The sequence below is a fragment of the Spirillospora sp. NPDC000708 genome, from assembly GCF_040299565.1.
In the GTDB taxonomy this organism is placed as follows: Bacteria; Actinomycetota; Actinomycetes; order Streptosporangiales; family Streptosporangiaceae; genus Spirillospora.
The window spans coordinates 112154-226154 of the sequence record NZ_JBEPCJ010000002.1 but is presented as its reverse complement, the minus strand read 5'-3'; the positions used below and the strand labels follow the sequence as shown (position 1 = coordinate 226154).

General features: G+C 70.4%; 109 protein-coding genes, 1 tRNA gene, 1 pseudogene and 1 riboswitch (2 of these 112 cut by a window edge). Of the genes and pseudogenes, 65 read left to right on the top strand and 46 right to left on the bottom strand.

The genetic code is table 11. The features are described from left to right. The 4 genes from ABT299_RS02625 to ABT299_RS02610 all read left to right on the top strand — a co-directional run. Positions 1 to 164: the 3' portion of an alpha/beta fold hydrolase gene (locus ABT299_RS02625; protein WP_500249532.1), read on the top strand. The gene continues 646 nt to the left of window position 1, outside the view; only the last 164 of its 810 coding nucleotides appear in the window; the start codon falls outside the window, past its left edge; it ends in the stop codon at positions 162 to 164. Next, positions 161 to 715 carry a TetR/AcrR family transcriptional regulator gene (locus ABT299_RS02620; protein ID WP_151594824.1) on the top strand — a complete coding sequence of 185 codons (555 nt, stop codon included), beginning with the start codon at positions 161 to 163 and terminating at the stop codon, positions 713 to 715. The genes ABT299_RS02625 and ABT299_RS02620 overlap by 4 nt, the downstream gene beginning before the upstream one ends. A gap of 237 nt (positions 716 to 952) precedes the next feature. Next, a complete protein-coding gene (locus tag ABT299_RS02615; RefSeq protein ID WP_500249531.1) occupies positions 953 to 1099 on the top strand; it encodes a hypothetical protein in 147 nt (48 codons plus the stop codon). 382 nt (positions 1100 to 1481) lie between these two features. After that, positions 1482 to 1949 (top strand): transposase, encoded by a 468-nt coding sequence (locus ABT299_RS02610; RefSeq protein ID WP_500249530.1) that lies wholly within the window; start codon positions 1482 to 1484, stop codon positions 1947 to 1949. Positions 1950 to 3113: 1164 nt separating this feature from the next. On the opposite strand, the gene ABT299_RS02605 is transcribed toward ABT299_RS02610, so the two are convergent. After that, positions 3114 to 4886 carry a VWA domain-containing protein gene (locus ABT299_RS02605; protein WP_500249529.1) on the bottom strand — a complete coding sequence of 591 codons (1773 nt, stop codon included), beginning with the start codon at positions 4884 to 4886 and terminating at the stop codon, positions 3114 to 3116. A gap of 345 nt (positions 4887 to 5231) precedes the next feature. Between ABT299_RS02605 and ABT299_RS02600 the strand changes: the two genes are divergently transcribed. After that, the gene (locus ABT299_RS02600; RefSeq protein ID WP_500249528.1) at positions 5232 to 5738 is read left to right on the top strand and encodes a TetR/AcrR family transcriptional regulator; all 507 of its coding nucleotides are present in this window, start codon (positions 5232 to 5234) and stop codon (positions 5736 to 5738) included. A 196-nt stretch (positions 5739 to 5934) separates the two neighbouring features. Here ABT299_RS02600 and ABT299_RS02595 read toward each other — a convergent pair. The 4 genes and pseudogenes from ABT299_RS02595 to ABT299_RS02580 all read right to left on the bottom strand — a co-directional run. Next, positions 5935 to 6405 (bottom strand): annotated as a pseudogene (locus ABT299_RS02595) (transposase); the annotation flags it as partial. Continuing rightward, a complete protein-coding gene (locus ABT299_RS02590; RefSeq protein ID WP_500249527.1) occupies positions 6405 to 6923 on the bottom strand; it encodes a transposase family protein in 519 nt (172 codons plus the stop codon). The gene ABT299_RS02590 and the pseudogene ABT299_RS02595, both read right to left, overlap by 1 nt. Before the next feature lie 664 nt (positions 6924 to 7587). Beyond that, on the bottom strand, positions 7588 to 8979 hold the full coding sequence (locus ABT299_RS02585) for an amidohydrolase family protein (protein WP_500249526.1): 1392 nt from the start codon (positions 8977 to 8979) through the stop codon (positions 7588 to 7590). 16 nt (positions 8980 to 8995) lie between these two features. Then, the gene (locus tag ABT299_RS02580) at positions 8996 to 10249 is read right to left on the bottom strand and encodes a CoA transferase (protein WP_151594819.1); all 1254 of its coding nucleotides are present in this window, start codon (positions 10247 to 10249) and stop codon (positions 8996 to 8998) included. Between the two features lie 597 nt (positions 10250 to 10846). Here ABT299_RS02580 and ABT299_RS02575 point away from each other — a divergent pair. Further along, the gene (locus ABT299_RS02575; RefSeq protein WP_151594818.1) at positions 10847 to 11881 is read left to right on the top strand and encodes an enoyl-CoA hydratase/isomerase family protein; all 1035 of its coding nucleotides are present in this window, start codon (positions 10847 to 10849) and stop codon (positions 11879 to 11881) included. Between the two features lie 202 nt (positions 11882 to 12083). Here ABT299_RS02575 and ABT299_RS02570 read toward each other — a convergent pair whose 3' ends face one another. Further along, a complete protein-coding gene (locus tag ABT299_RS02570) occupies positions 12084 to 12686 on the bottom strand; it encodes a hypothetical protein (RefSeq protein WP_151594817.1) in 603 nt (200 codons plus the stop codon). 266 nt (positions 12687 to 12952) lie between these two features. Here ABT299_RS02570 and ABT299_RS02565 point away from each other — a divergent pair, with 266 nt between their 5' ends. From ABT299_RS02565 to ABT299_RS02495, 15 genes are all read left to right on the top strand, one after another. Further along, positions 12953 to 13945 (top strand): LuxR C-terminal-related transcriptional regulator, encoded by a 993-nt coding sequence (locus ABT299_RS02565; RefSeq protein ID WP_151594816.1) that lies wholly within the window; start codon positions 12953 to 12955, stop codon positions 13943 to 13945. A gap of 22 nt (positions 13946 to 13967) precedes the next feature. Beyond that, complete coding sequence (locus ABT299_RS02560) at positions 13968 to 15767, top strand: S9 family peptidase (RefSeq protein ID WP_500249525.1); 1800 nt, start codon at positions 13968 to 13970, stop codon at positions 15765 to 15767. Then, positions 15764 to 17011 (top strand): MFS transporter, encoded by a 1248-nt coding sequence (locus ABT299_RS02555; protein ID WP_151594814.1) that lies wholly within the window; start codon positions 15764 to 15766, stop codon positions 17009 to 17011. The genes ABT299_RS02560 and ABT299_RS02555 overlap by 4 nt, the downstream gene beginning before the upstream one ends. A gap of 38 nt (positions 17012 to 17049) precedes the next feature. Next, positions 17050 to 18051: a helix-turn-helix domain-containing protein gene (locus ABT299_RS02550; protein ID WP_151594813.1), complete on the top strand. Its 1002-nt coding sequence runs from the start codon at positions 17050 to 17052 to the stop codon at positions 18049 to 18051. Between the two features lie 742 nt (positions 18052 to 18793). Continuing rightward, entirely contained in the window at positions 18794 to 19372 is a 579-nt protein-coding gene (locus tag ABT299_RS02545) for a hypothetical protein (protein ID WP_500249524.1), read from the top strand. Between the two features lie 496 nt (positions 19373 to 19868). Further along, positions 19869 to 20204 (top strand): hypothetical protein, encoded by a 336-nt coding sequence (locus ABT299_RS02540; RefSeq protein ID WP_387026945.1) that lies wholly within the window; start codon positions 19869 to 19871, stop codon positions 20202 to 20204. 223 nt (positions 20205 to 20427) lie between these two features. Next, positions 20428 to 22056 carry a relaxase/mobilization nuclease domain-containing protein gene (locus tag ABT299_RS02535; protein ID WP_500249523.1) on the top strand — a complete coding sequence of 543 codons (1629 nt, stop codon included), beginning with the start codon at positions 20428 to 20430 and terminating at the stop codon, positions 22054 to 22056. 308 nt (positions 22057 to 22364) lie between these two features. After that, positions 22365 to 22658, top strand: a complete 294-nt coding sequence (locus ABT299_RS02530; RefSeq protein ID WP_151538261.1) for a hypothetical protein — start codon at positions 22365 to 22367, stop codon at positions 22656 to 22658. Then, a complete protein-coding gene (locus tag ABT299_RS02525) occupies positions 22655 to 23602 on the top strand; it encodes a DUF2637 domain-containing protein (RefSeq protein ID WP_387026943.1) in 948 nt (315 codons plus the stop codon). Before ABT299_RS02530 ends, ABT299_RS02525 begins: the two co-directional genes overlap by 4 nt. Next, complete coding sequence (locus ABT299_RS02520; RefSeq protein WP_500249522.1) at positions 23599 to 25623, top strand: toprim domain-containing protein; 2025 nt, start codon at positions 23599 to 23601, stop codon at positions 25621 to 25623. Before ABT299_RS02525 ends, ABT299_RS02520 begins: the two co-directional genes overlap by 4 nt. A 24-nt stretch (positions 25624 to 25647) precedes the next feature. Further along, entirely contained in the window at positions 25648 to 26514 is an 867-nt protein-coding gene (locus ABT299_RS02515; RefSeq protein WP_387026941.1) for a hypothetical protein, read from the top strand. Between the two features lie 17 nt (positions 26515 to 26531). Next, positions 26532 to 26831, top strand: coding sequence for a superinfection immunity protein (locus tag ABT299_RS02510; RefSeq protein ID WP_387026940.1), 300 nt, complete (start codon positions 26532 to 26534; stop codon positions 26829 to 26831). Positions 26832 to 27094: 263 nt separating this feature from the next. Further along, positions 27095 to 27703, top strand: a complete 609-nt coding sequence (locus ABT299_RS02505) for a DedA family protein (RefSeq protein WP_500249521.1) — start codon at positions 27095 to 27097, stop codon at positions 27701 to 27703. 41 nt (positions 27704 to 27744) lie between these two features. Then, entirely contained in the window at positions 27745 to 28452 is a 708-nt protein-coding gene (locus tag ABT299_RS02500; protein WP_387026938.1) for a phosphatase PAP2 family protein, read from the top strand. A gap of 124 nt (positions 28453 to 28576) precedes the next feature. Then, a complete protein-coding gene (locus ABT299_RS02495; RefSeq protein ID WP_500249520.1) occupies positions 28577 to 29770 on the top strand; it encodes a glycosyltransferase 87 family protein in 1194 nt (397 codons plus the stop codon). A gap of 21 nt (positions 29771 to 29791) precedes the next feature. Here the strand turns inward: ABT299_RS02495 and ABT299_RS02490 are convergent, their stop codons facing one another. The 4 genes from ABT299_RS02490 to ABT299_RS02475 form a co-directional block, all read right to left on the bottom strand. Beyond that, positions 29792 to 31048 carry a HAMP domain-containing sensor histidine kinase gene (locus ABT299_RS02490; RefSeq protein WP_500249519.1) on the bottom strand — a complete coding sequence of 419 codons (1257 nt, stop codon included), beginning with the start codon at positions 31046 to 31048 and terminating at the stop codon, positions 29792 to 29794. A gap of 65 nt (positions 31049 to 31113) precedes the next feature. Continuing rightward, entirely contained in the window at positions 31114 to 31770 is a 657-nt protein-coding gene (locus tag ABT299_RS02485) for a response regulator transcription factor (protein ID WP_387026935.1), read from the bottom strand. 10 nt (positions 31771 to 31780) lie between these two features. Continuing rightward, the gene (locus ABT299_RS02480; RefSeq protein WP_500249518.1) at positions 31781 to 32527 is read right to left on the bottom strand and encodes a COG4705 family protein; all 747 of its coding nucleotides are present in this window, start codon (positions 32525 to 32527) and stop codon (positions 31781 to 31783) included. A 112-nt stretch (positions 32528 to 32639) separates the two neighbouring features. Continuing rightward, a complete protein-coding gene (locus ABT299_RS02475; protein WP_500249517.1) occupies positions 32640 to 33656 on the bottom strand; it encodes a lysylphosphatidylglycerol synthase transmembrane domain-containing protein in 1017 nt (338 codons plus the stop codon). A 214-nt stretch (positions 33657 to 33870) separates the two neighbouring features. Here ABT299_RS02475 and ABT299_RS02470 point away from each other — a divergent pair, with 214 nt between their 5' ends. After that, entirely contained in the window at positions 33871 to 34752 is an 882-nt protein-coding gene (locus ABT299_RS02470; RefSeq protein WP_387026932.1) for an isocitrate lyase/PEP mutase family protein, read from the top strand. Positions 34753 to 34818: 66 nt separating this feature from the next. Here ABT299_RS02470 and ABT299_RS02465 read toward each other — a convergent pair whose 3' ends face one another. From ABT299_RS02465 to ABT299_RS02430, 8 genes are all read right to left on the bottom strand, one after another. After that, a complete protein-coding gene (locus tag ABT299_RS02465) occupies positions 34819 to 35529 on the bottom strand; it encodes a COG4705 family protein (protein ID WP_387026931.1) in 711 nt (236 codons plus the stop codon). Between the two features lie 233 nt (positions 35530 to 35762). After that, on the bottom strand, positions 35763 to 36422 hold the full coding sequence (locus tag ABT299_RS02460) for a response regulator (protein WP_387026930.1): 660 nt from the start codon (positions 36420 to 36422) through the stop codon (positions 35763 to 35765). Beyond that, a complete protein-coding gene (locus ABT299_RS02455) occupies positions 36419 to 37648 on the bottom strand; it encodes a sensor histidine kinase (RefSeq protein WP_387026929.1) in 1230 nt (409 codons plus the stop codon). Before ABT299_RS02455 ends, ABT299_RS02460 begins: the two co-directional genes overlap by 4 nt. A gap of 6 nt (positions 37649 to 37654) precedes the next feature. Continuing rightward, on the bottom strand, positions 37655 to 38473 hold the full coding sequence (locus ABT299_RS02450; protein ID WP_387026928.1) for an ABC-2 transporter permease: 819 nt from the start codon (positions 38471 to 38473) through the stop codon (positions 37655 to 37657). After that, positions 38470 to 39399 carry an ABC transporter ATP-binding protein gene (locus ABT299_RS02445; RefSeq protein ID WP_387026927.1) on the bottom strand — a complete coding sequence of 310 codons (930 nt, stop codon included), beginning with the start codon at positions 39397 to 39399 and terminating at the stop codon, positions 38470 to 38472. Before ABT299_RS02445 ends, ABT299_RS02450 begins: the two co-directional genes overlap by 4 nt. A 207-nt stretch (positions 39400 to 39606) precedes the next feature. Continuing rightward, positions 39607 to 40236 (bottom strand): NifU family protein, encoded by a 630-nt coding sequence (locus ABT299_RS02440; RefSeq protein ID WP_500249516.1) that lies wholly within the window; start codon positions 40234 to 40236, stop codon positions 39607 to 39609. A gap of 5 nt (positions 40237 to 40241) precedes the next feature. Further along, positions 40242 to 42203: a ferrous iron transporter B gene (feoB, locus tag ABT299_RS02435; protein ID WP_387026925.1), complete on the bottom strand. Its 1962-nt coding sequence runs from the start codon at positions 42201 to 42203 to the stop codon at positions 40242 to 40244. Beyond that, positions 42200 to 42508, bottom strand: a complete 309-nt coding sequence (locus ABT299_RS02430) for a FeoA family protein (protein WP_387026924.1) — start codon at positions 42506 to 42508, stop codon at positions 42200 to 42202. Before ABT299_RS02430 ends, feoB begins: the two co-directional genes overlap by 4 nt. A gap of 612 nt (positions 42509 to 43120) precedes the next feature. Between ABT299_RS02430 and ABT299_RS02425 the strand changes: the two genes are divergently transcribed. Then, the gene (locus tag ABT299_RS02425) at positions 43121 to 44242 is read left to right on the top strand and encodes a YncE family protein (RefSeq protein WP_500249515.1); all 1122 of its coding nucleotides are present in this window, start codon (positions 43121 to 43123) and stop codon (positions 44240 to 44242) included. A 19-nt stretch (positions 44243 to 44261) separates the two neighbouring features. Here ABT299_RS02425 and ABT299_RS02420 read toward each other — a convergent pair whose 3' ends face one another. From ABT299_RS02420 to ABT299_RS02410, 3 genes are all read right to left on the bottom strand, one after another. Further along, on the bottom strand, positions 44262 to 45011 hold the full coding sequence (locus ABT299_RS02420; RefSeq protein ID WP_387028437.1) for a hypothetical protein: 750 nt from the start codon (positions 45009 to 45011) through the stop codon (positions 44262 to 44264). 50 nt (positions 45012 to 45061) lie between these two features. Next, positions 45062 to 45409: a PadR family transcriptional regulator gene (locus ABT299_RS02415; protein ID WP_387028436.1), complete on the bottom strand. Its 348-nt coding sequence runs from the start codon at positions 45407 to 45409 to the stop codon at positions 45062 to 45064. 132 nt (positions 45410 to 45541) lie between these two features. Then, entirely contained in the window at positions 45542 to 46327 is a 786-nt protein-coding gene (locus ABT299_RS02410; RefSeq protein ID WP_387028434.1) for a DUF2817 domain-containing protein, read from the bottom strand. A 203-nt stretch (positions 46328 to 46530) separates the two neighbouring features. On the opposite strand from ABT299_RS02410, the gene ABT299_RS02405 reads away from it, so the two are divergent. The 3 genes from ABT299_RS02405 to ABT299_RS02395 all read left to right on the top strand — a co-directional run bounded on the left by ABT299_RS02405 (position 46531) and on the right by ABT299_RS02395 (position 49202). Beyond that, positions 46531 to 47220, top strand: a complete 690-nt coding sequence (locus ABT299_RS02405) for a response regulator transcription factor (RefSeq protein WP_500249514.1) — start codon at positions 46531 to 46533, stop codon at positions 47218 to 47220. Between the two features lie 6 nt (positions 47221 to 47226). Beyond that, entirely contained in the window at positions 47227 to 48654 is a 1428-nt protein-coding gene (locus ABT299_RS02400) for a sensor histidine kinase (protein ID WP_500249513.1), read from the top strand. Between the two features lie 119 nt (positions 48655 to 48773). Further along, positions 48774 to 49202 carry a hypothetical protein gene (locus tag ABT299_RS02395; RefSeq protein ID WP_387028429.1) on the top strand — a complete coding sequence of 143 codons (429 nt, stop codon included), beginning with the start codon at positions 48774 to 48776 and terminating at the stop codon, positions 49200 to 49202. A gap of 194 nt (positions 49203 to 49396) precedes the next feature. Here the strand turns inward: ABT299_RS02395 and ABT299_RS02390 are convergent, their stop codons facing one another. Both ABT299_RS02390 and ABT299_RS02385 read right to left on the bottom strand, forming a co-directional pair. Then, complete coding sequence (locus tag ABT299_RS02390) at positions 49397 to 50311, bottom strand: phosphotransferase family protein (protein ID WP_387028427.1); 915 nt, start codon at positions 50309 to 50311, stop codon at positions 49397 to 49399. Next, positions 50304 to 51836, bottom strand: a complete 1533-nt coding sequence (locus tag ABT299_RS02385) for a helix-turn-helix domain-containing protein (RefSeq protein ID WP_387028425.1) — start codon at positions 51834 to 51836, stop codon at positions 50304 to 50306. The genes ABT299_RS02390 and ABT299_RS02385 overlap by 8 nt, the downstream gene beginning before the upstream one ends. 275 nt (positions 51837 to 52111) lie before the next feature. Here ABT299_RS02385 and ABT299_RS02380 point away from each other — a divergent pair, with 275 nt between their 5' ends. The 11 genes from ABT299_RS02380 to ABT299_RS02330 all read left to right on the top strand — a co-directional run bounded on the left by ABT299_RS02380 (position 52112) and on the right by ABT299_RS02330 (position 63248). Continuing rightward, positions 52112 to 52654 carry an ATP-binding protein gene (locus ABT299_RS02380; RefSeq protein WP_387028423.1) on the top strand — a complete coding sequence of 181 codons (543 nt, stop codon included), beginning with the start codon at positions 52112 to 52114 and terminating at the stop codon, positions 52652 to 52654. Positions 52655 to 52779: 125 nt separating this feature from the next. Continuing rightward, positions 52780 to 53154, top strand: a complete 375-nt coding sequence (locus ABT299_RS02375; protein ID WP_500249512.1) for a hypothetical protein — start codon at positions 52780 to 52782, stop codon at positions 53152 to 53154. Beyond that, positions 53151 to 53441, top strand: coding sequence for an SUKH-4 family immunity protein (locus ABT299_RS02370; RefSeq protein WP_500249511.1), 291 nt, complete (start codon positions 53151 to 53153; stop codon positions 53439 to 53441). Before ABT299_RS02375 ends, ABT299_RS02370 begins: the two co-directional genes overlap by 4 nt. Before the next feature lie 228 nt (positions 53442 to 53669). Then, positions 53670 to 53879, top strand: coding sequence for a hypothetical protein (locus ABT299_RS02365; RefSeq protein WP_500249510.1), 210 nt, complete (start codon positions 53670 to 53672; stop codon positions 53877 to 53879). Continuing rightward, complete coding sequence (locus ABT299_RS02360; RefSeq protein ID WP_500249509.1) at positions 53830 to 54399, top strand: DUF6879 family protein; 570 nt, start codon at positions 53830 to 53832, stop codon at positions 54397 to 54399. The genes ABT299_RS02365 and ABT299_RS02360 overlap by 50 nt, the downstream gene beginning before the upstream one ends. A gap of 20 nt (positions 54400 to 54419) precedes the next feature. Further along, positions 54420 to 55277 (top strand): helix-turn-helix domain-containing protein, encoded by an 858-nt coding sequence (locus tag ABT299_RS02355; protein WP_500249508.1) that lies wholly within the window; start codon positions 54420 to 54422, stop codon positions 55275 to 55277. Positions 55278 to 55401: 124 nt separating this feature from the next. Then, on the top strand, positions 55402 to 55578 hold the full coding sequence (locus ABT299_RS02350; protein WP_151538273.1) for an FxLD family lanthipeptide: 177 nt from the start codon (positions 55402 to 55404) through the stop codon (positions 55576 to 55578). Positions 55579 to 55629: 51 nt separating this feature from the next. Beyond that, complete coding sequence (locus tag ABT299_RS02345; protein WP_387028414.1) at positions 55630 to 58713, top strand: lantibiotic dehydratase; 3084 nt, start codon at positions 55630 to 55632, stop codon at positions 58711 to 58713. Continuing rightward, positions 58710 to 59975: a lanthionine synthetase C family protein gene (locus ABT299_RS02340; protein ID WP_500249507.1), complete on the top strand. Its 1266-nt coding sequence runs from the start codon at positions 58710 to 58712 to the stop codon at positions 59973 to 59975. The genes ABT299_RS02345 and ABT299_RS02340 overlap by 4 nt, the downstream gene beginning before the upstream one ends. Positions 59976 to 59998: 23 nt before the next feature. Further along, positions 59999 to 62095, top strand: a complete 2097-nt coding sequence (gene fxlM, locus ABT299_RS02335) for a methyltransferase, FxLD system (protein WP_500249506.1) — start codon at positions 59999 to 60001, stop codon at positions 62093 to 62095. A gap of 1 nt (position 62096) precedes the next feature. Beyond that, positions 62097 to 63248 carry a hypothetical protein gene (locus ABT299_RS02330; RefSeq protein WP_500249505.1) on the top strand — a complete coding sequence of 384 codons (1152 nt, stop codon included), beginning with the start codon at positions 62097 to 62099 and terminating at the stop codon, positions 63246 to 63248. Here ABT299_RS02330 and ABT299_RS02325 read toward each other — a convergent pair. The 14 genes from ABT299_RS02325 to ABT299_RS02260 all read right to left on the bottom strand — a co-directional run bounded on the left by ABT299_RS02325 (position 63191) and on the right by ABT299_RS02260 (position 76645). Then, positions 63191 to 64672 carry a hypothetical protein gene (locus tag ABT299_RS02325; RefSeq protein ID WP_500249504.1) on the bottom strand — a complete coding sequence of 494 codons (1482 nt, stop codon included), beginning with the start codon at positions 64670 to 64672 and terminating at the stop codon, positions 63191 to 63193. The two genes, ABT299_RS02330 and ABT299_RS02325, sit on opposite strands and share 58 nt — an antisense overlap. Before the next feature lie 24 nt (positions 64673 to 64696). Next, entirely contained in the window at positions 64697 to 65080 is a 384-nt protein-coding gene (locus ABT299_RS02320) for a hypothetical protein (RefSeq protein WP_500249503.1), read from the bottom strand. A gap of 479 nt (positions 65081 to 65559) precedes the next feature. Beyond that, positions 65560 to 65985 carry a hypothetical protein gene (locus tag ABT299_RS02315; RefSeq protein ID WP_500249502.1) on the bottom strand — a complete coding sequence of 142 codons (426 nt, stop codon included), beginning with the start codon at positions 65983 to 65985 and terminating at the stop codon, positions 65560 to 65562. Between the two features lie 6 nt (positions 65986 to 65991). Then, positions 65992 to 66351, bottom strand: a complete 360-nt coding sequence (locus ABT299_RS02310; RefSeq protein ID WP_500249501.1) for a hypothetical protein — start codon at positions 66349 to 66351, stop codon at positions 65992 to 65994. Between the two features lie 134 nt (positions 66352 to 66485). Then, positions 66486 to 67331 (bottom strand): hypothetical protein, encoded by an 846-nt coding sequence (locus ABT299_RS02305; protein WP_500249500.1) that lies wholly within the window; start codon positions 67329 to 67331, stop codon positions 66486 to 66488. A gap of 51 nt (positions 67332 to 67382) precedes the next feature. Next, positions 67383 to 68210 (bottom strand): hypothetical protein, encoded by an 828-nt coding sequence (locus ABT299_RS02300; RefSeq protein WP_500249499.1) that lies wholly within the window; start codon positions 68208 to 68210, stop codon positions 67383 to 67385. 45 nt (positions 68211 to 68255) lie between these two features. Further along, positions 68256 to 68660: a DUF4913 domain-containing protein gene (locus ABT299_RS02295; RefSeq protein ID WP_500249498.1), complete on the bottom strand. Its 405-nt coding sequence runs from the start codon at positions 68658 to 68660 to the stop codon at positions 68256 to 68258. A gap of 80 nt (positions 68661 to 68740) precedes the next feature. Continuing rightward, complete coding sequence (locus ABT299_RS02290) at positions 68741 to 70555, bottom strand: type IV secretory system conjugative DNA transfer family protein (protein WP_500249497.1); 1815 nt, start codon at positions 70553 to 70555, stop codon at positions 68741 to 68743. Beyond that, positions 70552 to 71973, bottom strand: a complete 1422-nt coding sequence (locus ABT299_RS02285; protein WP_500249496.1) for a putative type IV secretion/conjugal transfer ATPase — start codon at positions 71971 to 71973, stop codon at positions 70552 to 70554. The genes ABT299_RS02290 and ABT299_RS02285 overlap by 4 nt, the downstream gene beginning before the upstream one ends. A gap of 51 nt (positions 71974 to 72024) precedes the next feature. Beyond that, entirely contained in the window at positions 72025 to 73500 is a 1476-nt protein-coding gene (locus ABT299_RS02280; RefSeq protein WP_500249495.1) for an SCO6880 family protein, read from the bottom strand. Continuing rightward, entirely contained in the window at positions 73490 to 74902 is a 1413-nt protein-coding gene (locus ABT299_RS02275) for a hypothetical protein (protein ID WP_500249494.1), read from the bottom strand. The genes ABT299_RS02280 and ABT299_RS02275 overlap by 11 nt, the downstream gene beginning before the upstream one ends. Next, positions 74899 to 75669, bottom strand: coding sequence for a DUF8175 domain-containg protein (locus tag ABT299_RS02270; RefSeq protein ID WP_500249493.1), 771 nt, complete (start codon positions 75667 to 75669; stop codon positions 74899 to 74901). Before ABT299_RS02270 ends, ABT299_RS02275 begins: the two co-directional genes overlap by 4 nt. Next, positions 75666 to 76010 (bottom strand): hypothetical protein, encoded by a 345-nt coding sequence (locus ABT299_RS02265; RefSeq protein ID WP_387028390.1) that lies wholly within the window; start codon positions 76008 to 76010, stop codon positions 75666 to 75668. Before ABT299_RS02265 ends, ABT299_RS02270 begins: the two co-directional genes overlap by 4 nt. After that, positions 76001 to 76645, bottom strand: a complete 645-nt coding sequence (locus tag ABT299_RS02260) for a hypothetical protein (protein WP_500249492.1) — start codon at positions 76643 to 76645, stop codon at positions 76001 to 76003. The genes ABT299_RS02265 and ABT299_RS02260 overlap by 10 nt, the downstream gene beginning before the upstream one ends. Positions 76646 to 76756: 111 nt before the next feature. Here ABT299_RS02260 and ABT299_RS02255 point away from each other — a divergent pair, with 111 nt between their 5' ends. Further along, on the top strand, positions 76757 to 77071 hold the full coding sequence (locus ABT299_RS02255; RefSeq protein WP_500249491.1) for a helix-turn-helix domain-containing protein: 315 nt from the start codon (positions 76757 to 76759) through the stop codon (positions 77069 to 77071). A 27-nt stretch (positions 77072 to 77098) separates the two neighbouring features. After that, a complete protein-coding gene (locus ABT299_RS02250) occupies positions 77099 to 78079 on the top strand; it encodes a C40 family peptidase (protein WP_500249490.1) in 981 nt (326 codons plus the stop codon). Between the two features lie 31 nt (positions 78080 to 78110). On the opposite strand, the gene ABT299_RS02245 is transcribed toward ABT299_RS02250, so the two are convergent. Continuing rightward, positions 78111 to 78470 (bottom strand): hypothetical protein, encoded by a 360-nt coding sequence (locus ABT299_RS02245; RefSeq protein WP_500249489.1) that lies wholly within the window; start codon positions 78468 to 78470, stop codon positions 78111 to 78113. 168 nt (positions 78471 to 78638) lie between these two features. Here ABT299_RS02245 and ABT299_RS02240 point away from each other — a divergent pair, with 168 nt between their 5' ends. The 4 genes from ABT299_RS02240 to ABT299_RS02225 all read left to right on the top strand — a co-directional run bounded on the left by ABT299_RS02240 (position 78639) and on the right by ABT299_RS02225 (position 80654). After that, entirely contained in the window at positions 78639 to 78839 is a 201-nt protein-coding gene (locus tag ABT299_RS02240) for a hypothetical protein (RefSeq protein ID WP_500249488.1), read from the top strand. Continuing rightward, positions 78836 to 79171, top strand: a complete 336-nt coding sequence (locus ABT299_RS02235; protein ID WP_500249487.1) for a helix-turn-helix domain-containing protein — start codon at positions 78836 to 78838, stop codon at positions 79169 to 79171. The genes ABT299_RS02240 and ABT299_RS02235 overlap by 4 nt, the downstream gene beginning before the upstream one ends. 150 nt (positions 79172 to 79321) lie before the next feature. Beyond that, positions 79322 to 79498: a CopG family ribbon-helix-helix protein gene (locus ABT299_RS02230; RefSeq protein ID WP_500249486.1), complete on the top strand. Its 177-nt coding sequence runs from the start codon at positions 79322 to 79324 to the stop codon at positions 79496 to 79498. Beyond that, a complete protein-coding gene (locus ABT299_RS02225; RefSeq protein ID WP_500249485.1) occupies positions 79476 to 80654 on the top strand; it encodes a site-specific integrase in 1179 nt (392 codons plus the stop codon). Before ABT299_RS02230 ends, ABT299_RS02225 begins: the two co-directional genes overlap by 23 nt. Before the next feature lie 102 nt (positions 80655 to 80756). On the opposite strand, the gene ABT299_RS02220 is transcribed toward ABT299_RS02225, so the two are convergent. Next, a tRNA-Pro gene (locus ABT299_RS02220) sits at positions 80757 to 80830 on the bottom strand. A gap of 47 nt (positions 80831 to 80877) precedes the next feature. On the opposite strand from ABT299_RS02220, the gene ABT299_RS02215 reads away from it, so the two are divergent. The 12 genes from ABT299_RS02215 to ABT299_RS02160 all read left to right on the top strand — a co-directional run bounded on the left by ABT299_RS02215 (position 80878) and on the right by ABT299_RS02160 (position 96556). After that, entirely contained in the window at positions 80878 to 81624 is a 747-nt protein-coding gene (locus ABT299_RS02215) for a serine hydrolase (protein WP_500249484.1), read from the top strand. Positions 81625 to 81760: 136 nt separating this feature from the next. Then, complete coding sequence (locus ABT299_RS02210; RefSeq protein ID WP_347256774.1) at positions 81761 to 83653, top strand: SpoIIE family protein phosphatase; 1893 nt, start codon at positions 81761 to 81763, stop codon at positions 83651 to 83653. Between the two features lie 480 nt (positions 83654 to 84133). After that, positions 84134 to 84289, top strand: a riboswitch (cyclic di-AMP (ydaO/yuaA leader). Positions 84290 to 84301: 12 nt separating this feature from the next. After that, positions 84302 to 85099 (top strand): CHAP domain-containing protein, encoded by a 798-nt coding sequence (locus tag ABT299_RS02205; protein WP_241755750.1) that lies wholly within the window; start codon positions 84302 to 84304, stop codon positions 85097 to 85099. A 201-nt stretch (positions 85100 to 85300) separates the two neighbouring features. Continuing rightward, on the top strand, positions 85301 to 88210 hold the full coding sequence (locus ABT299_RS02200; protein ID WP_500249483.1) for a bifunctional glycosyltransferase/CDP-glycerol:glycerophosphate glycerophosphotransferase: 2910 nt from the start codon (positions 85301 to 85303) through the stop codon (positions 88208 to 88210). Then, positions 88188 to 89492: a glycosyltransferase gene (locus tag ABT299_RS02195; RefSeq protein ID WP_387020655.1), complete on the top strand. Its 1305-nt coding sequence runs from the start codon at positions 88188 to 88190 to the stop codon at positions 89490 to 89492. Before ABT299_RS02200 ends, ABT299_RS02195 begins: the two co-directional genes overlap by 23 nt. A gap of 24 nt (positions 89493 to 89516) precedes the next feature. Further along, positions 89517 to 90698, top strand: a complete 1182-nt coding sequence (locus ABT299_RS02190; RefSeq protein ID WP_500249482.1) for an acyl-CoA dehydrogenase family protein — start codon at positions 89517 to 89519, stop codon at positions 90696 to 90698. Beyond that, positions 90695 to 91474, top strand: coding sequence for an SDR family oxidoreductase (locus ABT299_RS02185; protein WP_500200672.1), 780 nt, complete (start codon positions 90695 to 90697; stop codon positions 91472 to 91474). The genes ABT299_RS02190 and ABT299_RS02185 overlap by 4 nt, the downstream gene beginning before the upstream one ends. Before the next feature lie 31 nt (positions 91475 to 91505). Next, on the top strand, positions 91506 to 92123 hold the full coding sequence (locus ABT299_RS02180; protein ID WP_190858525.1) for a TetR/AcrR family transcriptional regulator: 618 nt from the start codon (positions 91506 to 91508) through the stop codon (positions 92121 to 92123). Positions 92124 to 92143: 20 nt separating this feature from the next. Continuing rightward, positions 92144 to 93298 carry an acetyl-CoA C-acetyltransferase gene (locus ABT299_RS02175; RefSeq protein WP_190858523.1) on the top strand — a complete coding sequence of 385 codons (1155 nt, stop codon included), beginning with the start codon at positions 92144 to 92146 and terminating at the stop codon, positions 93296 to 93298. Positions 93299 to 93447: 149 nt separating this feature from the next. Next, positions 93448 to 94620 (top strand): NADH:flavin oxidoreductase, encoded by a 1173-nt coding sequence (locus ABT299_RS02170; protein WP_500249481.1) that lies wholly within the window; start codon positions 93448 to 93450, stop codon positions 94618 to 94620. A gap of 34 nt (positions 94621 to 94654) precedes the next feature. Continuing rightward, on the top strand, positions 94655 to 95641 hold the full coding sequence (locus ABT299_RS02165) for an SDR family NAD(P)-dependent oxidoreductase (protein ID WP_500249480.1): 987 nt from the start codon (positions 94655 to 94657) through the stop codon (positions 95639 to 95641). A gap of 102 nt (positions 95642 to 95743) precedes the next feature. Then, positions 95744 to 96556 carry an HTD2 family dehydratase gene (locus ABT299_RS02160; protein WP_500249479.1) on the top strand — a complete coding sequence of 271 codons (813 nt, stop codon included), beginning with the start codon at positions 95744 to 95746 and terminating at the stop codon, positions 96554 to 96556. On the opposite strand, the gene ABT299_RS02155 is transcribed toward ABT299_RS02160, so the two are convergent. The 3 genes from ABT299_RS02155 to ABT299_RS02145 all read right to left on the bottom strand — a co-directional run bounded on the left by ABT299_RS02155 (position 96553) and on the right by ABT299_RS02145 (position 100702). After that, positions 96553 to 98217, bottom strand: coding sequence for a glycerol-3-phosphate dehydrogenase/oxidase (locus tag ABT299_RS02155; protein WP_387020671.1), 1665 nt, complete (start codon positions 98215 to 98217; stop codon positions 96553 to 96555). The genes ABT299_RS02160 and ABT299_RS02155 overlap by 4 nt on opposite strands. A gap of 94 nt (positions 98218 to 98311) precedes the next feature. Next, a complete protein-coding gene (gene glpK, locus ABT299_RS02150; RefSeq protein WP_500249478.1) occupies positions 98312 to 99829 on the bottom strand; it encodes a glycerol kinase GlpK in 1518 nt (505 codons plus the stop codon). 48 nt (positions 99830 to 99877) lie between these two features. After that, positions 99878 to 100702: an MIP/aquaporin family protein gene (locus tag ABT299_RS02145; RefSeq protein WP_190858510.1), complete on the bottom strand. Its 825-nt coding sequence runs from the start codon at positions 100700 to 100702 to the stop codon at positions 99878 to 99880. Between the two features lie 249 nt (positions 100703 to 100951). Between ABT299_RS02145 and ABT299_RS02140 the strand changes: the two genes are divergently transcribed. Next, positions 100952 to 101719 carry an IclR family transcriptional regulator gene (locus ABT299_RS02140; RefSeq protein WP_151594760.1) on the top strand — a complete coding sequence of 256 codons (768 nt, stop codon included), beginning with the start codon at positions 100952 to 100954 and terminating at the stop codon, positions 101717 to 101719. Positions 101720 to 101836: 117 nt separating this feature from the next. Beyond that, a complete protein-coding gene (gene glpK / locus ABT299_RS02135) occupies positions 101837 to 103363 on the top strand; it encodes a glycerol kinase GlpK (protein WP_190858508.1) in 1527 nt (508 codons plus the stop codon). 30 nt (positions 103364 to 103393) lie between these two features. Here the strand turns inward: glpK (ABT299_RS02135) and ABT299_RS02130 are convergent, their stop codons facing one another. Then, the gene (locus ABT299_RS02130; protein WP_387020679.1) at positions 103394 to 104545 is read right to left on the bottom strand and encodes an acyl-CoA dehydrogenase family protein; all 1152 of its coding nucleotides are present in this window, start codon (positions 104543 to 104545) and stop codon (positions 103394 to 103396) included. A gap of 165 nt (positions 104546 to 104710) precedes the next feature. On the opposite strand from ABT299_RS02130, the gene ABT299_RS02125 reads away from it, so the two are divergent. The 7 genes from ABT299_RS02125 (at position 104711) to ABT299_RS02095 (ending at position 111825) form a co-directional block, all read left to right on the top strand. Further along, positions 104711 to 105406, top strand: a complete 696-nt coding sequence (locus ABT299_RS02125; protein WP_500249477.1) for a GntR family transcriptional regulator — start codon at positions 104711 to 104713, stop codon at positions 105404 to 105406. Between the two features lie 137 nt (positions 105407 to 105543). Beyond that, the gene (locus tag ABT299_RS02120; RefSeq protein WP_500249476.1) at positions 105544 to 106332 is read left to right on the top strand and encodes an enoyl-CoA hydratase/isomerase family protein; all 789 of its coding nucleotides are present in this window, start codon (positions 105544 to 105546) and stop codon (positions 106330 to 106332) included. Between the two features lie 55 nt (positions 106333 to 106387). Further along, a complete protein-coding gene (locus ABT299_RS02115) occupies positions 106388 to 107563 on the top strand; it encodes an acyl-CoA dehydrogenase family protein (protein ID WP_500249475.1) in 1176 nt (391 codons plus the stop codon). Positions 107564 to 107570: 7 nt separating this feature from the next. After that, a complete protein-coding gene (locus ABT299_RS02110; RefSeq protein WP_500249474.1) occupies positions 107571 to 108782 on the top strand; it encodes a CaiB/BaiF CoA transferase family protein in 1212 nt (403 codons plus the stop codon). Between the two features lie 88 nt (positions 108783 to 108870). Further along, positions 108871 to 109731: a helix-turn-helix transcriptional regulator gene (locus tag ABT299_RS02105; RefSeq protein WP_500249473.1), complete on the top strand. Its 861-nt coding sequence runs from the start codon at positions 108871 to 108873 to the stop codon at positions 109729 to 109731. A 109-nt stretch (positions 109732 to 109840) separates the two neighbouring features. Then, positions 109841 to 110845 carry an aldo/keto reductase gene (locus ABT299_RS02100; protein ID WP_500249472.1) on the top strand — a complete coding sequence of 335 codons (1005 nt, stop codon included), beginning with the start codon at positions 109841 to 109843 and terminating at the stop codon, positions 110843 to 110845. Then, positions 110845 to 111825: a quinone oxidoreductase family protein gene (locus tag ABT299_RS02095; protein ID WP_500249471.1), complete on the top strand. Its 981-nt coding sequence runs from the start codon at positions 110845 to 110847 to the stop codon at positions 111823 to 111825. Before ABT299_RS02100 ends, ABT299_RS02095 begins: the two co-directional genes overlap by 1 nt. Positions 111826 to 111828: 3 nt before the next feature. On the opposite strand, the gene ABT299_RS02090 is transcribed toward ABT299_RS02095, so the two are convergent. Both ABT299_RS02090 and ABT299_RS02085 read right to left on the bottom strand, forming a co-directional pair. Beyond that, a complete protein-coding gene (locus ABT299_RS02090) occupies positions 111829 to 112605 on the bottom strand; it encodes a class I SAM-dependent methyltransferase (protein ID WP_500249470.1) in 777 nt (258 codons plus the stop codon). Continuing rightward, positions 112602 to 113177, bottom strand: coding sequence for a peroxiredoxin-like family protein (locus ABT299_RS02085; RefSeq protein ID WP_500249469.1), 576 nt, complete (start codon positions 113175 to 113177; stop codon positions 112602 to 112604). The genes ABT299_RS02090 and ABT299_RS02085 overlap by 4 nt, the downstream gene beginning before the upstream one ends. 68 nt (positions 113178 to 113245) lie before the next feature. Here ABT299_RS02085 and ABT299_RS02080 point away from each other — a divergent pair, with 68 nt between their 5' ends. Beyond that, the gene (locus ABT299_RS02080; protein ID WP_190858485.1) at positions 113246 to 113860 is read left to right on the top strand and encodes a TetR/AcrR family transcriptional regulator; all 615 of its coding nucleotides are present in this window, start codon (positions 113246 to 113248) and stop codon (positions 113858 to 113860) included. On the opposite strand, the gene ABT299_RS02075 is transcribed toward ABT299_RS02080, so the two are convergent. Continuing rightward, positions 113857 to 114001 carry the end of an NAD(P)H-dependent flavin oxidoreductase gene (locus ABT299_RS02075; protein ID WP_190858483.1) on the bottom strand. The gene runs 917 nt beyond the window's last position, so only the last 145 of its 1062 coding nucleotides appear in the window; its start codon lies off the right edge, out of view — the gene reads right to left on this strand; the stop codon is at positions 113857 to 113859. The genes ABT299_RS02080 and ABT299_RS02075 overlap by 4 nt on opposite strands.

The following is a 114001-nucleotide window of genomic DNA, read 5'->3' as shown; positions in this document are numbered from 1 at the left end:
TCCTCCCCATGCCGGCCGCACGGGAGACGCAGGCGGCGATACCGGATGCGGACCTGCGGACGATGGAGACCGGGCACGTGCCCTTCGCCGCCGATCCGGACGGCTTCCTGGGTCTGGTACTGCCCTTCCTCGAATCGGAGGAGACCGCCGGGAGCGCGCAGTGAGCACCGGCGTCCGGCAGCAGCGCGCGGCGGCCACGCGAGAGCAGCTCATTACCGCCGGCCTGTCCCTGGCAGAGCGGACGGGCCTGGCAGGCATGAGCGTCAACCTCATCGTCGCTGAGGCGGGTGTGGCCAAGGGCACCTTCTTCCACCACTTCGGCGACCGGTCGCAATTCCTGCTGGCGCTGCACACCGAATTCCACGACCGCGCGTTCGCAGAGATCGACAAGACGATCGCGGGAATGGCACCGGGCCGAGACCGGCTGCTCACCGCCGCGAACGCCTACCTGGACGAATGCCTGCGCCATCGCGGTGTCCGCGCACTCCTGCTGGAGGCCCGCGTCGACCCCGCCATCATCGAGGCGATCGCGTCCCGGAACAGCAAGGTCGTCCAGCTGACCAGTCCCGACTTCGCCGCCATGGGCCGGGCGCACCCCGAGCCGAGCGCAGCCATGTGGAACAGCGCCGTCGTGGAGGCCGCCATCCTCGAACTCAACCAAGGCGGCCACCAGCCGGACATCCGAGCCGCGCTGGCCCAGTTCCTCCCCGCATGATAGGTGTCGGCGGCGCCCTGGCCGTGCCGATAGGCCAGATGCGCGGTGAAGATCCGGCTCCGCGCTCACCTCGTTCGTGACCTGGGCGCAGCGCAATGAGGTCCTGGCCACCAACCCCGCCCGCCGCCTCCAGCGGCGCAAGCCCGCCCGCCGCGGCGACCGCGCCATCCCCGCCCCCGCCTGGACAAACTGTTCACCGACGACAGCCACCCGCTACGCGAGCGCGTCCTGTGGCGGATGCTGTACGAGACCGCGGCCCGGGCCCGGGCGTGGGAGATCCTCTCGCTCAACATCGAGGACCTCGACCTTGAGTTCCGCTGCACCCGCGTGACCTCCAAGGGCGGCGCGATCGAGTACGTCCACTGGCAGACCGGCACCGCGTGAACGTCCTCTGGGCCCTCATACGAGACCGGCGCTGCACCAATCGCCCTCGGCTCAGCCCGCCGCTGCTTGACCGAAGACATTGGGAAGTCCACCCGGCCGCTAACGGTGGTTTGTTGGATCAGGGCTCTGTGTGGGTAGGTGTTGTGGTGGCCGCGCCTTGGCCTTGTGTGGAGTGAGTCGTGGTGACCAGGGCGAAGCGGTGTCCGCCGGCGCCGGGGCCGTTGGAGGGGTATGCGGCCCGGTTCGATGATCTGTTTTCGCATCTGGCGCAGCGGCGGGGGTTCCGGGAGTATCTGGCCGGGCTGCTGGCGCCGCGGGAGCGAACAAGACGCTGACCTGCCTGGCCGGCGCCGAGCCGGTGGTGGGTGCGCAGCATCGGGCGGTGCAGCGGCTGCAGTTCTTCCTGAGCGAGTCGTGCTTGGACGCCGATCGGGTCAACGACCGGCGGTTGGAGTTGTTGCTGGATGCTGCCTCGACGGCTCCGCACGGGGACGGGATGCTGGTCATCGACGATTCGGGTGACCGCAAGGACGGTGCTGCCACCGCGCACGTGGGGCGGCAGTGGCTGGGTCGCTACGGCAAGACCGACAACGGGATCGTCACCGTCACCATGCTGCGGGCCGATGAACGCATCTACTACCCGCTGCACGCCCAGCCGTACAGGCCCGCCAGGCACTTCCCCAAAGGTAAGAACGACCCGCCTTTCGCACCAAGCTGCAGATCGCGGCGGGTTTGGCCCGAAGGGTCGACCATGCGGGGTTCGGTTTTCGGGCGGTGGCCGCCGACAGTGCCTACGGCGACCAGGACAACTTCCGAGGCGAACTACGTAGGGCCGGGTTGCCGTTCGTGATGGCCCTCAAACCGCGACACGGCGTTTGGGCCTACGGCTCCGACGCCTACATCCCGGCCGACGCAGCCCGCATCCTGGACTGGGGCGGCCCTGAACGTCGGGGCGACTGGCTGCCGATCGATCGTCGTTTCCGGGACGGGCACACCGAGCAATGGTGGGCTGCCGAGGCCACGCTGGGCTGGTGGGGCCCCGACGGGCACACCCGCCTGGTGGTGGCCACCGCCGACCGGGCGCCCTGCCGGCCAAGGCCACCTGGTACCTGGCCACCAACCTGCCCCGCCACGGCGGGCCCCACGACCCCGCACGCGGCGGCGACAGCCCACACCCTGCCGCCGACCTGGCCGAACTCGTCCGGATCTACGGCATCCGCCACTGGATCGAGCAGTCCTACAAACAGATCAAGGACGAACTCGGATGGGCCGACTTCCAGGTCCGCTCCGACACCGCGATCCGCTGCCACCAGATCCTGGTCAACTGCGCGTGCAGCTTCTGCTGGAACACCTGGTTCGCCGATCCGCGACACCCTCCGCCCCCACCCCGACCAGCCACCGCCACCTCTGCAGAGAGGGGGCCCCACCCCCGGGCCCCAACAGACCCGCCCCTTTTCCGACACGTCACTGGCCCCGAACTGCCCCCACACGCTCCGCGCCGTCCGATCCTGGCTGATCCCCGCCATCACACTCACTCGCTGGTGGAAGGCATGGTCGAACACGCCCCCACCCACTGAACTCCAAGAACTAATCGACAAAGTCTCCGCAGGTCACGGCCTGCACCTCATACATCCCACCTTGATTCAACAAACCACTGCTAGTTACCAGTGAGCGACGCGGAGTAGTCGTCAGCGTGTCGGGGGGGCTCGGTGAGGGTGTCATCCGGATTGCTCTTGAGGATGTCGGGCCATAGGTCTCGGTGGGGGGTGGGTGGAAGGTCTTCGCCGAGGCGAGCGAGGCGAGGTGGCGCTCTTCGTAGCGGAGGCTGAACAGCACGTCGGGGTGGACGCCGGTGCGGTGGGGCCGGTGTCTCTGTAGAGGATCTCGACCTCTTTTAGCGAGGCGACCGCGGCTGGCTGTCCTGCCCGCGCACCGAGCGGCCGTTCGAGATCGCCACTGCCACTGTGACCCGCACGGGTAGGGCTGGACCCTCGCCAACACGCGTCCGGTGGCGTCATGGGCAGTGCGGCGCGCAGACGCGGCGAGAGATGGCTTGGGCGAAGATGGTCTGCATCTGCTGTGGAGAGTTGATCTGGAAGGTCTGGCCTTGGACGACTTGAGCGATGCGGGCCAGGGCGGTGGTGTCGGTGCCGGCGCCGATGCCGAACATCATGACCTGGACGGGTCGGGTGGGGTCGGCTTGGCGGCGCAGGGCGTCCAGGGTGTGCTGGAGGGTGGGACCGGCGGGGTCGTCGTTGCGGCCGTCGGTCCACAGCGCGACCGTATTGACGAACTCGGGTTTGTAAGAGCGCTGCATTTCCTTGTAGGCGGCGAGGACCGTGGCGTACAGACCGGTGTCGCCGTGGGTCTTGACCTTCAGCGCACTGAAGGCGGTCAGGCCGAGCTGGCGGCGGGTGACCGATCCGAATCGCTGGCTCAGGGGGCCGACGTCGATCAGCTGTTTCCAGGGCCGGTGGCCGTCCAGGTCGGTGGAAAACTCCCAGAGGCCGACCTCAGAGTCGTCGGAGAACAGGGCCAGGCTCTGTTGCATGGCCGCCGTGGTCGCCTCCAGGCGGCTGGTACGGGAAGCGATGTGCTGGTTCATGGAGCCGGAGATGTCGACCACGGCCAGCAGCCGGATTCCCAGTGACAGTTGCGCCCACGCCTGCAGGATCTGTGCGACCTGGTCGGGCGGCGGGGCGGGCAGGAGCTGGGGGGATTGGGGGCTGATGCCGATGAGGGCATCGAAGCTCGCGGGGGCCTGCCCGTCGGGGGTGCGGAATCCGCTGGACAGGATGTCGCGGCGGGTCTGCTGTGAGGCCAGTGCGCGTTCCAGCAGCCCGGCCGCCGCGCGTCGTTGGTCCAGGTGCCGGTTGTGCAGCGCGTCCAACTGTTGGGGGGCCAGCGGGCGGCGGCCGGGGCGGGTGACGCGAAGGACGGGGTAGTCCATGGTCAAGGTTCCCTCGACGGGCTGCACGGCGACCTGCGGGTCGGTGGGGACGTCGCGGTTGTGGACGTACACGGCCTGCTCGGGGGCCAGGATGAAGGTGGGGTCGCGGTGGTTCCCGGTGAGCGCGTCGTTCACGGTGGGCGCCTGGTGTTCGCGCAGCGCCCGTGCGATGCCACTGAACTGGGCGCGCTGGGCCGGGTCGTTGCCGGTGAGGGTGGCGGCGACCGTCAGCGCGGTGATCCCGGCGCCGGTGCGGGTGGGGTCGGGTATCTGCACCTGCACCGGTGAGGACGCCGGCGAGCCCGGCGGGGCGGTCTGGGTGGCCGCGCCCTTCAGCATGATCTTCCAGGAGGGGACGGCGAGGAACTCCTGGCCCGCGGTGCGGCCGGCCAGCCGCCGCGGCAGCGCCGCCACCAGCGGTGTGCTGGCGATGCGCGTACCGGAGGGGATCAGCGCCGAGCGCTGAGCGGCCGGGATCAAGGCCGTCCACAGGTCGGTGTCGGGGATCCACACGTCGGGGCGGACCGTGCCGAGTCTGGGCACCGCCTGCCCGGCCAGCAGTTCGGCGATGTCGGCGGACTGGGCGGTCCGCACCCGGATCCGCAGGCAACTCCCGGCCGCCTTGGCGTGCCCTGAGGTGGCGCGGCGCGCGGCCCGCGCCACGATCGGCGCGATGGCCGGATCGGCCGCCACGTTCAAGGTCAGCGACGGCGAGCCCCCGGCGCAGCCCAGACCGAACGCGCTAGCGACCCGGTAGACGCTCACCACCAGCACCAGGGCCAGCACGGTCGCTCCGGCCAGCGGCAGCAGGAACGCCCGCCGCCGACCCCCAAACACCCGCCGGGTCAAGGCCGGCCGCGGCGGCCCTGCCGCACCCGCCTCGCCCCGGCCGCCGAGCCGCCGTAGCCGAGACTTGCGGTGCCGGGGAGCCGCCTCGGCGTGATAATGCTTCGGGCGCATCCGGTTCAGGCGCATGGGGTGGGGTCCGCTCTGTGCAGTGGGCTGCCGGTGTCGCCGCCGTCCCCCGACGCGATGCGTCCGTGCGCGAGGCCGAGCACATCAGGCGAGTTGTAAAGAACCCTTCCTTTAATCTGGCAGGTGCCAGATTAATCTCATCCCGGCCGCCGTCAAGGGCCGGGCCGAGTACGGCCATCACCACTCCTGGTGGCTACAGTGGACGCGGTGAGGGCGCGAACGGCAGGCGGGCAGGAAACAGACATCCTGCGCCAAGGCCTGGCGGCATTCGTCGAACTCGGCTACGACGCCACCTCGACCCGGCTGCTGGCCAAACGACTGGACGTCAGCCACAACTTCATCAACGACCGCTACGGTTCCAAGGCCGAGTTCTGGGAGGCCGCGGGCGGGTACGCGCTGGAGCGGATGCGCGAGCGGCTCACCGACGTCCTGGACACCGACTTCGACGACGACGCCAAACGCCTCACCGCCCTGGTCCGGCGCTTCTACCGCGAGATCGCCCTGGACCCCGGTCTGAACCGGGTCCTGGTCCTGGAGAACACCCAGAACTCACGCCGCGCCAACTACCTGCAAGAACAGTACGCCGCGCCGATGTACACGGCCCTGGCGCCCTGCCTGAACAACCTCATGACCGCCGGCCGCATCCCCCGCGCCCCCAAACGCCTGTACTTCCTGGCCGTCATGGGCCCGATCAGCGCCCTGATGAACCAATAGCACGCCGACGGCGGCCCACTCGGCACCGACGACCTACTCACCGCCGCCGCCGCACTCGCCGATATAACCCTGCACGGACTCACCCCCGCCCCCTGACGCCCTGCCACCACGCAACACTGACAATTGATCCGCCAAAGCCACTGACAAATTCTTCGGGGACTGTCTGAAAGTTTGTGGGTGAGGTGGTGATCGGTTTTCAGTTCAGGGTGATGCGGTCACCGTAGTGCAGGGAGAGCGCGTTCAGCGCTGCCTTCCATCCGGTGGTATTGCCGGTCATGTTGGGTCGGCCTTTCAGGGGTTGGCGGATGACCAGGTAGAGGACCTTGAGGGCGGCCTGCTCGGTGGGGAAGTGTACGCGGCGGCGGGTGGCCTGGCGGAACCGGGAGTTCAGGCTTTCGATCGCGTTGGTGGTGTAGACGATCTTGCGGATCTCGGCCGGGAACGCCAGGAACGGGGTGAAGGTCGGCCAGGCGTCCCGCCGCAGCCGGACGATCGCCGGGTAGCGGGTGCCCCACTCGGTTTCGAAGTCGGCGAACCGCTGCTCGGCGGCGGCCTCGGTCGGGGCGGTGTAGATCTGCCGCAGATCCCTGGTGAGCCAGCTCCGGTGCGCCTTGGACGCATACCGCAGCGACGAGCGCACCAGGTGCACCACGCATTGAGGTTTTGTCAGCGGCTTTCAACCGATCCGGCGATACTCGAAGAGCATGAGGACGTGTGCGGGGCGGACGATGTCCCCGATTCTGCTGGGCTGAGGGTGGTGTGCTTGAGTGCGGTCCAGCGTTCGGTGACAAGGGCGAAGCCGCGTTCGACGTGGCATCGCAGGAATCGTTGCAGGCGGTTGTGGCAGCGGTTGTCGATCGCCAGGACGTTGCCGCCGGTGGGGTTCTTGAAGGGGACGATGATGCCGTGGCCTGCGCCTTGGTGGCCGGGGTCGGCAAGGACGGGGATCGTCTTGGCGTAGGGATACAGCGTCGGCAGGACCAATGCCCGGGCCGCTTGGAGGTCCACGACTCCGCTGGGCAGGACGTCGCTGAACCAGATGGGGAAGCCGTCCGGTTCGGACAGCATCTGGACTTGGACGCCGAAATCGCCGGTCTTCCCGGAGAACCAGGCGTCGATCGTTTCGCCCTGCACGCTCACGGTCTTGTGGCGGCACCGGTCGGTTACGAAGATCTTGCCGTCCATCTCCAGGTGCGGCAGCCCGTCGGCGACCGCCTTCTCCAGGGCCCTGGTGCAGGCTGGCGGCGCGGTCGGCCAGGACGTCGATGGCCTCGTGCAGGTACCGGTAGGCGGTCGACTGCGACAGCCTGAAGGCGGCGCCGTGCAGGGTGATGTTCGGCTTGTCCCGGAACCAGGCGATCGCGAACAGAGCCCGCTTCCAGCAGGTCAAGGATCGTGTTCCCTTCCTGGTCCCGCGTGCCCGGCGTTCGGCGCGCAGCAGGGCCACGAAGCGGATCAGTTCGCGGGGGACGTCGAGCATGGCATGATAGGTGACCAACGCGGCGCCTTTCGGTAGTAGGCGAGGACTTGTGGTGAGACCTCTTCTACCGGGGGCGCCACGCTTGCTTCGGGGCATGTCGCCGTGTTCGCGAGTCTGCCCGATTCTACCTGTTACAGCCTGTTAATCCCCGGCGCCCGAATCAAAATCGCTGGGAAAACGTCATTGCCGCGCTGGTGGACGGACAAGATGCTCGCTGGAGACGGCAACGGCTTCCTCGGCTTCTGGGAGGCGATGGTCCGCCGCGAACTCCGCGAGGACCCGACTCTCCTCGACGCTGAACAGAGGACGATTCCGTAGTGATCGCCATGGTCACGTGCGGGATCAGCGCCCTGGACAGCCACGAGGTCGTCAGGGTTCGATGGGGCAACCGGCGATGACGGTGCGGTGGACGGCTTCCGCGTCCGGGCTGTGCAGCGCCTCGGCGAGCGGGACGTGGAGGAGGACCAGATCGGCGGCGGCCCCGGCTCGGATACCACGTGTCCGCCCGCCGAGGTCGTCGGGCGATGTGAGGTAGGACAGCAGGGCGGCGCGCGCAGTGATGGCCTCGTCTCCGTTCACGATCGCTCCGGAGTTGGTGCGGCGGTGCACGGCGCTGTCGATGACCGTCCAGGGGTCGAGAGGTCCATAGGGAGCGTCGCTGGACAACGCGACCGGCACGCCTGCGTCGGAGAGGCGGCGGCAACGGTACAGGTCGCCGTGGTCGAAGGCCGGGACGTTGCGAAGGAAATCGTCGCCCCGGTCGGCGATGAAGCCTGGCTGGGTGACAACGCGTAGGCCCAGCCGGGCCAGCTCTCCGATGGACTCGGCCGGCACGAGCGCGGCATGCTCGATGCGGTCGCCGTCGTGGACCCCGGTCTCGCCGAGCGCCGCGAGGAGCAGCAGCAGTGCCTCGCGCGTGACGCAATGCACGGCCACAGCCCGTCCTCGCTCGTGGGCGTCCGTGATGCGGCCGGTCAGGTCGTCCAGCGACGGGAGGCCCGAGTCGGCCAAGACGATCTTGTAAGGGCCGGTGGTCACCCGCGGATGGCAGGGCGGCGCGGCAGCGAGGGGCACACCGAGCAGATGGACGCGCTGCGGAACGGCGTCGTTCTCGAACGCGGCGATGGTGTCGGTGTTCAGATCCGGGGTGGCGTCGGTGACGCCGGTGATGCCGTACCGCGCCAGTTCGCGTCCGATGGTGTACAGGTCGGTGGCCGCTCCGGCCGGTAGGCAGGCACGGAGCCAGTCGTCGGCGCGCCACAGCCGTCCGGTGGGGGTGCCGTCGGAGGAGCGTTCGATGCCGGAATGGTGCCCGGAGGCCAGGCTCGTCTCGTGTGCCGCGGCGGAGTTGAGCATCCAGAGCGCGCCGCTGCGGTGCTGGATCCTGACGGGGACGTCGGCGCGTAGCGAGTCCAGGCGTGTCGCGTCCAGGTCCCCGGCGACGCTCTCGACGTAGCCGACACCGCGCACCCACCCGGTCTCGTCGGGCACCGCCGAGCGCAGCTTCGCAGACAGGGCGTCCCATCCCTCGACCTCAGGGGGCCCGCACAGGACGGACCTCCTCCACGCCCACAGGGCGTGCAGATGCAGGTGGTGGTCCCACAGCCCCGGGATCAGCGCGCCGCCACGACACTCGATCACCTCGTCGGTGGCTGCCGGCGCGAGATGCGCGCCGATCTCACTGATCCGCTCCCCCGCGACGCGGACGTTCGTCCGCCTGCGCCCGCCGATCTCGGCGTCGCGGAACAGGAGCCCGCTCACCCGAGTGTCCGCGGATTCATGGGAGGGGGATCCCCAGGCTCCGGAGCACCTCGCCCGTGTCGGCGCCCATGGCCGGCGCATCACCGCCGGGTTCGCGGCGCTCCGGAGAAGCGACGGGAACCAGGCCGACTCCGGTTTCGATGGCCCACCCGTCACCGCGGCGGGCGGCCGGTGTGCTGGGGAGCGGCGGACCCGGCTCAAGGGTCGCTGCGACGACATCGGTCATCGACACGTCCCACAGGACGCCGCGTCCGGGCGGTGCGGATGCGGCCAGCACGGCCGCGGTGAGGCCGGTCAGCGGATCAGCGACGGCGTCGCCGCAGAACAGGGGGGACAGGTCCGGGTCGCGGCAGACCAGTCCGGCACCCGCGGCCACGTCGTCGCCGAAGCCGACGCGCTCGGAAGAGCGGCCGTTCGCGGTGATCGAGACCCAGACGGTCCCGGTGGCGACAGCGGCGTCGGCGTCGAGGCCGAAACGGGCCAGGGCGCGCGGGCGGGACGCCTCGATGATGATGTCGGCGGCGTCCACGAGAGCCGCCATCGCGTTGCGGCCGGCCGTGGTCGCCGGGTCGAGTACGACGGAGCGGTGCCCGGCGTGCAGGAGCCGGTAGAAGCCGGGGTCGCCGTACCGGGCGCCGTCCGGGCGGGTGGGCGTCTCGACCTTGACGACGCGTGCGCCCGCCAGGCTGAGGAGGTGCGCGCAGAGAGGGCCGGCCCATAGCGCGCTGAAGTCAACGACCAGTGCGTCCTTCACAGGACGGGGCGCCGCTGGCGCTGGGACGTGTGAGGGCGGTGCCTGTGCGCGCACCGGCCCGGCCGCGATGCCGAGCAGTTCGGCGCGCCCGGCGAGTTCGGCGCCGGTGTGCCCGCGGAGCCAGGCGGAGAGCACCGGCCACGGATCGTCGCGGACGTCGGCGCTGGCGAGCGCGCCGAGGAGCGCCGGGTCGTCGGGACGGGCACACGACACCGCGGCCCAGCCGTCCGCTGTGGGAAGTAGCCGGGACGCACCGCCGGCCGACACCCGTCCACGCCGCACGTGACCTGTGCAGGCGGCGCGCTCGGCCAGCAAGCGCGCGCCATCCAGGCGAGGAGCCCCTGTGGAGCCGGCGAATCGTTCGGCCAGCTCCCGAGCGACGTGCGCGGCGCGGCCGGGAGGCAGAAGGGGCGGGCCGTCCGGGTGCCCCGACAGCACCATCGCGCCGCTCGCGGCCCACGCCGCCGCCACACCCACGTCCGACGCCGCACCCGCGGCCTGCGGCGTGCCGCTCATCGGCGCCGGCCCGAGGCGCCGCCGCTGCGTCCGCGCATGGGCTCCAAGGTCAACGTCAACAAGGCCGAATCCGTCCTGAAGGCCTAGAGCACACTGGAGGGGCAGGTGAGGAGGTTGCGAGCGTCTGCTGCGGACCCCGCTCGGCGAAGCCCTCCTCGAACAGGAGAGTCTCTGCCGTGTCGAGCAGCACCCTCCAATTCCTGGCGTTTCGGGTGCTGAGTCGACTGCGGGCGTCCTGCATCTCGGTCACCGGGGGTGACGCACTCCCGTCCACCATCAGGATCGTAGCGGAGGAGCGACCGACGGCCCTGACCCAGCTGATCGGGCCGTAGTCGAGAGCAATCGGAACTCCACACACAACGAAACAATGGTGTGCGAGTACGGCTCGCGACATCATCGGCAGTGGACAGGCCGGAGTAGACGGCTCAGACCCGGTGCCCAACCGGCGTATGGCGAGGGGATACGAGGTCACCTCCAATTACGCCAGCGTCTCCTCGAGCGCGTCGGTCGCCGCACTCGCCGCTGCACTAGGCGAGGCCCGCTCGACCCCACGCATCAGCAGGAGCCTCAACAACCTGCGTATAGGCTGCCACAGTTATGACCGCATCGGTGACGGCATCCGCGCTCGTGGGTGGCGCTGGCAGAGACCCCCTTCTCGACGAGGACGGCCAGGTAGTCCAACCGCTCTTGACGATCGACCTGGACGACCAGGTAGACGACGCGGGCCGGGCCCTCGCCAGTGCGCGCACGATCGACCGGGTCATGGTCGGTTTCGCGAGCGGGCCGGTCACTGGGCCCGCCAGGGAACTGGCGCGAGCACTGGACGTGACCTTGGTGCCCAAGGGTGCGTCGAGCGGCCGGGAGTTTGTCGGCTGTGAGGAGCCCGCGTCCGAAGCCGCCCTGCTGCGTGCCGCCGCGTCGGCGAACCCGCAGGCCGCGGTTGTGCTTGCGGAGGTGCTGAGGGCGGGCGGCGAGGATGTGACGGCCGGGCTCCACCTGGAGTCGTTCGCCTACTCCACCCTGCTCGGCGGTTCGGAGTTCGCGAGCTGGCTGGATGAGCGAGGGACGCGGCCTTTGCCGCCGCCCGCAGCGGAGCCCGTGCTGGTCGAGCGCGCCGCCGGGCGGTTGCTGATCACACTGAACAGGCCGGAACGCCGCAATGCCTACGGTCGCTTAGTGCGGGATTCGCTCGTCGAGGCGTTGCAGATCGCCGCGCTGGACGACAGCGTGGAGCAGGTCGTGCTCACCGGCGGGGGACCGTCCTTCTCCGCGGGCGGTGATCTCGACGAGTTCGGTACCGCCCCCGACCTCACGACAGCGCATTTCGTGCGCACGTTCGGCGGCGCCGGGCGGTTGCTGCACCAACTCTCCGACCGGGTCGAGGCGCGGCTGAACGGTCATTGCGTGGGCGCCGGAATCGAGTTGCCGGCATTCGCCGGGCGGGTGGTCGCCGCGCCCGGCGCGACGTTCCGGCTGCCCGAGGTCTCGATGGGCCTGATTCCCGGGGCCGGGGGTACTGTGAGCGTCCCGCGCCGCATCGGCCGGTGGCGGACGATGTTTATGGCGCTGTCCGGACGGCCCCTCGATGTGCAGACAGCCAAGACTTGGGGACTCATCGACGAGATCGAATGAACGCCCGCCGCCCTGGCACTGCCACCCCTGTGTCGGCGCCGAGACCGGAAAGTTTGCGACGGTCTGCCACAGCGTCGGCAGCAGACTCGTGACTGACGGACGGCCCAGCGGGGATGGGCCGTCCGGACAGTATGAATGAGCGCGGGCAGCGACCCCCTTGATGAGAGCACCCAACAGGCCGACGGTCAATGCGGCATCCTCGTCAGGGGCTAGCGGTGAGTTTGCCGATCGCTTCGGAAGCAGACAGCAGTTCGAGTTGGCTGGGGACCTGTCTTGGGCCGTCGGCGTCGACGAGGTGTGTCGGGCCGTATGGCCAGGCGCCTCTGAAGATCGCGATGATGTCCGCGCCGTCCAGAGAGCACAGTGTGTCGTGGACGACGTCGGCATCCTCGCCTGGAGCGGCCAGCCACAGGATCGGCGACCGCGTTGCGGTTTCGTGCGAGTTCCAGTTCGCCGCTCGATCTTCGAGACGCTCGATGGCATCTTCGAGGGTCGCCGTCACGTTAAGGCCGGAGTCGTAGTGCTCCACGAGGAACTGGTCGATGTCTTCGGGGAAGAGGCGCTCCAGGTCGGTGTGCGTGAGAACGACCTCGGTGGTTCTTGACCGATCGACCACCGCATCAACGAACAGGGTGCGGAGCAGGCCGTCCGTCCCCGGGCCGAGGAGGCCGACGCCCTGCGGGTGGCCGAAGGCGCGAGCCATCAACGGACGTGCGGGTCGCCCGGCGGAGAGCAGCCGGCCGAGTCGCCGAGCGGGGTGGCTGGCGAGGCGCCGGAGGTTGACGGTCTTTGGCCTGCAGTTCATGTGACCTCCTAAGGTCGATTGGTGTTGGGGCGCGTTGATCAAAGCGGTTCGCGCCAGGGCAGGACACTGATCGAAACGCTTGATGGCGGTAAGTGATCAGCTGCAGCTGTGGCCCGGGGGCGCCGGAATTGGCTGGTGGCGTGGTTCCTGAGGGCTGCACGGGGCTGTGCCTGCGGGTGACGACTTCTCGTCATTGCGGGGAACCACTCACCGAACCCGGTGACGAACTTTGATCGCATCGATACTCTCTGTGACTGGAGGTGACGGTGAGCGCTGAGGACGTGGATGATGCGGCAAGGCTCCTTCAGGGCATCGTTCTCGACGAGTTGCTCACCCCCTACAAGCAACTGCTCGAACGAGACGGCTGCCAGAGTTCCGAGGCGCCGGACCTGCTCGGCGGCCAGGATGTGGTGGACGCCTTGGTCGGGGCGGGGATGGCGTATGCGTTGCCCTCGGGGCTGACGCTGTCGCCACGGCTGGTGGCCACCGCTCCCGACCTGGCTTTGCAGGGAGCGCTCGCGGCTCTGTCCCGCAAGCTGGTGGCGGCTCACGAGCGGCTGCTGGACGGTCAACGCCGCATGGCGGCGACACACCCATTCCCCGGCATCCTGCAAGCAGAAGCGGACCGGCTGGTGCGGATCCTCACCGAGGGGCGCCAGATCACCGACACGTCGCGGGCGCTGCTCGGCACGGCCCGCCGGGAGTGGCTCGTCCTTGAGAACTTCGCCTTGGAGCGGCCGCTGGAGAAGCTGGTCAGCATGCCGCCGCCGCCCGCCTTCGAGGGCAAGGTCAGGTGCCGGAACATCTACCAGGCCTCCTGCGCCGAGCATCCGGTCGGGTTCAAGATCATGCAGATCCACGTCGAGGCGGGTGAGGAAGCCCGGATCCTGCCGAAGATCGGCATGAAGATGAAGTTGGCCGATGAAGCGGTCGCGCTGCTCCCCCTCACACCGACGGGCCTGTCGGGTGCGCTGCTCGTTCGCGCTCCGGTCATCGTCGGCGCGCTGCGCGAGTACTTCGAGTTGCTGTGGGAACGGGCGATCCCTTTCGGAGCCGCGGAACCGGAGATGCCGCTCAAGCAGGTCCACATGGACATCTTGAAGTTGCTGGCCGAGGGACTGACCGATGCGCGGATCTCGCGGGAACTCGGTGTGAACGCCAAGAGCACCGAACGGTACATCCGCACGATCCGCGAGTACCTCGGCGTCTCCAGCCGCGTCGCGATCGGCGCCGCTGCAGCCCGCCGCGGCTGGATCTAGAAACCCCAACCTGGAGCGCCCCATGCCCGAATACCTGGACTTCGTGCCCGAAGAGCGCTTCCGGCGGCACTTGGCGCTCTCGCCGGACGGGACGACCATCGCCTACTCCAGCAATGTCACCGGGTCCTTCGACCTGTGGACGATCCCGGTCGTCGGGGGCGCCGCCCGCAGGGTGGCCGGGCTGGACGAGCGGTCGGTGTGGCAGATCGCGTGGACGCCGGACGGCGGCAGCCTGGTCTTCACCGCCGACCGCAACGGCGACGAGCAGTACAGGATCTACCAGGTCGCCGCCGGCGGGGGAGATCCCGAGGAGGTCAGTTCGGGGCCGGACTGCCAGCGTGTGCTGGCCGACGACCCCTTCGACGCGGAGGGCCGCTTCCTGATCTACGGAGCCAACGACCGGGACCGCGCCGTCCAGGACATCCTCATCCGCGATCTGTCCGACGGCTCAGAACGCCGCATCGTCCCGCCCGCGGGAGTGATCTTCGCGCCGGTGCGGTTGTCGCCGTCCGGGCGATGGCTTTCTGCGACCGGAGCGCGATCGAACACCGATGTGGCCGCCTACCTGATCGACGTCGCCGGCCCCGGAGCCGAGCCCGTCTGCGTCACCGTGGAGTACGGCCACGGTCTGTTTGCCCCGGGCCCTTGGGCGCCGGACTCCAGTGCCTTCTATCTCTGCACCGACGTGTGGGGGGAGTTCACCTCGATCGGCCGATACTCCATCGACGATGCCGGGCTGCGGCGCCTCACCACCGACGACTGGGATGTGGAACTTCTCGAGGCTGCCGGCGAAACTCTCGTGTGGTCACGTAACGAGGATGGACGTTCCGCACTGCAGGCCACCAAGAACGGCGCCCCACTGCTCCTTCCTGGGATCCCTCAGGGAGTCGTCGACGCGCTCAGCCTCACGCCTGATGCCGAGCAGATCGTCCTGCGGATCGACTCGGCGACCCGGCCCAGTGAGATCGGTGTCCTCGACATGGCAGGAGGCTTCAGGTACCTCACTGACAGCCGCCCGCCGGCCATGCGCGCTGTACAGCCGGTGGAGCCGGAGTCGATCACCTATCCGTCCGCGAATGGACGCCAGGTCCGCGCTTTCCTCTACCGTCCGCACTCGCCAGGACCCCATCCCGTCCTGCTGTCCATCCATGGCGGACCCGAGGCCCAGGAACGTCCCATCTACGCCTACTCGGGCCTGTACCAGCACCTGCTCGACCAGGGCATTGCGATCGTGGCCCCCAACATCGCCGGCTCCACCGGGTACGGGCTCACCTATCAGAAGCTCATCTACCGCGACTGGGGGGGCGTCGACCTCGAGGATCTCGACCACGCGGTGCGCCAGATCCAAGCCACGCCTGGTCTCGATCACGACCGCATCGCGGTGATGGGCGGTTCCTATGGCGGATTCGCGGCCCTTTCCTGTCTCTCTCGGCTGCCCTACCAGTGGGCCGCAGGCGTCTCCTTCTGCGGCCCTACCAACCTGGTCACCCTCGCGCAGGCCTGCCCTCCCACGTGGAAGAGCATCGTGGCGGCCGTGCTCGGCGACCCCGAAACCGATGCCGATCACCTCACCCGACGCTCGCCAGTGACCTACGCGGAAGCCATCACCGCGCCCCTGCTGGTCATCCAGGGCGCGCATGACCCACGGGTGCCGCAGAACGAGTCCGACCAGATCGTCGATCGGCTGCGTGACCGTGGCGTCAACGTGCGCTACGACATCTATTCCGACGAGGGCCACGGCTTCACGAACCGCAAGAACGAACTGAAGGCCTACGGCGACATCGCGCAGTTCATCGTCAAGCACTTGATCGGCGACAGATGAACAAACCACTCATCACCGGGATCTGCTCGCCGCTGGCCCTTCTGCGCGACCAATCCGTTGCCGGCCTGTTCGCCGCGCACTTGGTCTCCTGCTCCAGCATCGGCTTCGGGCAGCTCGCCCTGGCCTGGGGCACCATGCGAGAAGGCTACGGCGCCGGCGGCCTGTCCCTCGTCTTGGCCAGCAACGCCTTCCCCGCGCTGCTCATGATCTGCGGGGGCGTGATCGGAGACCGATTCCGCCGACACAAGGTCCTCGCCGGAGCCGAAGCCCTCACATGCGCTTCATGGCTTGCCATCGGTGCCGCCTTGGCCGCGCACGGGACATCGTTGCCGCTGCTGTGCACGCTCGCCGCTGTGGGAGGGACCGCCACAGCCCTCTACCTCCCCACGCTTCCGGGCCTCGTGGCCGACCTGCTGACCTCACGAGACCGGCCGGCCGGCAACGCCCTCATCAACCAGACACAGTCGGTCGGCCTGCTCATCGGCCTGGCGTCGTCCGGAGTGGTCGTCGCCACGATCGGCCCGGCGTGGGCGGCCTCGGCCAGGGGACTCCTCTGCGCCATCAGTGCCTTCCTTCTCAGTCGCCTCACCACCGGTCGCTCAAAGAGGATCGCCACCGGGCCGCTACGCGATCTCCGCGACGGGTGGCGTCACTTCGGCGAGCGCCCATGGGTCTGGATCATGACGTTGCAGTACACGGCGATCATCACCGCCTTGGCCTGCTACACAGAAGTTGCCGGCCCCCTCTACATGGCCGACGGACACGGGGACGCGCGAGCATGGGGAATCATCAGGGCCGGAGAACCTCTCGGTGCGTTGCTAGGCGCCACGCTAGGAGCGCGGTGGCGACCCGCTCACACCATCCTGACCGCCGCAGCGCTGCCGGCAGCGGTGTCGCTCCCCATGCTCGCGATGGGCAGCGGAGCATCATGGCAGGTCATCGCCATCAGCGCGACTGTTCCGGGGGTGACGCAAGCCGTCTACTACGTCCTATGGACGACCGCCCTGCAGGACAGCTTCCCTTCCGAGGCCCTGGTTCGAGTCAACAGCTGGAACATGGTGTCCAGCTACGCACTCATGCCGCTCACCATGTTGACCGCCGGGCCGCTCGCCAACCTCGTCGGTGCCCAGCACCTGGCCACCAGAGCCGGTCTCCTTGTCCTCACAGCGACCATTGCAACCCTGATCGTCCTTGGTACCGGCCCGCGAGCGAGGCTCTCCTTCCAGCGCTCACCTGTCGGCTGACCTGGGAGACGGCGCCTCTCCTCCAAGAAGGGAACACGATGACTCGCACGATCGAGGTCATCGCCAGGCAGCTGCTGGAAGGAATCGTCCGCGAAGACCTGCTGACCCTCTATGTCCGCCTCCTCGCAGCGGACGGCTGCCAGCACGATGAGGCGGCCGAGATCCTCGACGGGCAGCAGAACATCCAGCGCCTCATCGCCGCCGAGATGGCCACCTATGGTCCACCCGGTCCGGATAATTCTCACCGGCTGACGCCCAACCCTGTGGACGTGGTCCTTCAGCAAGCGCTGTCAGCCCTCGCCCGTGACGTGCTGGCCGACCATGAGCGCCTGTTCGAGGGCCACCGGCGCATGAACCGCGACCTGGTGTCCGCCACTTCGGCGACCGGCTCCTCAAACGATCAACTGGCACGCATCATCACCAACCCGGACGAGATCGCCGAACTGACGCGAATCCTGAAGCATTCCGCCGCACGCGAATGGCTGACGGTAAGCCACGACGTCTCACACGGCCCGGATATCGACCTGCCCGACGAGGCCACCGGTCACGCGATCGCGAGCGAGGCCACGCACAGAGCCATCTACCAGTCCAACAACGTCGAAGATCGGGCTGCGCGCGTACAAGTTGAGGCGATTGCGCAGGCCGGGGGAGAGGTCCGTTTCCTCCCCCGGACTGCGATGCGTATGAAGATCGCCGACGAAGTCGTCGCACTGATCCCGGTGATGCTGTCGGTTTCGGCGAGCGCCCTGCTGATTCGATCCTCGGTGATCGTCGGAGCCCTTCGTGAATACTTCGAACTCCTCTGGGAACGGGCCATCCCGTTCGCCGTGCCCGGCCGCAACACTGGAGACCTCACGCAAGAGCAGTTGAGGATTCTGCAACTCCTCGTCCAAGATCTGTCCGACGAAGCCGTCTCCGATCAGGTAGGGACGAGTCTCAGCACGGTCCGCCGACGCGTCTCTGAGATCCGAGCGTCCCTCGGCGCAGAGAACCGCTTTCAGGTGGGCGTGGAAGCGGTTCGGCGAGGGCTGGTGGGCTAAAGCCAGAAGCACGGGAAGCCGCGATCGCCGGTGCCTCCGAGCCCCGGACGAGCACGCGCGCCGTCCGTACGCTGTGGTCACGACGAACGCCAAGCGCCATTGGGACCATTTGGATGGCAGATCTCTCTCCTCCCGGTGGCACCGTACTGCCGCAGTCTCCCTGAGCGATAGCTGCGCTCCCGCCAGCGCGGAAGTATTGGAGGGCTGGGCTTGCTCGCTGGCCTCTCAACACATCCCTCAACGAGCCCGGCTCGTGCTGTTGTGTTGCCTCAGGACAACACCAGCGACGGCCAGACGGTCCCCGGTGTGGCGGGAACCTTCCGGCTGCCGCCCGCCTGCTCAGCGCCGCCGGCGACGACGTGTTACCGCTATGTGGGTTGCCGAGTTCGAGGCGGTCTTCTCCGCTCTCTTCGTGATCGACGAGGGCAGCCCGCTCGCTCGGGGCGAGCGTCCGTACCCAGGCTGATAGCGTCCACGAGGGCGGTGGCCACGACCAACAGGCCGGTCGGCGCCTCGGCGGTCTGCACGATCCGGGCGCTTCGAAACCGCTATTTGCGGTCTCGCCTCCGCTGGCCGGAGTGCGACACGCCGGCCAGGGAGCTGGCGTTACCTCAGCTTGCCGGAGATTATGGAGCGCAAACGCCCTGACAGAACTTCAGTTCGCGTCAGGCGCTGCTATCTGCCGTCTATAGAGAGGAGCCCTTCATGTTCGCATCGCCAACGAGTCGGAGGACTCCACTACATGGTCGATCACGAAACCCCCACAGATGAGCGCACCGAGCTCCTCGCAGGCGAGCTGCATGAACGCGCTCGCACGCTCAACCACCTGACCCAGGGCACGCCTGGCCTGACGCGGCCGGAGGCCGCCTGCACGATCGCAGGCAACCTGGCTCAGACCGCGTTCCGCCTCGCCAAGACCGCCGAACAGCTGGACGCCTTCCTCCACCGGGAGCTTGATGCTGGAAGGCTCGTGCATGAGCGCGGCGACGGTCTCCTCCCAACCGCCCTGAAGGCGCACGATGCTCTGGCCGCCGCATGCGAGCAGTCCATGAACCTCGGCGAATCCTTCCGCGGCGCGCAGGGAGCCCTCGCCGCCATCCGCGGCATCGATGCCGATTCCGAAACCCCGCAACGGGCTCAGGGCGAAACCGAGCTGCGGGTGGAGGAACAGACAGACCAGGCAACCGCTTCCGACATCCAGCCGGCGGCCAGGGACTTCCCCCGAAGCATCGGAGACGTTTTGTCTGGCCCTCCAGCAGCCCCGTCCTCACCAAGCCATCGCCCGAGCTCCAAGCCGCCGTCTCCGCGCAGGGAGATGTAACTCGGCAGTGGTGGTGCCTGAATCAGCTTCTGGGTTCGGCTTCGAGCGCCGGACCGTGGGTTGTTCCACGGAGGCGCAGCCGGTACCTGCGAGCGCGCCGTGCGCGGCCGGTAACTCGCGCGCGATGCCATCACCGCTACGCTCACCGGCGGTCAAGCCCGACAAGACTTCCATCGGCTGTCTGCCGTCAACCGGGCGACGAGGTCGTCCTTCGTCACCCCAACATTTCGCCTCTCCGCTGGCGATCGAGCATCGCCTTCGGATACCTGGCACGACACCGGTGCATTGGAGGACGACCTCTGCAGGCGCAGGGGCAAGAAATGGATAAGGCGTGCGTTATCGCTGCGGACCGGGCGCGGTCCGCAACGGGCGCGGGACGGATCGAGCGCGATCCGTGGTGAGGAGGCTGATGATCGAAGACCCTGATGGTGGAGCTGCACCGAGGGCCGTGAAGCGACGCAACCGTCGGAGGCGGAATGCCGCGAGGCGAGGACGGGTGCTGCAACTCCGCTTGTCGGACGAGGAGCGCGCAGCCTTGAGCGCGGCGGCTGAGCGGGAGCAGTTGGCGACTGCGGCATGGGCGGCGCTAACGCTGTCGGCTGCGGCGAACGGAACGCCACGGGAGGAGTACCGCGAGCTGTGGGAACTGCTTGAGGCCGTGTTGCAGGCTCGCGGCCAGGCAAAGCGGATCGGTGTCAACCTCAACCAAGCTGTCGCGGCACTGAACTCAGGAGAGATGTCGTCGACGCTCCAGTGGTACGCCGACGCGGCGGCGCGGACGGTGTGCAAGCTCGATGACCTGGCCGAAGAGCTGAGAAGGCGGCTGCCGTGACCACGTCGGCGCCGGCGGCGAGCGCTCCGGGGTGATCGGAAAGGTTCTGCGCGGCGCCCGGGTCCAGGGGCTTCTCCGCTACCTGTACGGCCCGGGCGCCAACGGTGAGCATCACGACCCTCACATCGTCGCCGGGTTCGATCCCCCGGGTGTGCTGGAGCCGGTGGTGGGGCCTGATGGCCGCCGCGACCTTCGCCGCTTGGACGGCCTGTTGTCCCAGCCGATGGCATTGCTTCGTGAGCGGAACTACCGGAAGCCCGTGTGGCATTGCGCCGTCCGGGCCGCCCCAGAGGACCCGATCTTGTCCGATGCGCAGTGGGCTCGGATCGCGACCGAGATCATGCAACGGACGGGGCTGGCGCCGAACGGGGACGTCGACGCCGTCCGTTGGATCGCCGTCCGCCACGCGGACGACCACGTCCACATCGTCGCTACGCTCGCCCGGCCGGACGGCGTCCGTCCGGAGGTGTGGAATGACGGGTATCGGGTCCGGGACGCCTGCCGGACGATGGAGGACTACTTCGGCCTGCGGTCGACGGCTCCTGCGGACCGGACGGCCGCCCGCCGTCCGAAGCGGGGCGAGACCGAGAAGGCCGTCCGCCGCGGCCAGGAGATGCCGTCTCGTACGCTGCTGCGCCGCGCAGTCCAGACGGCCGCAGCTGGCGCCCGCTCTGAGAACGAGTTCTTCGTGCGCCTCGACGCCGAGGACGTCCTGGTGCGGCGGCGGTTCAGCCAGCGGACGGACGGCGAGGTCACCGGCTACGCGGTGGCCCTGCCCGGTGACGTGAACGCGGACGGTCAGCCGGTCTGGTTCGGCGGCGGCAAGCTCGCCGCCGACCTGACCTTGCCCAAACTCCGCCGCCGCTGGACGAGTGCGGACGGCTCCGTCCGGGCGCCGTCCGGCGTCCGGACGCTGGACGGACGGCATCTGTCCGTGCGGACGAAACGCGTCCTGCTGCGGACGGCCGTCCGCCGCGCTGCGGACGAGTCCCGGACGACCGCCGAGTTCTTAAGCCGGCTCCAGGAGGACGGCTTGTGGGCGAAGCCTCGCTACAGCCAGCTCAACCCGGGCCAGGTCACCGGCTACGCCGTCGCGTTCCCCACGGAGCACGATGGCGAGGAGCCGATCTGGTTCTCCGGCAGCCGCCTCGCCGACGACCTCTCGCTGTCCCGGCTCCGGCAACGCTGGTCAGGAGACGCCGAGTACTGCACGTCGACTATCGAGCACTACGAGCTGACGCCGGAGGAACGGCAAGCGTTCTACGACGACGCCGCCCGCGCCGCCTCCTACGCCACCGCGGCGATCCGCCGGCATCTGGCCACGAATCCATTTGCAGCTCAGGACGCCTGCTGGGCTGCCTCCGACGCTCTCCATGTAGCCGCCCAGGCCACCGGCAACCGCCATCTGCACCGCGCTGCCGATGCCTATGATCGCGCAGCCCGCGCGCCCTACGGCCGTATCCCGCGCCCGACTCCCGCAGGTAACGCCCTGCGCACCACGGCTCGGCTTCTCGCCCTCACCGGCTCCATCAGGAACCGGACGACGGTGTCCACCATGCTGCTCGTCGCCAACTTCATCACCCTGCTCGACACCATCACCGAGCTCCGCCGGCTCCAGCACCGCCACGCCCAAGCCGACGCCGCTCGCAAAGCAGCCGCCCAAGCCCGCGAAGCGAGAATCGCCACTGGCACTCCGACGCCCCGGCAGAGCGAACCAATGGCCACGCCTTCGCAGGTGAGCCTGGCCATGGCCGGATTCCCGATGCCGTGGGCTCCGATGGATCCTGCTGCCACCAGCAGACCGGCGGCGACGAAACCCGCTCGCCCGACCCGAGACAGAAGGCGTCCATGACCGGGTGACTCGGCAAGAGGGAAAGCTGACGTCGAGAGTTGCTCCGCTGGAGACCAACAAAGCCAGACCCTCTGGCTCGGCGTGCGGTCGGGGCGCACGTGCTTGCTCAGTTCCGCAGCACGAGCCGACCAGTGCCTCTGCGTATCGAGTCGCAACTGGGCTGCGGCGCGGGCGGTTGATCGTGGGCGACTATCGACACGCCGAATGCTTACTGTAGTTGATCGACGACCTAGCGTATTGCATGGTTCTGATCACTGACTTTGGTTGATGGGCCTGCGGCTCGTCAACCACTGGCCGACGGGGGAGTGATGGAGACGCTGGTATCGGTCGATCAGAGAGAGCTGGCGGTGCGGCGGGAGCGCCTGCTGCGGCTGCACTTCGAGCTCAAGAGGCTGGGCGCCTCGGTAAGAGTGCGCCGGCCGCGCAATGGGCGATGGCGGTTGAGGGTCCGCCGCGACGGCTGGTCGGAGACGGTCATGTGCGCGGGCGCTGATGGTGCGTACGCCTACGTCACGGCGCACGGGCGACTCCTCGGCACGGCCAGCGAAGTCCGGTACGTCGCTCAGGTGCTGCTCTGGATGGTGGAACGGCGGGTGCGATGACCATCTTCAAGCACCGTCGCCTTCCTGCACCCGCAGGCCCAGGACTGCAAGAACAGTCGGCGGGGTCGGCGACGGGAACAACGAACTCCGAGACACGAGATCGCGTAGTCCGGGTCGTGGTGGCCGTGGTCGCCCCGCTGATCACGGCACTGGCCGTGCTCGGTGGGCTGGGGTCGTTCACCACCGTGCGGGAGCTGGCGGAACCGCACTTCAAGGGCCTGGCGTGGATCGTTCCGGTGGGCATGGACCTCGGCATCATGGTCCTGCTGGCCTGGGATCTGCTGATGGAGTACCTGGACCTGCCGTGGCCGGTGCTGCGCTGGGTCGCTTGGGCCTACATCGGCGGCACCGTGCTGGTCAATGTGTCCGCGGCGCGCGGTCAGCTCGCCGGCGGCGTGATGTACGCGGCGATGCCGGTGCTGTTCATCACTGTGGTTGAAGGCGTCCGGCATCTGATCCGGCGCTGGGTGGGGCTGGCGTCCGGTCGCCGGGTGGAGCGTGTGCCGGTGGCGCGGTGGCTGCTGGCGCCGGTCTCGAGTCTGCTGCTCTGGCGGCGGATGGTTCTGTGGCACGTCACCGCCTACCGGGACGGGCTGGAGCTGGAGTACCGGCATCTTCTGGCGGTGTCGCGGCTGCAGGAAGAGTACGGGCGGTGGGCATGGCGTTGGGACGCGCCGCTGGCCGAGCGGCTCTCGCTGCGCCGACTGCCGGCCGACATCGACGAGGATGATTTCGAGGGCGCATCGTCCGCAGGTACGGGGGAGGACGAGCTGCTGGCTGCCGCACGGCGGATCCGGCGGCAGGCGCGGCGGCAAGGCGTCCGGTTCACCAGGGACTACCTAGGTGACCAACTCCGGGACATGGGGTACCCGGTCGCGAACACGCGTGTCCGGCGGCTCCTGGCCGTGCTCCGCGACGACTCGGCCCAGGGCGGTGGGGCATGAGCGGGCCGGTGCCGGCGGGAGATCATGACGCCGACCCGGGGGAGAAGCGGCAGCGTCAGCTCGACTTCTTGCAGGGGGTCGCCGAGTACGGCGTGGCCGGTCTGCTCGACGGGCGTCTCGAATGGACGGCGTGGCTTGAGCAGGCAAGCCGCCATGGACGCTACGGGTTCACCAACACCCTGCTGATCCCTGCGCAAAGGCCCGCGGCGACGGACGTCCGTTCGTACGACGACTGGAAGAAGCAGGGACGCCAGGTTCTGCGCGGTGAGACCGGCATCCGCATCCTTTCCCGCTCAGGCAAGCCCCGGCCGGTCTTCGACATTGAACAGACCGACGGCGCGGCGCTCGAACTGCCCGAACCGGCCTCGACGTCCGAGGGGTTAGCGAGGCTTGCCCGGCTGACCGGCGACCTCGGGCTCTATCTAGACCGAGGCCAGGGCTGGACCTATCTGGGCGACCCGGCCAAGCGGCTGTTCATCGCTCCCGAGATGGAGGACCTCGCGGCGGCTACGCATCTTGCGCATCAGCTCGCCCACGTCCTCGACGTCCAGGGACGCCCGAAGGCGGCGAACCTCGACCAGGACGCATGCCGGGGCGCACGGCGAGCCTTCGCCGACTCGGTCGCCTTCCTGGTGCTGACGGAGGTCGGCCTGCCGACGGAGCATCTGTTCTTCTCCGCTCCGCGCAGCTGGGCGGGATCCGACGAGAGGGCCAACGCGGCTGGAGCTATCCGCCTGGTCGGAGAGCAGGTAGTCCGCACGGCATCGCGGCTGCGTTACCGGCTCAGCAAGCTGCAGGCGGTCGCCTCGGACGCTCCCGTCCGTCGAGCGAAGGTACGGGAAGAGATAGCAGCCACCTCGAGCCCGCCCGCATCGCTGGAGACCCCGGACGCAGAGCTTCCAGCCGCAGACATACCGCACGAAGAATTGCTCGCTGCCATCGACGACGGGCACCGCTTCTTCGTCGCCAACCTCGACGGAAGCTGGGGCGCCTCCTACCTGGCCGGCCGCGGCTTCACCGCGGACATCCAGGCACGGTGGCAGGTCGGGCACGCGGTCCGTCCACGCCAAGCCCTCGTCCAACACCTCCGTCAGCGGGGCCACAGTGACGAAGCCATCGTGGCCGCTGGCCTGGGCAGGTTCGGAATGGACGGCGAGCTGATCGACATCTTCCGCGACCGTGTCCTGCTGCCCTTACGCAACGACGACGGCGCCGTCGTGGGATTCATTGGCAGGCAGCAGAACAGCTTCGCCGGGCCGAAGTACATCAACACCCCGGACACAGTGCTCTTCCACAAGCACGAGGTGCTCTTCGGCCTCCACGAAACCGGCAGCCGGCTCGCGCAGGGCGTTCGTCCCCTCCTGGCCGAAGGACCGCTGGACGCGATCGCAGTCAACACCGTCATGCCAGAGACCTACGCCGCCGTCGCCGCCTGCGGGACGGCCATCGGCCCAGCCCACCTGGACGCACTCAACCGCCACACCGACCTCGACACCTCCGGCCTCGTCATCGCACTCGACGGCGATCCGGCCGGCCGGGTGGGAGCCATCCGCGCCTGGCGCCACCTGAACGAGGTCACCGGACCAGTCGATACCGTTCGGCTCCCCACAGACCGAGACCCTGCCGACCTGCTCGGCAAATCGGGACAAGAAGGCGTCGAGAAGGCGTTACGGTCCGTAATTCCGCTGGCTGACCTGGTGATTGATGAGAGACTGGAGCGGTTCGGAGGAACGCTGGAGTTCGCCGAGAACCAGCTGGCCGCCGTTCGCGCCGCCGCGACCGTCATCGCCGGCCTGCCGTCAAGCCAGGCCGCCAGGCAAGTCGCCCGAGTCGCGTCCCGCACCCAGCTAGACCCTGCCGACGTCACCGCCGCCGTAGCCGCAGCGATCGCCCCAGACCCGCCCACCGACCTGGCAGCGGCAGCGAACGACTTCCCTTCACCGCCCGAACTCCGACCTCACACACCTGCGCGCGAGCCGCGAACGGCGGCACCGCCACCGCGGGCACGCCGCACCAAGTAGCCACCTTCTCCCGAGGAGAACTCCATGACCACCCAGCACCCCGACCCGATCGCCGAAGGCTTCTCGCACGGCGGCGAACGCCTGATCCAGATCCTGGCGCTGGCGACCGCTCTCAAACAGAGCTACGCCCAGCGTGCGGCCCGGTTACGGGCCGCCGAACTGGCACGGGACGCAGCAGCCGAGCGCACTGAATCCGCAGCTCAGCAGGCGGCGTTCGCCGAGGCTCGCTCCCGGTGGGTACGCGCCCACGACCGAAAATGGCTTCAGCAGGCCGGGCTCCTGCACGTCGCCGAAGCGTGGGGAGCCGCCGTCCCCTACGCCGCCGAAAGTTCATCGGCGGCCGCAGCCGTGCGTAAGTGCGAGAACCGCCTTCGCGACCTGCACCCGCATGGGATGAGCCACTACGACCGAGCCCGCGGCGACGGCATGGAACCTCTGGACGCGATGCGCCAAGCCGCACCCTTCTTCACTCGGGACCCCAACGTCCGCACCGGCGAGCCCGCAGCCCTCAGGCCCATGCTCGCCGAAGGCAACGGCGCCGAATGGGCAGCCACCATTCACGGCCCGTCCCGCAGCGACTGGGAGAACGCCCGCCAGGAGCAACGCGCCCACCACATCGCCGACCAACTCCGCCGCCAACCCCAGCGGCCCGGCCCCGACGAGTTGCGAACGGTCCTGGAAGCCACCACCAACCTGCCGACCGAAGTGATCACCAAGGTCACTGCGCCCGCCCCGAGCGCTCAGGCCAGCCAGGCACGCCTCGCCGCCGAAGGCTTCCCCTTCACCATCGACCAAGCCCTCGAGATCAGCGCCAAGCAGCCCGGCGAGACACCAAGCACCCGCAGGACCACTACCCAGACAACCGACCGAAACAGACGCCGCAATCTCTGACGACAGGAGAAGACATCATGTCCAACGGACTCCTGGCCGACGACATCTGGACACTGACCGTCGTCACCGTCTTCGTGGTCCTGGCCGTCCTGCCGACGTTCATCGCCCTAGTACGTGGCGCGGACGAGATCCTGCTCATCATGCTGGTCAACGCCCTGTGCTGCGCCACCGTCATCGGCTGGCCCATCGCACTGGTCATGGCCATCAAGTGGCCGCGCAAGCATCGACACCCCACCCCATCACCACATGTCCGCAGCTCGCCGCCCCGCACCCAGCCCCAACACCCTCGCAGGGTGATCCGAGGCCGCATTGAATGACGATGCTGCAAACGGCAACGAGGGTGCTTGGCCGACCGTCTGGAAGTCCCTGGCCATGTTCCTCCCGAACCCCGTCGTCATGGCCAGGTCCAGGGCGACGCACCACTCGCGATAACCGGCCGATGGTAAGGCTGCCGCTTACCTGGTGCTGTTCCACGAATGTCTACAGTGGTGTAGAAGTACGTTGGTAAGCCCTAAGGATCGGTGTGTGCGCAGCCCTTAACCCTCTTGACTCGACGTCGCTGCTTTCCTCGGCGGGGGCCGTGGGCGTGTTCCTCGTCCTGTTCGCTGAGACGCGGCTGCTGGTGGGGTTCTTCCTGCCCGGTGACTCGTTGTTGTTCACCGCTGGGCTGCTGTGCACCGCGCACGCCGGTGACAAGGTCCATCTGTCTCTGCCGCTGGTGCTGGTGGCGGCGGTGGCGGGTGCGGTCGCCGGGGCGCAGACCGGGTTCTGGCTGGGGCGGCGAGGGGGGCGGGCGTTGCTGGCTCGGACGACCAACCGGTACCTGGTGGAGGGGACGGCCAGGGCGCGGCGCTTCCTGGCCCGGTACGGGCATGGCAGGGCGATCGTGCTGGCCCGCTTCGTCTCCGTGGTGCGGACTGTGATCAACCCGCTGGCCGGGGCGTTGGAGGTACCCGCCGGGACGTTCGCGCTCTGGCAAGTCGCCGGAGGGCTGCTCTGGGCGGTGGGGGTGACCGTCGCCGGGTACCTGCTCGGGTCGAGCATCCCGGGAGTCGATCGCTATCTGCTTCCCATCGTGGGGATCATTGTGGTGGCGTCGCTCATGCCGGTCGCATTGGAGGTGCGCCGAAGTCGGCGCGCCGGTGTGCCGTCCAGGCGACGTGATCGTGACGGGGCGGTCGACCGGTGATGGGGTCGCTCAAGCGTGTCAGCGCCGCCGCTGAGACGCCCGTGGCCGCGCTGATCGTGCTCTCGCTCGGGTTCATGCTCGCTCTGGCGGCACTGAGCGTGGAAGTCGCGGCGAAGCACACGGGCGGCTGGGACCGGGCGGTGCACGCCTGCTTCGTCGACCATCGGTACGGGGCGGTGACCGGGCTGATGGAGACGCTGACCTGGCTCGGCTCGACGGCGGTGCTGGTACCGCTGCTGCTGGCAGTCGGCGGCTACCTGGTCTGGAGCCGTCGTTCCTGGAGCACTCCCCTGTTCGTGTGGGCCGCTTTCGCCGGCGCTGTGATCCTCGGCGAGACGGGCAAGGTGATCTTCGGTCGGGCCCGGCCGCCGGCAGCGGACATGATCACCCGTGCCGGGGGATATGCGTTCCCGTCCGGGCACAGCGTCCAGGCCATGACCGGCTGGGGACTGCTGGCGGTCCTCGCCGCCGGGAGCGGGACCCTGCGGCGGCGGACGCGCCTCGCGCTCGTCTGGGCCTGCGCAGTTGTGGTCGTCCTGGTCGGGACGTCGCGGCTCTACCTCGGGGTCCATTGGCTCAGCGACGTGATCGGCGGGTTCCTTCTCGGCGCGGCGTGGCTGTCGCTGCTGCTGGCCGTGCGCGCGGGATACGGACGGCTCGGCCCTCCACCTCCGCGCACCGTTGTCCTCATCGAAGGCGATGACGTGACCCAGGACGACGACGTCTGGGAGGACACCGACACCTCCTGACCTCTGCCCACGAGTTCCTCGGAGCCGTCCTGTTTCGAAGATCGTCCACGCCTTGCTCCCGCACGCCCACCGGCAGGTCAGGGGCGTGGGTCGGCGGGTCGTGCGCGACCGGAGGGAGTCTGCGGTGCGAAACCCCGGGCAGGTGGAGATCCTCTCCGCCGATGCTTCAGGTCCGAGCGGTCCGAGGGGCCTGCTTCAGAAGGTTCTCCGGTCGATCCGGGGGCACGTTGGGCTCTGGGCCGGTCTGTGCGCGTGGCATCTGCTGTGGGTGTTGGCGCGCTCGCAGGGCGCCGGTGGCTCTTGGCATTACTTCGCCACCGGCGCCGCCGTCCTGTTCGGTGACGACCGGGGCGAGGGCCTTCACCTGTACGCGACGCACCCGGAGTTGCAGATCGGTCCGCTGTCCTTCGCGGTGGCGCTGCCGCTGGACGCGCTAGGGCCGTCCTGGGGTCGGGCGGCTGCGGTGTTGCTCATGTCGTGCACCGGCCCGCTGCTGCTCGCGGCGATCTGGAAGCTCGTCCCGCATCCGCATCGACGTCCGGAGCGGCTGCTTGCCGCGGGCCTGGTGTTCCTGCCGATCTGGGCCGAGTTGGCGACCCATGCGGGGCATCTGGACGACGTCCTGGCGCTGTCGCTGGCGATCGGCGCCCTGCACGCCCGCGCCCGCGACAGGCCCGTCCTGGCGGGCCTGCTGGTGGGCGCGGCGACCGACGCCAAACCATGGGCGCTGGCTTTCGCGGCCGTTCTCCTGGTGCGCCCGGCACGGTCCGCGATCGCCGCGTTCGGGGTCTGCCTCGCCGTCATCGCCGCGGTCTGGCTGCCGTTCCTGGTCTACGACCCGCAGACTGTGCACGCAGCTCATTTCACCATCGCCAACGCCGCCGGGTCGGGTCTGCGCGTCCTGGGCTACCACGGGTCTCACACGCCACCATGGGACCGGCCCGCGCAACTCGCGCTCGGCGGGCTGCTGGGCACCGCGGCGGTGCTCCGCCGCCGCTGGGAAGCGGTGATCCTGCTCGCAACGGCCGCCCGTATCCTTCTGGACCCCGAGGTCTACGGCTACTACACCGCCGGGGTCCTCCTCGGCACCGTGGTGTTCGACCTGGTCGCCACCCGGCGGCGGGTCCCGTTGATCACCATCGCCGCCGCGGCCACCCTTTACCTCTCCCGCCAGCTGTCGAACATCCATGCCGTGCCTTTGACCAATGCTCAGCTCGGCCTGCTGCGGGTCTCCTTCGTCGTCATGGCCCTGATCGCGGTCTTCGGCGCCGCCCGACCTGCGCCCCGTAGCGCCGCGAGAACCGGCGGAGCCGACTGAGGGTGGGTGCGGCCGGCGGGGTCAGCCGGGCGGGAGGGTGACCACGAAAGCCGAGCTGCCCTCGAGCGTCAGGTCGCCGCCCGCGGACCTGGCGAGCCTGCGGGCCAGGGCGAGGCCGAGTCCTGCGCCCGGGTGTCCGTCGGCGGGCTCGGCCCGGAACCCCGGTTCGAACACCCGGTCGCGCGCCGTCTCCGGCACACCGTCGCCGTCGTCCTGGACCACGATGCGCACGCCCGGCTCCACGCGTAGGACGACCGTGGTGGCGGCGTAGCGGCGCGCGTTGTCCAGCAGCGGCGCCAAAAGCCGCTCCACGATCTCCGGCGGGGACCCCGCGGTCACCTCTTCCTTCGGCGTCTGCAGGGTCAGCCGCGGTCCGGTGGCAGGCCATCGTGCGGCCACGTCCGTCGCCATGGCCGACAGGGCGCAGCGGCCGGGAAGTCGGGTGCCGCGGGTTCTCGCCTCGGCCAGCAGGGTCTGGCAGATCTGCTCCATTTCGTCGGCGGCGCCTCTGATCACGTTGAGCGCGGCCTGCTGCTCTTCGGTCGTGCGGGCCTGCTGGGAGAGCCAGTCCGCCTCGGCGACGATCCTGGACAGCGGAGTGCGCAGCTCGTGCGACAGCTCGGCGCTCCACTGCTGCTCGTGGCGCAGGACGACTGAGAGCCGGTCGAGGAGCTCGTCCAGCCCGGCCGCCAGGGCCGATAGTTCCGCGGGGCGGCGGCCGGTGCCGAACCGGCGGCCGAGGTCGTGCCCGCTCCAGTCGGCGGCCTGCCCGGTCATCTCGGCCACCGGTTGCAGCGCGCGCCCGACCACGGCCCGGGTCACGGCATAGACGCCGAGAAGCAGCAGTAGCGCCAGGACGATCGATCCGGTGAGCGCCGAAGTCAGCATCCGGTGGTAGGAGCTCAGGCCGACCGCCGTCACGACCGTCCCGACCCGATGACCCGCGGCGGAGATGGGCCGGCTGTACAACCGGACCTCGCCGGTGGTGGCGAAGCGTGTCGTGGAACCGGCGAGGGCGTCGGCCTTGCGCTGCAGTGAGGGCTGTCCCGTCGGCCGTTCCACGGCGCGGGCGCCCTGGTAGATCCAGATGTCGGTGTCCAGAGCGCTGTCGTCGGCGGGTTCGGCGATCTTCAGCGTGCCGCCGGGCAGCACCTGCACGGTGGAGGCCGCCGCCTCCGCGCGGGTCCGCAGCAGGTCGTCGGCGTCGGCGCGGAGCCTGCCGCTCAGCAGCACGTTGAACAGCAGGGTCAGCAGCACGACCCACGCCGCCGTGGTCACCAGGGCCAGGAACGCCAGCCGCCCTCGGAGCGTGCCCGCTCTGACGCGAAAGGGCGCCCATGACCTCATGCGAACCGGTAGCCCACGCCGCGGACGGTGGTGATGCCGCTTTGCGCGTCCAGGCCGCGGATCTTGCGGCGCAGCCGCGTCAGGTACTGATCGAGAGTGTTCTCCGAGACCAGAGCCCCATCGGGCCAGGCCGCGCTGAGCAGGGCGTGCCGGCGGACGACCGCGCCGGGCTCGGCCATGAGCCGAGCGAGAAGGCGGAACTCCGTCGGGGTGAGGGGCACTGAGCGGCCCTGGTGTTCCAGTACGTGGCGGGCCGGGTCCAGCGTGAACTCACCCGCCTTCGCATGGGCCGGGCCGGTGCGGCGCAGCGCGGCGCGCAGCCGTGCGGCCAGTTCCGCGAGGTGGATCGGCTTGGCCAGGTAGTCGTCCCCTCCGGAGGAGAACCCCGACAGCCGGTCCACCAGCGCGTCGTGGGCGGTGAGGAACAGGACCGGGACGTCCACGCCGCGGGCCCGCAGAGCCTGGCAGACGTCCCGGCCGTCGGAGTCGGGCAACGCGACGTCCAGCACGACCGCGTCGCTCTGCTCGGCGCGCAGCGCGGACGCGCCGTCACAGGCGGTCGACACCGCGAAGCCCTCCTCCCGCAAACCGCGGGCGAGGGCCGCGCGCAACTGGTGGTCGTCTTCCACGATCAGCACGCGATGAGCGGTCACCGGCCCAGTATCACGCCTGCTCGACCGAGGTTCGGTCGCGCCGCGACAGCGTCAGGTAGACGACCAGGGCACAGATCACGCCCAGGAAGATCACGCTGGTCACCGTGGTGCCCAGGCCGAGCCCGCCGTCCTTGCGGGCCTGGGAGAGGTAGTCCCCGATCGACGCGCCCAGCGGCCGGGTCAGGATGTAGGCGATCCAGAACGCCGCGACCGCGTTCACCCCCGCCACGGCACGGGCGCCGGCCACGACCGCGATCAGCGCGGCGAACAGCACCACCGACAGCGGGTACCCCAGGTTCAACTGTTCGGCGACCAGGTCGCCCGCGGCCGTGCCGAGTGCGAAGGTGAACAGCACGGCCGCCCAGTAGAAGCCCTCGCGGCGCGTGGTGAGGATGGTGTGGATGGACAGCGTCCGCTCGGCCGCGTACCAGAGCGCGAAGGTCGCCGCGAGGACGACGGTGAACACCGCGGTGGTGATCGCCAGCGGCACGCCGAGACCGTCGGTGAGCTCATCGGTGATGAGGGTGCCGACGATGCTGATCAGCACGACCGACACCCAGTAGACGCCGGCCACATAGCTCCGGAGCCGGAACTGCAGGACCAGCGCCGCCACCAGCAGGACGCTCATCACCAGCGCGGTCCTGGTCAGGCCGAGCCCGACGGTGTCGTTGAGGTAGTCGGCGGCCGTCTCGCCCACCGTCGTGCACAGGACCTTGATGACCCAGAAGTACAGCGTGACCTCTGGGACCTTGTTCATTTTCAGGCGCGGCAGAGCCGCGTGTCTCGTCGTGGTGGTCATGGGGCGAGGCTTGCAGCCGGTACCTGAAAACGACCTGAACACATCGTCCGGCCGCTCGTTCACGCCCCGGTCAGATGATGCGCCGCCGGAGCAGGACTACCAGGACGCAGGCGGTCGGCAGCAGCGGCAGCCAGGCCGTGATCAGCCGGTAACCGAGCACGGAGGCCAGCGCGGTGGTGGACGGGACGCCCGCGGTCGCCAGCGCGGCGACCAGCGCCACATCAAGGCTGCCGACAACGCCCGGCGCGGGCAGCAGCGCGCAAGCCGCGGACACCACCACGTAGACGAGCAGCACCGTTCCCAGCGGGATCGGGTTGCCGAGGCTCTGGAGCACGGCATAGAGGATCACGGTGTGCAGGAGCGGCGCCGAGACCGAGCCTCCCCACAGGGCCGCCGCGCGTCCCGGGTGGCGCAGCACCGCACGCAGTTGCCGCAGATCCCGGGCCAGGTGCGAAGTCGTCTTGGAGCGGTGGCCGTGCGCCCGCCGCCTGAGCCGCGACACCAGCCAGGTGAGCGCTCCCAGAACGCCGAACACGCCGGCTGCGGCGATTACCGTCGTCGCAGGTCCGGAGGGGCCGAGGGCAGACCAGTGCACCCGCGGAGCCAGCGCCGTGGCCGCCGACGGTGCGGCCGCCACGACAGCCACCAGCAGAATCAGGTGGGTTACCAGACCCGCAAGCGAGTTCAGTCCGACCGCACCTGCGGCCGCGCCGCGCGTCATGCCCAGGCGCCGCATGAACCGCATGTTGACCGCCATCCCGCCCACCCCCGCCGGCAGGACGTGGTTGGCGAAACTCGCCCCCAGTTGCACCACGAACAACCGGCCGAAGGGCGGCAGCAGCGGCATGGAACCCAGATGTGCGATCGTGCCGGCGATCCACATCAGGAGGGTCGCCGAGGCGGCGATGACCAGCCATTCTCCGTCCGCGGTGACGAGGTCGTCGCCGCCGGCGTCGACGGCCGCCCGGTGCGCGAATCCGATGACCAGGACGGCGACGGCCGCCGCCACCCCCGACAGCAGCCGCGCGACCGAGGAAGCAGCGAAGATCGGACGCCGCACGCCCACGCGATCCAGGCCGTCCCTCATGCCGGCACCTCCACCTGTGCTCAACGGGCGTGACTCCGCTGCCCGACCGCCGGTGGCGGTCGGGCACCGAGGTGACGGAATCGATGGCGAGTCCGCCGAGGCTGAACGTCTACAAGAGTGTAGACGACTACGCTCGGCGCCCGTATGCTCACTGTGGGCGTCCAGGTTGGGCGCCGGCAATCAATCGCCGGAAATCATCACCGGGGGAGCGCGCATGACCACGGCAACAGCACGGGCCCGCGGCGCCGGGCATCACCTCCGCCAGGACGTCCGAGCGGCAGGAGTCACGCCGCTCGTCGGTGTGTTCGACATGTTCTCGGCGTCCATCGCCGCACAGCACTTCGACGGGTTGTTCGTCTCCGGCTTCGGGTTCGCCGCCTCCCACTACGGGCTGCCCGACATCGGGTTCATCGCCTGGCCCGACATGGTCGGCTTCGTACAGCGGCTGCGCCTGGCCTTCCCGCACCACCATCTGCTGGTGGACATCGATGACGGCTACGTCGACCCGGAGGTGGCCTGCCATGTCGTCGGGCACCTGGAGGCCATCGGCGCCTCCGGCGTCATCATCGAGGACCAGAAACGTCCTCGCCGCTGCGGGCACGCGGACGGCAAACTGATCCTGCCGCTGGAGGAGTACCTGGCCAAGCTCGAGATGGTGCTGGCGACCCGCCGCGACCTGGTCGTCGTCGCCCGCACCGACGCCGCCGAGGAGAAGGAGATGCTGCGCCGGGCGGCCGCGCTGGCCGCCACCGACGCCGACGTGATCCTGGTCGACGGCGTGCGCAGCGAACACGCCGTCCGACGGATCCGCGAAGTGATCGGCGACAAGCCGCTCCTGTTCAACCAGATCGCCGGCGGCAAGTCGCCGCGGCTCTCGCTGACCGACCTCACCGCTCTCGGTGTGGACGTCGCCATCTACAGCACGCCCTGCCTGTTCGCCGCGCAGACCGCCATCGAGCGGTCGCTCGAGGAGCTGAAGAAGGCCGACGGGATGCTCCCGGAGGCGTCCATCGGCGTCGCCGACTCCACGGCGCTCCTGGAACGCAACATCAGCCGCAACCACATCACCGGCCGCGATCACGTCGGCCTCCCCTGACGGCTCGGTGCGATTCGCGGCTCGTCGGGCGACCCGGCCACGGTCAGCCGCACCGGCGGCTTGACGTCAGTGTGCCGTGTCCTTGCGGGACACGGTGAGGTAGCCGACGAAGCCGGCGATGATGACGGCCAGGACCAGGCTGACCGGGCCCGTGCCCAGGGCGAGACCGCCTCGATCCTTCGATACCCCCATCCAGTCGGCGAATGACGCGCCAAGTGGTCGGGTGAGGACGTAGGCGGCCCAGAAGGCGAAGACCGCGTTCATCCGCAGCCAGCGGTAGGCGAGGGCCGGTAGCGCGATGAGGATGGCGAACATGACGCCCGAAGCCAGGTATCCGAGGTGGACGGTGACCGCGGTCATGTCGCCCGTGGCGGTGCCGAGCGCGAATGTCGTCATGACCGTGGCCCAGTAGAACAGTTCACGACGCGCTGTCACGATGCCGTGGATGGACAGCGTCCCCTCGCTCGCGTACCAGATCGCGAAGACCAGGGTGAGCGCGGCCACGAAGAAGGCGGTCGAAATGAGATAGGGGATGCCGAGGGCAACGTGCAGGACGTCGGCGGCCATGGTGCCGAAGACGCTGACCATGGTGACGGATGTCCAGTATTTCCAGGCGGTGTAGTGCCGGGCGCCGAACTGGAGCGCCAGGGATACCGCGAGGAGGGTTCCCGCCAGGGCCACTGCGACGACCGGGTTGAGGCGGTGGGCGAGATAGTCGGAGGTCGTTTCACCCATTCCTGTCGTCAGGATTTTGACGATCCAGAAGTAGGCCGTCACTTCCGGGACTTTGCTTGCCGCCCGCCGTACGGCGGTCTCCGTGCTGCCTTGTACTTGACTTGTCGCCATATCGGCAATGATGGCATGTAAGCCGTGCTCTGATGGCGTGATTTATTGTTTTGGTAATTTTATCTTCGATGAGCTGTTCGCACATTTTCACAAGGCCGCGGCGATGATTTCAAGGCATGGCGAAGAAAAGTGCACGCCGACTCTTCTCCTATCCAGGGCACGGTTCACGGCGGTCGCAGCAGCCCGGTCTGGTAGGCCAGCACGACCGCCTGGACGCGGTCGCGGAGCCCGAGCTTGGGGAGGATCCGGCTGACGTGCGTCTTCACCGTCGCCTCGGAGAGCCCCAGCTCGTCCGCGATCTCGGCGTTGGACAGCCCCTTGGCCATTTCGATCAGCACCTCGCGCTCCCGGTCGGTGAGCCGGTGGAGGCGCGGGTCGTCGATCGAGCCCGGCCGTGCGCCGGCGTGGCGGGTGAAGGTCTCGATGAGCACCCGGGTCAGCCGGGGGGCGACGACGCCGTCGCCCGCGGCGACCGTGCGGATGCCCGCGATCATCTCGGCGGGCTGGACGTTCTTGAGCAGGAATCCGGCGGCGCCTGCGCGGAGGGCCGCGAAGGCGTACTCGTCCAGGTCGAACGTCGTCAGGATGAGGACGCGCGAGCCGGCGTCGGCGCGGGCGATCCGTTCGGTGGCCTCGATGCCGTCCATGCCCGGCATCCGGACGTCCATCAGCACCACGTCGGGGGACAGCGCGGTCACCTGGGCGACGGCTTCGGCGCCGTCGCCGGCCTCGCCGACGACGGTGATGTCGGGTTGCGTCTCCAGCACCAGCCGGAAGCCCATGCGCAGCAGCGGCTGGTCGTCCACCAGCAGGACGCTGATCATCGAGTGCTCTCCAGATGGGACGGTTCGAAGCGGGCGTGGACGCGCCAGCCGCCGTCGGGGAGAGGCCCGGCCCGCATCAGGCCGCCGTAGACGGCCACGCGCTCACGCATCCCGGCGATGCCGTGCCCGGTCCGCCGTTCCTTGGACGGGTCGCCGGCAGGCGGCCGTCCGTCGTCGATGATCTCGACCTCTACGTCTGTCGCGGTGCATGCGAGCCGTACTCGGGCGCGGGTCCCCGGCGGGGCGTGCTTCCGGACGTTGGTGAGCGACTCCTGGACGAGCCGATAGATGGCGAGTTCGGCTCCGGACGCCATGGCGGGAGGCCGTCCCGTGGTCACGAACTCCACCGGGAGCCCCGCGGCGCGCACCTCGGTGAGCAACGCGTCGAGCTGGCTCAGGCCGGGTTGCGGGCGCCTGGAGTCGGTGGAGAGCGGGGCGTCGCGGCGCAGGACGTCCAGGACGCGCTGCATCTCCGCGATGGCCTGACGTCCGATCTGCGATGCCTTGGAGACCGCGTCGGCGGCCTGTTCCGGTGCTGTCGGAAGGGTGTAGGCGGCCCCGTCGGTCAGCGCGACCATGACCGACAGGCTGTGGGTGACGATGTCGTGCACGTCGCGGGCGATCCTCGCGCGCTCCTCCGCGGCGACGATCTGGGCGCGCTGATCGCGTTCCTTCTCCAGGCGCGCGGCGCGGTCCTCCAGCGACGCCAGGTAGGCGCGGCGGGTGCGCATGTTGAGCCCGATGACGGCGGCGGCCGTCGTCATGCCGGACAGCAGGACGAAGACCTTCAGCAGGTGGCCGCGGGGCGCCCACTGGACGGTGGCCATGGCGACGCCGAGTTCCACGACTCCCGCTGAGACGAGCAGCCGCCGCAGCGTCGAGTGGGCCGCGACCGAGTACAGCGCGATCAGCACGGCGACGTCCCCCGTCGACAGGAGGACGCCGCCGAGCCACTGCACGAGCGCCAGTGCCGCGACCACGCTGAAGGCGGTGAACGGTGCGCGGCGCCGCCAGATCAGCGGCACCAGGAGCGCGATCTGCAGGCCCCACCCGACGAAAGGCTGCTTCGGCGGCTCCCTGAGCATGTGGGGAGCACCGGACAGGAGCACGGCGAGCGCGAACATGCCGTCGGCGGCGGTGGGATACCGGTCGGTGAGCGCACGCAGACGATGGCCGCAGCGTGCGACGAACGCGCCGGGACCGGGCTCGGGCCGAGAACCGCTCATCGAGTGTCAGGCGTCCCTGCGCTTGAGCAGGTACGCGGCCACCGCCATCGCGACGGCGGTGTAAAGGACGAAGACGCCGAATCCCGTCCACGGGGCGAGCGAGCCGGGGTCGGGGGCGTTGGTGAGCAGGTCGCCGCCGGCGTTGCTCGGGAGGTACGGCGTGATGTGCTTGCCCCAGGAGGTGAGATTGAGTACCTCGCCGAGGACCGGGAGCACCAGCAGGATGCCGAACAGCGCGGCGATGGCACCGGCCGTACTGCGGATGATGGTGCCGAGCGCGGTGCCGAGAAGCCCGACTACCGTGAGGTAGAGCCCGACCCCGATGACGATCCGCAGCGCCTGCGGTGAGGACAGCGTGGCCTGGACGTGCCGGGAGGACAGGATCGCCTCGCCGCCGAGGAAGGTCGCGAACGACGCGATCTCCATCAGGATCAGGACGACCACGCTGAACACCGCGGCCTTGGCCCACAGGACGGGGAGCCGGCCGGGGACCGCGGAGAGGGTGGCGCGGATCATGCCGGTGGAGTACTCGCCGGTGATCACCATGACGCCGAGCACGCCGACCGCGAGCTGGGCGATGACGTAGGGCCGGAGCGGCACGGTCACCGCCATCGTCGCGGCGTCGTCGATGGGCCGGCTGTGGTCGCCGAGGCGGCTGGCGAAGCCCCAGCTGAACAGCATGCCGAGGGCCATGGTGGCGACGATCGCGGCGAGCAGCGACCAGAAGGTGGAGCGCAGGGTCCAGAGCTTGATCCACTCGGAGTTCAGGACGCGCCGCACGGTGACTCTGCCGGTCCGTAGGGGGGCCGCGGTGGCGGTGGTCATGCCGCGGACTCCTCGAGGGTTCGGGCGGGGGCCCGGTATTCGACGGACTCGCCGGTCAGCTCCATGAACGCCTCTTCCAGCGAAGCCTGTTGCGGTGAAAGCTCCAGCAGCGTGATCCCGTTGGCGGAGGCCGTCCGGCCGATCTGATCGCTGGTCAGCCCGCTGACGAGCACGGTGCCCTCCTCGGGCTCGGCCACCGTGACGGACGGGCCGGCCAGCAGGTCGCGCAGCCGCGCGGCCTCGGGCGAGCGGACCTTGACCCGGCCGGTGGAGGCGCGCTCGATGAACTCGGTGACGGACGTGTCGGCGATCAGCCTGCCACGCCCGATGACGATGAGATGGTCGGCGGTCAGGGCCATCTCGCTCATCAGATGGGAGGAGACGAAGACCGCGCGTCCTTCGGCGGCCAGGTCCTTCAGCAGGTTGCGGATCCACAGGATGCCCTCGGGGTCCAAGCCGTTGACCGGCTCGTCGAGGATCAGCGTTCGCGGATCGCCCAGCAGTGCCGACGCGATCCCGAGCCGCTGGCCCATCCCGAGGGAGAACCCGCCGGCGCGCTTGCGGGCGACGTCGCGCAGGCCGACCAGGTCGGTGACCTCGTCGACCCGGCTGCGGGGGATGCCGGTGGTCGCGGCGAGCGCGAGCAGATGGTTATGGGCGGTCCGGCCGGTGTGGACGGCCTTGGCCTCCAAGAGGGCGCCGACCTCGTGCAAGGGTGCCGCATGGTCGGCGTAGGGCCGCCCATTGACGGTCACCGAACCGGAAGTGGGCCGGTCCAGCCCGAGGACCATGCGCATCGTCGTCGACTTGCCCGCCCCGTTCGGGCCGAGGAAGCCGGTGACGACGCCAGGGCGGACGGTGAACGACAGATCATCGACCGCCGTCTTGTCGCCATAGCGTTTGGTAAGGCCCTTGGCCTCGATCATGATCGTGTCCTTGGAAGCGTCAGCGGTGTGCTCAGCATGAACGCTAGGGGGCCGGTCCTGGCTCGTTCGTCCCTCGATCGGATGATTCCGGCAGGTCGCAGGGTCCGCCGGCTGATGTATGGCTACATCGCGGGATGGACGCGGCCGCGCGGGGAGCGGAGATCGGTGCCCTTCGGCGAGGTCGTCCATTGAGAGCGCCGTGCCGCGCTACCGATCCTTTTCCGCCGCGTCGTGCCGAGTGCGCCGGCGTACGGGTGCGAGGGGAAGCATACGTCGCCGTGGTCCTGGGGCGGAGGCGGTGCGGACGGCGCGGAACGCCGGGTGGAGCGCCCGTAGCCGGTCCTCCAGGTGGACGGTGAGCGTGGTGCGGGCGGCGGGGCAGCCGTGGCAGGCGCCGTGCAGGGCGACCTCGACGACGCCGCCGTGCACGGCCACGAGATCGATCCGGCCGCCGTGGCCGCGGGCCAGGTCGCCGACCCGGCCGGCGATCAGCTCTTCGGCGGTCGCCCGCAGCGCCTCGTCCCCGCCCGGCTCGACACGGCCACCGGATGCGGGACCGGCCGGGGCGGACCGCCGGTCGGCGAGGCCGGTCAGGGCGGTGTGCAGGGCGGTGCGGATGCGGGGGCCTTCGGTACGCCATTCGCGGCCGGGGGCGAGGCGGGTGACGACTGCGTCGGGTTCGACCCGGACGGCGACGAGGGTCGCGTCGTCGAGCAGGGCCGGCAGAAGGTCCCTCGGGTCCTCGGCCGGTCCGGGTGCGGGCAGGGTCCCGGGCGGGACGTGCCAGCGCAGTTCGTCGGGGTGGTCGGTGCGCTGGGGGTGCAGGGGGATCGTCACGACGCTCACCCGGCCAGCGCGGTGACGGCGGTGTGGGCCAGGAAGGCCATGATCCAGGCGAGCGTGGTCAGGTAGCCGAAGGCGATCAGGGGCCAGCGCCAGGTGCCGGTCTCCCGGCGCAGCACGCCGATGGTGGCCATGCACTGCATGGCGAAGGCGAAGTACACCAGCAGCGCGGCGATCGTGCCGGCGGTGAACAGCGGGCGGCCCTTGTCCCGCCCGTCGTCGCGGGTCAGCGTGCTGAGCGCTCGGGCCGGATGCTCGGGATCGGTGGCGGAGGCGACCTGGCCGAGGGTGGCGACGAACGTCTCCCGGGCGGCCTGGGCCGACAGGACGCCGATGTTGATCCGCCAGTCGAAGCCCAGGGGGGCGAACACCGGCGAGACGGCGCGGCCGAGATGGGCGGCGTAGCTGTGGTCGATGACGTAGGCGGCGACGGCGGCGTCGTCGCCGCGGTCGACCCCTGCCTCAGTGAGGTGCCGGTCGGATGCGGCGGGCAGGTTGAGCAGCAGCCAGAGGATCACGGTGGCGGCCACGATGATGGTGGAGCACTTGCGGAGGAAGGCCCGGGCGGAGTCGGTCATCGCCAGCAGGACGGAGCGCGCGGAGGGCAGCCGGTAGGGCGGCATCTCCATGTGGAAGGGCAGCAGCGGCTGGTTGCGGTTGCCGAGCTTCTTGAACGTCCAGGCCGCCAGCATCGCCGAGACCGCGCCGAGCAGGTACAGCCCGAACATGATCAGGCCCTGGGCGCCGAACGGCCCCCAGTGCGAGTGCGGGTCGACGAGGACGCCGATGAGCAGCACGTACACCGGAATCCGGGCCGAGCAGGTCATCAGCGGGGCGGCCATCATGGTGGCCAGCCGGTCCCGTGCCGAGGGCAGGGTCCGGGTGGCCATGATGCCAGGGATGGCGCAGGCGACCGACGACAGCAGCGCGACGAACGCCCGGCCCTCCAGCCCGGCCTTCGCCATCACCCGGTCCATCAGGAACGCCGCCCGCGACATGTACCCGACGCCTTCCAGCACGGCGATCAGCAGGAACAGCAGCATGATCTGCGGCACGAACGCCAGCACCCCGCCGACGCCGCCGATCACGGCGTCGCCGAGCAGCCCGGCCAGCCAGCCGATCCCGACGTGGGCGTGCACCCACCCCGACAGCCGCCCGAATCCGGTCTCGATCCAGCCCTGCAGTGGGGCGGCCAGGGTGAAGATGGTCTGGAAGAACAGCAGCATGACGGCGAGGAAGACGACCGTGCCGGCGACCGGGTGGAGCAGGACGGCGTCGATCCGCTGCGTCACCTTGTCCCGCGAACCGGAGCGGAATCCCGCGAATGAAAGCACCGAGGACGCCCAGGCGTCCAGTTCTTCGGGGTCGTCCGGGGGAGGGACCGGAGGCGGGTCCCAGGAGCGCCAGTCGGCCAACTGCTCCCGCAGCCGCGCCAGCCCGCCGCCTCGGTGCCCGATCACCGCCAGCGCCGGGATGCCGAGAGCCTGCGCGAGCCGTTCGACGTCCAACGTTCCGCCGCGGCGGCCCAGCTCGTCGGTGAACGTCACCACCGCGCAGGTCGGCAGCCCTCGCGCGAGGACCTGGGCCAGAAAGGGCAGGGAGCGCCGCAGCGTGGTGGCGTCTAGAACGACCAGCACCGCATCGGGCTGGTCCAACCCCTCCCCGGAGCCGTCGAGCACACCGACGGTGATCTGCTCGTCCGGGCTGATCGGGTCCAGGCTGTAGGTGCCCGGCAGGTCTTCCAGCACCACCTGGGTCGCGCCCGCCCGCAGGGTGCCGACGTACCGTGAGACGGTGACCCCGGGGTAGTTGCCTGTTTTCGCGTTCAGGCCGGTGAGACCGTTAAAGACGCTGGTCTTGCCCGCGTTCGGGCTGCCGACCAGGGCGATCCGGGCCTGCCCGCTCAGTACTCCGGCCCCGCCGGTCGGCCCATGGCAGCCGCCACCGTGGTCGTGGCTCATTTCGCCGTCTCGCGGGTGCGGATCCTGGCCGCCTCCGTCCGCCGCAAGCACACCTCGTAGTCCTTCAAACGGTAGATCACCGGATCGCCCAGCGGGGCCCGGCGCACCACTTCCACGACTGTGCCGGGAGTGAACCCCAGCGCACCGAGCCTGCGACCGACCGCGTCGGCCCCGGTGGAGATCACCTCAAGCACCCGGACCCGGCTTCCAGGAGGGACGTCGGCCAGCGGCCGGGCGGGCGGGTTCGCCGGGGTCGGCGAATGCGTGCCGAGGAGCCAGCGGGATGCGACCGCGTCTTGGGACACATGTGCTCCTGCGAGGATCGAGCCAGCGGCTGGGGAGATATGGCCGAATTTAGGCTAACCTAAGCTGACGTTCCCGTCTCTCCTGGGTGGCATCCCGACGCTTCAGGCGGCAGGCAGTGCCGCATGTGGACGCCAGGCGTTCTCCGGCTCCTGCTCGCGATGCCCGCGCTGTTATTGACGAATCTTGCGCCAGCAGTTGACCTTGTCCGATGCGGCCGAATGTAGGCTACGGATCGTGACAAATCGGAGACGTACCGTGTTGACAGGGTGTGACCGGTCTGGCGGGTGCGGGGTTGTGCGGAGCCTGTGGCGGCCGTTCTGGTGACGGTGTAGACGCCAGCCGCGGAGCGGCTCTCTCGGGGACCGGCCCCGCTGTGTCGGCAGAGTCCGTCCGGTCGTGCCCGCAGGAGATCATGCACAGGTCGCGGGCTGCTCGTAGCGTCGCTCTGACGTTTCACGGGTCGGGCGACGCGGTCCTGGCGCAGCGCCTTCTGCGCGAGGTGAACGCGGCAGGCGCGCATGTCACGGCCATGGCGGTGGGGCAGTGGCCGGGTGAGGAGCCGAGCGTGGCGAAGTCGTTCCTTGACGGCGGCCATGAACTGGGCTGAGGGCATGAGGCGCCGATGGGTGATCGTGGCCGCCGCGGGGGTGCTGGCCGCGGCGTGCTCCTCCGAGGGCCCCGCCGGCGGCGCGAGCGAACAGGCGCCCGGGAACGCCGTCGCCAAGGTGCTGAAATCGCCGGTGGACCTGTACGAGCACGACCGGCCCGGCCTGCTCGGCCCGGCGGTCCGCGACCTGCCGGCGCGGGTGTACGTCCCCGACTCCGAGGGCGGCGACGTGATCGTGCTGGACCAGAAGACGTTCAAGCGGATCGGACGGTTCAAGGTCGGCCGCAGGCCGCAGCACGTCGTCCCCTCCTGGGACCTCAAGACGCTGTGGGTCAACGACAACGACTCCAACGACCTCGTCCCGATCGACCCGCGCACCGGCACGCCCGGCAAGCCCGTGAAGGTCGACGACCCCTACAACATGTACTTCACCCCGGACGGCCGCTTCGCGATCATCATGGCGGAGCGGCTCCAGCGCATCGACTTCCGGGACGCCCACACGATGCAGGTGCGCAAACGCGTGAACGTGCCGTGCACCGGCCCCAACCACGCCGACTTCTCGGCGTCGGGCGACTTCTTCCTCACCGCCTGCGAGTTCTCCGGCGACGTCCTGCGCCTCGACACCCGCCGGCAGCAGGTCACGGGCGCCGTCAAACTGGCGGACCACGCGATGCCGCAGGACGTGAAGACGTCCCCGGACGGCAAGACCTTCTACATCGCCGACATGGCCACCAACGGCGTCTGGACGATCGACGCCGCGACCTTCCGCAAGACCGGCTTCATCCCCACCGGCAAGGGCGCGCACGGCCTGTACGTCAGCCGCGACTCCACGACCCTCTACGTCACCAACCGCGGCGAGGGCACCATCTCGCTCATCTCGTTCAAGACCGGCCGGGTCGTGCGCCGCTGGCGGCTGCCCGGCGGCGGCTCACCGGACATGGGCGGTGTCTCGGCGGACGGAAAGGTGCTGTGGCTGTCGGGCCGCTACAACTCCGAGGTCTATGCGATCTCCACCTCCACCGGCCGGCTGATCCGCCGCGTCCGCGTCGGCGACGGACCCCACGGCCTGTGCGTGTATCCCCAGCCGGGTCGCTACTCCCTCGGCCACACCGGCGTCTTCCGCTGATCCGGAGGACATGCGGAGGTTAGAACGAGGTGACTGGTGCGCGGACTTCAGTGTCACCGCGCAGTAGCAGGGCGAGCCCCAGCAGAATCCAGGCTCCTGAGAAGACCAGAGGCAGCGGACCGTTCTCCAGGGCTCGGAAGGTGTCGGGGGCGATGAAGGTGAGTCCGGCCAACCCGCACAGGCCGATCGGTATGGGGGTGAAACTCCATCGGCCCAGGGCGCCGGTACGCACCGCCACAAAGCCCCAGGTCACCATGCCGGCCCCGATGAACGCCAAGCCGAGGTGCTCGCCGTCGTTCAGGAGCCGGCCCCACCGGTTGAAGGGTCCGAGTGCGTCTCCGGCGGTCATGCCGAGCAGGCCCAGCGCCAGGCCGCTGCCTGCCAGCAGGAGGCCGAGCCGTTCCAGGCCGGGCCTTCGGCCGTGAAGAACCGCGAAGAGTCCCGCCGCCCCGGCGGCCATGCCGAGCACGCCGGCGGGGACGGCGATCCGCAGCGGCCCGTGCAACGGCGTCAGCATGCCTGCCATGAAGGCGGCACCTCCGGCGGCCGACGCCAGACCGGACCAGCGGACCAGAGCGGACCGGCTCAGCGGGCGCGAGCGGGAGAGGCGTTCCTGCAGCGCGGTCACGGCCAGGTCGGCGAGGGCCGTCGCGGACAACGCGGCGCGGCCGAGAGGACCGCGAGCCTGGGCCTCTCGCGCCAGGTCGTGAACGAGTTGCGCTATCAGTGGTGCGTACTCGCGCCGATAGTCGGCCGGATACAGCCTCATCAGCGCCCGCAGAGCCCGTGAGCCGCGCGAGGCCGGTTCGGGCGGGGGCGTCATGCGTGCCTCGGACGCATCGGCGGGAGCAGCCCGACGCTTCGGGCGCGATCGATCAGCCGGTCCAAGCGGGCGGCTTCGGCCTGCGCGAGCTGCCGTCCGGTGCCGGTGAGCCGGTAGTAACGGCGGCGCTGATCGTCGGCCGAGTCCGGGTCGGGCCGATCACCCGCCTCGGCGATCAACCCGGCGTCCAGCAATTGTTTGATCGAGCGGTACAGGGTGCCCGGCCCCAGCCGGGGTCCCTGCTCCTCTCCGACTGCTTTCATGATCGCATAGCCGTGCATCTCGCCCTGCGCCAGCGTCAGGAGGATCGAGAACTGAGCGGGGGTCGGCCTCACCCCACCCATGAGTGCCACCTCACTGTATCCATATTGGATACAGTGAGGGTGTTTCTCGGGAAAAGCAATACCGGCGCCGGCGGCGAAGCCGAGGTAGGGCCAAGGGGGCGCGAGGTGGCTGGGCGGTGGACGGCCCTGCGGTCAGGGTCCGGTGATCCGGCGGACGGCGTCGGCGTACCGGCGGACCGCCTGCGCCGAGAGTCGTCCGGCGGGGAGTTCCACCACGAAGGCGCTGTCGCGCACGATGGTGTTCTCCCAGCCGGTGGCGCTGCCTGGATAGTCGGTCAGGGTGCGCACCGGGAGCCCGACGTCGCGGGCGAAGCGCCGCTCGACGTCTTTGGGGCCCTCGGAGCCGTCGACCACGGCCAGGTGCTGGTGGAACCAGATGGCGACGGTCGGCCGGATCCGCCGGACCAGGTCAGCCGCGAATCCCGATTCCGGCTCCGAGAGCGGACCCGCGCCGGAGTAGTGCACTGAGCCGGGCGCGTCCATGCGGCGCCAGCCGGCCGGGAAGTTCCGGTTGAGGTCGACGCCGTGCGCGTTGCCGCGCGTCCGGGCCGCCATGCCGTCCGGATTGAGCACCGGCACCACCCACAGGTCCGCGCCGGACGGCCCCGGCCCGGCGGCCAGGGCCTGCGCCACCGGTATCCCGGCCGGCTCGTCCCCGTGCACGCAGCCCACCACCAGCACCCGCCGCGCGGCATGCGGGTCGCCCACCTCGACCGCCGTGATCGAACGCCCCTGGACGGACTTGCCCAGCGGGACGGTGCGGCGGACCGTCGCCATCGCCGACGCCTCCTGCCGTGCCGCCCCCGGCCGGACCTGACGCCGAGCCGACGACCATCCGGTCTCGCTCGCCGTGCCGCAGGCCGCCAGCAGGACCGGAACGGCGAGGAGGAACGATGCAGGGCCGCACCAGATCGTCATTCGCCGGTCCCTCATGCTCACCCCCAGGTATGCGCGTTTCGCCTGTCTCGGGGGGAAGCACCACTCAACTACCCACTGTCACGGATAGTGATACATAAGACACATAAGGTAAGTACTGGTAACGCACCCGCATTGTGCTGCGGCCCGGCCCGTCAGGGGCCGGTTCACATCGTTCTCACATGCGGCGGTTCTACGTTGGAAGGGTGCGAGTGCTGGTCGTCGAGGACGAGATCCGCACAGCGGCGCTGTTGCAGCGCGGGCTGCGCGAAGAGGGCTACGCCGTCGATGTCGCCGCCAACGGCCCTGACGCGGTGTGGCAGGCGGTGGAGAACCCCTATGACGCGATCGTGTTGGACGTCATGCTGCCGGGGCTCGACGGGTTCGAGGTGTGCCGGCGGCTGCGGGTGCAGGACTGCTGGGCGCCGGTGCTGATGCTGACCGCCCGCGACGCGGTCGGCGACCGGGTCCACGGGCTCGACGCCGGCGCCGACGACTACCTGACCAAGCCGTTCAGCTTCGCGGAGTTGCTGGCGCGGCTGCGGGCACTGGTCCGCCGGGGCGCCAAGGAGCGGCCGGCGCTGCTGACCGTCGGGGACCTGCGGCTGGATCCCTCCAGCCGCAGGGTATGGCGCGGGGAGACCGAAAGGCCGCTCTCCGCCAAGGAGTTCGCGCTGCTGGAGCTGTTCATGCGGTATCCCGGTGACGTGCTGACCCGGACCACGATCTTGGAGCACGTCTGGGACTACGCCTACGACGGAGCGTCCAACGTCGTCGACCAGTACGTGGCGTACCTGCGGCGCAAGATCGACGAACCCGGTGCGGAGTCGCACCTGGAGACCGTGCGCGGCGCGGGCTACCGGCTGCGGCCCCTGGATCCCTCCGAAGGGGGATGACCGGCCGTGCCGCTGCGGTGGCGGTTGGCGCTGCTGTTCACGCTGGGCGCCGTGATCCTGATCGGCGGGGTCGGCCTGCTGTTCCGCCAGCAGCTGGCGACCGGGATGAACTCCTCGCTGGACGACTCGTTGCGCGCCCGCGCCGACGCCCAGGTGACACGCCTGGCCTCCTCGGCTCCAACGCCCCCCGCACCCTCCAGAGAGCATGAAGGCAACGGGCGGGCCGAGACTTCCGACACCGGATCCGACGACGTCACCCAAGTGCTGTCCACCAGCGGGAAAGTACTGGAGAACAGCGGGGACAGCCGGGGGCCGCTGGCCGGCGGCACCCGGCTGCGGGACGCGGCCAAAGGATCCGAGCAGTTCACGGCCGTCATCGAAGGGCAGCGGTACCGGATGCTGGGCGTCCCTGCCCGCAACGGCGACCGCACGGTCGTGGTCGTGGTCGGCGCGAGCACGCAGATCGTGGAAGCGACCGAGGCCTGCACCGGCATGATCTTCCTGACCGCCGGGCCGCCCGCCGCGGCGCTCGTGGGATTCGGCGCCTACCTGCTGGCGGGAGCGGCACTGCGGCCGGTGGAACGGCTGCGGCGGCGCCTCGCCGACATCTCCGAGCACGACATCGACGCCCGGCTGCGCGTGCCAGGCACGCGCGACGAGATCGCGACCCTGGCCACGACCATGAACGCGGTGCTGGACCGGCTGGCCCGCGCGCTGGCCCGCGAGCGCGGCTTCGTCGCCGACGCCGGCCACGAGCTGCGCACACCCCTGACCACCCTCAAAGCAGAACTGGAGCTGGCGCAGCAGCCGGGACGTTCCCGCCAGGCCCTGGCGTCCGCTGTCGACGCCGCGGCGCAGGACACCGACCGGCTCATCCGACTGGCCGAAGACCTGCTGCTCCTCGCCCGCGCCGACGAAGGCCACGCCTTCCTGCGGCCACGGCCGATGGCACCGTACGACGTCCTGGCCGCGGCGGTCCGGTCGGCGTCCGCACGGGCCGCCGCCCATCGCGTCACGCTGCGCTTGAGCGGAGACGAGCACCTGCGCCTGACCGCCGACCCCGACCGCCTGCGGCAGGCCGTCGACAACCTGCTCGACAACGCCCTGCGCTACTCGCCCCCGGGCGGCGTCATCGACGTAGGGCTCGGCCGCCACGGCAGGCACCGGCGGGCCGTCGCGGTGATCGAGGTGCGCGACCACGGACCCGGCTTCCCGCCCGAGTTCCTGCCCGTGGCGTTCGAACGGTTCAGGCGCGCCGACACCGCACGCAGCAGGGCCGACGGCGGCACCGGGCTGGGCCTGGCCATCGTCCGCTCCATCGCCCACGCCCACGGCGGGCGAGCCGTCGCGGACAACCCCCCGGGCGGAGGCGCCCGGGTCCGTCTAGAACTTCCGACAACCCCCGCCCAGGACGGGCCCGCGCACGACGAATGAGGCCCGGGCCTCCCCCGGCCGGCGCACATGTCAACCTTCACATTCCGCGTACACGGTCGTCTCACCTGCGGATTCGCATACTGGGTCACTCCAACAGCCGATCCGTGAAAGGCGGATACATGAAGCTCAACCGGAAGATCGCGGCCACGGCGTTCGGCGTCCTCGCCCTCGGAGCCGCGGGCGCATCGCTCGCAGGCGCGGCCTCCGCGTCCCCCGCGCACGCCAAGTCCCCGGCCATCTCCCGGCAGGCCACGCCCCCCGCCCCCGACCAGGCCGATGACCAAGGCGCCGACGAACAGGGCGCCGACCCGACCACCGGCCCCGACCACGACGGCACCCAGCAGACAGCCCAAAAGGGCGCCGAGAACGAGTCGAACGAGAACGGCTCGGAGAAGGGCACCGAGACCGAGGACGGCAACAAGGCCGACAACGAGACCGGTAACGAAGCCGGCAACGAGGCGAACAAGAACGGCCAGACCGAGAGCGCGCACGACACCGACAGCGCCCACGAGGACGGCCCGAGCGACACCGGTTCCGAGGCGGGGTAACACCGAAAAGTAAAAGGGGAGGTACCCGCGGCCGGTCCACCAGCCGCGGGTGCCTCCGCATGCGCACGGGAGGAGAAGCCGTGACGTGAGTGAAAGGTGATCTCTCTTAACTTGATATTCAACCTCGACGAGGCCTCGCTTGCTGCTGCCAAGTCGCGATCGGAGTGGAAGGTGATGACTGGGGTGCCCGAACGCTAAGGCTTCATGTGCCAGGGGACGGCCGTTGCGTCGGTCTTCAGGGAGCTCAGGCGGTGTTTTAGTTCTTGGCGGGAGAAGGGGTCGCCGGGAGCGTTGCGGATGTGGATGCCGATGGCGTAGACGTCGCGGATCTGCATCAGGGTCTCGTAGCCGGCCCACGTGCGCAGGTCGTAGCCGTAGGCGGCGGCGAAGGTGTCGACGTCGGTTCGGGAGAGGCCGAAGCGGCGCTGGCCGTGGTAGCTGTGGATGAGGTCCCATTCGCGGGGGCCGATGGCGACGCTGTCCCAGTCTCCGAGGACGACATGGCCGTCCTGGTGGCGTAGCAGGTTGTCGATCCAGGCGTCGCCGTGGACGAGCGTGGGCGGGGAGACGAAGGGCAGTGCCCTCCATGCGTCGGTGAGGTGGGTGATGCGGGTGGTCAGCCATGCTTGGTCGGCCGGGGTGAGGACGCCGGGGTGGAGTTGGACGGTTGCGCGGATGCTGGCCAGGGGGTCGGTCAGGGACCGGACGGGGAACGGCGGAGGCGGGCTGTTGTGGAGGTCGCGCAGTAGGTGGCCGAGGTCGGTGGTGCTGACGCCGGTGGCTGAGCTCGGGACGTAGCGCCAGAAAGTGGCGGTGACGCCGTCGACGGCCACGGGCTGCGTGGTGATCCCGTCTGCGGGTTCGACGGTGGGAAAGCCTCGGTCGGCGAGCCAGCGCGTCACGGCGAGGACGGCGGGGAGCCGTTCGGCGGCGTTGGGGGCGGTGGCGATGCGGACGATGATCGGCGCCTGCAGTTTGAAGACCGCATTGCTGCGCAGCCGGAGCAGCTCCGCGCCGGTGGCGTCGAGGCCCACGAGGTCGCACACCTCGGTCAGGGCGGCGTGCGCGCGCCGGCGTAGATCGGTGGCGCCGGTCAGCTGGTTAGGCATGGTGCTGTCTGTCCATGACGGCCGGGGCGGGAGACGCTTCGAGCGCTAGGGCCTCGTCGAGGGTCTTCAGTGCTTTGTCGCGCGGGCGGTCGATGGGGATGACGGCCCGGACGTCGCGGGCCCGGACGAACACGATGCTCGTTCGCTGGTCGCCAGGAAGGTCGAGCAAGGTCTGAGCGGCCAGTTCGCAGGCTTCCTTCTCGCGCTTGCTGCGGGCCAGGCCGGTGGCCTGGTCAAGTCGTATGAGCGTTGGGTCGATACCGGGGCTGTTCATGGGGCAGAGGGCAAGGGCCGATTCGTGGACGTTCTCGGTGTGCTTGAGGCGGGGGAGGTGGGCGTAGGCGCCGCTCATGTACAGGTAGAGGCGCTGCTCGGTGAAGTCGAAGGCGAGCGCCCCGGTATTGCGGGTCTTGATCTTGGCGAAGAGCCGTTGGGCTTGCACGAGAGCGGTGGTGGCGCCTGCCTGGTCTCCCAACCGGGCGAGGGCGCGGGCTTCGGCGGCTGCCGCGAGCGCGGTGGGCGAGCCAGGAGTGGCCCGTCCCAGAGCTTGTGCCTCGCGTGCCAGGTGCACGGTCTCGGCGAGGTCGCCGTAGTAGTAAGGCAGCATCGCTTCCTGGGCTCGGACGAGCGCGCGCAGCTGCGGGTCGCCGGTCTCGTCAGCGGCTGTCTTGGCCGTCCCGTACCAGGCGCGTGCCTGCCGGATGTCGCCGAGTTTCATCAGCGCGTCCGCGCTGAGCAGGGCGAGCGCGGCGGCCACACGGGCCAGCCGGCACTGGATCGGCCCCGGCTGCCGTTGTGCGGTGAGGTTCTGAACGTCGCTGAACTCGAGCATGAGCTGGCACAGCATCGGCAGGGGCGGGGTGGTGAGGTAGTCGCGACGGCATTGCAGGACCATCTCGTCGAGGCGGTCCATCTGGTCTTCGGTGACCGTGCCGGAGGCGAGCGTCCGGTCCATCGCGCGACGGAGCTCTTCGACCTCAGCCAGCAGGCGTCCGCTGGCGGTGGCAGATGGGCCGGCGAGGGCGTTGTGGAACAGCGCTCGGCGGCTCAGGCTCTGGTCGGCTTCGCCTGCAGGCGCGTGCAGTGCGCTGGGGACGAGAACCGGTACGTCCGGTGGCCGGGGCTGTGCCGGTGGGGTTCGCATGGCGGGAACGACCACGACTTCGTTGGGCTCGTCATCGTCGGAGTAGTCGACGGCCAGTCCGAGCCGTACGGGGTTGGCCTTGTAGAGGCGCGCGAGCCGGTCGAGGGTGTCGGGACGGGGGCGGGCACGCCCGTTCTCCCAGGCGTTGAGCAGGTCGATGTTGGCTTGCGGTGGGTCCAGGTTCTCGCGCTCGCAGAGGCCGGCGAGTTCGTCGATGGCGACTCTGGCCGTCCAGCCGCGGGCCAGGCGGTGTGCCTTCAGCAGGCTTACTCCACAGCAGCCATGGATCGCCTGCACCAGCTGCCACGTGCTCCAGGATTCGTGTCCGGCGCGTTCGCGCCACCGCCGGGCGCAGGAAGGGGTGTGCTCTCCTCGGGCCATCCGCTCTCCCAACGATGTTCCACCGAGGTCGGTTGACGCTGTCCGTCCAGCGTAAGCGGCTCCGACAGGGCTCGATGTGAACCTGCCCGCCTTGCGGTGCCTTCTCGTGGGCCGGCCACGGTTTCCGGAGAGCTTTCCGTGGTCGCACCACGGTTTCTGCTGAGTCGCGGACCAACTGCGATTGGCCGAACCATAACCCTGCGTCACTGTGCTGTCACACATGCAGGGTCGGGCCGTCGGTGGTCGAGACCCGTGACCCCATAGGAGGTGCGACCGTGGCGGAGCCCAGCAGATATTGCTTGGACCTGATGGCCGGGCCTGGAGCCGAGTCGCCGATCAGCGAGCAGGCGCGGTCGAGCCATCACCTCGTCGCCCACGCGCTGCCCGACGCGAAGGCCGCGCGCCGGGCCCGGCAGATCGTTCGCGAGGTCCTTCGGGACGCCGGTGTCGATGAGCCGGCCGTCGGTGATGCGGAGCTGGCCGTCGGTGAACTGGCCGCCAACGCCGTCTCCCATGCGGACGGGCCGTACGAGATCCGCTTCGTCGTGGCCGGCGGACGGCCGGTCTGGTGCGAGGTCATCGACAGTGACAGCGATCTGGTCGGTATCCCGGAAGTGTTCGCGAAGCTCCATCAGGACGCCTCTCCCGATGGTCCTGCGCACGCCGACGAGATGCCGCAGGAGAGCGGGCACGGTCTGGCGATCGTGCACCGGCTCGCGGGCGGACGGTGCCGGGCGTACCCGACGATCATCTGCGCGACCGGGCGTCCCGGCAAAGCCGTGGCGTTCGCGCTCCCCGGCGGTGGCCGTTCGTTCTGACCCGTCCACCCCTAGACCCCAGGACCGGCGGTGCGAACCGAGGCTTCCCTCCCGGAGCCTGCCCCCCGTGGGTTCCGCCGCCGGTCCTGGTTTCCCTACTGCGATTGACGGAGGAGTTCTCCTCAGTGAGCACGCCCAATGAGTCGGCTTCCGGCTCGCATCTGCAGCCGTCAGAGCTGCTGCAGGCCCTCGCAGGACCGCTCGTGAAACGTGGCTGGACCTGTTCGCTTGTCGTTCAAGAACGACCGGTGCTTCGGGTCTGGCCGCCTGACACCCATCCAGACCCGCAAAGGATGGCGGAGATCATCGTCTGCGCCGATGCGGGCAAGGCGTACTTCGCCTACCGGCCTACCCCGAACCGCCAGATCGCCCCGGTGAGAGATGCCGATCGCGCTGTTCGGGCGATCGTGCACGTCCACGGCGGCACGGTTTCTCCACCGCCGGAAAACCCACCTGGCCTGATCACGCTCTTCAAAGGCCCGGACGGTGAGCGCCCATGATCGACGCGGCCGAAGCCTGGCGGCGCGCCCGTGCTCGGTGGCCCTGCAGCGATCAGGAGCCGACCCTCATCCACATTCGGGAGTTCGGGGACGGCTTCCTGGCGGTCCCGGTCCAGGTGGTGATGCCTGAGCCGCCTCCTATCCCGACGGCCGAGACCCCTGTCGGCCTTGTCGTCGACAAGGCCAGCGGTGCTGTCACTCGTTGGCCGCTGCTGCCGCTGCCCGTACTGGCTCTTCAGTACCGCCGCTACCTGAACGGGAAGCCGATGACCTTCGACGATGCCTGAAGGGGCTCAACGTCTCGGCGCCGTCCTCGTCGAACCTCCAAGACTCGGCCATCGGAAGAGGCTTCTTGGTCAGCGGCCGACTCGGATGCGGGTTGACGGCGGTTCAGGGGTGGGCGAAGGTCGAGCGGGCGGCGGTCACTCTTGGTCACACTCACGACGCTGGAGGACGTCATGCGGCTAAGTTTCGTTGGTATCACCCCGGACACTCCGAAGAACGAGTGTCCGGCGGTGTACGTCGATGAGGACACCGGAGACGTGTGGTTCCAGGGCGAGCAGGTCACCGACCCGCGGGCCCTGGCCGAGGTCGACGGGCACAGTCCGATCGGCCCGGACGAGGTGGTGGTCAAGCTGCCGCCGGTGATGAAGGACATCATCCTGGAGGCGATTAATGGCACGTACGAGCGGGGAAGGCGCGGGCCAGGCCGACACGGGGAATGACGGGCCGGACGGGACCGTCCCGGAGTCGTTCACGTCGCTGCTGACCGGGTGCCGGCGGTCGGCTGTGCACCTGGAGCAGCGCGACATCTACACGCCGGAGGACCCGGACTATCTGCGCTGGCGGGACGGGGACCCGTTCGACCCGATCGAGTGGGGTCAGGAGTGGATCGACCTGGTGGCGCCGCTGGTCGCTCGCGGGGTGACGGTACGGCGCGTGCGGATTGTCTCCGAGCCGGTCACGGACTACATCGCCTACGAGCACGGGCTTACGCCGATGAACATCGCGGCGGGCGAGCAGGTGAGGTGGCTGCCCCGGCGCCGGGCTTTGGATCTGGCCGTACCGGTGAACGACTACTGGGTGTTCGACGACCGGCTCGTGCAGTTCAACCACTTCGCCGGGAACGGCTCGTCGCTGGGGCCGGAGAATCGGGACGACCCTGCGCTGGTCGCCCTGTGCTCGTCGGCCTTCGAGGCGGTGTGGGAACGGGCGATCCCACATGAGGACTACAAGCCGTCCTGAACTCCGCGAGCGTTGTCGTCGTGCCGAACTCGCCATCATCGTCCGCGCAGGCCGCGCGACAGGCGCTCGCTGACCAGCTCAAGGAGATCCGCACCGAGGCGCGCCTGACAGCCAGGGAACTGGCGGCCGCGGCAGGGTGGGATCGCACGAAGATCTCTCATATCGAGCACGGCCGGCGCTCGCCGTCCGCCCTCGACATCCGGACGTGGTGCCAGGTCTGCGGTGCGGAGGATCAAGCGGAAGACCTGGTGGCGTCCCTGCACGCCGCTGACGGCATGTGGGTCGAGTGGCGGCGCATGGAGCGCGGCGGGCTGAAGCAAGCACAGGAATCGGTGCTTCCCCTCTTCGAGCGCACCCGCGTGTTCCGGACCTATTCGTCGTGGCTGCTGCCGGGGCTGCTGCAGACGGAGGACTACACGCGGGCGGTGCTGCGCGCGGTTCAGCAGCGCCGGGGCCTGGTGGACGACGTCGAGGCCGCTGTGGCGGTCCGGATGGAGCGGCAGCAGATCCTGCGCCGGCCGGGACGCACGTTCGCGTTCTTGGTGGAGGAGTCGGTTCTGCGGACCGGGGTCGGCGGGCCGGACGTGATGCTGCGCCAGCTCGACTATCTGGCGCGGGTGGGTTCGATGCCGTCGGTGTCGTTCGGAATCGTCCCGATGAGAAGCGACCGGGCAACACGGCCTGTCGAGGACTTCTGGATCCATGACGCCGAGGAGGTCAGCGTGGAGCTGGTGTCCGGCTACCTCACCATCACCCACCCGCGTGAGATCGCGATGTACGCGCAGATCTTCACGGCACTGGCCGACGCCGCCGTGTACGGAGTCCGAGCGCGTCGCCTGATCGATGCGGCGCGCCGTGCGGTCGCTGCCCAAAGGTGACCTGTCACATCCAGTCACACTCGTCGACCGGCCCAAGGTTGCCTTCCTAACGTCGCACTGCGCGGGTCCCCCCCGCGCCTCGAAGGGCGGATTTCACCGCCAAGCGACGCCAAGGAGCTTCACGATGGCCCCCAGCATGAACAGCCCGGCCCCGCTGTCCGGCCCCGCGACCGACTCGGACCCGTTCGACCTGGACATCCGCATCATCGAGTCCGGCGACGAGTTCGCCGCGCTCATCAACCTCACCGACGACGGCTGCGGCAGCTCCTGCCCGAGTGCATGCGCCACCAACGTCGGCTGAAGCCTCAGCGGCGACGGCGGAGCGGACGAGAGCGGACAGTGTGAGGGGTTCATGGGATCCGGGGATGGGCGAGCGCTGTACCGGTGCGACGGTCCAGGCCTTGTGCGGGCCGTCCGGCATGTCGAGGTGGCCGTCCCCGACTGGCCTGACCTCACCGACGGCTCGTCCGCTCACGTTCGCGATTGGTGCGCCTGGCTCAGGGAGGTCTGGGCTGTCGAAGCCGTGACCGAGGCCATCGAACACGCCAGCCCCGACCTCGCCCGAGAGGTAGCCGCCGTGTGCAGTGCGAAGGCTCCTTCTGCGCGACGAGTGCGACGTGCCACTTTGTCCGTAGAGCGGTACCTGGTGCGGATGACTGGACGAGCGACGCCCTTCGGGCTCTTCGCCGGTGTGGCGCCGGTGTCGACCGGTCCGCGGCTGTCGGTGCGGTGGGGTGCCGATCACCGGGCCATCGCGCGAGCCAGCGGCCCCTGGCTCGCCGACGTCATTGCCCGGCTCGAGTCGTGCGCGCAACTCGTCGAGCGGTTGCCGGTGATGGCCAACAACCTGTGCCGTCCGCGCGGTGGTCGGCTGATTGCTCCTCAACTGCGAGTGCCTGGCGGTCATCGGAGGGCCGTCTTGAGCGAGGTCTCTGTACGGAACACGGCGGCTGTGCAACTGGTCAGGAGCGTCGCGTCAGGAGCGCCGGTCCTGTATCGCGAGCTGGCCGAGCAGGTATCGGCCGAGTTCCCGGACGCGACCACATCAGCGGTCGACGACCTTCTGTTCGGTCTGATCCAGCAGCGTGTACTGATCAGCGGACTGCACGCCCCGAGCACCGTCAGGAACGCACTCGGCCACCTCGTAGATCAACTCGACGCCGTGGACGCCGCCGGCCTTCCTCAGGCGGCAGACCAGGTGCGCCGGCTGAAAGAGATCAGCCGAGAGCTGGAACGCCACAACTGCACCGCTTCCACCAAGGAGGCGAGAACGGCCCGAACTGCCCTGGCCGAGCGGATGAGCAAACTCAGCGGCTCGCCGCGACCTCTGGAGGTCGATCTACGGCTCGACTGCGAGCTGGCTCTTCCACCCCAGATCGAGCGGGAGGCGGAGGCGGCGGCCTCGGCCCTTGCACGCCTGACCGCGCATCCGTTCGGCACCGAGGCCTGGCAGGGGTATCACGCGCGGTTCTTCGAGCGCTATGGAGTCGGGACGCTGGTGCCGGTTCTGGAGCTGGTGAACCCAGGTGTCGGTCTCGGCTTCCCCGACGGGTACCCGGGATCGCCCGGGGAGCAGCGCTCGCCGTTATCCAGACGAGACGAACGGCTCACGGAACTCGCACAGACTGCGGCCCTGGACGGGCAACGCGAGATTGTTCTCGACGACGCTGCGATCGCCGGGGTCGCCGGCCCGGACGAGACCAGGGCGAGGTGGCCCGCGGATCTGGAGATCTGCTTCCGGATCTTGGCCTCTTCGGAGAACGCCATCGAGCGCGGCGCGCTCGATCTGGAAGTCGCCACGGTCTCGCGAGGCATCGACACCATGGTCGGCCGCTTCGTCGATCTCCTCTGGCCATCGGGACGAGAACCGATGCGCGGCGAGACTGCTGACGAAGCTCTACCTGTCCAGCTGTCATTTGCTCCGCTCAGCTTGCGAGCCGCGGACGTCACCCGCGTCCCTGAACTACTCTCTTCCGTGCTCAGCCTTGGCGAGCACCGGCAGCCGGGACCCACTGATGTGCGGCTGGAGGACCTTGCTGTGGGATGTGATGACGAGCGGCTCTACCTGGCGTCGCTCAGTCGTCGTCGGCGTGTGTCCCTGACGCTGCCGCACGCCTTGGACCTCCGCACCGCAACGCCGCCGCTGGCGCGGTTCCTGCTGGAGGTGGGGCGGGCGCAGAGCGCGGTGGTCACGGGCTTCGACTGGGGCTCGGCTCGCTCCCTTCCCTTCCTGCCGCGGATGCGTCACCGGCGGGCGATCTTGTCACCTGCGCGCTGGACGCTCGATGCCTCCGAATTCGCAGAGGGTGGCGTCTCATGGCGAGAGTCATTTGAGGGTTGGCGTACTCGGCGCCGGCTCCCCAAGCTTGTGGCCCTCGCTGACGGTGACCAACGGTTGCGGCTCGACCTCGACCACGAGGGACACATCCAGTTGCTGCAAGCGCATCAGCAGCGGAGTGGGCGAGTGGTGTTGGAGGAGGCGTTGGGCAGCGAGTCCTTCGGTTGGTTCGGCGGACGTCCCCACGAGATCGTCCTGCCCCTCAGGAGGAGCGGGTCGGCGCCACGGCGATCGATGGCATCTGGCATCGCGGCCTGCGTTTCCACACGCGAAGACGGCTATCTTCCGGGCGCCTCACGGTGGCTCTACGTCAAGTTGTACGGAGACCCGAGCCGGCAGAACGAGATCCTCGCGGAACGCCTTCCCGAGCTGTGGTCGAAATGGGAGGAGGACCCAACCTGGTGGTTCATCCGGTACCGCGCCCCAGAACCACAGCTACGGCTCCGGGGCGCATTGCCCGACGCTCGCGACTTCGGGACGGCCGCGCGTCACGTGAGTAACTGGGCGGCCGACCTCCGAAGGGACGGCCTGGTGCGCGACCTGCAGTTCGCCGCCCACTACCCGGAGCGGGGCCGTTGGGGAGACGGCGACACGATGAGGTCCGCCGAGGCCGTGTTCGCGGCCGACTCTCGAGCTGTATGCGTGCAATTGAGGGAAGCGAGGCAACTGCACCCGCAGGCGCTTGTAGCTGCCCAGTTCGTCGCGATGGCAGCGGCCTTTCACGGCTCTGCCCAGCTGGGCATGAGGTGGTTGATCGAATACGCCAACGCCGAGGAGGTCGTGTCCGCGCCGCGGGACGTCCTGACCGAGTCGGTGCGTCTCGCTGACCCTATGGATTCCTGGTCAGCCCTGCGTGCGGAACCGGGCGGCGAGGCGATCGTCCGGGCGTGGGCGGAACGGGATCATGCTTTGGCGAACTACCGCTCCTTCGTGGCAGACGAACCCAGCATCAGCATGGATTCGGTCGCCTCGTCGCTCTTGCATGCGCATCACATGCGCGCTGTCGGCATAGAACCTGATCACGAGGGCACGTGCCTGCGGTTGGCCCGTGCAGCCGCACTGCGCTGGCAAGCTCGCGCCACGAGGAGCGAGCGGTGAGTCGGCTGCAGCAGGAAGCCCTCCAGGACGTTGTCCTGTCCATGGCCGACCTGATCAGTGAGCGGTTGGAGTCCCCAGAGGTCGTCCGTGGACGTGCGCTGCAGCGCGAATGGTGGCCCCAATCCCTTGCACATGGCGCTGCCGGAGTCGCCCTCCTCCATATCGAGCGGGCCCGTGCCGGTCGAGCGTCCTGGCGGGCTGCTGACGATTGGCTGTCTTGCGTGGCGCGCGATGGTGTCAGCGCGGGGCCGGACAGCCACCTTCACTACGGAGTTCCGGCGATCGCCTTCGCCCTTCACGCTGCCGGAGATCGGTACGCACGGACACTAGATGTCTTGGACCAGCAAGTCGTCCAGCAGACGCTGCGCCGTCTGAAGGTGTCCCGAGCTCGCCTCGATCAGCACGAGCGGCCGGCTCTCGCGGAATTCGACGCCATTCGGGGCCTGTCAGGCTTCGGGAGCTATCTCCTCCAGCGCAAGTCGCATACCGATCTGGTTCGCGACGTCATGAGGTACCTCGTTCGGCTCACCGAGCCAGTCGACGAGTCCGGAGAGATTCTCCCCGGATGGTGGACCGACTCGGGTCCTGGCGGGCGGCCGTCCGGCAACTTTCCCGGCGGGCATGCCAACACCGGCATGGCCCACGGGATCGCCGGGCCGCTCGCACTGCTGTCCTTAGCGATGCGCGACGGCGTCGTCGTGGAGGGCCACGAAGAGGCGATCTCCCGCATATGTGCCTGGCTCGACCGGTGGCGGCAAGACGGTGACTTCGGCCCGTGGTGGCCCTACTGGATCACGCGTCCCCAACTGCGAGGCGAATCCCCGGTCGTTGCCCAGCCATCCCGTCCCTCCTGGTGCTACGGCACCGCTGGCGTCGCGCGTGCCCAGCAGCTCGCGGCCATCGCCATGGGAGATCTCGCACGACAACAGATGGCTGAGAACGCCCTGGTAGGTGCCCTTACTGATCCGCAACAGCAGGAAATGACGACCGACCTTTCGCTATGCCACGGCTACACCGGGCTGGCACTCGTCGCGACGCGCTGCGCCGGCGATGCGGTCACTTCCGGCTTGGGCGACCATCTTCCGCAGCTGATCGAAGCGATCGTCCCGGACGGAACGCCCACCGCCGACGCCCAAGCCAATGGCCTTCTCACCAGTGACTTCGGGCTGCTCGAAGGAGCCGCAGGAGTCGCGCTGGCGCTGTACGCGCTACACAGTGGTCCGCCGGCTTCGGGATGGGACTCATGTCTTTTGATCGCCTGACAACTGCAAGAGAAGGGCTCGGAATGGCCCCTTCGGACTGGCCGCAGTACATCATCGACTTCGCCGACTGGAGGCAGGTAGACGAGATCGCCGCGACGGCGCTCCGCCCTGTTCTCGCCGATGCCGAGAAGGACGGAGCGGTCCGCCGGTGGTTCTTCGTCCGTAAAGCACCTCACTGGCGCCTCCGCTATCAGGTCGGCGCAAACGACGCTCGACATCATCTCGCGGACGTCCTGGACGACCTTAAGAGCGACGGCCGGCTCATCGGATGGGCAGTCGGCATCTACGAACCCGAGACGCGCGCTTTCGGCGGCAGGACGGCCATGGAGGTCGCTCACCAGCTCTTCCATCACGACAGCCGCCACGTCCTTGAATACCTGGCCCGCCGTCGCACAGGGACGCCTGGGCTGGGGGCGCGCGAACTGGGGATTCTGCTCGGCACCGTGATGATGCGCGGCGCTAATCAGGACTGGTACGAGCAGGGTGACGTGTGGGCGAAGGTCGCCCACCAGCGACGCGCAGACCGCCCCCGCATGGCGGGCGACGCCGGCACGTCCGCCCGTCGGCTCATGACGAGTGACGTGAGTGCGGAGAGCACCCTCGTACACGGCGGCCCGCTGGCCGACATCGCCGACTGGATCTCAGCTTTCGAACGAGCCGGACAGCAGCTCGCCGAACTGGCGCTGCGCGGACGGCTGGAACGCGGCCTGCGGGCCGTGCTGGCCCACCACGTGATCTTCCACTGGAATCGCCTGGGCCTGACTTATACCGAACAGAACGCACTGGCAACGCTGACAAGCGAGGTGGTCATGGGAACCGACGACGACGGCGCGCCCGGTCTCCCAAGCCCAGGGAGCGGCTCTAACCTCACCGAGGTGACCGCCACCGGAACGAACGACACGACCGCCCACGCCGACCGCCTGCGCAACCTCCTCGTTGACCAACTGCGCCAGCAGGGCACCGTTGGCACCGAGGGAGTCGAGGTCGCGTTGCGTGCCGTGCCGCGGCACGTCTTCGTTCCTGCGTCGCCGCTCGAAGAGGCCTACGCGGACCAGGCGGTCTACACAAAGCAGGACGACAGCGGTGTCTCGATCAGTGCTGCATCCCAACCGACGGTCGTCGCGATGATGCTGGAACAGCTGCTGGTGGAGCGCGGCCATCGGGTCTTGGAGATCGGAGCGGGCACGGGATACAACGCCGCGCTGCTCTCTCACCTGGTCGGTGAAGACGGGTACGTCACCACGATCGACGTCGACGACGACATCGTCCAAGGGGCCCGCACTGGACTGGCGGCAGTTGGCGCGCGGAACGTCGACGTCCTCCTGGGCGACGGCGCCCTCGGCCATCCGGACGGCGCTCCTTACGACCGCGTCATCGCCACCGTCGGTGCAGGTGATCTCCCATTGACGTGGTTGGGCCAGCTCGCGCCGGACGGCTTGATCGTCGTCCCGCTCCGGCTGCGTGGCGGTGTGTCGCGCTCGATCGCCTTCGCCCGCGAGGACGGACGCTGGCTGAGCCGATCCAGCGAGATGTGCTCGTTCATGCCCCTGCGCGGCATCGCCGATGACGCCCGCCGCATCATCCCACTGAGGCCCGATGACTCCGTCGTCCTCCATGTCAATCGCGAACAGGCGGTGGACGAAGCCGCGCTCGCCGAAGCTCTGGATCGGCCAGGCGAGGAGGCCTGGACCGGCGTCCTGTTCGGTGGCTCCGAGTCCGTCGAGTGGCTGTACCTCTGGCTCGCCTGCAGCATTGAGAATGCCCTCAGCCATATGCCCGTTCAGCGCTCGGCCATCGATCAGGGCCTCGTCAAGCCGCAGTTCGGCTGGGGAGCCATGGCGGTCCCTGACAAGGACGCCTTCGCCTACCTCACCGTTCGCCCCGTTGAGGACGACGACGGCGACCAGCGGTACGAGGTCGGGGTGATCGCACACGGGCCGCGCGCCGAGGAGCTCGCCGACCGGGTCGTCAACGCCATCCAGATCTGGAACCAGGACTACCGGGCGCGATCCGTCCAGTTCGAGATCCAGCCCACGGAGACCGCAGGCCCCATGGAGCCCACCCCGGGGCGATTCGCCTTCGACCGCCCCAACACCCGCCTCACCGTCACCTGGCAATGACATGGACGACCTCGCGCGGATCGCACGGCGATTCCCACTGGTCGCCCGGCCGAGACCGGCCTGCAGAGCGCTCGCGGACCGGATCCAGGAGGTTCAAGAGCTCGCCGACGCCGCCGCTGGCAAGACCGCGGACGACGCGCTCGCGCTCGCCGCTTCAGCTCACAACAAGGCGGCACTGATCGCCAGCGACTGCGGTGTGCCCGACCTCGCCCGCGAGCTCTGTTGGAGACAGGCGGCGCTGTACCTGCGCGCCAAGCCCCTCGGATGGGCGGCGGCACGGCACGCGCTGGAGCCGCTCGTCAACCTCATCCGGCTGCGGATCCGCGCTGGTGAGCATCAAGGAGCCGCCGAGGACCTCAACCGCCTGTGGCGCGCCGTCAAGCGCCAAGAGGCCGTCGTCATGGCCGGCCACCCGATTTCCTTCTCCGGTCTCACACATTCCGACGACGAGCACAGGATCGTTTGCCAATGGCTGTGGGGCGTTCTGCTGGCCGACGGCACACGTGCGCTCGTCGCCGCCGGCCAGTGGGAACGCGCCGTCGCCCACGCGGAGCGCCACGGTGGAGTGGGACAGCGCATCATGGACGGCCGCCAGATCAAGATCGTGACGTGCATCCTGAGTGGCGACCCGTCCTCTGCTCTATGTCTCCTCCAAGAGACCAGAGCGCCGGCGTCCTGGGAACAGGCGGTGACCGCCGCTCTTACCGCCTACTGCCTTCGTAGTGCTCGCCGGTCGGCCGCTCGTGCCGTCGACTCCATGGTGGAGCACTACCGCCGCCTCGGCCCCGAGCCGGAGCTCGCGGTTTTCCGCACCCGCCTCGGCATGGCCGTGATCTCCATTGCCGGGGGGAGGGAAGCGTCGTCAGGAGCCGTCGACCACCTCTTGGCGGAGGCCCTGGCCAGCAAGGATGGCTACGTCGCAAGGGACATCCTTGCCGACGTCGGCCTCCGCCAGGTGATCACCACCGATCAGCAACGCGAGTTGCGGGCAGCCATGGAATCGGCACACCTGGACCAGGGATACCTACCAGATCGGCACCTGAATCGGCTCCTGGCAGGAGTGCAGAAGAGTGAAGAGCACACCGCGAAGGTTCTTCAGGGAACCGAAGGCCTTCGAGTAACGCCTTCCCTTCCAGCTGGAGACGCACGTTGAACTTGCGGTCGTGACTCGGTAAGGCATTCTCCGATGGCTTTCGGAAATCCGGCGGCCGCGAGCACGCCTTGGGTGGTCGCGGATTTGGCGGCAGAACGGCGGATGATGAGGCGAGCCTCGTCGGTGTGATCGGAGTTGTGGATGGCGAGGGCCTCGATAGCGTGTCCGAGCGTGGTGATGGTTTCCATTCCCTGATCTTCGGTGGCTTGATAGAGGCCGAGAAGGTTTCGGATTGACGCGGGGACGCGTGGACTGAAGGTCGGGTGTTCTTGTTGCTGCTGGAGGACACCGATGACGGCGAGATCGTTGATCGCGGTCCGGTGGTGGGCGGCGATGATGTTGCAGGCTTCGAAGGCTTTGAGAGCCATAGTGCCGATGCGTGCTGCGTCCGTCGTGGTGACGGCGAGCTGGTCGGGCGGTTTGACCTGGTAGGAGGCGCGGGGGCTGGGCGTCCACGCGGGGTCGGTATGGATCAGTCGGCCGAGGCGGATGATCAGGTCGCCGGCGTCGGTGGCCGGCCCGGCGGCGGGGTGGCCGAAACTGTCGTAGGTATCCCAGCGGCGGCTGATCGCTTTCCATCGTCCGCTGGTTCTTCTGATGGATCTAGTGACTTCTTTGAGGTTTGAGATGTGGCGGTCCTCGTTGAGTTCCTCCATTCGCCGGGTGAGGTTGAGGATAATTTTGCTGTTGAGGTCGCAGGTGATGGCTGCTGCGCGGGCTAGATAGCGCCAGCTGGCGATCGAGCCGGGAGCGGTCGGATTGTGCAAGCGTTGAATGCTCGCGTCGATACCTGCGAGGGCTTCGGTCAGGCTTTCGCTGACCTTGGGTGGGATCCGTTCGGGCGTGCGATGGAGAGGAACGGGGTTGATCGGTGGCCGTTCGTTCTCGCCGAACACCCGGGACAGAACGGCGGCGGTAAGGAGTGGCCGACTGGCGGTGTTCGACGGATCCCCGGTGTGTCTGGCCAGGTGGGCGACGGCGGCGATGTGGTCGCTGAGCTGGTGCAGCAGTGAGCGGGCAGTGTCGGTTGCGGCGAGGGTGGGTGCGTCGGCCGAGGCGGGTTCGGTCAGAGTGGTCGGGGCGTGGGAGGCCAGGAGGTCGAGGCCGCAGCCCAAGGCGATGGAGACGCAGCGGATCTTCTCGGCCAGGACCGACTCGGGTGTCTCGGTGGTGGAGCGGGGGCCCAGCAGTTGCTGGGCGTGGCTGATCAGGGCGGAGGCGCGACGCGCGGCGTCCCGCACGCCGTGGTCTTGGGTGTGCGGGACGCCGAATCCGGTGGCGATCTGGTCGTGGTAGCGGACGAGGACGTGGGCGAGTTGGGAGAGTTCGGCTCGGACGGCGGGTTGGGCGGCTTGGTGGGTGATGTCGGGTGCGTGGACGGCTTGCTTGAGGTCGGTCAGGTGTTCGCGGGCGAGTGCGGTCATCTCCCCGAAGGTGACCATGGGCGGCTACCGGAGGGCTTCGCGGAGCCGGCCGGCGTGCAGGGCCGCTTGCAGGCAGGCCATCTTGTCGTCGGGATCGCTGGCCAGTTCGGCGGCGCGCACCAGGCTCTTGGAGACCTTGCTGGCGAGGTCGAACAGCGCAGCGGCGGTCGCGTTGGCGGTGTCGAGGTCGGTGGGCGCGGCGGCCTGCAGAGACGGGGCCTGGCGTAGGGCGCGGTGGGCTTGAGTGGCTTCGCCTTCCGCCATGCCCCAAGCGATGAATCCGTCGGGCTGTTGGGCGGCGAAGGCGGTGATGACGCGTTCGGCGTGGGCCAGGTCATTGAGGGCGGTGTTGAGGAGTTCGGTGAACCAGGTCTGGCGGACCTGGGCGTGCTCGCGTTCGTGGGTCATCTGCGGGTCCTTGGTCCGAGCGAATGGGGCTGGCGCCGTGCCGGGCGTGCTGGTCCGGGACGGATCCGGGCTTGGCCGTGTTGGTGGAAAGAGGTCGTGAGCATTTGAGCTCCTGGCTGTTGTCAGGCGGCTTGGCCGGGGCCTCGGCGGGGCCTGGGCTGCTTGGTGGGTTGGCTGGGGGCTGGTTCTGGCGTGGGCGGGATGCCTTGAGTGAGGTCGTAGGGGAAGTCGCGGGCTGCGGCTGCGGCGTCGCGTGAACGGCCGCTGGGCGCGGACGGTGGTGGCTTGGGATCGAGCTCGTTCCGCAGTTGGTGCGCGGGGACGCCCGTCCAGGAGCTGAGGGCCTCGATCAGCTTGTCGCAGTCGCGTCTGACGGCGGCGCGGTCGGATGCCTTGGCGGTGGCAAGACGGGCGGCGAGGCTGACGTAGGCGTGTTCGGCCTGGTCAGCGTAGGTGATCGTGCCCAGGATCGTCTCCGTTCAAGGGAAGGGCGGTGCCTGTGCAAGGTGGGCGGCCGGCGCGGCGATGATGTTGGGAATGCCGGGGACCTCGACCAGGAAGGTCGTCTCGGCTTGGGATCTGCTGTTGGTCCAGCCGACGATGGTGCCGCAGCGGTCGCCGTGAAGGGGGAGACGTACTTCGTCGCCTACCTTGTGCGGGCCGGTGTCGTCGGCGGAGTGCCGAGGGCTGGTTGCGCGTCCGCTGCTGATGACCTCGGCGAAGTTGAGGTCGTGGTTGATCGCGTAGTGCTCCAGGTCGTTGATCAGGGCGCTGAGCAGGGCTCGGGTGTAGAGCGGGTCGCGGTCGAGCAAGGAACCGCCGCCGGGAAAGGCGCGCTGCTCGTAAGTGCGGACGATCTGGGTGGCGCGGGCCAGTTGCGTGGCGTTGAAGCCGTGGTCGGTCATGGGCGCCTACTTGAGAGCCGCGTGCAGGCGGCCGACATGGTGCGCGGCCCGCAGGCAGGCCACGCGGTCCCCGGGGTCGGATGACTTGGACGCGACGTTGAGCATCGCCTCGGCAAGGACCAGCACGAACCCGGCGATCGCCTCGGCGAGCTGCCGTACGTCGTCTGTGTTCATGGCTGCGCTGGTCGGCCAGGCGAGGGTGGGGGCTTCGGAGAGCGCCCACCATGCGTCTGTGGCCTCGATGAGTGCGGTCTCGTTGCCGGGACCAGCCTGATCGGTGTCGGTGTCGGTGTCGGTGTCGGTGTCGGTGCCGATGTCGATGTCGATGTCGGGCAGGACGGTGATGGCCCGTTCGACCAGGTCCAAGCCGATGAAGGCGCAGGTGAGGAGGGCGGGGATGGAGTCGGCGGCTTTGATCTGTCGGGTGAGGTATTGGAACTGGTGGTTCAGCGGATCCTCCGTGATGTTGTTCGTCGATCGAGGCGTGTGGGTGCGATGGGTCAGCGCGCGAGCCCGGGCCGTCTCTGCGGACGGCTGGACGGGTGCGCTGGTGGTTCGCGTGAGTCGGTGATGCCCTTGGCCAGCGGAACCGGGAAGCCTTGCGCCGCGAGCTGCGCTGGCGTGAGGTCGGTGCTGGGTTGCCGTACCGGGGCGTCGGGGAGGCCGTTGGGCTCGGTGGCGCCCATGTGGTCTGCGACCTTGCTCAGGAGCAGGTCAGTGACGTTGCGTTCGTCCATGTCGTTCCAGGACGTGAGCGCATCCAGCAGGGTCAGATGATCGCGCAGGTCGTCCTGTGTCGGTTGCCTGCCGGCAACGTCGGCCAAGGCGATGCGGGTTGCCGTCTCCACCAGGATCTGCTCGGCCTTGAGCGGGTCGTTGACGACTCCCTTCGCCGTGGGCGTCTCCGGGAAGGGCGGTGCGGGTTCCAGATCGGCGGCGAGGACGGCTCGGTTCTCGTTGTGTCCGAGGAAGCGCACGTAGTACTCCGTCTGTCCTTGCTCGGAGATCAAGACGCCGGCGACGCTGCCTCGGGTCGGCTGTCCCAAGAGGACCGCCTCATCGGCAGCGGGTCCTTCGAGCTGGACGGTCGAGCCGATGGCGAAGGCGTTGGGGTTGTCGCGTTCGGTGTCGTAGTAGGCCTGCGCTTCGGCGGCGATGTCGTTGAACTCGATTCCGCGGCGTTCGGCGTAGTGCATCAGGTCGACCAGCAGGTCGCTGATCAGCTCGCGTGCGTCCTGGTCGTTGGCGCGGTGGTCGAGGTGCTCGGTCTGCTCGAACAGGGCTTGGAAGGAATCGAGAGCGGCGGCTCCGAACTCGGCGAACTCTTCGGCGCCGGCGTCGGTCATGCAACCTCCATCGATCGGTCGGTGTGTTGGCGGGTTGAGCGCTGGGGCGGTCTAGGGGCGGCGCGGGCGCCGCTGGGAACGCTCCGGGAGCCTGGCGACAGCGGGCGGTTCGTCGGGTGGAATGGTCTCGGGGCCCTGCGGGAACCCCATCGCGGCCAGCCGGGCGACCGCGGCCGGGCCCGGGCCGTCTTCGGCTGGTGCCTTTGCCTGTTGAGCGGTGCCAGGGTTGCGCGCGAAGAGATGGTGGATGATCCCTTGGGTCGTGCCGCCGGACCAGCCGGCCAGGGCTTCGGCCAGGCGGCCCAGGTCGTCCAGCTTTTCCGGATAGGTGACCGGGAGGGTGTCGGCGTTCCGTTTGAGCCAGGCGGCGAGGGCGGTGATCGCCTGTTCGGCATCGCGCGCATGATGAACGACTCCGGCTGTCCTGGTGGCGATGGGCAGGAGCGCGTCGGCCGGTTCGAGTTCGGACGCGGTGACGTGCACGGCTTTGGCGACGGCCGGGACCCGGACGATGCAACGAGCGTCGCCGCCCGGTGTTTCGGTAAGGGAGATGATGAAGCCGCGCCAGCGCGGATACCGCGGTTCGGCTCCCGTGGCGGTCTCCTGTTGGCGGATCTGCACCTGGGCGCCGAGCCGGAAGTTGTGGACGGGATCGGCTTCGGCTCCGCCGCGGTCGAGGCTGCGCTGGTGGAGCTCCTCGAGCGTCTCGTGGACGTCCAGGTTCTTCTGGGCGGCATAGCGGGCGAGATGCTCGAGCAACGACTGGACGAGCGACTCGGCTAGTGAGGAGTCGGCGCGGTGGCTGGGAGTGCCGCCGGGCAGGAGCTGGTCCTGGTAGGCGTCGAGCACTGCGGCGACGGCGTCATCGGGATCGGGCATGCGAATCTCCAGTCAGTGGCGTGAGAAGTGGTGTGGCCCCCGGAATCACGCTTCGGCCACAGAGAGTGAGTCGTGTTCGGAGCCGAGCCAGCCGACGGGGACGGGGGCGACGCGGGCTTCGTGCGGGGTGAGGTGTTCGGTTTCGGTGCATTGGTAGAAGGGCCCGCGGGGGCCAAGGAGGACGGGGAGTTGGTGGTCGAGGTGGTCGCGGTACCACAGGGCTAGGCCGGTGGCGCCTTGCAGGCGCATGGCTTCCCAGGCGTACCAGAGGGCGGTGAGGCGGGAGATCGCTTCGCCGTGGTGCCACCATTGGGCGCACCAGCGGAATTCGCCGCCGAGGGTGCGACGGTACATGGGGACGAAGTGGGTGGTCACCCAGCTGGTCAGGCTCGGGTACAGCGGCTTGAGTTTGTCGCCTCCGGGATTGGCGGCGATGTCTTCGACAGGCATTGAGCCTCCTGAACTTTTGGTGTTGGGCATGACGAGGTCACCGTTTGTCTCGGCGGATTCGTGGGTGGCGAGGCGCGGAGTCAGACGTCCAACTCCGGCAGCTGAGCGCCTTCGGCCTGGCCGTAGTGGCGGCGGGCGGCCTCGGCGATGGCGGTGTCGGCCGCGGTGATCGCCTTGTTGATGGCGGCGGCGTGGGGGCCGCGATACCAGGGGCGCAGGCGAAGCAGGGCGGGTTTGGTGCCGGTGGCCAGCAGGAGTGCGGTGCCTTTGGGTAGGGCGCGGATGTCGGCGGCTTCGAGGATGTCTTGGCGGCGCAGGGAGATTTGTTCGCTGGCGCGTCCGTCGTTGTAGGTGATGGAGCGGACGGGGACGTCGTGTTGGCCGATGAGGGTGGCCAGGTCGCGGACGAGGCGGGGGGAGTCGATGCCGGCGCCGATGAGTTTGCGGGTGGCGGCTCCCCATAGTGCGGCCATGCCGGGTTCGCCCCAGACGGTGACGCCTTGTTCGTAGCTTTGCAGGATGGTGACGGGGATGATGCCGCGGGATCCGAGGTGGGAGTACAGCTGGGGGAGGTCGGCGATGCGGCAGATGTTGGCGGCTTCGTCGAGGGCGACGATGAGGGGTGGGTCGAGGCGTCCGCCGGCTTGTTCGGCGCGGCGTTCGGCGGCGCGCATGGTGGTGTCGGTGAGCGCGGCGATCAGCGGCGCCGCGGCGGATAGGGATTTGGAGAGCAGGTAGAGGGTGTCGCGGGTGCCGGCGAAGGTGCGCGGATCGAAGACGGGCAGGTCGCGGGCGGGGGTGACCCAGGCGAGGATTTCCTGGTCGCGCAGAGCTTTGGCGGCGGTGCGGGCGGTCTGGTAGATCCCGTCGCGGGTTTCGACCGCGCCGTTCTGGGTGCCTTTCAGCGAGGAGGCCATCAGCTGGAACCCGGCCTCCTGCAGCAGTTTGATGGGGGTGGGGACGGCGGGTTCGTCCAGCCATTGGGCGACGTGGTGCAGGGAGCGGCCGGAGGTGGCGGCGGCCAGGAACAGCGCGCACAGCAGGTCTTGTGCGGCGGGTCCCCACAGGTCCTTCTTCTGGCCGTCGTCGACGGTGAGGACGAAGTGCCCAGCTAGGCGGTGGGCGTCCTCGACGGTTATCAGCCCGGCGAGGGGGTTCCACCACCAGGTCTGGGGTTGGTAGGTGATGCGTTGGGGGTCGAACAGCCAGGTTCGGCCTTTGGTGTGGTCGGCGCGGACGGTGGAGATGGCGGCCCACAGGTCGGCTTTGTTGCTGGTGGCGATGACCGGCCCTGGCGCCGACAGCACGTGCGGGATGGACTGGGTGGTCGTCTTACCCGAGCGGGGCGCCATGAACGCCACGACGGTGTCCTCGAACGAGGCGAACAGGGTGGGCCCGCTCCGGTCGCCGGGCAACAGCACATCACCGAGGACCAGCCCGATGTCGTCGCGGTCGAGCTGCTCGGGCGGGGCGGTGAGGGAGCGGCGCAGCGCGGCGGCCTTGCTCGCGGTCGCGGGCGGTTGGAGTTCGGTGAGGCCGGGGTTGTCGGCCAGCGCGGCGACGGCGTCGCCGGGCTGCGCAAGACGTTCTGCGATGCGCCGCCACATCCTCCAGCCGGCGCTGATCAGGGCGGTGAGCAGCAGCATCAGGATGAGCAGGACGAGTGGCGTTGGAGTTCCTGGCCAAGCGGTCTGGAAGCGCCGGCGGACGAGTGCGAGAGCGAACTCCGTCCCGAAGTGGGCAACGGTTCCGCCCCCGAGGGTTGCGGCGAGCTTGGCCGAGATCCACACGAGCCAGAGGGCGGCGATGGGTGTCCAGCAGGCGAAGAGGACGAGCCAGCCTGCGCTGGCGTTGGAGTCGAGGATCGAGGCGCGGGGGCCGAGGGCTCGGGTCATGCGGTGGCCCGGATGGCCTGGTCGGTGTCGTAGAGGTCGGCCTCGGGCCCGACGAGGGAAAGCTCGACGGGGATGCCGAGCCGTTCGCCGGTCTTGATCAGGTACTTGCCGCGGCCGGGGTGGCGGGCGCCGGGTTGCCAGGAGTCCGGCGCCGACCAGGAAGTGACCAGCTGCTGCTCGGGGCCGGTGAGCGGGGTGATCTCATGCACCCGAGCCAGTTCGCGGGGTGGGAGGCCGGCCAGGACGGTGATGGCGGAGCGGTCGGCGAAGCCCTTGGCCTTGGCGCGGTCCTCTTCGGTGGCCAGCGCGTCCAGGTCGGCGAGGGAGTGGGTGATCATGATCGAGGCCATGCCCTTGGCGCGGTTGAGGCGGGTGAGGGCGTCGGCATGCTCGACCAGCCCCGGTGCGCCGCGTAGCGCACGCCACAACTCGTCCATGACGCCCAAGTAGGAGCGGCGCGGAGCAGCGTGCAGATCGGCCAGAGCGGTCGCGGCGTCGACCATGCCGAACGCATAAGCCCAGGTGCACAACATCGCGGCCGTGAGCAGCTTGTCGCCGGCCGCGCGGACCCGCGAGATGTCAACGCTGATCGCCGGGGCATCCAGGTTGAGGGGACGCGTGGTGGCCGCGTCGAACACCCCAGCTAGGGAGCCGGAGATCAGTAGGTCGAGGGTGAACACCAGGTCGCGGGTCTGGGCGCGGTAGGAGCCGGAGGTGTCGGTACGCGTCGCCGACCGCAACTCGTCGGGGCCTTGCTCCAGGATCTGCAGGACGTCGGGGATGGTGGGGTCGCGGTCGAGACGGTCGTCGAGCAGGTCGATGGCGCGCCCGAGGACCACCTCCTCGGCGTTGGTGATGCGGCCTTCGCGGACCAGGGTGGCCAGGGCCAGCAGCAGCGACAGACGACGGGAGCGGACTTCCCACCGCAGCGTCTCGGCATCAGCGCCGGTGAGACGGCGACGGGCTTCGTCCAAGGGGCCGGCGTCGAGGGGGTTGATGCGGTCGACGCCGCGTCCGACGCGGATGACCTGGCCGCCCAGGTAGTCGACCAGGCGGGTGTAGTCGGGTTTGGTGTCGCCGAGGATGATCGGGGTGGTGCCGGTGGCGACGGCGCCGGTGACCAGGCGTTTGACCAGCGTGGATTTGCCGGTGCCGGGCTGCCCGAGGACGAACATGCCAGGGTTGGTGACCAGGCCCGCCCGCAGCCAGGCCAACGGGTCGAGGCAGACGACCTCGCCCCACAGCTGGTGCCGTCCCACCGGGGTGCCGACGGTGGGTGTGCCGGATCCGGCGGTGAAGGGATACAGGCCGCAGACCTGGCTGGTGGTGGCTTGGAATTCCGGGGCGGGTTCGACATGTGCTGCTCGTCCGGCGTCGGGACCTCGCCAGCCCCAGGGCGGGCCGAGTGGTTCGGACATGGCTTGCGTTTCGACGGTGGGCACGTGCCCTGACCTCCAGTTTCCGGATGTTCAGTGGATGAGGCGGCGAGAGACTTCGGGCGGGCAGATGCCGCACGGCAGGGTGGTGGCGAACCCGGCGGCTTGGCTGCCCCACAGCCGCCGCAGCCGGATCTTGGCGGCGTCGGCGGACGCCTCGACGTGCGCGACGGCGCGGCGGAGCTGCTCGGGTTCGGTGACGGTGACGGTGGCGTACATCGACACCAGGCACACCCCGGCGCCCACCGCCTCCTCGGTGGCGGCTTGGCGGGCGCGCGCCGAATCCCAGCTGTCGCGGGCGGTTTCGTCGCGGCCGGTGCGGCGCCGGAACTGCGCGCGGAACGCCGCCGCGTTCACCTCCTGCTGCAGGACCCGGCTCGCCGCCGCCGCAGGTAGCGCCTGGTACTGGAGCGTGACGCGTTTGGGGAACGGGCCGGGCGCGACGAGCCGGGCGAGGATGTCGGAGCGGACGTTCTGACGGGGCGGCTCGTGCCACGCCCAGCTCACCGAGACACCACCATCGTGCTCATAGCGGTCGGTGTACTCGGTCGCGGCAACGGGTCCGGCATCACACCAGCCCAGCACCTCATCGGCTCGCGGCCCGGTGAGGAGGCGGTTGACCTCGCCGCGGACGTGCGGATCGAACGCGATCCGCACCGTCCCGGCGATTTCGGCGGCGCTGGCCCGTCCGCGAACGGAGACACCACAGCCACCCAGCCGGGAGGCCAGCCCGTCGAGGATGCGGCCCAGTTCCGCGACCGCCTCGAACAGGTCCTTCGGGCCGGCCGCGGACGCCCTGGGATCGAAGGTGATCGAGACGCGGGTGTCGACGTCGGCGGCTGCGGCCGGGGCCGTCCTGACGAGTTCGCTCATGATGGCGCGAGCTGGAGCCGGCGCGGTCGCCACGACGGCTCGGTCAACGGCATCGGCCAGGGTCGAGCCGGGCTCCGGCGCGGTATCGACCGTGACGGTGACCCACCGGACGGCCGGCATGTGACCCAGCGCGGCGAGCCATCCGCCCCAGGCCGCGACCCAGGTGTCGGCGTCGGCGCGGTCGGCCAGCCAGGTCGAGGCCGGCACCACCCGCAACGTCGCGGTGAGCAGCCCGGTGCGCCGATCCCACACGATCCCGTACCGGCCGCCGTAGCCATCCTCGGCACTCAGCAACGTCAGCGGCGCGAGCACTCCCGGAAGCTGGAAGGCGCGCGGGTGGTCGATGACGACGCCAGCGCGGTAACGGTTATGGCCACGCAGCACGCCCCAACGCCACCGGCACCGCGCCAACAGCAGCCGTACCAGCGGAACACCTCCCACCCGGATGAGTCCCAGCCCACTGCCGATCAGCGTCGGCGGCAGAAGGTAGATGAGCACGTGAGGCACGGTGGCGGTGATCAGGACCAGCAGCATCGCTACGCCCAGCGCGACGAAGGTCGACGTGGTGTCCATGCCGAGCAGGCCGATCCCGTGCCGGCGGCGCCAGCCGCCGTAGGTGCGGATGTCATGCCCCACCCGCGCCACCTCCCTCGCCGGCCGCCCCAGACGGGCCGCCGGTCTCGGTAGAGCCGGTGGGGTTGCCCATCCAGCGCAGCGTGTCCGCGCCGCGGTGCCGCTCGCGCTCGGCGGTCTGCATTGCCACAGGGCCGACGGGCTCGCCATGACCGCCGTCGGGTGGCGACCATCCGTTGCCGCCGGTAGCAGGTGTTGCCGGTCCCGCGGTGTCGGAAGGGTCCGTACCTGGCTGTGTGCCGCCGGACGGAGCGCCCAGGTCCGGGACGAACATGTCATCGGGGCCGGTACCGCGCTGGCCGCCGGTAGTGTGCTCCGGGTCGGTGGGCGGCTGCGATGGAATGTCACCGCCCGTGGGCGCCTGGTCCGGACTTCCCAGTTGCTGGCTTAGGTAGTCGGCGTGCTCGCCCGCCGCGCCGCGGCCCCCGCCCGCAGAACCGTTCGCCGCGCTGTAGGCGCGCAGGGCGCCGAGGGCGGTGGCGCTGCCCATCAGTGCGCCGAGGATGCCGCCTCCGGTGCTGGAGCCGGTGCCGCCGGTGGTCCAGGTGAAGAACTTCAGCAGCACCGGGAAGGCGATCAGGCTGATGAGCATCATCACAAAGCCCATCAGCACTGTCCGGATGCTCTTCCCGTTGCCGATCAGGGTGAACGCCGTCGCGTACACACCTGCGGCCGCCGGCTTGTAGAAGATGAGCGCGAGCGTCCAGCCCCCGACACGGGGCAGCCACGACTTTGTCGCGGCGGTGATGCCTCCGGCGGCGGCCAGCGGCAGCAGTCCGGCGAGGATGACCAGTGCGGCACCGCGGAACAGCAGTAGCAGTGCCTGAATGATGCCGATGAACAGCGCCACCAGGGACAGCACCAGCACCAGGGCGGCTGGTGTGCCGGTGGGGATGATGACGATCTCGGCCATCCGTTTGGCGAAGCCGCCTTGGGAGGATGCGTTCAGCACCCAGCTGCTCCACTGGTCGCCCCACTGCAGGAGCAGGTTCGGCAGCACCGTCCCGATGACCGTCACCACGGCCAGCACGACCAGCCCGCGGCCAGCGTCGACCGCCGGGTTCGCCTTGCGCGTGAGCGCCATCTTCCCCGCGACGACCAGCAGCGCCAGCACCGCGACTGCGATGGTCAGCGGCTGTACCAGCAGCTGCAGGTATCCGATCGCTGACTCGGTCTCCAGGTTCGGCGAGGGCGTCTTCACCCACCAGGACGCGGTGTGGGAGATCAGCCACCCGACCGCGGACTGGAACGCCTTGGCCGCATCCTCTAGAGCGTTGCTGCCGATCTCGCCGGGGATGTCGGGCATCGGCGGACCCCACGGATGGTCGTCGTTGCCGACCGTCTGCACGCAGTTCGGGTCCAGCACTGATGAGCACGGGTCCGGTGGAACCAAGAGCATCGTCATGAGCCGCCGCCTCCTTTCGGGAAGCGGATGTAACCGTCGGCAGAGGGGATCGAGGCTGCCGCCCCGCTCCATGTCCCGCCGGGCGGGGCGATGACGCGCCAGTCGTCGTTCTGCCATTGCAGCTGTATTCGGGTGACGGCCCGCACCGTCATGTCGCTGTCGCCGGGGCCGGCGGAGACCAGGTCGAGGCTGGCGGTGTCGGGGGAGTAGCCCTGCCAGCGGAATCCCTCGAGCACCACGTACGCACGCCCCAGCGCCGTTCCGTCCTTCAGCTTCCCGCGGCGCTTGTCGTAGAGCTGCCGCGTTGCGGCCAGCAGCGTGGGGGCGTCCGGGCCGATGACCTGCTTGGTGATGGTCGGCTCGAAAACCCTCGGCCCCCACTGCGCGTTCGCGCGCACCGCGACGTGTACGGCGGCCAGCAGCGCCCCGGACGGTGTCCGCGCGAACCCGGACGCCAGATCGCCGCCGGTGCTGTGCGGGCCGTCCGCAGCGGAGTAGGGGAGGGTGACGCCGTGGTAGTCGCGCCAGGTCATCCCGGCGAACGACACGGGTGGAGCGGCCACCACCAGCTGGTCCAGGAGAGGCGGAGGGGTAGAAGCCCGCGTGATGTGCGGGGTCGGATCGGGAGCGGGGAGCGTCAGATGCGTGGCGAGGCCCACGAGGCCGCCGCCAACGATCGCGGTGAGGAGCAGCCCGCCGGTGCGCCGGGCCGATGAGCCGGCTGTGTGCGCCTTGCGCGGCCGGGTGATGCGAGAGAGTCGGGTCATTTGAAGAACACCCCGACGATGGGGGCGGCGGTGGCGGCCAGGCTGAGGCCGCCCAGTACCCAGGGGATGCCGGTGGCGCCGTCGGCGGCGAAGGTGGATCGGTTCTTGCGGCCGATGGCCATCTGCCCCGCGCAGATGAACAGCCCGGCGACGCCGCAGATCAGCACGCCCCACTTGCCCCACGACAGCAGCGTGTTCATCTTGGCGTCCAGCCCCGGCGGCGGCGCCGGCGGCGGATCGGGCACCGGCACCCCCAGACCGCTCTGCGGCCGGCGTCGCCACGGCTCCTCCAGCAGCCGACCGACCTGCGCCGCGCGGAGAACGAAGAGAGTCAGCGACATCCCACCTCCCCGCGACGCGCTGCGGCGCGGTCACCGTCTTCGCCGATCAGGCGGCGGAGCTGGTCGATGGCGTGCCGCGCCTTGCCGGGCAGGACGACCTCGGTCGGGTCTTCGACCAGGCGTAGCTGGCGGACGTGCGGGACCCGGACGATGCCGCCGACGCGCGCCTCCAGTAGCGCGAATCGGGCGGTGGCGTCGCGCGATTCCGGGCCGCCGTCGCTGACGATCGCCAGCGCCGCCACCCGCTCGTCCCACTCGCGCAGGACCCCGATCGCCGCAGTTGCCCGCGTGGCCGCTGCCGCGGTGTTGCGTGCCGCGAGTACGATCGGTCGGCCCTTGGCGTCCAGCGGTGCGCAGTCCAGCTCCAGCAGCGACTCGATCGAGCCCATGTCCCACGCCGTGGGCAGCAGCGCAGCGAGAGTGCTGGTGCCGGCGCCGCCGTGCGCACCGGCCACCACCAGATCCAGCGCCTCCGGCTCGACGCGCGGCGTTGCGCCCTGTTCTGCGTCCGGTCTCGTTGCCGGTGCCGGGCGGATCGTTCTGGTTTGGCGAAGACTCACCCATACCCCCGAATCATTGCTCTGGGTTGATGGGTGATTACAGTAAGTGGCAGACTTGTGGAGCGCAAGCATCACCAAACAACTTCTTCACAAGCCAACACCACTGACAACGCGCTACCGCAGCACCCGATCCGCCACACTGGAAGGACCACCCGCACGATGACCGCCACACCAGGAGCCCCAGCGATGACCGACACGCCCGGCCGCGACCCCGACGTGCTCACCACCGCCGAACTCGCGACCAAACTCGGCCTGTCGCCCCAGACCGTCCGCCGGATGGCCAACGCCGGGCAGATCCCCGCCCTCAAGACCGGCAAGGACTTCCGCTACTCCTGGGAAGCGGTCCGCGAGGTGCTGCGGCAGCCCCACCACCAACCCGGGGGCCCCGCCGATGACACACAGCACGACCGACCCGCCCACGCAGCACGTAAGGGAGCCGGGTACCGCGCCCAAAACCGCGCCCGCACCGGCGCCCATAACCCCATCACCGACGTCGACTAACGCCCGGTCTCGGCGGCGGCCCGCGCGGTGAAGGCCGCCGCCACTATCTGCGCCGCCGTCCTGGCGCTCCCGCTCGCGCTCGTCCTGCTCCTGGCCGGACAACAGGACTCGGCCATCGGCGCCGGTCCGGTTGCGGGTGCGCCTACCCGGCTCGCCCGTGTCGACATCCCGCCCGCCTACCTGCGTTGGTACCTCGACGCCGCCCTAACCTGCCCCGGGCTGGGCTGGAACGTCCTGGCCGCGATCGGCAAGATCGAGTCCGACCACGGCCGCTCCACCGCACCCGGCGTCAAGACCGGGGAGAACAGCGCGGGTGCCGCCGGCCCTATGCAGTTCCTCGCCGGCACCTGGGCGACCTACGGCGTCGACGGCGACCACGACGGACACACCGACCGCTACAACCCCGCCGACGCCATCTACGGCGCCGCCCGCTACCTGTGCGCCAACCACGCCGGCCAAGGCGGACGGCACCTCTACCAAGCGATCTGGCAGTACAACCACGCCGACTGGTACGTCCACAAAGTCCTCACCCAAGCCGCCGCCTACGCCACCCCCACACCCACCGCCAGCGGCCGCGGCGCCATCGCGGTCCGCGCCGCGCTGCACTGGCTCGGCACCCCCTACTCCTGGGGCGGCGGCGGACCAGCAGGCCCCAGCTACGGCATCGCCCAAGGCGCCGGCACCAAAGGGTTCGACTGCTCCGGCCTCACCCAATACGCCTGGGCAAAAGCCGGCATCCAACTCCCACGCGTCGCCGCCGCCCAATACACCGCCGGCCCGCACATCCCACGCACCCAACTAAAGCCCGGTGACCTGCTGTTCTTCGCCACCGACACCCGCAACCCGGCCACGATCCACCACGTCGGCCTCTACTACGGCCGCGGACAAATGATCCACGCCCCACAGACCGGCGACGTCATCCGCATCTCCCAATTCACCGGCAACCCCTACCGCGAACGCCAGTACATCGGCGCCACCCGCCCGAGCACTTCCCACAGCACAGCCTGACCGGAGGTACCGCATGACCTACTCACGTCCCTCACTCGGGCACATCGGAGAGCAGTTCACCAACCTGCGTCAACACCAGCGAGCGGACCGCTCGCTTGGCACCAGCATGTTCAGGTTCACCGATCCGATCGCTGACATCCGCCCACCGTTCAAGGGCAGAGACAACCAGGGTCCACAGGTCACCAGCCAGCTCCACAATGACGGTCTGCTCAACCGGAGGCCAGGTGCCAGACCCAGGAACGCCCGGAGTCCAATGCGCCACCTGGTCCCAGCCAGCCTGGCGGATGGCCCGTCCTGTGTCGATGACACCACGAGGGTCGCCCTTCTCCGACTCGACGTTCACCTCGCTATCGATGCAGGCATCGATGATCTGCCACTGCCGAGTCGTCATCTCGACCGAGTGAGTCGCGCCCAAAGCAGATGGAGACACGAAAGATCATCGTCACCGACCTACAAGAGAGCGTCAAGAGCCACCGGAGAGCACCTCCCAGCTGACGGAGATCGTCACTACATACTCGCAATAACCTGCCCCTTCTACCGCCTGTCCGCCTGGCAGGACATGCGACGCGAACAACCACACCTGTTCACCAAGGCATGCCACCTCGGAACCGCCATCAACGGGCGCCGTCGCACCCTCGGCAAGGACCCCGTCTACCTCACCCGCTACAACGCACCCCTCGCCGACGTCACCCCCAACACAGACACCCTCCCCTTCGACGACGGCGACGGCACCTGCGACACCGGCTGGCGCCTCACATGAACGCAAACACCAAGCAAGAAGACGCGCCACGCCGACCTCGGAAAGCTCAGGAGCACACCGGAGGCACTGGAAACCGAGAAACAAACGACCGTGCCGGCCACGCGGGTCGAGACCGGATCGCTCAGGAGGAACCACCGGCGGCTGAAGATAGCCCCGGAGACGGGAGGATCCAGGTCTACACGGTCAAGCAGGTCGCCGAGACTCTTCAGATCGGCCGAGACAAGGTGTTCATGCTGATCCGGACCGGCCGCCTGCGCAGCATCAAGATCGGACGGCTCCGCCGGATCACCGCTCGCCAACTCGCCGACTTCGTCGCCTCACTCGAAGAGTGACATGCGCTCTCGGTAGTGACCGCGCTACGGTGTGCTACGCATGGTCTCGGGCCTCTCTGACGAGGGGCCCGAGGGTCGCTTCTTGATAACTCCATCGACACGAGCGCGATCTCACCTCGGCACACGCAACTGACGGGAGGAGATGCACACATGGCCGAAGACAGGACAACCCTGCCCGCAGTGCGGGTGGACATGGCGTTCAAGCAGCGCCTTGCTGTGTACGCGGAGTCGCAGGAACGCGACGTGTCCTGGGTCATCAGGAAAGCGATCAAGGAGTATCTCGACCGACGCGAGGAGCGATCGATTGAGCAAGATCTTGATCGGTAAGTACGCAGGAACCATCTACCAGGAGAAAGGAGGATATACCGGGGCCGTGGCCCTCGGCTTCGGGCCGGACGGCAAACGCAAGCGGCTCAAGCGGAAGGGAAGGACCAAGAGTCAGGTTCTGGACAGGCTCAAGCAGGCAGTCGCCGACCTGGAGGCGGGGGTCAAGACTCCCGTGAACTACACGGTCGGGGACGCCGTCGAGGACTGGCTCGCCAAGGGCCTCCGGGGCCTCGACGACGACACGGTCATCAACTACCGGAGTCTCGCTCGCAAGCACGTCATCCCGCTGATCGGCAAGCCCAAGCTGGGCGACCTGCGGGCGGACGACGTGGACACCTGGCTCGACGGACTCGCCGGCTCGCTGTCCACCCGGACCTTGCGGCTCGTGCATGCGATCCTCAAGCGCGCGATCCGTCAGGCGCAGGCGCGGGACATGGTCACGCGCAACGTAGCTGAGCTGGTCAAGACCCCCAAGGGCCTTGCTGGGCGTCCGAGCCGGGCGCTCACGCTCGAGCAGGCTCAGGCCGTTCTCGAGGCGGCCAAGTCATCGCGGCTGCACGCCTACGTGGAGCTCAGCCTCCTGACGGGCGTCCGCACCGAAGAGGCGCGGGCTCTGCGATGGGACCACGTCGTGGCGTGGGTCGACGAAGAGGAATGGCGGCCAGTGGTCAAGGCTGGCTTCGACCACGAAAGGTTCGCCATCTACGTGTGGCGGTCCGTGCGGGCTGGCGGTGATACCAAGACCGAGAAGTCGCGTCGAACGCTGGAACTCCCTGGACGGGCGGCGGAGGCTCTGCGCAAACACCACACGCGGCAGGCCGCGCAGCGGCTCAAAGCGGGAGAGGTGTGGCAGGACAACGGCCTGGTGTTCTGCTCCACGAGCGGCCGACCGCTGGACGCCGCCAACGTGCGGCGGGCGTTCCGGCTCATCACCAAGAAGGCGGGGATCGGGGAGACCTGGTCACCGCGCGAACTGCGTCACTCGTTCGTCTCGATCATGAGTGACGGCGGACTGCCCATCGAGGCGATCGCCGATCTGTGCGGGCACTCCTCACCGGCGGTCACCGGGGAGGTCTACCGGCACCAGCTCAGGCCGGTGGTCACCAAGGGCGCGGAGGTCGTCGACGCGGTGTTCGGTCCTAGCAAGTCGGCGTAGATCGGGTGACGGTGGCTCCCCTTTTGGCTCCCCATCGACCTTCAAGATCAAAAAAGGGCTCCGGAATGATCTCCGAAGCCCTTCTGACCTGGTCTTTCTCTGTCGGGACGGCGGGATTTGAACCCACGACCCCTTGACCCCCAGTCAAGTGCGCTGCCAAACTGCGCTACGTCCCGGTGCCCGTCTGAGCGGGCGTGATTACTCTAGCGCAGTCTGGAGGGTCGTGCGTACCGGGTTCTCGGCGGCGGAGGTGCCCGCGGGGGTGCGGGCCTCATGGGCCGTCTTCGATCTGGCGGCGGGGTGCGCGGTCGCGGAGCGGCGGCCGGCGGAGGTGTTCCGGTCGGCCTCGGTGGTCAAGGTGCTGATGGCGCTCGACTTCCTGCGGGGACGGGTGGTCGAGGCCCGGGACCGGGAGATGGTCGGGGCGATGCTGCGGGCGAGCGATGACGCGGCGGCGGACGAGGTGTGGGAGCGGGGCGGGCGGGCCGGGATCGTCGAGCGGATGGTGCGGCGGGCCGGGTTGCGGGAGACGGTGCCGCCGCCCGCGGGCATGCCCGGGTGGTGGGGGTACACGGGGATGAGCGCCGGGGACGTGGTGCGGGTCTATCGGCATGCGGTGGCGGTGCCGGAGGGGCGGTTCGTGCTGGAGCAGCTGGGGCGGATGGCGAAAAGGGGCACGGACGGGTTCGACCAGGTCTTCGGTATCGCGGAGGCGGGGCCGTCGGCGGTGAAGCAGGGCTGGTCGGGGTTCGAGGACGTGCCGGACCGGCGGCCCGCGCCGGCGGAGCTGGGGCTCGGACGGCCCGCGCTGCACACGACCGGGGTGGTGGACGGCAAGATCGTCGTAGTGCTGACGCTGCATCCGGAGGGGACGTCCGCGGAGGCCGCGGCGGGGTGCGTGACGGCGCTCGCGACGGCTGTGATACAGGTCACAGGCGTGGGTAGGGGATCGTCTCCGGACGGTCAGTGAAAGCGGTCGTATTAGGGCGAAAAGAAAAAGCCGGGTAAAGATCCGGACTGGTAACGAAGATGGTGGCGAACGGACCTTCGCCGACGTATGTAGCTTTTTTCTCCCAGGGCATGAAAACGCCGAACGGGGGACTGGGGTGTCGGAAGCGGACGGCACGTGGGGGACGCCTGGAGTGCACGCGGCGGACCTCGAGGGCCTGCGGGGGGCGGCGCACGACCGTGCGGTGCTGGCCGAGGCGCGGGTGATGCTGGCCCGGCGGCTCGGGGTGCCGCCTGGCGAGGCGCTGCAGCACCTCATCTGGCTGGCGCGTGACCTGGAGATGGAGCTGCCGGAGGCGGCGGCCATGGTCGTCCAGGGCGGCGGCGCGGGGGCCGAGGGCGCGGTGGTGGCGGGACGCCGGCCGCCGCGCGCGGAGGACACCGACCGGCGGGGCGTGGTCTCCGAGGCCGAGGACCTCCTGCACCGCCTGGCGGCCGAGGACACCGGGGGCGACGCCGCGATCATCGAGGGGCTGCCCGAGGATCCGGTGGCGCGGGGGCTGCTCGACGGGGCGCTGGACTCGGCGGCCCACCTGGTGCCGGTGCGGGACGCGGACGGCGAGGTGCAGGACTTCCTGTACGCCGAGCTGAACAAGGCCGCGCGGGACCTGTTCGGGCGGGGCGCCGAGGATCTGACGGGGCAGCGGCTGCTGCGGACGGATCCGGGAGCGGCGCTCAGCGGGCTGTTCGAGGACTACGTCGCGGTGCTGGAGGGCGGGCCGACCCTGGACCGCGACTCGATCATGTACTCGACCGTCCAGGGCGGGCTGTCGCGGTCGTCGCGGATGAGCGCGCGGTGCGTCCGGACGCCGACGGGCGTGTGCCTCACCTGGCGGTACCACACCGGGGAGGACCGCAGCGCGCGGCGGCTGGAGCGGGTGGAGCGGCTGGCGCTGATCGGGTTCGGCGAGTGGGACCTGGTCACCGGGCAGGCGGACTGGACGCCGCAGATGCTGGCGAACTACGGGCTGGGTCCGGACGAGGTGCCGCCGGCGCCGCACGACCTGCCGAAGGTGGTCGCCGACGACGACCTGCCGCTGGTCGAGGAGGCCGTCCAGACGATGTTCTCGCGCCGGGAGCCGGTGGAGGCCGAGCACCGGGTGATCGGCAAGGACGGTACGCCGCGGCATCTGTGGGTGTTCGCCGAGCCGGTGCTGGACGACTCCGGGCTGCCGGTGTCGATCAACATCGTCTCGCAGGACATCACGCGGCGCCGCGGGGTGGAGCGGGCGCTGGCGGAGACGCGCCGGCAGATGCTCAAGCAGCAGGCGCGGACGGCCCAGGAGCGCAAGGTGGCGGTGACGCTGCGCCGGGCGATCCTGCCGGACGAGGGTGAGGTCGAGCGGCTGCCGGGCTTGCGGGTGGCGATCCGGGCGCTGGCGGCGGAGAGCACGGCGCGGATCGGCGGGGACTGGTTCGCCACCCGCGCGATGCCGGACGGGCGGGCGCTGTTCGCTATCGGGGACGCGGCGGGGCACGGCCTCCCGGCGGCGGCGTCGATGGCGCGCAGCCGCAACGGGCTGCTCGGGCTGTCGTGCACCGGGGAGTCGGCGGGGCAGCTGGTGGGCTGGCTGAACGAGCTGGTCGGCAGCATGGACCCGCCGGCGACCGGCACCGCGATCGTGGGCCATTACCGGCCGGACCGGCGCGTCATGGAGTGGACGTGCGCCGGGCATCTGCCGCCGATCCTGGTGCGGGACGGGCACGCCGAGCCGCTGGAGGTCTATCGCGACCCGATGCTCGGCGCGCTGCCGGATTGGGAATACACGACGATCTCCACGGAACTGCGGCCGGGGGATCTGCTGTTCCTTTACACCGACGGCCTCGTGGAGCGCCGGGACACCGATCTCGATGAGCGGATCGATCGGCTCACCGGCATTCTGCGGGACTCCTCGTCGGGGCCGGAACTGGCGCTGGACGAGGTGCTCGCGCGGATGGAGCACGACCGGGCGGCCGACGACACCACGATGTTCGCCCTGCACGTGGAGTGATCTTCAGCAGGTCAGGCCGCCCGTGAACCAGAGTGACGTAGGCCACATCGGCAGGGGAGTGGCGCGGTCCGTGTGATCTGCGCCGCGGCGCCCGGGCGGGCCGTGAAGGGCGGAAGCGTCCCGCGCCTTTTGATCATTTTACCTTTCCTGGGCCGGTGGGCGGTGGCTGGAATCCCCTATGCCGTAAGGGCTTCGGGCCGTCCGGAGAAAGATCGGGAAGGTCCGGCCGGGGGTGGTCGTTGAAGCGGGGTTGCAACGGCGTTGAGCAGGCAAAAGATCCTTTTGCGGCCGGTTTGCTTTTCTTGTGAGTGTTGGTACCTTCTTGCACGAATCAAGCAGCGCGTTCCATGCGTTGCACGCCGGCCGCTTCCATGCGCGGCCGAGGGTCGCTGAGCGGAATCCGCACGCGACGCGCGCCGCATATGCGCGCCCCCTCGAGATCAGTCGCTGAGATACATCCGAATATCCGGCACCGCGTCCCGCGGTGCGAGGCCGAGTCCGTCCAGGTCCACCCGACCGGACGGAGCCGGGGACCCAAGGTTCCAGGGGTGAATCGGCGCGTCCGTCAGGCCGCGCCGTAGGGCTCTTCCATGCCCGAATCCGTCAGCTAACCCGGTAGGCGTCATGGGAGACAAGGAGATTCCCTGCATGACCGGTCGTTTCGATCGTTTTACCAAGAACTTCGCCCCCCGACTGAGCGGGCGCCTCACCGGCGCCGCCTCCCGCGCCGCGCTCGCCCGCATGAGCCCCGAGGACCGGGCCGTGGGCGTCGCCGTGGCGGGTGTGATGGCCGGCGCGGTCGGACTGGCGATCTTCAACCCCCTGGCCGGGGGCACGGCGTCCGCCGAGACGCCCGCCCAGGCCGCCGCGCAGCACCGCGAGAGCGTGGTGTCCGAGCGCTCCGGGACCGAGCACGCGCCCCGCAAGGCGACCCGGTCCGCGTCCCGCACGGTCGCCGCGTCCACCGTGATCAAGCTGGCGAAGTCGCAGGTCGGCGAGAGCGAGAGCCGCAGCGGCTCGACCAAGTACGCGGACTGGTACGCCTCCACCCCGCACGCCGCGGTGACCGCCCGGCGCGACGGCGGCAGCGTCGGCGACTACCGGGGCGCCGAGTGGTGCGACATGTTCGTGTCGTGGCTCAGCGCGCAGACGGGCGTGAAGAACATGGGCTGGGACGCCTACACCGTCCAGCACGCCTCCTGGTTCGAGAAGGCCCACCGCTGGGGCGACACCGCCAAGCCCGGCGCGGTCGTGTTCTTCGACTGGCAGAACGGGTCCCGCGGCGGGATCGACGACATCGACCACGTCGGCCTCGTCGTCAAGGACAACGGCAACGGAACGATCACCACGATCGAGGGCAACACCGACAACGCCGTCAAGGAAAAGATCCGCGACAAGTCCGAAGTCGTCGGCTACGGATACCCCGACTACGCCAAGTCTCGATGATCCGTCCCGCAGGCGAATGATCTGATTCGTGCGGATGGAAGGCGCCCGGTCCTCGACCGGGCGCCTTTGGCGTTCCCAGGTGGTCTGCCGCGACCTGTCGGGTAATGCTAAGCATTGACAGCTTTTGATCTGAGTTGGCCCTTGACGCCTCCTTGCTGGAAAGGAACCCCTGACACGCCGGCGGAGCGGAGGGGGATGCCCATGCGGGTGCGCCCGGATGTGAGCGTGGTGGTGATCGCCTACAACGACGCCGCCCGGCTCCCGCGGGCGGTCGCCTCGTCGCTCGCGCAGTCGCTGGGCGGCGTCGAGACGGTGATCGTCGACGACGCGAGCACCGACGGCACCGGCGAGGCCGCGGACCGGCTCGCCGCGGCGCACCCCGGCCGGGTCGGGGCGGTGCACCTGCCCGTCAACTCCGGAGGCTGCGGCCGCCCGCGCAACGTCGGCGTCGAGCGGTCGGACGGCCGGTACGTGATGTTCCTCGACAGCGACGACCTGCTGGACCGGCACGCCTGCCTCAACCTGCTCTCCGCCGCGCAGGAGACCGGCGCCGACCTGGTCTCCGGGCTCTGCGACCGGGTCTTCCTGGACGTGCCGAAGGGCTCGAAGGACCGGGCCCGGCCCTGGTACCCGTGGCTCTACGAGCGCAGTGCCGTGTACGGGTCGCTGGAGGAGAACCCCGACCTGCTCTACGACACCCTGTCGACGAACAAGCTCTACCGCCGGGGGTTCCTGGAGGACGGCGCGCTGCGCTTCGTCGAACGGCTCCACTACGAGGACCTGCTGTTCAGCGCGGAGGCGTACACGGCCGCCGCGCGCATGGCCCTGATCCCCCACCGGGTCTACAACTGGCTGGTCCAGGACCGGCGGGCGAAGCCGTCGATCTCCAACCGCCGGGACGAGCTGGCCAACTTCGCCGACCGGCTGGAGATCCACCGGCGCATCGACATGCTGTTCGAGCTGCGCGGCGCGGACGGGCTGAAGCGCGCGAAGGACGCCAAGTTCGTCAACCACGACCTGCTGCTCTACCTGCGCGAGCTGCGGGACCGCGACCCGGTGTACCGGGCCAGGTTCCTGGACCTCGCGGCCGGCTACCTCGCCGGGCTGGACCCGGTGGTGTTCGAGACGGCCAACCCGCTCGCCGCGATCGCCGCGTTCCTGATCAGGGAGGGCGACCGGGCGGGGGCGCTGGCGGCGGCCGAGTACCTGCCCGGCCGCCGGTCCGATCTGCACGCCCCGCTGGTGGAGCGGGACGGCCGGGTCTTCTGGGGCGGGAGCCCGCCGCGCGGGGACCTCGGCCGCCGCGTCCTCGACGTCACCGACCTCGGCTTCCACCTGTACCCGCTCGGGGAGCTGCGGCCCGCCGCCGTCGTGACCCGGCTGGAGACGCGCGGCGGCCGCGCCCGCCTGGACGGGCACGTGCTGAACCCGCTGGACCGGATCCCGCGCGGCGCGGCGCTGTCGGCCTCGCTGGAGTTCCGCGACCGGCGTGATGCGCGCGGGGCGCGGGTGCCCGCCGAGATCGTCCACGAGGGCGACCGGCTGGCCTGGCGCGCCGAGTTCGACCCGGCCGCCCGGATCCGGCCGATCGGGTTCGTCGACCCGGTCTGGGACGTCCGGCTCCGCGTGGAGGTCGACGGCGAGGAGATGGTCACCCGGCCGGGCGGGTCGGCGGGAACCGCCGCCGCGAAGGCCCCGGTCCTGCGCGGCGTCGAGCTGCCCGTGCGGCCGCGCCTGACGCGCCTGGCGGGCGACGTGCTCCGATCGTTCGTCACCGAGGACGGGCACCTGGCGTTCAGGCTGGAGACCGGCAGGCTGGAGGCCGGCGGCCCGCGGACGCGTCGCGCCGCCGCAGCCGTAGCGCGGGTCGTGAGCAGCCCGCCGGCGCGGCGCGGCAGGCGGCGCGCGCGGCGGCTGGAGCGCTCCATGCGCCGTGCGCTCGCCTCCAGCAGGACGAAGGCCGCCGTGTTCAACCGGATCCTGACCCGGCTGCCGGTCCGCAGGGGCCTGGCGGTGTTCGAGAGCCATCTCGGGCTGCACTACTCCGACAACCCGAAGTACATCTACCGGGAGCTGCGCCGCTCGGGCCGCCCGGTCGAGGCCGTGTGGTCGTACGCGAGGTCCGTGAAGGGCTTCCCGTCCGACGCGAGGCTGGTCCGGCGGGACTCCTGGCGCTACCACCTCGCGCTCGCGCGGGCGGAGTTCTGGATCGACAACCAGGGGTATCCGGACCGCCTGCGCAAGCGCCCCGAGACCACCTACATCCAGACCTGGCACGGGTCGGCGTACAAGCTGATGGGGCTCGACCAGCCGCGGATGAAGAGCGGGCCCGCGTCCGACCGCGCCCGGCTCGCGCGGAGCGTGGACCGCTTCGACTGCTTCCTCGTCCGCTCCCGCCACGACGTGGACACCCTGGTCAAGGGGCTCGGCGTCCGGGCGGAACCGCTGCCGGCCGGGTACCCGCGCAACGACCCGCTCGTCAACGGCCTCGACAGGGACGCCGAGCTGGCCGCCGAGGTCGCCGCACTGCGCCGCTCGCTCGACCTGGACGACGGGCGCCGCGCCGTGCTCTACGCGCCGACCTTCAGGCCGGGGCCGACGGGGAAGCCGGTCGGGCCGATGGAGCCGCCCGTGGACCCGGTGCGGTTCGCCCGCGAGCTCGGGGACGAGATCGTGCTGCTCGTCCGCCCGCACTACCTGTGCCGGGCGAACCTGCCGCCGTCGGCGTCGAGCGCCATGCGGGACGTCGGGGGAGTGGCGGACGCGACCCTGCTGCTCCTGCTCGCCGACGCGCTGGTCACCGACCACTCCTCGATCATGTTCGACTACGCGCTGCTGGACCGGCCGATCGTGCTGCACCTGCCGGAGGACGGCGAGCACGCCACCGGCTACTTCGACCTGGAGGAGCACGCGCCCGGCCCGGTCACGCGGACCGAGGACGAGCTGATCGCCGCACTCGCGGACCTGGACGCCGCCGGGTCCGCGCACGCGGCGGCGCGCCGCGCGTTCGCCGAGCGGTTCGGCGAGCACGACCGCGGGACCGCCGCGCGCACCGTCGTGGACCGTTACTTCGGAGAGAGGAGCGCCCATGGTTCCCACCGGAACCGCTGAGCACGCACCGCGCGACGTCTTCATCGTCTGCAACAACGTCGACGAGATGGGGGGCCTGCAGCGCTGGGCGCACCACATGGCGCGGATGCTGGCCGAGCGTGGCGACCGCGTCACCCTCGTCGGGATCGTCCGTGGGCCGGACGGGCACCACCACGACCACGACGGCCTTTACCGGGTGGAGGTCCTGCACGACACGTGGCGCCCGCCGGTGCTGGAGTGGCGGCCGGACCGGCTGCGGGACCGGGTGAACGCGGCGGCGCGCGGGCGCGACGTGTGGCGGTCCACCGTGCAGCGGCGCGGCGCCGCCCGCCTGACGCGGATGTTCGCGGCGGCCCGTCCGGGCGCCGTCGTGATCGTGCCGCAGGTCTGGGCGATGGAGTGGGTCCGGCGGGCCGGCACCTCGGGGCTGCGGGTCATCGGGATGAGCCACGAGTCGTACAAGGCGAGCCGCAAGTCGACCCGGTACCAGCGGGTGAAGCGGCACTTCGCGCACGTCGACCGGTTCCTCACGCTGACCCCGGAGGACGCGGACGCGTGGGCGAGGGACGGCATGACGAACGCCGACCACATCCCGAACGCCCTGCACGTCACCCCGACCGTCTACCCGACGCTCAACCTGCCGGCGGTCGCCTGCGTGGGGCGGCTGTCCTACGAGAAGGGCGTCGACCTGCTGCTGGAGGCGTGGGAGCGGGTGCATCCGCGCCATCCGGAGTGGCGGCTGCACATCTACGGCACCGGGCCGGACGGGGACGCGCTGCGCGAGCAGGCGGCCGCCGCCGGGCTGGCCGGGTCGGTCGAGTTCCGGGGCGTCGTCGCCGACGTCGAGGAGGCGATGGTCGAGGCGTCGGTGTTCGCGCTGCCGTCGCGCGCCGAGGGGGTGCCGATGTCGGTGATGGAGGCGATGGCGTACGGGCTGCCGACCGTGGCGTTCGACTGCGCGCCGGGCGTCCGGATGCTGCTCGGCGAGCGGGGCGGGGAGACGGGCGGGCTGCTCGTGCGGCCGGGGGACACGGCCGCGTTCGCCGAGGCGCTGGAGCGGCTGATCGAGGACCCGGAGCTGTGCTGCGAGCTCGGCGCGGAGGCCCGCGCGTCGGTGCAGCGCTTCCGTCCCGAGACGGTGCTGGCCCGCTGGGACCGGCTGTTCGACCTGCTGCACCGCGACCTGCCGGCGCCGCGGGAGCGCGCCGCGGGGGAGCGGTCCGCGGTGCCGGCGCCGGGGCGCGGCCGGCCCGCCGTGCAGGCGGGCGAGGTGGAACCGGCCCTGGAGGCCGATTCTTTCTAACAACTGTTTGGTAGAGTTCCGGGCGTGAACCAGAACGAGTCCCCTGCGGACCGGGCGTTCCGCGCCGAGGTCCGCGGCTGGCTGGAGGCCAACCTGTCGGGCGAGTTCGCGCACGCGCGCGGCCTCGGCGGGCCCGGCCGCGAGCACGAGGCGTTCGAGGAGCGGCTGGCCTGGGAGCGCCACATGGCCGCCGCGGGCTGGACGTGCGTGGGCTGGCCCGAGGAGCACGGCGGCCGCGGCGCGACCGTCCGGCAGCAAGTGATCTTCAACGAGGAGTACGCGCTCGCCGACGCCCCGGCCCGCGTCGGGCACATCGGCGAGAACCTGCTCGGCCCCACGATCATCGCGTTCGGCACCGACGAGCAGCGGGCCCGGTTCCTGCCCCCGATCGTCGCCGTCGAGGAACTGTGGTGCCAGGGCTACTCCGAGCCCAACGCCGGCTCCGACCTCGCCAACGTGCAGACCCGCGCCGCCCTCGACGGCGACCACTGGACGGTCGACGGGCAGAAGGTCTGGACGTCCAACGCCCTCGAATCGGACTGGTGCTTCGTCGTCTGCCGCACCGAGCCCGGCTCGTCCCGCCACCACGGCCTGTCCTACCTGCTCGTCCCGATGCGGCAGGACGGCGTCGACATCCGGCCGATCGTCCAGCTCACCGGCACCTCGGAGTTCAACGAGGTCTTCTTCGACGGCGCCCGCACCGACGCCGGCAACATCGTCGGCGCGCCCGGTGAGGGCTGGAAGATCGCGATGGCCACGCTCGGCTTCGAGCGCGGCGTCGCCACCCTCGGCCAGCAGGTCGGGTTCCGCCGCGAGTTCGAGGGCGTCCTGGACCTCGCCCGCCGCACCGGCGCCATCGACGACCCGCTCCTGCGCGACCGGCTCACCCGCGCCTACATGGGCCTGGAGGTCATGCGGCTGAACGCCGTCCGCACGATGGCGGGCGTCGCGTCCGGCGCCCCGGGGCCCGAGTCGTCGATCTCCAAGCTCGTCTGGGGCACCTGGCACCGCGAACTCGGCGAGCTCGCCATGGACGTCCTCGGCGCCGCCGGAATGGTCGCCGATGGCGAACCCTACGACCTCAACGACTGGCAGCGGCTGTTCCTGTTCTCCCGCTCCGACACGATCTACGCCGGGTCGAACGAGATCCAGCGCAACATCATCGCCGAGCGCGTGCTCGGTCTCCCCAGAGAGGCTCGCGGATGACGCCGCCCCCCTACGTCCCCGGGCACGGCCTGCTGAAGGACCGCGCCGTCGTGATCACCGCCGCGGCCGGCGCCGGGATCGGCGGCGCCACCGCCCGCCGCTGCCTGGAGGAGGGCGCCCGCGTCCTGATCTCCGACGCGCACGAGCGGCGGCTCGCCGCGTCCGCGCAGGAGCTGGAGAAGGAGTTCGGCGCCGACCGCGTCGCCGCGCTGCCCTGCGACGTCACCGACGAGGAGCAGGTCCGGGCCCTGTACGCGCTGGGCGTCGAACGGTTCGGCCGGATCGACGCCGCGGTCAACAACGCCGGCCTCGGCGGCACCGCCGAGCTGGTCGACATGACCGACGACCAGTGGGGACGCGTCCTCGACATCACGCTGAACGGGACGATGCGCTGCACCCGCGCCGCGCTGCGCATCATGCGCGACCAGGGCGCCGGCGTCATCGTGAACAACGCGTCGGTGATCGGCTGGCGCGCGCAGAAGGGCCAGTCCCACTACGCCGCCGCCAAGGCCGGCGTGATGGCGCTCACCCGCTGCTCCGCGCTGGAGGCCGCCGAGTTCGGCGTGCGGATCAACGCCGTCTCCCCGTCCCTCGCCATGCACCCCCACCTGGTCAAGGTGACGTCGGAGGACCTGCTGGACGAGCTGACGCGGCGCGAGGCGTTCGGCCGCTACGCCGAGCCCTGGGAGGTGGCCAACGTTATCGTCTTCCTGGCCAGCGACTACTCCTCGTACATGACCGGGGAGGTCGTCTCGGTCTCTTCACAACATCCGTAGGGTCTCCTCTCCGCACGCTTAGGAACCGACCATGAGTCCACGACGGCGCGACGCCGAGGGCACCGCCGCCGCCCGCGCGGAACGGCGGGCCGAGCTGCTCGCCACCGCCGCCGAGGTGTTCGCCTCGCAGGGGTACTCCGCCACCACCGTCCGGAAGGTGGCCGACGCCGCCGGCATCCTCGGCGGCAGCCTCTACTACCACTTCGACTCCAAGGAGGCGATGGCCGACGAGATCCTGTCGACCTTCCTGGACGAGATGTGGGCGGCCTACGAGCGCGTCCTCGCCGCCGGCCTCAGCGCCCGCGACACCATGGAGGGCGTCATCGTCGAGTCGTTCCGCTCGATCGACCGGCACCGGCCCGCCGTCGTCCTCTACCAGAACGAGTCCAAGCACCTGGCGACCAGCGAACGCTTCCACTACCTGCTCGAGTCGCAGCGCCGCTTCGAGACGATGTGGATGTCCCTGCTGGACCGGGGCGTCGAGGAGGGCGCCTTCCGCGCCGACCTCGACCGGACGCTGATCTACCGCTTCATCCGCGACACCGTCTGGGTCGCGGCCAACTGGTACCAGCACGGCGGGCGGCTGTCCGCCGACGACATCGCCAAGCAGTACCTCGCCATGGTCCTCGAAGGCATCCAGGCGAGCTAGCCCCGAAGGAGACACCCCCCATGGCCGAGGCCTACATCGTCGAAGCGGTCCGCGCCCCCGTCGGCCGCAAGAAGGGCGGGCTCGCCGGCGTCCACCCCGCCGACCTCGGCGCCCACGTGCTGAAGGCGCTGATGGACCGCGCGAAGGTCGACCCCGCCGCCGTCGAGGACGTGGTGTTCGGCAACGTCGACAGCGTCGGCCCGCAGGCCGGCGACATCGCCCGCACCTGCTGGCTCGCCGCCGGGCTGCCCGAGGAGGTCCCCGGCGTCACCGTCGACCGGCAGTGCGGCTCCTCCCAGCAGGCCGTGCACTTCGCCGCGCAGGCCGTCCTGGCCGGGACGTCCGACCTCGTCGTCGCGGGCGGCGTGCAGAACATGTCGCAGATCCCGATCTCGTTCGCGATGACCGCCGCCGAGCCCCTCGGCTTCACGCAGGGCCCGTTCGCCGGCTCCAAGGGCTGGACCGCGCGGTACGGCGACGCCGAGGTGTCGCAGTTCAACGGCGCCGAGATGATCGCCCGCGACTGGGACATCTCCCGCGAGGAGATGGAGGCGTTCGCCTACGAGTCGCACCAGCGCGCCATCCGCGCGACCGACGAGGGCCGCTTCGAACGGGAGATCGTCCCGCTGGAGGGCGTCACCGCCGACGAGGGCCCGCGCCGCGACACCACCCGGGAGAAGATGGCCGGGCTGAAGACCCTCGTCGAGGGCGGCCGGCTCACCGCCGCGCTCGCCTCCCAGATCTCCGACGGCTCCGCCGCGCTGCTCATCGCGTCCGAGCAGGCCGTCAAGGACCACGGCCTCACCCCGCGCGCCCGCATCCACCACATCTCGGCGCGCGGCGAGGACCCGATCCGGATGCTGTCCGCGCCGATCCCCGCCACCGCGCACGCGCTGAAGAAGACCGGCATGACGATCGGCGACTTCGACGCCGTCGAGATCAACGAGGCGTTCGCGCCGGTCGTGCTCGCCTGGCTGAAGGAGACCGGCGCCGACCCGGCGAAGGTCAACCCGAACGGCGGCGCCATCGCCCTCGGCCACCCGCTCGGCGCCACCGGCGCCCGGCTGATGACCACGCTGCTGCACGAGCTGGAGCGCACCGGCGGCCGCTACGGCCTGCAGACGATGTGCGAGGGCGGCGGCCAGGCCAACGTCACCATCCTCGAAAGGCTGTGATCCCCAGGGGGCGACCCCCTGGAACCCCCGTCACGGTGTTGGCCCAGGGGGGCGACCCCCTGGAACCCCCGCTCCGCTCGCCGGCGCTCGCTCCGCGTGCCTGCCCGTCAGCCGGGGCCAGCATGGAAACTCCTCGATCGGAGGTCGTTGTGGACGTCTTCGAAAACGCGAAGCTCGGGCCCCTCACCCTGCGGAACCGGGTCATCAAGGCCGCCACCTTCGAGGGCATGACGCCGGACGCCCTCGTCACCGACGACCTGATCGAGTACCACCGGCGGCCCGCCGCCGGGGGAGTGGCGATGACGACCGTCGCCTACTGCGCGGTCGCGCCCGAGGGCCGCACCGAGCGGCGGCAGATCCACATGCGTCCCGAGGCCGTTCCCGGGCTGCGGCGCCTCACCGACGCCGTGCACGCCGAGGGCGCGGCCGCGTCCGCGCAGATCGGGCACGCCGGGCCGGTCGCCGACGCGAGCTCCAACAGGATGCGGGGCCTGTCGGCCGGGCGGTTCTTCAACCCGCTCGGGATGCGCTTCACCAAGGCGGCGACCGCCGAGGACATCGAGCGGGTCACCCGCGACCACGCCGCCGCGGCGCGGCTGGCGATCGAGGCGGGCTTCGACGCCGTCGAGATCCACTTCGGGCACAACTACCTGGCCAGCTCGTTCCTCAGCCCGCGGCTGAACAAGCGCGACGACGCCTACGGCGGGCCGATCGAGAACCGCGCCAAGGTCGCGCTCGGCATCGCCCGGGCGGTGCGCGAGGAGGTCGGCGACCGGATCGCCGTCACCGCGAAGATCAACATGCGGGACGGCGTGCCGGGCGGGCTGGAGGTCGACGACAGCCTGCAGGTGGCGCGCTGGCTGCAGGAGGAGGGCACCGTCGACGCGCTGGAGCTGACGGCGGGCAGTTCCCTGCTGAACCCGATGTACCTGTTCCGCGGCGAGGCGCCGGTCCGCGAGTTCGCCGCCAACTTCAAGCAGCCGCTGCGGACGGGCATCCGGATGTCCGGCACCAAGTTTCTGCGCGCCTACCCGTACCAGGAGGCGTTCCTCCTCGAACACGCCCGCCGGTTCCGCGCCGAGCTGGACCTGCCGCTGATCCTGCTCGGCGGCGTCACCAACCGCGAGACGATGGACAGGGCGATGGCGGAGGGCTTCCAGTTCGTCGCGATGGGACGCGCGCTGCTGCGCGAGCCCGACCTCGTGAACAGGATCGCGGAGGACCCCTCGACGCGGTCGCTGTGCATCCACTGCAACCGCTGCATGCCGACGATCTACACCGGCACGCACTGCCCCGAGATCCCCGCGGAGGGCCCGGCTTGACCTGGAGCGCGCTCTAACTCGTACCGTACGGTGCATGATCACTCCGCAGCACGGGATCGATTCGGGGTTCGGGTTCGAGAGCACGGCGCGCGAGGTCCTGGCGGGCATCGACCTGTCCGGCAGGCTGGCCGTGGTGACCGGCGGCTACTCCGGGCTCGGCCTGGAGACGACCCGCGCCCTGGCAGAGGCCGGCGCGCACGTCGTGGTGCCGGCGCGGCGCCCGGCGGTCGCGAAGGAGGCGCTCGAGGGCGTCGGTGACGTCGAGGTGGACGAGCTGGACCTCGCCGACCTGGAGAGCGTGCGCGGCTTCGCCGACCGCTTCCTGGAGTCCGGCCGCGGCATCGACATGATCATCGGCAACGCGGCGGTCATGGCGTGCCCGGAGACCCGGGTCGGGCCGGGCTGGGAGGCGCAGTTCGCCACCAACCACCTCGGCCACTACGCGCTGGTGAACCGGCTGTGGCCGGCGGTCAGGGCCGGCGCCCGTGTCGTCGCCGTCTCCTCGCAGGGGCACCACTTCTCCCGGATGCGCTGGGACGACCCGCACTTCACGAGCGGCTACGACCGGTGGGAGGCGTACGGGCAGGCGAAGACCGCCAACGTGCTGTTCGCCGTGCACCTGGACGCCCTGGCGAAGGACGACGTGCGCGCGTTCTCCCTCCACCCGGGCAGCATCCTCACGCCGCTGCAGCGGCACATCCCGAAGGAGGACAAGATCGCCTACGGGTGGATCGACGAGGAGGGCAACGAGATCGCCCAGGGCTTCAAGACCCCGGAGCAGGGCGCCGCGACCGCGGTGTGGGCGGCGACGTCCCCGCGGCTGGACGGGATGGGCGGCGTCTACTGCATGGACTGCGACATCGCCGAGCCCACCCCGGCCGACGTGCCCGAGGTGCGCGGCCGGAAGGCGGGCGCGCCCGCGCCTGTGGGTGTCCGTCCTTACGCGATCGACCCGGACGAGGCCGCGCGGCTGTGGGCGTACTCGGCCGAGCTGACCGGCGTCGACGCGTTCGCGGAGTAGCCGCCGCTCCGCGCGGCCCGGCTGACGCGGGGGCGGGCCCGGCGCCGATCCCGCCCGTCGGCATAATCCCTGGGGAACGACCGACGGCCGAGGGATGTGGCGATGATCGACGTGGGCGGCTGGTCGCCGGAACCGGTGGAGACGGCCGAGGTCATCGACGCGGCGCCGTCCGCCGCGCTGGCGGGGGTGCTGGACGTCGAGCCGCCGGGGGAGGAGCTGCCGCCGCTGTGGCACTGGCTGCACTTCCTCGAACGGCCCGCGCAGCGCGAGCTCGGCCCCGACGGTCACCCGCTCGGCGGGCACTTCCTGCCGCCGATCCCCGACCGGCGGCGCATGTTCGCCGGCGGCCGGTTCCGCGTCCGCGAGCCGCTGCGCGTCGGCGACACCGTCACGCGCCGCACCGAGCTGGCCTCCACGGCGGTCAAGCAGGGACGCAGCGGCGAGATGCTGTTCGTGACCGTCCGCCACACGTTCCTGCGGGCCGGTACCGAGATCGCCGTCGAGGAGCAGGACCTCGTCTACCGCAGCGGCGACGCGGCGTCCCGCCCGCCGGAGGTGTCCTTCGACGCGCCGGACACGAAGGCGCCGTGGACGCTGCCGGTGACCGCCGACCCGGTCCTGCTGTTCCGGTTCAGCGCGCTCACCTACAACGCCCACCGCATCCACTACGACGAGACCTACGCGACCGAGGTCGAGGGGCACGGCGGGCTCGTCGTGCACGGGCCGCTGCTGGCGATCCTGTGCCTCGAACTGCCGCGCCGGGCGGGCCTGAGGGTGAACGACCTGTCGTTCCGCGCCCGCAGGCCCGTCTACGCGCGGCAGCCCTTCGTCGCGGCCGGCTCGCCGGACGGTGAGCTGTCGATCGAGGCGCCCGGCGGCGTCACCGCGATGACCGCGACCTTCACCGCCTCCTAGGCCGCCGTCACCGGGGGCTCCACCACCGCCGGCCCGTCCCGGCGCTCCGCCCTGATCTGCAGGACGTACCGCTTGACCTCGTCGGCGGCGTCCTCGCGGCTCCAGCCCAGCCGGGGCGCGAGCAGGTCGGCGACATGCGCAGCAGCGGCGAGGCCGCCGTCCCACTCCTCGATCGACACGCGCAGCCGCCGCGCGAGGACGTCCTCGAGGTGCAGGGCGCCCTCGTGCGTCACCGCGTAGACGGCCTCGGCGCACAGGTAGTCCTCCGCGCCGGGGATCGGTGCGCCGAGCTCCGGTTCGGCGGCGACCAGGTCGAGGACGTCCTGCGCGCACGACCCGTACCGGCGCAGCAGGTGCTCGATCCGCGCGACGTGCAGCCCGGAGCGGGCGGCGAGCCGGCGCCGCTCGTTCCACAGCACCTCGAAGCCGACCGCGCCGAGGATCGGCAGCCGCCCGGTGACCGACGCGGGCACCGACTCGTCCAGGCCCTCGGCGACCACGTCGACCGCGTCGCGTGCCATGACCCGGTAGGTGGTGAACTTGCCGCCCGTGACCACGACCAGCCCCGGCACCGGCTCCGCGACGGCGTGCTCGCGCGACAGCCGCGCCGTGTCGTCCATCTCGCCGGACAGCAGCGGCCGCAGCCCCGCGTACACGCCCTCGACGTCGTCCATGGTCAGCGGCGTGCGCAGCACCGCGTTCGCCCGCTCCAGCAGGTAGCCGATGTCGGTGTGGTCGGCGACCGGCTCGTCCGGGCCGTCGTCGTGCGGGGTGTCGGTCGTGCCGACCAGCCAGTGCCGGCCCCACGGGATGATGAACAGCACGCTGCGCTCGGTCCGGGTGATCAGCCCGGTGTCCATCGGGATCCGGTCGCGCGGCACCACCAGGTGGACGCCCTTGGACGCGCGCACCGCGAACGTCGCCCGCGCCCCCGTCATCGCCTGCGCGCCGTCCGTCCACACGCCCGTCGCGCAGACGACCCGGCGGGCGCGGACGGTGATCTCCCGCCCGCCCTCCAGGTCCACGACGTGCGCGCCGGTGACCCGCTCGCCCTCGCGCAGGAAACCGGTCACCTCGGTGCGGGTGGCGACCCTCGCGCCGTACTGGGCGGCGGTGCGGGCGACCATCATCGTGTAGCGGGCGTCGTCCACCTGCGCGTCGTAGTACTGGATCGCGCCGACGAGCGCGTCCGCGCGCAGGGCCGGTGCCTCCCGCAGCGCGCCGCGCCGGGTGAGCTGCCGGTGCCGGGGCAGCGACCGGGCGCCGCCCATCGTGTCGTAGAGGGTCACGCCGGCGCTGACGTACGCCCGCTCCCACACCCGGTTGCGCAGCGGGTACAGGAACTGGACGGGCCGCACCAGGTGCGGTGCGAGCCGGTGCAGCAGCAGGGCGCGCTCCCGCAGCGCCTCGCGGACCAGACCGAAGTCGCGCTGCTCCAGGTAGCGGAGCCCGCCGTGGATCAGCTTGCTGGAGCGGCTGGAGGTGCCGGCCGCCCAGTCGCGGGCCTCCACCAGGGCGACGGTCAGGCCCCGGGAGATCGCGTCGAGCGCGGCGCCGGCGCCGACGATGCCGCCGCCGACGACCAGGACGTCGAACTCGTTCTCGGCCAGTGCGCGCAGGGTGTCCTCGCGGTACCGAGGGCCGAGGGCTACGGATGTCACTGCATGCTCCCGATGAGGGGTGATCGGTCAGGATGGTGCGGGCGGGGCCGGCGCCGGTGTCCCGGCCCCGCCGCGCGTGTTGTCCCGGCCGGGTCTAGTCGACGTCGACCCAGTCGAGGGTTCGGTTGACGGCCTTCTTCCAGCCGGCGTAGCCCTTCTCGCGCTGCTCGTCGCTCCAGGTGGGCAGCCAGCGCTTGTCCTCGTTCCAGTTCTGGCGCAGCTCGTCGGTGGTGTTCCAGAAGCCGACGGCGAGGCCGGCGGCGTAGGCGGCGCCGAGGGCGGTGGTCTCGGCGACGACCGGGCGCGACACCGGGACGCCGAGGATGTCGGCCTGCATCTGCATGCACAGCTCGTTGGCGGTGATCCCGCCGTCGACCTTGAGCGTGTCGAGGGCGACGCCGGAGTCCTCGCGCATGGCCTCGACGACGTCCCGCGACTGGTAGCAGATCGATTCGAGGGTGGCGCGGGCCAGGTGGGCGTTGGTGTTGAAGCGCGAGAGCCCGACGATGGCGCCGCGCGCGTCCGACCGCCAGTACGGGGCGAACAGGCCGGAGAAGGCGGGGACGAAGTACACGCCGCCGTTGTCCTCGACCTGCCGGGCGAGCGCCTCGCTCTGCGCGGCGCCGGAGATGATGCCGAGCTGGTCGCGCAGCCACTGCACCGCCGACCCGGTGACCGCGATCGACCCTTCCAGCGCGTACACCGGCTTGCCGCCCCCGAACTGGTAGCAGACCGTGGTCAGCAGCCCGTTCTTCGACCGCACCAGCTCGTTGCCCGTGTTGAGCAGCAGGAAGTTGCCGGTGCCGTAGGTGTTCTTGGCCTCGCCGGGCGAGAAGCACACCTGGCCGACGGTCGCGGCCTGCTGGTCGCCGAGGGCCGCCGTCAGCGGGACCTCGCCGCCGAGAGGGCCGTCCGGGCGGGTCAGCCCGTAGGCCTCGGACGTCGACGACGGCCTGATCTCCGGCAGCATCGCGCGCGGGATGCCGAAGAACGAGAGCAGCTCGTCGTCCCAGTCGAGGGTCTCCAGGTCCATCAGCATGGTGCGGCTGGCGTTGGTGACGTCGGTGACGTGCACGCCGCCGTCCGGCCCGCCGGTCAGGTTCCACAGCACCCAGCTGTCGGTCGTCCCGAAGATCGCGTCGCCCCGCTCGGCCGCCTCCCGGACCCCGTCGACGTTCTCCAGGATCCACTGGATCTTGCCGCCGGAGAAGTAGGTCGCGGGCGGCAGCCCGGCCTTGCGGCGGATGACGTCGCCCTTGCCCTCCCGCTCCAGCGCCGAGGCGATGCGGTCGGTGCGGGTGTCCTGCCAGACGATCGCGTTGAAGTAGGGCCGCCCGGTGCGGCGGTCCCACACCAGCGTCGTCTCACGCTGGTTGGTGATGCCGAACGCCGCGAGGTCGGTGTGGCTCAGGTTCGCCTTGTTCAGCGTGCTCTGGATGACCGCGCGGGTGCGCTCCCAGATCTCGGTGGGGTTGTGCTCGACCCAGCCGGCTTGCGGCAGGATCTGCTCGTGCTCGAGCTGGTGGCGGGCGATCTCGTTGCCGCCGTGATCGAAGATCATGAACCGGGTGCTCGTGGTGCCCTGGTCGAGCGCTCCGACGAAGTCAGCCATGTGCGGAATCTCCAGTGGGAAGGACCTGCGGACGGGGGGTCGCGCCGCTCACGCGGCCTCGTACTCGGGCTCGGGCTTGGCGACGTCCGGCTCGGTGCCGTCGGACGGCAGGAACCAGCCGATCAGCAGCTTGTACAGGCCGGCGCCGAGCACGCCGCCGATGAGCGGGGCGACGATCGGGACCCAGAAGTACAGGTCCCCGTGCTGGTCCTTCCAGGCGCCGCCGTAGCCGGTGATGAACTGCGCGAGCCGGGGGCCGAAGTCGCGCGCCGGGTTGATCGCGTAGCCGGCGTCCGAGCCGAACGCCATCCCGATCGCCACGACCAGCAGCCCGATCAGGAAGGGGCCGAGGTTGGCCAGCGGCGGCGAGTTCCGCGCGTCGGTCAGCGCCTTGATGACGAACAGCAGGATGGCGGTGCCGATGACCTGGTCGCGGAACGCGCCCCAGGTGCCGACGGGCAGGGTCCCGTTGCCCGGCAGCGTCGAGAAGACGCCCTGGGTCTTGATGGTGTGGCCGGGGTCGACCTTGGCCAGGATCTCGCTGTAGTTCCACCGGACGATCAGCGCCGCGATGAACGCCCCGGCGGTCTGGGCGGCGATGTAGGGCGCCACCTTCCGCCACGAGAACTCCTTGAACGTGGCCAGCGCGAACGTGACCGCTGGGTTGAGGTGGGCGCCGCTGATCCGCGCGGCGACGTAGACGCCGAGCGTGACGCCGAGCCCCCAGGCCCAGGCGATGCTGTCGTGGTCGCCGATGCCGGCGCCGGCGACCTGCGCCACGACGCCGACTCCGAACAGGATCAGGATCATGGTTCCGGCGAACTCGGCGGCGAGCTCCCCGGCCAGCGGTGGGAATTTCCGGCGTTCCGCCATGTCTGTGCTCCTCGGCTGCGGGGGTGGACGCGAAGCCTCATGAGGCTGGCCAGAACGTAGGACGCGGATGACCCGGAAACAACGGAAGGCTGCCGACAATGTCGAACACTTTCCCCGCCGCCCGGCGCCGGTTACCCTCCCCCCTGTGCACCAGATCACAGAATCCGGGCAGTTCGGGACGGGAACGGTGGTGATGACGACAGGTGCCGACATTGTCGGCACCCTGGCCCGAGAACTAGCATCGGGTTCATGCCCGGACCTGTGCAGTCGATCGAGCGGGCCGCCGCGATCCTGCGGCTGCTCGCCGCCAGCTCCGGCCGGCTCGGGGTCGGTGAGATCGCCAGCTCGCTCGGCCTCGCCCGCGGCACCGCGCACGGCATCCTGCGCACCCTGGAGCGGGTCGGCTTCGTCGAGCAGGACGGCGGCACCGGAAAATACCAGCTCGGCGCCGCCCTGCTCCACCTCGGCACCAGCTACCTGGACGTCAACGAGCTGCGCTCCCGGGCGATCAACTGGGCGGACGCGCTGGCCTCGCGCAGCGGCGAGGCCGTCCGGATCGGCACCCTGCTCGACGGGAAGGTGCTGGTCGTCCACCACGTCTTCCGGCCCGACGACACCCTCCAGGCGCTGGACGTCGGGTCGCTGCTGCCGCTGCACGCGACCGCCCTCGGCAAGGCGCTGCTGGCGCACGACGCCAACGCGGCGGCGTCCATCCGCGACACCGAGCTGGAGTCCTACTGCCGCCGGACGATCACCGATCCGCGCCTGCTCGCACGGGCCGCCACCCGGGTCCGCGAGAACGGCTGGGCGGCCGAGGTCGAGGAGCTGTCCATCGGCGAGGCGGGCATCGCCGCCCCGATCCGCGGGTACGGGGGACTCGTCGTCGGGGCCATCGGCATCTCCGGCGCGGTCGAGCGGATCTGCGACACCGGCCGCGTCCCCGAGCCCCGGCTGGTGGCGTTCGTGCGGGACGCGGCCCGCGCCGTCTCACGGGACCTCGGCGGCTCGCGATGGTGACGCGCGGAGACCGCGGGTGACGGGGCGGGCGGCCGCCCGCACCGGCGGGCGGCGGGACCGGGAGACGCGGCCGGACCGGCGGACGGGGAAGGGGCACGGCGGGGGAGAGGGCGCAACGTGACCGAACGCTACGTGATGTCGATCGACCAGGGCACCACCTCGACCCGGTGCATCCTGTTCGACCACGGCGGCCGGCTCGTGTCGGTGGCGCAGCGCGAGCACCGGCAGCACTTCCCGAAGCCCGGCTGGGTCGAGCACGACCCCATGGAGATCTGGCGCAACCTGGAGCGGATCGCGCCGGAGGCGCTCGCCCAGGCGGGCGTCACCGCGAACCAGGTCGCCGCCGTCGGCATCGCCAACCAGCGCGAGACCACCGTGCTCTGGGACCGGCTCACCGGCGCCCCGATCGGCCGCGCCATCGTCTGGCAGGACATGCGGACCGGCCCGCTGGTCGACGAGCTGGGCCGCGCGCCCGGCGCCGCGATCGTCACCGAGCGCAGCGGGCTGCCGCTCGCCACCTACTTCTCCGCGCCGCGCATCCGCTGGCTGCTCGACCACACGCCCGGCCTGCGCGAGCGCGCCGAGCGCGGCGAGGTGCTGTTCGGCACCATGGAGAGCTGGCTGATCTGGAACCTCAGCGGCGGCGTCGACGGCGGCGTGCACGTCACCGACGTCACCAACGCCAGCCGCACCCTGCTGATGGACCTGCACACGCTGTCCTGGGACGACGACCTGCTGGCGTTCTTCGGGGTGCCGCGGGCGATGCTGCCGGAGATCAGGTCGTCCACCGAGACCTACGGGACGGCCCGCCGGGTGTTCCCCGGGGTGCGGGTCGGCGCCGCGCTCGGCGACCAGCAGGCCGCGCTGTTCGGCCAGACGTGCTTCGCGCCCGGCGAGACCAAGTGCACCTACGGGACCGGCGCGTTCCTGCTGATGAACACCGGGACCAAGCCGGTGCGGTCGGAGAACGGGCTGCTCACCACCGTCGGCTACAAGATCGGCGACGAGCCGGCGGTGTACGCGCTGGAGGGCTCGATCGCGATCACCGGCGCGCTCGTCCAGTGGTTCCGCGACGGGCTCGGGCTGATCACCACCGCGCCGGAGATCGAGACGCTCGCCCGCACCGTGAGCGACAACGGCGGCTGCTACATCGTGCCGGCGTTCTCCGGCCTGTTCGCCCCGCACTGGCGGAGCGAGGCCCGCGGCATCATCGTCGGCCTGACCTCCTACATCACCAAGGGCCACCTGGCGCGGGCGGTGCTGGAGGCGACCGGCTGGCAGACCCGCGAGGTCGTGGACGCGATGAACCGGGACTCCGGGCTCAGCCTCCGGGAGCTGAAGGCCGACGGCGGCATGACCTCCGACAACCTGCTGATGCAGATGGTCGCCGACATGCTGAACGTGCCGGTGGCGCGGCCGATGGTGGTCGAGACCGTCTCGCTCGGCGCCGCGTACGCCGCCGGGCTGGCCGTCGGCTACTGGGCGGGCCTGGAGGGGCTGCGGCGGAACTGGCACCGCGCGGCCCGCTGGGTCCCCGCCATGGAGGCGAGCCGCCGCGACCACGAGTACGACAACTGGAAGCGCGCCGTGGAACGCACCTTCGACTGGATCCGGGCCGGCGAGGAGCCAGGCGAGGGGCCCTGACCGGCCCGGGCCGCGGGGCGCCGCGCCGCGTCAGACGCGGTTCCGCTCGACCAGCTGCTTGACGATCACGTTGCGCTGGATCTCGTTGGTCCCCTCGCCGACGATCATCAGCGGGGCGTCCCGGAAGTAGCGCTCGATGTCGAACTCGGTGGAGTAGCCCGCCGCGCCGTGGATCCGGACGGCGTTGAGGGCGATCCGCATCGCCGCCTCGGAGGCGTAGAGCTTGGCCATGCCCGCCTCCATGTCGCAGCGCTCGCCGGCGTCCAGCCGTCCGGCGGCGTCCAGGGTGAGCAGCCGCGCCGCGCGCAGCTCGGTGGCCATGTCGGCGAGGTAGTTGCCGACCGACTGGTGCTTCCAGATCGGCTTGCCGAACGCCTCGCGCTCCTGGGCGTAGCGGACGGAGTCCTCCAGCGCGGCCCGGGCCACGCCGAGCGCGCGCGCCGCGACCTGGATCCGGCCGACCTCCAGACCGCGCATCATCTGCGCGAACCCGCGGCCCTCCTCGCCGCCGAGCACCGCGTCCAGCGGCGCCTCGCAGCCGTCGAACGACAGCTCGCAGCTCTCCACGCCCTTGTAGCCGAGCTTCGGCAGGTCGCGGGAGACCGTCAGGCCCGGCCCCTTCTCGACGAGCAGGACGCTGATGCCGCGGTGGCGGGGCCGGGCGTCCGGGTCGGTCTTGCACAGCAGCGCGATCAGGCCGGACGTCCGCGCGTTCGTGATCCACATCTTCGCGCCGTCGATCACGTAGCGGTCGCCCTCGCGGCGCGCGGTCGTGGTCATCGCCTGCAGGTCGGAGCCGCCGGACGGCTCGGTCAGCGCCATCGTGGCGCGCAGCTCGCCGGTCGCCATCCGGGGCAGGTACCGGCGCTTCTGCTCCTCGGTGCCGAAGACCGCGAGCAGGTGCGAGACGACCGTGTGCCCGCCGAACGCCCCCGCGAGCGACATCCAGCCGCGCGCCAACTCCTCGGTGACGAGGGCGTAGCAGGCCTTGGAGACCGAGACCTCGCCGTACGGTTCGGGCACGGCGAGCCCGTAGACGCCCAGCTCCTTCATGCGGGCGATCAGGTGCTCGGGGTAGGCGTTCGCGTGCTCGAGGTCGCGGGCCACCGGCCGGACCTCCCGGTCGACGAAGTCCGCGACGACCTCGACGATGGCGCGCTCCTCGTCGCTCAGCGTGAACACGGCTGCCGCCCTCCTCCGGCCCCGGCACCGGCCGGCGCCTTTTCATATATTTGATTTGAAAATCACCACTGTCAACTCGCTGGAGGCCGGAAGCGGCTGATCGGACACGAGGGGGACGGCCCGTCCCTACATAATGTTGGGATCAGGCAGGCGCACGGGGAGACGATGACGGTGGCGAGTTCCGGCGACCGGGCGCTCGGCAGGCGCCGCCAGCTCAGCGACGAGGTGGCCGCCTACGTCCGCGAGCTGATCATGTCCGGCCAGGTCGGGCACGGGGAGTTCCTGCGGCTGGAGAGGATCGCCGACGACCTCGGGATCAGCGTCACCCCCGTCCGGGAGGCGCTGCTGTCGCTGCGCGGCGAGGGCTTCGTCACGCTGGAGCCGCGCCGCGGGTTCATGCCGGCGCCGCTGTCGCGCCAGGACGTCCAGGACCTGTTCGAGGCGCAGGCGTACTTCGCCGGGGAGCTGGCCTCCCGCGCCGCCGAGAAGATCACGGCGGAGGAGCTGGAGGCGCTCGACCGGACGCAGGGGCTGCTGGAGCAGGCGTCCAAGGCCCAGGACGCCGAGGGCATCGAGCGGGCCAACCACCAGTTCCACCGGGTGATCAACCTGTGCGCCGGGTCGCCCAAGACGGCGTGGCTGCTCCAGCTGGTGGTGCGGTACGCGCCGCGCCGCTTCTACTCCAGCATCCAGGGCTGGAGCCAGGCCTCCGTCGACGACCACCGGCTCATCCTGGCGGCGCTGCGGGCCGGGGACCCCGAGGCCGCGCGCGGCGCGATGCGGGCGCACATCAGGCACGCCGGAGCGCTGCTGGTCGTGCACCTGGAGGCGCAGGGGTTCTGGGCCGACCACACGGACTGACGGGGGCGCTCGCGGGGGCCGCCCTTCCCTGCGGCGGTCATCGACCCATATCGTATAAAAAATTGCGAGGAGGGATCGATGGACGACCGGGACTCCGGAGCGGTGCGCGCCCCCGCGCGGCGATCGGCGGCGGACGCGTGACCGGCGGCCCCGCCGGCGACGTCGTCGAGGTCGCCGACCACGACGCGACCCGGGTCCTGACGCTGAACCGCCCCGAGGCGCGCAACGCGATCGACATCCCGATGCGCCTGCGGCTCCTGGACGAGCTGCGCCGCGCCGCCGACGACCCGGCCGTCCGCGCGATCGTGCTGACGGGCGCGGGCGGCACGTTCTCGGCGGGCGGCGACCTGCGGTCGATGGAGGGCGCCGGGCCCGACGAGGTCCGCGAGCGGCTGGCGCCGGTGCACCGGGCCGTCCGGATCATCGCGACCTGCGGGACCCCGGTGGTCGCGGCCGTCGAGGGCGCCGCCGCCGGGCTCGGCGTGTCCGTCGCCGCCGCCTGCGACCACGTGGTGGCCGCCGAGGACGCCCGGTTCGTCGCCGCGTTCGGCAAGGTCGGGCTGGTCGCGGACGGCGGGCTGCTGTGGACGCTCCCGCAGCGCGTCGGGATGGGCCGCGCCAAGGAGATGCTCGTGTTCGGCCGGACGGTGCCCGCGCCGCGGGCCTGCGAGATCGGGCTCGCCGACTCGCTCGCGCCGCCCGGCGGGGCCCTGGACGCGGCGCTGGAGCTGGCCGCCGGCGCGGCGTCGCTCGCCCCGCTCGCCGTCGCCGCCGCCAAGCGGCTCCTCGCGCGCGCCGACCACAGCCTGAAGCGGCTGCTGGAGGCCGAGCGGGAGGAGCAGGTCGCGCTGTTCGGCACCGCCGACTTCGCGGAGGGCCGCGCCGCGTTCGCCGAGCGCCGCGCCCCCCGCTTCGAGGGCCGCTGAGCCGCCGGCGCGGCGGCTCCTTCGCACAGGCGCGTGATCCGGGAGGGAATGGAACGTGAGCAGGCTGCAGCAGACCTACGGGCTGTCGGACGAGCAGCGGGAGATCGTGGCGACGGTGCGGGCCTTCGTCGACAAGGAGATCCTCCCGGTCGCGACGGAGCTGGAGCACGCGGACGCGTACCCGCAGGAGATCGTGGACGGGATGAAGCGGCTCGGCCTGTTCGGGCTGATGATCGGCGAGGAGCACGGCGGCCTCGGCGAGTCGCTGCTGACCTACGCGCTCGCGGTGGAGGAGCTGTCGCGCGGCTGGATGAGCGTGTCCGGCATCGTCAACACGCACTTCATCGTCGCCTGGATGATCACGCACCACGGCACGCCGGAGCAGCGGGCGCACTACCTGCCGAGGATGGCGACCGGCGAGATCCGCGGCGCGTTCTCCATGTCGGAGCCGGGCTGCGGCTCGGACGTGTCGGCGATCAGGACCCGCGCCGTGCGCGACGGCGACGCGTACGTGATCGACGGGCAGAAGATGTGGCTGACCAACGGCGGGTCCGCCAACCTCGTCGCCACCCTCGTCAAGACCGACCCGGACGCGGGCCACCGCGGCATGACGACGTTCCTGGTCGACAAGACGCCCGGGTTCGGGGAGGTCGCGCCGGGCCTGACCGTCCCCGGGAAGATCGAGAAGATGGGGTACAAGGGCGTCGACACGACCGAGCTGGTCTTCGACTCCTACCGGATCCCGGCCGCTCAGGTCCTCGGCGGCGAGCCCGGCCGCGGCTTCTACCAGATGATGGACGGCGTCGAGGTCGGCCGCGTCAACGTCGCGGCCCGCGGCTGCGGCGTCGCGCGCCGCGCCTACGAGCTGGCCCTCGACTACGCGCGGCGGCGCGAGACGTTCGGCAGGCCGATCGCCGAGCACCAGGCGGTCATGTTCCGGCTCGCCGAGATGGCGACCAAGGTCGAGGCGGCCCACCAGATGATGGTGATGGCGGCGCGCCGCAAGGACTCCGGCGAGCGCAACGACCTGGAGGCGGGCATGGCCAAGTACCTGGCCAGCGAGTACTGCAAGGAGGTCGTGGAGGACTCCTTCCGCATCCACGGCGGCTACGCCTACTCCAAGGAGTACGAGATCGAGCGCCTCTACCGGGAGGCGCCGATGCTGCTGATCGGCGAGGGCACCGCCGACATCCAGAAGATGATCATCGGCCGCCGGCTGCTGGAGGACTGAGACCGCGATGCTCCCCCTCGAAGGCATCACCGTCGTCGCGCTGGAGCAGGCGGTCGCCGCGCCGTTCGCCACCCGGCAGCTCGCCGACCTCGGCGCCCGCGTCATCAAGGTCGAGCGCGTGGACGGCGGCGACTTCGCCCGCGCCTACGACGCCGACGTGCGCGGCGGGCTCGGCACCCACTTCGCGTGGCTGAACCGGTCGAAGGAGTCGGTCGCGCTCGACCTCAAGCGGGACGAGGGGCGGGCGATCCTCGCCGAGCTGGTCGCGGGCGCCGACGTGTTCCTGCAGAACCTCGCGCCCGGCGCCGCCGCCCGCCTCGGCTTCGGCGCGGACGGGCTGCGCGCCCGCGACCCCCGGCTGATCGTCGTCGACATGTCCGGCTACGGGACGCGCGGCCCGTACCGCGACAAGCGCGCCTACGACATGCTCGTCCAGGCCGAGGCGGGGCTGATCTCGGTGACCGGCACCCCGGAGACGCCGGTGAAGGCGGGCTCCCCGCTGGCCGACATCGCCGCCGGGATGTACGCCTTCTCCGGGACGCTCGCGGCGCTCGTCCGGCGCGGCACCACCGGCGAGGGCGCGGCGATCGAGGTCACGATGTTCGACGCGGTCGCCGAGTGGATGAGCCAGGCGATGTACACGACCCTCTACACGGGGTCGGTGCCGCCGCGGACCCGGCTGAGCCATCCGGTCATCTGCCCGTACGACGCCTACCCGACGGCCGACGGGGTCGACGTCGTCATCGGCGTGCAGAACGACCGCGGCTGGGCGGCGCTGGCGACCGGCGTCCTGGACCGTCCCGACCTGGTCACCGATCCCGAGTACGCGACGAACCGGGCGCGGGTCCGCAACCGCGGGAAGGTGGACGCGATCGTCGCCGGCGTCACCTCGGCGATGGACCGCGCGGAACTGCTGCGGCGGCTGGACGAGGCGGGCGTCCCGAACGCGTCGCTGAACGACGGGCACGGGCTGATCGCGCACCCGCAGCTCGCCGAGCGGGACCGCTGGCGCGAGGTCGGCTCCCCGGTCGGGGCGATCCGCGCGATCCGCCCGCCGATCACCTTCGCCGACGTCGAGGCGCGGATGGACCCGGTCCCGGCGCTCGGCGAGCACACCGAGGCGGTCCTGCGCGAGCTCGGACGCGACGGCGCGGACATCGCGCGGCTGAGCGGGTCCGGGACCGTGCGGCTGCACGCGGAGGCCCCGCCCGCCACGTGACCGGCGCGCCCGCCACGTGACCGGCGCCCGCCGCCCGCCCGGCCGCCGCCCCGGCGATCACGACCGGGCCACCGGATATCGTGGCGGCATGGCCAGCACGACCCCGCCCTCCGCCCCCGACCGCCGCCGCGAGGAGATGCGCGACTTCCTGCGCACCCGCCGCGCCCGGCTCACGCCCTCCGACGTCGGCATGCCCGACGCGGGCCGGCGCCGGACGCCGGGCCTGCGGCGCGAGGAGGTCGCCGTGCTCGCCGGGGTCGGCGTGTCCTGGTACACGTGGCTGGAGCAGGGCCGCGACATCAAGGTCTCCGGCGACGTGCTGGACGCCATCGCCCGCGCCCTCCGGCTCGACGCCGCCGAGCGCGAGCACCTGTACCTGCTGGCCGGGCTGAACCCGCCGCGGCGCGAGGCCGGCCCCGCCGCGCCGATCACGCCGGAGCTGCGGCGGGTGCTGGACGCGTGGTCGCCGCGGCCCGCCTACGTCCGGGACCGGCACTGGAACTTCGTCGCGATCAACGACGCGGCCCGCGAGGTGTTCGGGTTCTCCGACGTGGACCACAACTGCCTGGTGACGTTCTTCACCAACGCCCGCTACCGGAGCATGCACCTGGAGTGGGCCGCCGCCGCCCCGGGCGTCGTCGCCGGGTTCCGCGCGGACGCGGCCCGCTATCCCGACGACCCCGAGTTCGGCCGGATCGCGGAGGACATGATCGAGGTCAGCCCGGAGTTCGCCGAGCTGTGGCCGCGGCACGACGTGAGCGCCGCCACGCAGGCGGTCAAGGGCGTCCGGCACCCGGAGGCCGGCGAGATGATCTTCGAGGGGACGCTGCTGCCGCTCGCCGACCGCCCCGGCACCGACCTCGTGCTGCAGAACCCGCGTCCCGGCACCGGGACCATGGAACGCCTGGAGCGGCTGATGGCGCGGCGCGGTCTGGCCGCGGCGAGCTGACCCCCGCCCGCGAGGGTGGTGGTGGCAGACCCAGGATGAGCGCGGTCTGCCTGCTTCTCCGGCGATCCGGCACGATCGTTCCCGAACGAACCAGATGAAGGGAACGGCCGTGAGGAATCGTGATTTCGCGGGTGCGCCGGTGGGCGCCGTCGGGCTGGGCTGCATGGGCATGAGCTGGGCCTACGCCGAGTCCGAGCGCGACGACGACGCGTCGGTGGCGCTGATCCGCGAGGCGCTCGACCTGGGCGTCACCTTCCTGGACACCGCGCAGCCCTACGGCGACGGCCACAACGAGACGCTGGTCGGCCGGGCCCTCTCGGGCCGCCGCGACGAGGCGGTGCTCGCCACCAAGACGGGCCTGGTCGTGGAGTCGCTCGCCACCAGGAAGATCGTCCGCAACGGGCGGCCGGAGCACGTCAAGGCGTCCGCCGAGGACAGCCTCCGCCGCCTGGACACCGACGTGATCGACCTCTACTACCTGCACCGCGTCGACCCGGACGTGCCGCTGGCCGACACTTGGGGCGCGATGGCGGAACTGGTCGCCGAGGGCAAGGTGCGGCGGCTGGGGCTGTCGGAGGTCAGCGTCGCGCAGGCGGCCGAGGCGCACGCGATCCACCCGGTGGCGGCGATCCAGTCGGAGCTGTCGCTGTGGACCCGGGACGCGATGGGGCAGCCGGCGGCGGAGTCCGCCGGCGGCGGCGCGGTCTCGGGCGCCGGCGAGGCGGGCGACGTGGTCGGCTGGTGCGCCGCCAACGGCGCGGCGTTCGTCCCGTTCTCGCCGCTCGGCCGGGGGTTCCTCACCGGGACCGTCACCGCGGCCGATTTCGAGGACGGCGACTTCCGCGGCGCCAACCCGCGCTTCCAGGAGGAGGCGCTGAAGGCCAACCTGCGCATCGTCGACGTCGTCAAGGCGGTCGCCGAGCGGCACGGGGCCACCCCCGCGCAGGTCGCCATCGCCTGGACGCTCGCGCAGGGCGACCACGTCATCCCCATCCCCGGCACCAAGAAGCAGCGGTACCTGCGCGACAACGCCGCCGCCGCCGACCTGGACCTCACCGAGACCGACCTGGCCGAGCTGGACGCCGTTCCCGCGGCCGTTGGAGGGCGTTACTGATGAAGGCCGTCACCATTCCCGCGTTCGGCGAGGCCGACGTGCTGCGCGTGGACGAGGTCAAGGTCCCCGAGCCGGGGCCGGGGCAGGTGTCGATCGACGTCGCCTACGCGGGCGCCAACTTCGCCGAGGTGCTGTACCGGCGGGGCGTCGTGGACGTGCCGCTGCCGTTCGTCCCCGGCATCGAGGTGTCCGGGCACGTCCGCGCGGTCGGCCCGGACGTCGAGGGGCTGCGGCCCGGGCAGCCCGTCGCCGCGCTGACGATCGTGGACAGCGGCGGGTACGCCGAGGCCGTCGTCACCTCCGCCGACCTGGTCGCGCCGCTGGACGGTCTCGACCTCGCCCTGGACGTCGCGGCCGCGATCCCGTCCAACAGCACGACCGCGTTCCTCGTCCTGGACCGGGCGGCGCGCATCGAGCCCGGCGAGACCGTGCTCGTGCACGCCGCCGCCGGAGGGGTCGGCAGCCAGCTCGGCCAGGCGGCGCGGCAGCTCGGCGCGGGCCGCGTGGTCGGCACCGTCGGCGGCCCGGCGAAGATCGAGACGGCGCGCGGCTTCGGCTACGACGACGTCGTGCTCCGCGACGAGCTGCCGGACCGGGTCGCGGACCTCACCGGCGGGCGCGGGTTCGACATCGTGGTCGACATGGTCGGCGGCCCGGCGCGCCGCACCAGCCTCGACGCCCTCGCCCCGATGGGCCGGATGATCGTCATGGGCAACGCGTCGGGCGCGGACGACGTGGGCGTGTCGGCGAACGAGCTGTGGTTCAGCAACAAGTCCGTGTCGGGGTTCAACCTCGCGGCGTTCTCGGGCGCGTTCCCGGCCGAGGCGGGCCGGGGCCTGCGCCGCGCCGTGGCCGCCGCGGCCTCCGGCGACCTGCGGCTTCAGGTGGAGGAGCTGCCCCTGGAGCGGGCCGCGGAGGCGCACCGCCGCATCGAGTCGGGCGCCACGACCGGCAAGCTCGTCCTCGCGGTGCGCGGCTGACGCTCACACCGCCGTGACCAGCCATGCGGTGCTCCGCAGCCGGACGCCGCCGGGCGTCTCGAACGGGCGGGCCGCGCCGGTCAGCGCGGCCCGCGCGCGGCCGGCGGCGGCCTCGTCCAAGGCGCCGCCGAAGGCGCCCCAGGCGAGGATGAACGAGGCGGCCGCCTCCGCGTCCGGTCCGAGGACGATGGACGTCTCGACCGGTTCGGAGCGGACGTCGGCGAACCCGGCCGCGCCGAGCACGGCGGCGATCCGGTCGGGGTCGGACAGCGAGTGCACGTCGGACGGGGGCCCGCCCGCCGGCGCCGGGGGCATGGCCGCCGCGACGATGCCCGGCAGGTCGTTGCCGCCGGGCGGGCCGACGGTCGTGAACACCAGCCGTCCTCCCGGCTTCAGGGCCCGGCGGACGTTGCCGAAGGCGGCCACGGGGTCGCGGAAGAACATCATGCCGAACCGGCTGATCGCGACGTCGAACTCGCCGTGGCGGAAGGGATGCGTCTGCGCGTCGCCCGCCTCGAACTCGACATTGGCCAGGCCCTCGCCGTCGGCGAAAGCGCGGGCCTGGGCGAGCAGGGGCTCCGCGATGTCGTTGCCGAGGACGCTTCCGCGGGCGGCGAGCCGTGCGGCCCGCCGCGAGGTCGCGCCGTAGCCGCAGCCGACGTCGAGCACGCGCCCGGCGGGAGGGACGGCGGCGGCGGCGAACAGGGTGTCATCGTACCCGCCGCTGATCACCTCGTAGCGGGCGGCGTCGGCGACGCGGTCGATGGTCTCCATGGTCATGCCTTCCGTGCCGGGGCGGGCGCCTCGGCGGCCAGGGCGAGCAGTTCGTCGACCGACCACTGGTCGTAGGCGTGCTCGCCGTACTTCGCCGCGATGAGCCGCCCGTCCGCGCCGATCAGGAAGTCGCCGGGCAGGCCCAGCCGGCCGCCGGTCGGGCGGGCGGCCGGCGGGCGCTCGCGGCCCCAGAGCACCCGCCAGGTCTTGATGACCGAGGACCAGGCGAGCGGGCCCCACACCCGGGGGTCGAGGAGCGCGCGGCGCGCGGACTCGACGCCGAACTCGGCGTACAGGCGCTTGCGGGGGTCCCCGACGACGGGGAACGGGAGTCCGGGGACGTGCTCGCGCAGTTCCTCCTCGGTGGAGTGGAACACCACGATCTCGCGGATCCCGGCGGCCTCGATCTCGGCGTGCCGGGTGACGAACGAGCGCAGGTGCAGGTTGCAGATCGGGCAGCCCGCGAACCGGCGGAACTGCAGGTGGACGAGGCGGCCCGGGTCGGGCACGGGGACCGCGGGGCCGCCGACCGGGGTCAGCTCGCGGTCGGGGACGTCGGAACCGGGGACGAGACGCATCGGCGCGCTCCTTAGGTGTACGGCATACGCTTACGATCGTAAGTGTATGCCGTACGCTGTCAAGCGCCATGCCGAGACCCCGCTCGCTCACCCAGGACCAGGTCGCCGCCGCGGCGCTCGCCGTCATCGACCGGGACGGCCTCGCCGGGCTGTCCATGCGCGCCGTCGCCAAGGAGCTCAAGCTGAGCACCATGGCGCTGTACCGGTACGTCCGCGACCGGGAGGAGCTGGAAGGACTCGTCATCGACCTCGTCTACGCGGAGGTCGACCCCACGCCGCCGCCCGGCGGCCCGTGGGAGGAGAGGATCGTGACCATGGCGCTGCGGCTGCGGAAGGCGTTCGGCGCGCACGCGGCGATCATGCCGCTGACGCTCACGCACCGGCACGACTCGGCCGGGTCGCTGTGCTGGGGCGAGACGGTGGCCGGCATCCTGCGCGATGCGGGCATCACCGGGCCGCGCGCCGCCGTCGCCCTCCGCGCGGTGATCGCCTACATCATCGGCGCCATCCAGCTGGAGCACCTCGGCCCGCTGGAGGGCGAGGGGACGGCCGCCATCGCCGCGCTGCCCGCCGACCGGTTCCCGAACATGGCGGAGACCGCGCGGCACGCCCGCCACATCGGCCCCGACGAGGAGTTCCGCGGGGGACTGGCGGCCGTGCTGCGCGGCCTCGGCACCGTCTAACGCACCAGCAGCGCCTGCTGCGCGGCGATGGCCCGCACGGCCTGCTCCACGATCCCGTCGATCAGCCGGGCGCAGCTCGGCAAGTCGTCGATGACCCCGACGACCTGGCCCGACGCCATCACGCCGAGATCGGGACGGCCG

Coding starts and splice junctions, on each gene's coding strand:
- ABT299_RS02615 (WP_500249531.1), top strand. CDS start 953: ATGCTGTACGAGACCGCGGCCCGGGCCCGGGCGTGGGAGATCCTCTCG.
- ABT299_RS02590 (WP_500249527.1), bottom strand. CDS start 6,923: ATGGACGGCAAGATCTTCGTAACCGACCGGTGCCGCCACAAGACCGTG.
- ABT299_RS02580 (WP_151594819.1), bottom strand. CDS start 10,249: ATGAGCGGCACGCCGCAGGCCGCGGGTGCGGCGTCGGACGTGGGTGTG.
- ABT299_RS02575 (WP_151594818.1), top strand. CDS start 10,847: ATGACCGCATCGGTGACGGCATCCGCGCTCGTGGGTGGCGCTGGCAGA.
- ABT299_RS02570 (WP_151594817.1), bottom strand. CDS start 12,686: ATGAACTGCAGGCCAAAGACCGTCAACCTCCGGCGCCTCGCCAGCCAC.
- ABT299_RS02560 (WP_500249525.1), top strand. CDS start 13,968: ATGCCCGAATACCTGGACTTCGTGCCCGAAGAGCGCTTCCGGCGGCAC.
- ABT299_RS02555 (WP_151594814.1), top strand. CDS start 15,764: ATGAACAAACCACTCATCACCGGGATCTGCTCGCCGCTGGCCCTTCTG.
- ABT299_RS02550 (WP_151594813.1), top strand. CDS start 17,050: ATGACTCGCACGATCGAGGTCATCGCCAGGCAGCTGCTGGAAGGAATC.
- ABT299_RS02545 (WP_500249524.1), top strand. CDS start 18,794: ATGGTCGATCACGAAACCCCCACAGATGAGCGCACCGAGCTCCTCGCA.
- ABT299_RS02535 (WP_500249523.1), top strand. CDS start 20,428: ATGGCATTGCTTCGTGAGCGGAACTACCGGAAGCCCGTGTGGCATTGC.
- ABT299_RS02530 (WP_151538261.1), top strand. CDS start 22,365: ATGGAGACGCTGGTATCGGTCGATCAGAGAGAGCTGGCGGTGCGGCGG.
- ABT299_RS02525 (WP_387026943.1), top strand. CDS start 22,655: ATGACCATCTTCAAGCACCGTCGCCTTCCTGCACCCGCAGGCCCAGGA.
- ABT299_RS02520 (WP_500249522.1), top strand. CDS start 23,599: ATGAGCGGGCCGGTGCCGGCGGGAGATCATGACGCCGACCCGGGGGAG.
- ABT299_RS02515 (WP_387026941.1), top strand. CDS start 25,648: ATGACCACCCAGCACCCCGACCCGATCGCCGAAGGCTTCTCGCACGGC.
- ABT299_RS02510 (WP_387026940.1), top strand. CDS start 26,532: ATGTCCAACGGACTCCTGGCCGACGACATCTGGACACTGACCGTCGTC.
- ABT299_RS02480 (WP_500249518.1), bottom strand. CDS start 32,527: ATGAACAAGGTCCCAGAGGTCACGCTGTACTTCTGGGTCATCAAGGTC.
- ABT299_RS02475 (WP_500249517.1), bottom strand. CDS start 33,656: ATGAGGGACGGCCTGGATCGCGTGGGCGTGCGGCGTCCGATCTTCGCT.
- ABT299_RS02470 (WP_387026932.1), top strand. CDS start 33,871: ATGACCACGGCAACAGCACGGGCCCGCGGCGCCGGGCATCACCTCCGC.
- ABT299_RS02460 (WP_387026930.1), bottom strand. CDS start 36,422: ATGATCAGCGTCCTGCTGGTGGACGACCAGCCGCTGCTGCGCATGGGC.
- ABT299_RS02455 (WP_387026929.1), bottom strand. CDS start 37,648: ATGAGCGGTTCTCGGCCCGAGCCCGGTCCCGGCGCGTTCGTCGCACGC.
- ABT299_RS02450 (WP_387026928.1), bottom strand. CDS start 38,473: ATGACCACCGCCACCGCGGCCCCCCTACGGACCGGCAGAGTCACCGTG.
- ABT299_RS02445 (WP_387026927.1), bottom strand. CDS start 39,399: ATGATCGAGGCCAAGGGCCTTACCAAACGCTATGGCGACAAGACGGCG.
- feoB (WP_387026925.1), bottom strand. CDS start 42,203: ATGAGCCACGACCACGGTGGCGGCTGCCATGGGCCGACCGGCGGGGCC.
- ABT299_RS02425 (WP_500249515.1), top strand. CDS start 43,121: ATGAGGCGCCGATGGGTGATCGTGGCCGCCGCGGGGGTGCTGGCCGCG.
- ABT299_RS02420 (WP_387028437.1), bottom strand. CDS start 45,011: ATGAGGCTGTATCCGGCCGACTATCGGCGCGAGTACGCACCACTGATA.
- ABT299_RS02415 (WP_387028436.1), bottom strand. CDS start 45,409: ATGGGTGGGGTGAGGCCGACCCCCGCTCAGTTCTCGATCCTCCTGACG.
- ABT299_RS02410 (WP_387028434.1), bottom strand. CDS start 46,327: ATGACGATCTGGTGCGGCCCTGCATCGTTCCTCCTCGCCGTTCCGGTC.
- ABT299_RS02395 (WP_387028429.1), top strand. CDS start 48,774: ATGAAGCTCAACCGGAAGATCGCGGCCACGGCGTTCGGCGTCCTCGCC.
- ABT299_RS02390 (WP_387028427.1), bottom strand. CDS start 50,311: ATGCCTAACCAGCTGACCGGCGCCACCGATCTACGCCGGCGCGCGCAC.
- ABT299_RS02385 (WP_387028425.1), bottom strand. CDS start 51,836: ATGGCCCGAGGAGAGCACACCCCTTCCTGCGCCCGGCGGTGGCGCGAA.
- ABT299_RS02370 (WP_500249511.1), top strand. CDS start 53,151: ATGATCGACGCGGCCGAAGCCTGGCGGCGCGCCCGTGCTCGGTGGCCC.
- ABT299_RS02360 (WP_500249509.1), top strand. CDS start 53,830: ATGGCACGTACGAGCGGGGAAGGCGCGGGCCAGGCCGACACGGGGAAT.
- ABT299_RS02350 (WP_151538273.1), top strand. CDS start 55,402: ATGGCCCCCAGCATGAACAGCCCGGCCCCGCTGTCCGGCCCCGCGACC.
- ABT299_RS02345 (WP_387028414.1), top strand. CDS start 55,630: ATGGGATCCGGGGATGGGCGAGCGCTGTACCGGTGCGACGGTCCAGGC.
- fxlM (WP_500249506.1), top strand. CDS start 59,999: ATGGCCCCTTCGGACTGGCCGCAGTACATCATCGACTTCGCCGACTGG.
- ABT299_RS02330 (WP_500249505.1), top strand. CDS start 62,097: ATGGACGACCTCGCGCGGATCGCACGGCGATTCCCACTGGTCGCCCGG.
- ABT299_RS02325 (WP_500249504.1), bottom strand. CDS start 64,672: ATGACCGCACTCGCCCGCGAACACCTGACCGACCTCAAGCAAGCCGTC.
- ABT299_RS02320 (WP_500249503.1), bottom strand. CDS start 65,080: ATGACCCACGAACGCGAGCACGCCCAGGTCCGCCAGACCTGGTTCACC.
- ABT299_RS02315 (WP_500249502.1), bottom strand. CDS start 65,985: ATGACCGACCACGGCTTCAACGCCACGCAACTGGCCCGCGCCACCCAG.
- ABT299_RS02305 (WP_500249500.1), bottom strand. CDS start 67,331: ATGACCGACGCCGGCGCCGAAGAGTTCGCCGAGTTCGGAGCCGCCGCT.
- ABT299_RS02300 (WP_500249499.1), bottom strand. CDS start 68,210: ATGCCCGATCCCGATGACGCCGTCGCCGCAGTGCTCGACGCCTACCAG.
- ABT299_RS02295 (WP_500249498.1), bottom strand. CDS start 68,660: ATGCCTGTCGAAGACATCGCCGCCAATCCCGGAGGCGACAAACTCAAG.
- ABT299_RS02290 (WP_500249497.1), bottom strand. CDS start 70,555: ATGACCCGAGCCCTCGGCCCCCGCGCCTCGATCCTCGACTCCAACGCC.
- ABT299_RS02285 (WP_500249496.1), bottom strand. CDS start 71,973: ATGTCCGAACCACTCGGCCCGCCCTGGGGCTGGCGAGGTCCCGACGCC.
- ABT299_RS02275 (WP_500249494.1), bottom strand. CDS start 74,902: ATGACGATGCTCTTGGTTCCACCGGACCCGTGCTCATCAGTGCTGGAC.
- ABT299_RS02270 (WP_500249493.1), bottom strand. CDS start 75,669: ATGACCCGACTCTCTCGCATCACCCGGCCGCGCAAGGCGCACACAGCC.
- ABT299_RS02265 (WP_387028390.1), bottom strand. CDS start 76,010: ATGTCGCTGACTCTCTTCGTTCTCCGCGCGGCGCAGGTCGGTCGGCTG.
- ABT299_RS02255 (WP_500249491.1), top strand. CDS start 76,757: ATGACCGACACGCCCGGCCGCGACCCCGACGTGCTCACCACCGCCGAA.
- ABT299_RS02245 (WP_500249489.1), bottom strand. CDS start 78,470: ATGACGACTCGGCAGTGGCAGATCATCGATGCCTGCATCGATAGCGAG.
- ABT299_RS02240 (WP_500249488.1), top strand. CDS start 78,639: ATGCGACGCGAACAACCACACCTGTTCACCAAGGCATGCCACCTCGGA.
- ABT299_RS02235 (WP_500249487.1), top strand. CDS start 78,836: ATGAACGCAAACACCAAGCAAGAAGACGCGCCACGCCGACCTCGGAAA.
- ABT299_RS02230 (WP_500249486.1), top strand. CDS start 79,322: ATGGCCGAAGACAGGACAACCCTGCCCGCAGTGCGGGTGGACATGGCG.
- ABT299_RS02205 (WP_241755750.1), top strand. CDS start 84,302: ATGACCGGTCGTTTCGATCGTTTTACCAAGAACTTCGCCCCCCGACTG.
- ABT299_RS02200 (WP_500249483.1), top strand. CDS start 85,301: ATGCGGGTGCGCCCGGATGTGAGCGTGGTGGTGATCGCCTACAACGAC.
- ABT299_RS02195 (WP_387020655.1), top strand. CDS start 88,188: ATGGTTCCCACCGGAACCGCTGAGCACGCACCGCGCGACGTCTTCATC.
- ABT299_RS02185 (WP_500200672.1), top strand. CDS start 90,695: ATGACGCCGCCCCCCTACGTCCCCGGGCACGGCCTGCTGAAGGACCGC.
- ABT299_RS02180 (WP_190858525.1), top strand. CDS start 91,506: ATGAGTCCACGACGGCGCGACGCCGAGGGCACCGCCGCCGCCCGCGCG.
- ABT299_RS02175 (WP_190858523.1), top strand. CDS start 92,144: ATGGCCGAGGCCTACATCGTCGAAGCGGTCCGCGCCCCCGTCGGCCGC.
- ABT299_RS02165 (WP_500249480.1), top strand. CDS start 94,655: ATGATCACTCCGCAGCACGGGATCGATTCGGGGTTCGGGTTCGAGAGC.
- ABT299_RS02160 (WP_500249479.1), top strand. CDS start 95,744: ATGATCGACGTGGGCGGCTGGTCGCCGGAACCGGTGGAGACGGCCGAG.
- glpK (WP_500249478.1), bottom strand. CDS start 99,829: ATGGCTGACTTCGTCGGAGCGCTCGACCAGGGCACCACGAGCACCCGG.
- ABT299_RS02145 (WP_190858510.1), bottom strand. CDS start 100,702: ATGGCGGAACGCCGGAAATTCCCACCGCTGGCCGGGGAGCTCGCCGCC.
- ABT299_RS02140 (WP_151594760.1), top strand. CDS start 100,952: ATGCCCGGACCTGTGCAGTCGATCGAGCGGGCCGCCGCGATCCTGCGG.
- ABT299_RS02125 (WP_500249477.1), top strand. CDS start 104,711: ATGACGGTGGCGAGTTCCGGCGACCGGGCGCTCGGCAGGCGCCGCCAG.
- ABT299_RS02110 (WP_500249474.1), top strand. CDS start 107,571: ATGCTCCCCCTCGAAGGCATCACCGTCGTCGCGCTGGAGCAGGCGGTC.
- ABT299_RS02105 (WP_500249473.1), top strand. CDS start 108,871: ATGGCCAGCACGACCCCGCCCTCCGCCCCCGACCGCCGCCGCGAGGAG.
- ABT299_RS02095 (WP_500249471.1), top strand. CDS start 110,845: ATGAAGGCCGTCACCATTCCCGCGTTCGGCGAGGCCGACGTGCTGCGC.
- ABT299_RS02090 (WP_500249470.1), bottom strand. CDS start 112,605: ATGACCATGGAGACCATCGACCGCGTCGCCGACGCCGCCCGCTACGAG.
- ABT299_RS02085 (WP_500249469.1), bottom strand. CDS start 113,177: ATGCGTCTCGTCCCCGGTTCCGACGTCCCCGACCGCGAGCTGACCCCG.
- ABT299_RS02080 (WP_190858485.1), top strand. CDS start 113,246: ATGCCGAGACCCCGCTCGCTCACCCAGGACCAGGTCGCCGCCGCGGCG.